This window comes from Terriglobia bacterium, assembly GCA_032252755.1.
In the GTDB taxonomy this organism is placed as follows: Bacteria; Acidobacteriota; Terriglobia; order Terriglobales; family Acidobacteriaceae; genus JAVUPY01.
Map to the genome: position 1 here is coordinate 115,343 of JAVUPY010000024.1, position 115,343 is coordinate 230,685.

Consider the following 115,343-nt stretch of genomic DNA (forward strand, 5'->3'; position numbering starts at 1 on the left):
TTTCGGTGGACCACCGGCCGGGGGCGTCTGTTTTTGTGCCAGCCCGGAGATGGTGCAGCCAAGGACGAAGAGCAGCAGAGCGAGATAAATTTTGAATGTCTTCATCATCATCCTCCGGGATCAATTGCCGGCCGCGGCAGGCGCGGCGGGTTTCACTTCGACGCTCAATATGGTGCGGTTCGTAGGCCGCAGGTACTCCTGCGCAGTCTTCATCAGCAGCGCCGGGGTGACCTTCTGGAATTGCTCCTCGAGCGTGTTGATCCGCGCGGGATTGTCGTCGAACAGGGCGAAGCTGCAGAGGAGATCGGCCTTGCCGAAACCGCTGAACTGGTCGATCTGGTCATAGAGATCCGAGCGCATCTTTACCAATGCGCGATCCAGCGTCTTCTGGTCAACCGGTTTTGTGCGTAATTGCTCCATGACGCCATCCACGGCCGCCATGATCTCTTCGGGCTTGGTGTTGTTGTCGTGGAAGAGGTCGACGGTAAACAGCATCGGTCCGTTGTAGTTGAACATGTTGCCCAGCATGTTGATGCCGCCGCCTACATTACCGGTGTAGCCGTGCTTCTTGACGAGTTCCTGGTAGAGCAGGCTGTCTTCGCCTTCAATCAGTATCTGGTCCAGCAATCCCATGGCGTAATACTCAGGGGTATTGCGTGGCGGCATGTGGTATGCGAAAGCCAAGGCAGGGCGTTTCGCGAGAGGATCCACCTTCGACACCTTCTTCTCTTTTTCCTGGCGCGGCTCGGTGAGGTCCACCGGTGCCGGCTGCTTTTCAGGCTTGATCGGGCCGAAATACTTCGCGATCCATGCTTTCGCTTCCGCGGCGTCAAAATCGCCGACGACGGCGAGCGCCGCATTATTCGGCGCGTAGTACGTCTTGAAGAAATCCTGAACATCTTGCAGGGTGGCAGCGTTAATGTCCTTCAGATCGCCGTAGAAGTTGTGCGCGTTATACCAGTTGGTATTTGCGTACTGCGGCATGTCAAGCCACGGGAACCCGCCGTACGGCTGGTTGATCACGTTGACCTTGACTTCGTTGCTGACGACGCCCTGCTGATTCTTCAGATTGTCATCGTTGATCGCGAGGCCGCTCATGCGGTCGGACTCGGCCCAGAGCGCAGTCTGGAGCTTGTTCGAGGGCAGGACTTCAAAATAGTTCGTGAAATCGAAACGTGTCGAGCCGTTCAGGATTCCGCCGTTCTGCTGCACGAGCTTGATGAATTTCATCTTGCCGAGATTGCGCGAACCCTGGAACATCATGTGTTCGAACAGGTGGGCAAACCCGGTACGGCTCTTCGGCTCAATACGAAAGCCGATGCGGTAGTAAACGGCGACCGTAACCGTCGGGGCTGTATGGTCCTGCGAGAGAATGACGCGAAGCCCGTTGGGGAGTTTGTAATACTCCACCGGAACATGGAACTGGGCGACGCTGGTTTTGGGGGACTTGTTCGCGGCGGTTGCGGGCATGGTCGTCGCGAGCGCGACAACGCTGAGCAGCACGGATACGAACACAATCCGAGCGCTAATTCTCATAATTCCTCCTGGGTCGTAAAAGAGAAAACGGTGAGCATGGTAGGGACGACAACCATTGTTACGGGTAGCGGGAGATGAAAGTTCCCGCTGCAACATTGGACGAGCCTGAGTAGCGGAAGTCAACGGTTTGTTCCCGGTTGTCAGTTCCCGGTTCCCGGTGCCGAACTCAGACCCATTACGCATCTTGGCGCGAGCCCCAGGTCTCGAAGAGGGGCAGGTTGGGACTCAGCAATGTGGAGCATGGCCACGCCCTGGTCGATTCAAGCATCTTTCTCCGTATGGCAACGGACAGCCAGCACTTATTTCAGCGATCCACTCCTTCTGTGCAGAAGGGCGCACAATGCCCCAGTTGCTTCACCTTCAATCTGCTGCATCACCTTCCCGAGAACCGCAAGCGCCTGAGTTCACTCGGGGTCGAGGTTACCTGCGCATTGTGTGGGACTCGCTACCCGGTCGAGAGACTCGCGCCCGACGACTCGGATTCACCTCTGCCTATTCAGGAAAAGGGCCGCCTAACCACCGGCTAAGCGGCCCCAAGTCATTGCCAGGAGTTGCGAAGGTTAGAAGATGAACTTCATCGCAAACTGGATCTGACGCGACGATCCGGAGTCACCGGTCGGACCACGGGTCGACTGAATCACACCGAAAGAGGAACTGGGGACTTGCGCCGTGGTTCCAGGGTTGCCGAAGTTCGGATGGTTAAACAGATCGAAGGCCTCGACGCGAAACTCGTTACTTAGCCGCTCGGTGATCTTCGTCGTCTTGGTCACTGAGAAGTCGAGGTTTGCAAAGCCGGGCCCAAGAAGGGCATTGCGTCCCAAACTCCCGAAGTGGAAGACGTTGTTGCCATTGACGACCTCCACCGGGATGGTGAAGGCAGCGCCTGCTCCGCATCCGGTTCCGGTGGTCGGGTCGCAGACAATGCCGGACGGGAACCACTGAACGAGCCCGTTAACGATATGCTTGCCGACGGAAGGCAGCGACCCTGTCAAGTCAGGACGGATTCCGGTGAATCCGGTGAAGCCACCAATGCCGGTGCCCAAGCCGGGGTTGCCGGAAATGACGTTCAGCGGGTTGCCACTCTGAAGAGTGAGAATGCTTCCCAACTGCCAGCCACCTGTTGCGCGGTTGCCTTTAAAGGGCAGTTGATACACGGCACTGAAACTGAGATGGTGACGCGCATCGTAGTCAGAGGGACCGTAGTCGAGCCCCGGGTTCAGCGCGTCGGTGACAAGCAAGCCGTTGCGCGATGTGTTGTCAAACGCATGTGACCAGGTGTAATTGCCGCCGAACTGCAAGCCCTGGCTCAATCGCTTCGTAACCGTGATCCACATGGCGTTGTAATTCGACGAGCCATTGCTGACCTGCTCCGTGATGTTGCCCAGATTAGGCAGGCCGGCGGGCGGCTGTATGGGGCTATCCGCGGCAAGGGTCGGGAACGGACGAACATAAGTACCGGGACTCGTCGGATCCGGTACCAACTGGTTCACGTTGATCAGCGTGTTGAGATTGCGGCCCTGATTGCCGATGTAGCCCAACATCATGCCGAGCGTCGGAGTGAACTGATGCTCGATGTTGAGGTTGTAGGAATAAACGTGGTCGTCCTTGTAGTTGGGGTCGACGGTGCCGATACCGAAGCCGCTGCCTTTCGCATCATTGAAGAGATTTGCATAGGTCGTATTCTGCTGGGTCGGGGTCGAAAGGAAAGACAGGGAGAGGTTATAGGGCCAGTTGCCCGCAAAGGTGATCGGGTTGGGCTGGTCATACATGATGCCGAACCCGCCGCGCAGGACGGTCTTTCCGTCGTGGAAAAGATCCCACGCAAAACCAACACGCGGCTGGAACAGGGCGGCATTCTGGTTATAGATGTTGTTCCTGCCATTGGTGCCAACCTGTACCAACCAGTCCTTCTCGGGCAAGAACAGCGACGTGCGATCCATGGCCTCGGTTGGAGACATGTTCCAATCCCAGCGCAATCCAAGTTCAAGGGTCAGGTAAGACGTAACCTTGAAGCTGTCCTGGCCGAAGAAGCCGATTGCATTCTCAAAAACGCGGGCCGGGCGGGAACTGGAATTGATTGAAAACCCCTTAGCCAGGCCCTCCTGGAATGCCGCGATATTGCTGAAATTGAGGGTACCGGCATCATTGGCAAAGCTGTTGCCGTTGTAACGCCGAATTTCGGTTCCGAACCTGACGTTATGGCGTCCGTGAAGCCAACTCACGGTGTCAGCTATAACGCCGGTGTAATCGCCGCGCCCCTGCGGGAAATTGCCTATTCCGCCAAATCTCAGGTTCGTACCACCGATCGAGATCTGAGGTATACCGACCGGTCCTGATTTCCCGTCCATGATACCGAGGCTCGAGGGATCAGCATTGTTGTCGGCGACGAACGTGATGTGGATGCGGTTGATTCCCGCGCGGAAGTTATTGACGAGCGTTGGTGAAACCACATGGGTTTCTTCGAGGGTTAGGATCTGACGGTGCGCGGCGCGGGTGTCACCTGCGCCCGGAACGGTGCCACCCTGCAGCGTCGGCTCCTGACGAAGGTCCTTCTGGAAGACGTAGAAGCCGTGCAGGCTATCGTTCTGATTGAAGTTGTGGCGTACATCGCCCGTCCACTGGTCGAGATTCACGGGCGCGGAGAGACCCTGAATGTACCTCGTTCCAGTTGAATCGTTAGCTTTCGGAATGAAGTCGAGCAGCTTTTGGCTGACTGGATCCGTGACTGCCAAGCGGTCTGTGTCGCTCAGCACGGTCGTGTTGACGGTCACTCCCTGGCGTTGACGCAGACCTTCGTAACTCAGAAAGAAGAAGGTGTGGTCCTTCCAGATTGGACCGCCTACCGCAAATCCAAAATCGTTTCTCTTGAACTTGGCTTTCGGGCTTGGAGCCTGGTTAAAGAAGTTGCGGGCGTCCAAAGCTTCGTTGCGGAAGAAGTCGAAAACTTCTCCGTGCCACTGGTTGGTGCCGGAGCGGGTGGCGACGTTGATCACGCCACCGGCGTTGCGACCGTACTCGGCGCTGGGCGTCGAGTTGTCCATCTTGAACTCGGAGACGGTGTTGATGGACGGCTGGAAGGTGATCTGGCCGTTGCCCATGTCGATGAGGTTAATGCCGTTGACCATGAAATTCGTGGTGCCCTCGCGAGTGCCGGCGGTGTTCACGCCGAGCGAACCCTGGCCACGAATCGCGCCCGTCAGGAATCCGGTCGCAGGCGGAACTACAGTGCCAGCAACCGTGCCGGATAACTCAAGAAGGTGACGGCCATTCAGCGGGAGTTGCTGCACCTTGTCGGTGTTTACAACTTCGCCGACGGTCATCGTGGTGCTTTCGATGACCGGGGCTTCGCCGGTAATCTCCACGGTTTCCGCAACCGAGGCAGGCTTTAGCTTGAAGTTCTGCGCTACGGTACGGCCGGCATCGACCTGCAGGCCCACCACCGTCTGCTTGCCCATACCATTAACCTGGACGACGATGTTGTATTTTCCGTAAGGCAACGAAGCGAGCAGGTAGTTTCCTGTGCTGTCCGTCTTCGTAACGCGGGTTATATTGGTTGCGGTGTTAATCGCGGTCACCTGTGCGCCCGGAATGACGGCGCCAGTTTGGTCTGTGACCGTACCCTGAATCGTCACGCTAGTCGACTGTGCCAGCAGCAGACTTGTCGTCAGCAGCGTGGCCACCAGAGCGCAGGTCACGATCCCAAATCGCAATACTGAACCTATACCTCTCCTCATCTCTTCCCTCCTCGTAGATAGAAAAAGAGCATAAAAACACCGCGACCTGTGCTCGCCTGAACAGTTCGATCAATCGAATGGGGTCTCTGCTACGGGTGTGGGGGGGAGCAGCAGAGGAGGAAGAGTTTGCCTCAAGTGCATAACACTTGTAAACAGGTTCTTTGCAATTTTTTTGTCTCCGACAGGCGTCCTCCTGTCGACCTTGCGTCCTGCCTGCCAGAAAAGGAGCGAAGCCCCCGCGCTGACCGGGCTCGCAACAATTCCATCCCATGTCCTTGATTCCTCCCCGGCGAAAGGCTCAAGATTTCCCCGTTTCGGGCCAGCCTTATTCTGAGCGTTCCTCCACCGGGGGATCGCAGATTCCATCAATTTCATCAAGAGGAGCACAGAATGAAACGAGCCATTGTGGTTGTTGTTATCGTGATGTGCTTAGTCAGTCTGGTCGCGTTCGCCGAGGATGCCACCAAAGTGCCGAAGTACATCTGGGTTCAGAACGTGACGGTTGCGGGCGACAAGGCGGAATCGTACCGGGGGTTGGTAGGCCAATATCGACGCGCTGTTGACACGGTAAAATCCGATTCGTATTGGATCACCGCGAGTTCCCTCACCGGAGACCTTCGCCAGCTCACATTCGTCAGTTTCTACAACAGCATGGCGGCAGCAGAAAAGGATTTCGCGGACCCTGCGATCTCCGCCGAAGTGAAGCGTGTGAATCCCAACTTCTGGACAGAAACCGGAGCTGCGGAGTTAGAACCCCGGGGAAGCGTCGCCGTCTATCGCGAAGATCTCTCGTTCCAGCCTGGCAAGGTCCCGCCACCGGAAGTTAAGTGGTGGCGTATCAAAACCATTCACGTTAAGCCGGGATATAGGACTGCATTTGCCGACCTGATGAAGGAAGAAATTGAACTCCTCAACAATGCAAAAGTCGATGAGCATTTCGCGGTCTACGAGGTCATTGCGGGGGTGCCGACAACCGGGCAGGTCTATTACATCGTGACCCAAATGAAATCACTGGGCGAGATGGATGCTGATTATTCGGAGCAAATGAAGCCGTTCGTCACGCCCGTCATTCGGGAACACCTGGAAGCCGTGGTGCAGAAGATCGTAACGAGGGTCGAAGACAACCTGTTGATGGTGCGCCCAGACCTGAGCCGGGCACCCCAAGCCTTCCTGGCTGCGAACCCGGTTTTCTGGACGATCAAAGAACCGGAGACAGTAGCCGCGAAGGGCAAGGCGAAGGCCAAAAAGCCGGCGAAGGAGGCGGAGAGCATTCCACCCAAACTGGACAAGAATTAGTCTCTTGCCGAGCAGGCAAAGCCCGATCCTCGCGACCGGGCTTTGTTATGTCTTATTGCTATTTCAACTTCAGCAGCGTGGCCACTGCGGGAATCTTCGGTTTCCGCTCGGTGGTAATGGCGTAGACCTTCTGCTTCACATCGGCGCGGCCCAGGGCTACCGTCCCGTAACGCCTGTTGAGTTCGTCAGCGAGCGGTGTCGGCGCTGCGAAGGCTGCGTCGATTCCCGCTGCCAGAGCGGCCATGAGGCTTGCGTCATCACATTCGGTGGTTCGCTGCGGACGCGCGTTCTTGTCGTCGAGCCATGCTTCGAGGTCGCGGCGCATTGCGGCATTGGCTGCGGGAAGAAACAGGTGAGATTTCGAAAGGGACTTTGGGAAGCCCTGTTTCAAGGTTCGGGCCGCTTTCGCTGTCGTAAACATCGTGGTGCCGCTCTCAAACAGGAGATGCGACCAAAGATTGAGCTTGGGGTTAGCCGCGGGAGCGTCGGTGAGAACGACGTCCAGAGAACGAACCGCGAGTTGGCCGAGCAACTCGGCAAGCGTCGCCGTGTGGACGACGATCTTCAGTTGCTGGGGAATCGAGGTAATGGGGTGCAGAATTCGCTCAGCGACGAGATCTGCGACAGGGGGCGCGATGCCGACGTGCAGGCGGCGCGCGATCACCTGCTGGCGCCCTTTCACTTCGGCCTGCAAGGCTTCGCCGAGCGTGAAAATCTCTTCGGCATAGCGATAGACGAGTTTGCCGGCATCGGTCATCACCAGGCTTCGGCCGGCGCGCTTGAACAATTTCTGGCCGAGGGACTCTTCGAGCAGATTGATCTGGCCGCTGACTGTTGGCGCCGAGAGCTGCAGTATCTCCGCGGCTGCTGTCACGGAACCCTCACGAGCCGCAAGCCAGAAATAGAGCAGGTGGTGGTAGTTCATCCATTCCATGGCGGACCCTCACGTTGGAATTTCCGAAATGTACGGCGGCTAAGTATCTATTTTGCGCGAACCCAAGTCCAGAGAAGTTTGAGGCATAAGCAGGCAATTCTGATTCAGGAGCTCTGCATTTAGATCACGCCCCGGTTCTCACCTGTTTGCCCCATGCACAAATTACGATTTCCCTCCTGGCACCGTTGTGCTCCTTCTTCGCATCTTCTTCATAGTCACTGTTTTCCGGTCCTGCGATGGAGCATCACACCCTTTTTGTCGTCCTCGCGAGTATCGCGATTTGTAGCGAAGGCTTTCTCCTCTTTCTTGCGCTGTTCGCTCCGGGTTTGCGCTACAAAATCTCGTCTCCCGGAACACAATCGCTGGACTCGGACAACTTCTGCCGTGCCCTCGAAGCAAGCACAGACGCGAAAATGCGGCCCCAGACGCAGTTCGAGGTGCTCACAAATGGCGAGAATTTTTACGAAGCCATGCTGCTTGGTATTCGCCAGGCGCAGCGCAGCGTGAACCTGGAGTGCTACATATTTCAACGGGGCAAAATAGCACAGCGCTTCATCGAAGCACTGGCCGAACGTGCGAGAGCAGGGGTCAAGGTTAACCTCCTTCTTGATGGGCTCGGAAGCCTTGGCACAACAGATTCGTACCTCAGACCGGTTACCGACGCGGGCGGCAAAGTCGCCTGGTATCACCCGCTACGCTGGAACACCTGGCCGGGCTACAACAACCGGACCCATCGCGAGTTGCTGGTGGTCGACGGCAAGCAAGGGTTCATCGGAGGCGCCGGCATTGCCGACCACTGGTACACAGGCAACGAGAGGCATCCACGCTGGCGCGATACCGTCCTGCGCCTCGAAGGCGAATGCGTACTCGGGTTACAAGGAACCTTTGCGGAGAACTGGCTCGAATCCCGCGGCGAGATTTTGATGGGCGAAGACTATTTCCCCGATCACCGAGTGCCCGGGAATGAGCCGGCGCTGGTGATCAACAGCGCGCCGTCACCCGGCGGATCCAGCCGCGCACGCGTGCTGTTCCAGACGCTGGTTGCTTCAGCACAGAAAAGCATTCACATCACCACACCCTACTTCCTTCCCGACGAAAGCCTCAGCCGTGAATTGGTGCGAGCCGTGCAACGGGGGGCTGAGGTCATCATTCTCACCCCGGGGCGCAAGAGCGATCACGCTCTGACGAGGAATTCCAGCCGCAGATTGTATGGGGAACTTCTGCGGGCGGGCGCTCGCGTGTTCGAGTACCAGCCGGCGATGATTCACGCGAAGGTGCTCATCCTCGATTCGATGTGGATCGTGGCGGGTTCCACGAATTGCGACAACCGCTCATTCGGCATCAACGACGAAGTAAACCTTGCCGTCGCGTCGCGCGACCTCGCTCTGCGGCTGGAAGAAGACTTCCGGACCGACCTTTCCAACAGTCGCGAAATTTCGTTACATCAATGGTCGCATCGTCCCGTGTACGAGCGCGTTGGCGAAACTCTCGGCTGGATTTTCCAGCGTCAGCAATGACTGCGCTCCGAATCGCGACCTACAACATTCATAAGTGCCGGGGAATGGATCGTAGAGTTCTGCCCGAACGCATCGCCGGCGTAATCCGCGAATTGAAGGTGGACGTGGTTGCACTGCAGGAGGTTCTGCGCGAAGAAGGGCGCGACCAGTTCAGAATTCTTGCCGAATCAACCGGCTTCAAGTTCGCCTGCTTCGGAGAGAACCGAAAGCATCGCGGCGCAGCGTATGGTAATGCGCTGCTCAGTCGATTTCCGATAGAGCATTGGAAGAACTACGACATCACTGCGGGCCACCGGGAGCCTCGCGGACTGCTACGCGCCGACCTTCACCTGCCGGGGAGAATGCGCTTGCATGTGCTGAATATCCACATGGGAACCGGGCTGCTGGAAAGGTGCCGCCAGGCGCGCCGACTACTGAACCAAGAAGTGCTGCTTTCGACCGACTTCTCTGCCCCGCGAATTCTCCTCGGCGACTTCAACGAGTGGACTCGCGGACTGCCAACCCGAATGCTGAGCGAACACTTTCGCAGTGCCGAATGGACGGAGAAGCCATCCAGGCGTGGCGCCCGAAGGCGAACCTATCCCGGCGTGCTGCCCCTGCTGCACCTTGACCATATCTATTACGACGATGCGCTGAAGCTGAAGACCTTCCGCCTGCACCGAACGCGAACCACACTGGTCGCGTCGGATCATCTGCCCTTGGTTGCGTGTTTCGAAGTTAATTCCAGTGAGTGAATCCGCGTCTGCTAACTGTGGCAGACGTGGGGCACGGAGGTATCACCGAACTCGTGCGCGGCTTCCTCGCCGCGCAGCACTCGCAATGCGCCTTCGGCAAGTGCCTGCAATTCGTCTTCTCCGGGATAGACGTGTAGCGGAGCAATCCAGTAGATATGCGATCGCAGGTTCGCGACAAGTTTCTTCGAATGAGCCATGCCGCCGGTGAGCAGAATGGCATCGACTCGGCCGCGAAGGGCCGCTGCCATTGCGCCGACTTCTTTCGCGATCTGATAGATCATCGCGTCGTACACCAGCGCCGCGTGCTTGTCGCCGCCAGCAATCCGCGACTCGATCTCTTCCAAATCCTTGGTGCCGAGATAAGAGAAGAGTCCACCCTCGCGGAACAGCAGGGCCTCGACCTGCTGCCGTGTGTACTTTCCGCTGAAGCAGAGGTCCACGAGTTTCATACACGGCACGGTTCCGGCGCGCTCAGTGGAAAAGGCGCCTTCTTCGCGCGAGTTGGTGACGTCGATCATGCGTCCGCGCTCGTGGGCCGAAACCGAGATGCCGCTGCCGACGTGCGCGACGATGAGGTGCAGGTGATCGTACGGACGCCCGTTCTCGCGTGCGAATCGTTTGGCGACGGCCTTGGAGTTCAGCGCGTGCGACAGACATGAACGATCCAGCAACGCGCTGCCCGAGAGACGCGCCTTCTCCGGCCACTCGTCGACGCTGACCGGATCGACGATGAACGCTGGAACGCCAGCCTCATCGGCGATCGCCTTCGCCAGGAAAGCCCCGAGATTCGAAGCATGCTCACCGCGTTCAGCGCGGCGCAACTCATCGAGCATTTCATCGTTCACGCGATAGGTACCGCTCGCGACGGGACGCAGCAGCCCGCCGCGTCCGACGACAGCGCTCAATTCTGAGATCTTGTGCCCGTGGCTGCTCAATTCCTCTTCGATCTTCAGCCGCCGAAACTCTTGCTGGTCAAGAATCGGTCTGCCCCGAAAAGGCTCGAGTTCCTCCGCCGAGTGGCGCAAATTGGTAACGAAAAGCGGCTGCCTGTCGCGATACAGACCGAACTTGGTTGAGGTTGAACCGGGATTGATGACGAGGATTTCGAATTTACCGGCCATGTGCGAGCACCCCCAGGGCGACGGAATTGATCTTGTCGTCGACGCTTTCCACGCGGGACGGAATGAGAATGGGAACCTTCGCTCCGAGGACTACATGCGCGCATTGCGACCCGCCGAGATACTTCACTGCTTTGCCGAGAAGGTTGCCGGCTTCGATGTTCGGCACGACCATGCAGTCGGCGTGCCCGGCGACAGGCGAGGTAATTCCCTTTTCCTTTGCGGCCGACTCCAGCAGTGCGTTATCAAGCGCCAGCGGGCCGCAGACTTCGCAGTCTCCAAACGTGCCAACCTTCGCCATCTCGGTGAGCGTCTGCGCGTCCACGGTAGAAGGCAGAGAGGTCGTAACCGCCTCCGTCGCGCTCATGATGGCCATCTTCGGCCGCCCGATCCCAATGGCGCGCATCACATCGAGCGCGTTCAGCAGGATTTGCTTCTTCTGCTCCAGGTCAGGAGCAACATTGAGTCCCCCATCCGTGACCCCCACCAGACGTCGATATCCCGCGAGCGTGTCTTCATACAGCATCACATCGCTGAGCAGGCGCCCGGTACGAAGACCGGCCTGTTTGTCGAGCACTGCACGCAAGAGTTCGTCCGTTCGCAAATGTCCTTTGAGGAGAATGTCTACCTTGCCATCGCGCGCAAGGCCGGTGGCGATGGAGGCGGCAGAAGTTGCATCAGCCGCCTGGTGGAAATCGGCTCGCGCAACAAGGCTCTCGATTCCCAGCGCCTGAATCTTCTCGCGAATTTTCGTCTCGCTACCGATCAGCACTGGTCTCGCGAGTCCTAGTTCAGCGGCCGATGCGGCTGCGAGCAATGCGACTTCGTCATCGGCGACAACCACTCCGACTCGTTTTGGCCCGAGCGCACGGGCGGCTTCGCGTAATTCTTTGAATGTATGAATGACGGCGGGGGCGGAAGTGATAGCTGGCATGTTCGTGTCCTGACAAAATCAAGCTTCGAGCCACTTGATCCGAATGTCTGTGCGCCACATCACTTCCACATGCTTCCAAGGAGCGTTGGAGCACCCGAATTCCGGACATGTCACTCCAGAAATGTGCGCCTAAATCACCACTAAGGTGACATACCGCACAGACAAATCTGGACTGCTGAGTTCTGATAGTTGTTGTACGAAACACTTTCGGGAGCAGTTAGCGCATTCATCTCTACTTAGCGCTCCTGATTTTTGAGGTTCACTATGTCCGCTATTACAAATGTAGTTCCCGCGCACCAGAATGGGACGCGCATTAAAATTGGCGCGGTTGCGAAGCATTTCAAAATCTCCGTCGATCTCCTTCGCCTGTATGAGCGCGAAGGTATTCTCATCCCGTTGAAATCCGCGAAGGGTACGCGCTATTTCACCGAGCAGGATTATGTCTGGATCGAAACGATTCTGCGCCTGGTGCGCGAAGCGCGCCTCAACTTCGCCGGCATCCGCCATCTCCTTGCACTGCTCCCCTGCTGGGAGATCCGCAACTGCGGCTTTGAGAAAAGGTCCACATGCCCCATCACCAAGGACTCGACCAGTCCGTGCTGGAACAATAAGGCATGCTGCCAGGAGTCACAGGATTGCTACACCTGTCCGGTGTATCGCTCTGCCCCGGCCTGCGAAAATTTAAACGCGCTGCTCGCCAAGAGTCCAGCTGCAGACTGAAAAGGCGGCGGGTTCACTGACGGGAGGGCTCCTGCCCTCCCTTTCTCCGTTCAAGGACGTGTCGCGGATGGACGCGCATTTACGTCAAAAAAATGCAGCGTTGAAGGCGAATTTAGAGGTACCCGCTCTGAGCAGTGCGCATCTCTATTATCTGAATTATCTGAGCATTGGCGACCGCGGAAGGTACTGTGAAAGGTCAGGAACTCAAGGCTCTCAGCGAACAGGAGGAACAGTTGGAGCGACTCCGGTTGCTTGTGGAACCAGAGTACTGGCCTCGTATCTATGCCATGCTCAGGCGCGTGCGTGACGAGATCAGAAAAGGCGAGGATTCCGGCAAGGATCAGGCGGCTTAGGCTCACGGGCCCAAGGCCATGTCCGGCCGTTCGTTCGCTCCGGGCCGTCCATTGCTAAAATGCGCCATGGGAGGGTACCCATGGCGCGTTCGCTATTCAGGCCCCTGACGGCATTGCTTGTTGTTTCACTTCTTGGCATAGCGGCCCAGGCACAGGGCAGAGGCAAAGGTCACAGCAAGGGCTCCGAATACAGGGATGACAACGCCGTGAGTGTGCACGGCGCGATTATCTTCAGCACACATGATCGCGAGATTATTCGCGACTATTACCGCGGCGGCTCCAACCTTCCGCCGGGACTCGCGAAACGGGGCGGCAATTTACCACCCGGATTACAAAAGCAGTTGGCACGGAACGGGACTTTACCGCCAGGCTTGCAGAAACGCCTGACTCCATTTCCTGCCGACCTGGAGCGGCGTCTTCCGCGCCTGCCGGATATCTATCAGCGCGGATACATCGGCGCCTCGGTGGTGATCATCGATCGGCGCACTCAGCGAATCATGGACGTGATTCACGATATTTTACGGCCGTAAAAAGCATCAGAGGTCGCATATCACAGGTCACAAGGAACATTGAATATTTGTGACCTGAGATCTGCGACCTGCGACGTATTCGATGTTTATCAGACTTCTCTTTCCGTAATCGGGTGTGTGCCCATGCCGAGTTGCGCACCATGACGCACATCGGCTCCGCGCACCCAGAAAATGACGTCTTCGGCGATGTTGGTTGCGTGATCGGCGACGCGCTCGAGATTGCGTGAGATGAGCAAAACGTCGAGGTAGTGTTGCGTCTCCGTGGGATCGTCCTTCATCTTCTGGACCAGGGTGACAAAGGCCTCATCTTTCATCCGGTCGACGATGTTGTCCATTTCAAGGACCGCCTCGGCAACGTCAGCGTGAGCTGAAAGGAAGGACTCCAGCGCCCGGCGAACCATGGTTGAAACGGTTCCCGCCATCCGTCCAATATCGACCGGAACGTCGACTGGGCTGGCCTTCAGGAGATCCAGTACACGCTGCGCGATATTGACGGCCTGGTCGCCGACGCGCTCGAGATCGGCGTTGATCTTGAGGACAGCGACGACGAAGCGGAGGTCGATAGCCATGGGCTGCTGCATGGCCAACATGTCAATCGCCAGTTCGTCGATACGGCGCTCGAAGGCGTTGATCTCCTTCTCCCGGGAGAAAACTTTCTCGCACAGTGATGCGTCGCGGCGCAGATAAGCGCCCGTGGCCATTTCGACGGCACTCTCCGCCATGCCGCCCATTTCCAGCAGTTTTTGCTTCAATTCGTCGAGGCCCTGTTGGAATTTTGTTCTCATCCGAACCTGCCTGTTACGTAATCTTCCGTACGCTTGTCGGAAGGATTCGTGAAGATCTTCTCGGTTTTGTCGAACTCGATGAGCTTGCCCATCAGGAAGAAGCCGGTAGAATCGGCGACGCGCGCAGCCTGCTGCATATTATGCGTCACGATGACGACCGTGTACTGCTCTTTCAGTTGAAAAATCAGTTCTTCAATTTTGCCCGTCGAGATTGGATCGAGGGCCGATGCGGGTTCGTCCATGAGCAAGACTTCGGGCTGAACCGCCAGCGCGCGCGCAATGCAAAGCCGCTGCTGCTGGCCGCCTGACAGGCTGGCGCCCGATTTCTTTCTCAGGAAATCCTTCACTTCGTCCCACAGCGCTGCCAGGCGGAGGGAGTGCTCTACTACCTCCTCCAACTCGACACGATTGCGATATCCGTTGAGGCGAAGTCCGGCGGCAACGTTGTCGAAGATCGACATGGTCGGAAATGGGTTTGGTTTCTGGAAGACCATTCCGATGCGGCGGCGTACATCGACGGCTGCGGTCCCGTTGCCATAAACCTCGAGGTCGCCGACACGAACATCGCCTTCGACCTTGGCGTCCGGCACGGTCTCATGCATTCGATTGAGGCAGCGAACGTAGGTCGACTTGCCGCAGCCGGACGGCCCGATAATGGCGGTCGCCTTGCTGGGCTCGATATGCATGTTGATGTCCTGCAGCGCCTGGAACTTACCGAACCAAGCGTTCAGGTTACGCACTTCGATTGCGACACCCATTTTGGGATGGGCTCCCTCACCGGGGAGTGCTTCGGGAGCGGAGTTGACTGAAACGGCTGTATTAAGCACCGCTAAACCTTCCCTTGCGCGTGGCGAAGCGGACGACGCTGACAGCCACGACAATCAAAATAATTAGAATCAGGGCGCCGGCCCACGCCTGCCGGTGCCACTCGTCAAAGGGCGAAATCGCGTATACATAAACCTGCAGCGGCAGCGCCGCGGTAGGCTGGCCGGGATTCAAATTCCAGAACTGGTTGCCGAACGCGGTGAACAGCAGTGGCGCCGTTTCTCCGGCGACACGGGCAAATGCCAGCATCACTCCAGTGATGATTCCCGAACGCGCCGTGCGCAGAGCGATTGAAACGATCGACCGCCAGTGTGGTATTCCCAACCCGTAGGCCGCTTCACGAACCGCGTGGGGAACCATGTGCAGCATTTCTTCGGTCGTACGGGCGATGGTCGGAATCATCATGATTCCGAGCGCGACTCCGCCGGAGAAAGCCGAGAAGTGTTGCTGGGGCAGCACCACGAGCGAGTATGCGGCAATGCCGATCACAATGGATGGAACGCCGTTCAGGACGTCGGCCGTGAAGCGCACGTACGTGGAGTATCGATGCTTCCCGTACTCGCTCATGTAAACACCGGCGCCGGTCCCGAGCGGCACCCCAATAATGCTCGCGATTCCGAGAATGATCAGCGACCCGATAATGGCATTGGCCATACCGCCGCCGGCTTCGCCAACCGGTCTCGGCGTGTTCGTCAGAAATGCAAGATTGATCGAGCCGATTCCTTTGATGACCAGGTAGCCGAAAATCGCCATCAGCGGCGCGATTACCAGCACAGCAGACGCAACCGCGGCAAAAGATGCTGCGTGGTTCTTTGCACGGCGAAACATGCTGATGTGAGCAGTGGCCATCGGTTATGCCCTCTGCGGCGTACCGCGGGTAATCGACCAGACCAGCAGCCGGGCGGCAGTATTCACGATCAATGTGACGATGAGGAGCGCCAGGCCGATCTCGACAAGGGCGCTGAGGTAGAGATCGCTGGTGGCTTCGCTGAATTCGTTGGCAATGACGCTGGCCATCGTGTAACCGGGTGCGAACAGGGATTTCGCGATCTCGGGACGATTGCCGATGATCATCGTCACGGCCATGGTTTCGCCGAGCGCTCGCCCAAGTCCGAGGATGACTGAGCCCAGGATGCCTGCGCGAGCATTCCGGAGCACGCCCATGCGGATCATCTCCCATCGCGTTGCACCGAGCGCCAAGGTCGCCTCACGCTGATGCTGCGGAACCGCGACCAGCACTTCGCGAGTAATAGAGGAGATGATTGGCACAATCATGATGGCGAGAATAACCCCGGCAGCCAGCATGCCAAGCCCGTACTGCGGGCCGCTAAAGAGACCGGTCCAACCGAAAGCTTTGCCAAGGAAGGGCTCAACGTATTCGCGGAGGATCGGCGCAAGAACGAAGATGGCCCAGAGGCCGTATACCACGCTGGGGATGGCCGCCAACAATTCCGTCAGGAAGCTGATGATTCCGCGCAGTGCTCGCGGACACATCTCCGTCACATAGACGGCGACGCCGACAGCGAGCGGCACCGCCAGAATCACGGCGAGCAGCGACGAAACCAATGTTCCGTAAATAAACGGGAGGGCCCCAAACTTGCCCATCACGGGGTCCCAGTCGGTACCGACGAAGAAACCGAGCCCGAATTGTCGCAGGCTGAGCTGTGAACGAATCGTCAGCTCATAGAGCAGCAGGGCCACAATGACCAGGATCGATGCCGAGCAGGCCAGCATGGTATAGCGGAAGCCGGCATCGGTTAGTCTGCCGAGAAATGTTGTTTTAAGGGCAATGCGCTGAACGCGCTTGGGGAGGGCAATGATCTGTTTTCGCTCTGGTTTACCCGCGCCAACGGTGGTCATCCTTCGCGGCGCAGGCTCGTTCCCGGCGGTGTTGGGGACGGAGGAGTTCACTGACTAAACCCTACCAGAGAAATGTTACAAACCCGTTAAAGGCACGGCTTGCCGCTTCCCGGATAGGCGGAAAAGCGGCGGTCCCGCTCGAAAGAAGTAAGTGGCTGATAACAAGCAGCTTAGCGTCTCGCGGTGAAGCAGATCAGGTCACCCAACAGGCACCTCCACCACACATTCAACCACCTGACAAATCGCCTATGAAAACGAGCGCTGGAAAACTTGGCTCTGTTTTTGCGGGGGATGCCTCTCTCAACCACGACGGGCGCGGCCAAGCTCACAACTCACCTCCACTGGTTTCTATTATTTTTGTTGCATTTCCATGTGAAGAGATAGTGACGGCGCGATTAATGGCCGGTAAATCGTTATTGGAGCTTACGCTTCCTCGGGCAAGCAGTTTTCTCCAGGGTGAGTTCGAATACGGTCCAGTTGCAGTTGAACCACCGGCTTATCGTACGTGCGAAGGACATGGCGCACCGTGCGGCCGCTGACGAGGTGGCAGACCTCCTCGGCCATGTTCTTGGCGTGATCGCCTGCGCGTTCGAGTTCCTGTGCCATGGCGATGACGTGGAAACTTTCCTGGCGCGACTCATCATGCCCCGGCTCAAGATGCCGCATAAGGATCAGGTTACGGAGGCGATCCAGTTCGCCATCGGAACGCAGAACCGTCACGGCGCGTTCCAGATTGCGCTGGCAGAAAGCGATGTCGACATCCGACAGCATCCTTTCCAGTCCCGACGCCATCATCGTCAATTCCTTCACGTCCTGCGGCTGGATCCTAACCGCCACGGACCCGGCGCGGTTGCCGAAACTGAGCAGCAGGTCGCCGATGCGCTCCAGCGCGATGACGAATTTCATGCAGGCAAGCAGTTCGCGCGCATGCGCCTCAGAGGCACCTGAGATCGTTGCCGTCACGAGGTCATCGACGTCCCGATCCAGTGAATCCAATTCTTTCTCGCGATCACGCAAGGTGCGCAAAATCTGCGCCGATCCGGTCGCGATGCCTTCGGCGGCGGCCCTGGCGGCGCTCTTCGCGACGCGCAATGCCTCTTGTGCGAGTTCCAGGATGTGGGTTCCCGGATTGACGATGTTCTCCGCTGTGGGTGCGGTACTCATTTCCCTCTCCAGTGCAGGAGATGGGAGGCTTGGCCCATTAGGCGAGGAACCGACCGCCACAAACCTCCCACCGGCCTTATTTCTGACAGCGTAAGAGGCAGAGGTTACGCGGTGATGTAGGGATTGTGAATAAGAGGTGAATTTGCCATTGCGCGGGATCGCAGGTCTAAAGCTGAAAGTCGAAAGTCTAAAGCTGAAACACTGTAATGGAACTTAGTTGTCTAGCTTTCAACCTTTGACTTCGGACTTTCGACTGCTTCTGCATTCCCATCCTGCACCGCCGGTAGCGTGAACGCGAAAGTGCTACCGCGATGCAGCTCGCTTTCGGCCCGGATGGTGCCGCCGTGGGCCAGTACGATGTGTTTGGCGATAGCGAGGCCCAGCCCAGTACCGCCGCTCTCCCGCGAGCGGGCCTTATCCACGCGGTAGAAGCGCTCAAACAGTCGCGGCAGGTGTTCTGAACTGATACCGGGTCCGAAGTCGCGCACGAAAAACTCCACCCCCTTGTCGACATCGCGCGCGCCGATGACCAGTTTGTCGCTGCTGCCTGCGTATTTGAGTGCGTTGTCGATGAGGTTCCTGAAGACTTGAAAGATGGCATCGCGATCGGCCTGCACCATTCGGAGCGCGTCGTTGTGCACCTCGAGTGGCATTCGCTTGTCTTCGGTCTCATGGAAATTCTGCTCGGCCTCTTTTAGCAGTTCGGCCGGAACCGTCGGTGACAGCCGCATTTCCTCTTCGCCGGACTCAACCCGCGCCAGAATCAGCAGGTCTTCCGTGAGCCGCGCCATGCGCGACGCATTTTTCCGGATGACCTCGAGAAATTCCTTCTGCTCGTCAGTGGTTGCGGTCTCCTGCAGAGTCTCCGCGTAGCCCTGTATCGACGTCAGCGGGGTGCGCAGTTCATGGGAGACGTTCGCAATAAAATCCCGCCGCGTGCGCTCCACCCGCTCCACTTCAGTCAGGTCTGTCAGCACGCCCACGGCTCCGCCGCTCGGCATAGGTGCTGCGGTCACATTGAACACTCTTCCCGGAAAAACGGCATGCGCGCGCGCTGTTGCAACCTCGCGCTTGTCCATCGCCTCCTGGAATGCCGCGAGAAGTTCCGGATCTCGAAGGTTCTCAACCAGCGCGACGTTTCGATGCAAACCGCCGGGGAGGATTCGCTCCATGCGCTGGTTCGCCCAGATTACGCGGCCGTCGGGCCCGACGGCGATTACCGGTTCCTGCATGCTGTTCAGCAACGTGACTAGTTCACGGCGCCCGCGCTCCACTTCGGCGAAACTCTCTTCCAGTCGGCGTGCGGTGCGATCCAGCGAACGCGCCACCTGACCGATCTCATCATTCGACGGCTCGGCAATGCGCGCCGTGAGATCACCCTGCGCGATTCGTCCCGAGAACTCGACGATGCGCTTCAATCGCGCGGTGATACTTCGGGCAGCCAGGGCGGCGATGATCAAGGCGAATATGAACGCCAGGGTCGAAGCCCCCAGCAACGTCATACGAACCTTGTGGTTGACCTGCGCGATTTCGATCAACGGATAGGCGAGGCGAACCGCACCATCTGGAACCGGCGCGGCAACGTATAGAAAGTCGATACCGAGCGTGTGGCTCGTCCGGGAGTTGCTGCCGACTCGGCCCTGCAACGCTTCGCGAAACTCGGGCCGGGTCGAGTGGTTCTCCATCTCTTCCGGGTTGGCGTTGGAGTCGGCGAGCACAAGCCCGTCTTTCCGGATGATGGTGACGCGGGCGCCCGATTCGCGGGACACATCCGTGGCGATCTTCTCCATATCCGCACCGGGAGGAGCGTTGCGGATACGGTCGGCAAACATGAGCGCCTTTTCCTGGAGGGAGCGCTGAATTTCGTCGCGCAGGGAGGCTTCCCAAGACCGCCGCACGGCAATGTCAATCGTCGACGTCGCAGCAGCAATCACTATGACAAAAGCAGCAACCAGTTTGAAGAATACCTGGCTTCTCACTTCATCGCCTCGAACCGGTACCCGGCTCCACGTACGGTACGAAGATACCGCGGCTCGTCGGGATTCGGTTCGATTTTCTCGCGAATGCGCCGCACGTAGACATCTACGGAGCGCGGGGTGACAAAGGCGGTGTCGCGCCAAACCGCATCCAGCAGCTGGTCCCGGGTGAAAACGCGGCCGGGATGGCGGGCAAGGTACTCCAATAGCCGGAACTCGGTGGCGGTGGTTGGAACCGTCTTGCCGGTGACGCTCAGCGTCATGGCACCGCTGTCGATTTCTATCTCGCCGGTGCGCAAAACGGAAGGGGCCAATGGCCGTTCGAATCGCCGCAAAACGGCCTTAATCCGCGCCACCAGTTCGCGCGGGCTGAACGGCTTGGTGATGTAATCGTCCGCGCCTAATTCGAATCCCAGCACACGGTCCGACTCGGCGGCCTTCGCCGTTAAAAAGATGACCGGCGTCATGGCAACTGTGGCGGACTGGCGAATGCGGCGGCAAAGCTCAAGGCCGTCGCTTCCGGGAATCATGATGTCGAGGAGAAACAGTACGGGCTTGTCTTTTTCAGCGTCCGCAATCACGCCCGCAGCACCGACGAAGTGACGTACGAAGAAACCCGCCGCCTCCAGGTGATGCCGGACGAGACGGGCGATGTCAGCTTCATCTTCCACTACGAAGATGGTTGGCTTCACAGGCATATTCTAGGACAAAGACACCATTCCAAGACACACACCCCGCAGAATTAACCGGGCATTAATAAATTTCTCCGCATGCACCGGTAGTACAACCACTCGGGAAACGCGCCAACGGACAACCTTCGGACTACAATCCCGCTCCAATCGTTGCGCTCGTGGGGAGCGCAAAAGGGCGACGCCCGTCGTGGGGACGATGGAGCGCCCACGGAAAATGCGGTCCGAAAAGACTCTGTTTTCCAGCCGAGCAGTAACCAAAGTAATTCAAGGTTGGTTCCGCATGTACCGATAGGACGTGCATGAAGCCGCGTAGTTTAGTGATCTCCGCCTGTATCGTTCTGTGCGCGGGACTAGTTCTGCCCGCGGACGCTCAAGTCTCGCCGGCGAGCGCCGCCCCGATCTTCGTCCTTGCTCGTGGAGGCTCTGCCAAGGTGCCACTAAAGGAAGGCTTTACGGTTCGTCGGGACGTTGAAGAAGCACAGATTCGTTTTTTCGCGACGGACCGCAGCGGGAAGCCTATCGTCGGTCTGCGTCCCGAGGACATCCAGGTATTTGACGACCGGGTGCGTGTTCCAGAACTGAAGAGCTTCACCATGTCGCAGTACCGTCCGCTTGAGATCGGCGTACTGGTGGACCTCAGCGAATCCATCGGACCACAGCAGCAGGGGGAAGCACTGATGGCCGCGGACCTGCTGGGAGAAATCTTCGATAGTCATCGCGATGAGGCCTTCGTAGTCGGATTCTCGAATAATGTCAGGCTGCTCCAATCGCAAACAAAAGATGTCAGCCTGGTCCGTGACGCCCTGCTTCACAATCCAGGACACCAAGGCCTGACGTCACTATTTGACGCGCTGGTCCAAACCTGCAGAACCGAGTTTCGCGACTCGGCTTCGGAAGGACGCCAGCGCATCCTGCTGCTCTTCAGCGACGGCGATGACACTCTCAGCTTCCACGATCTCGACGATGCGCTTCAGGAGGCATTGCGCTCTGAAGTCACAATCTACGCAGTGACTTCGAGTGAGAGGGGCTCGGACGGATTCCGGATTTTGCGACAGTTGACGCAGCAGACGGGCGGCAAGGTGTACGTCATCCAGAAGAAACAGGACATGGGGACGCTGAAAGTCGCACTGAACGACTCGGTTCGCGGCGAATACACGGTGTCATTCCATCCTGCGACTGAAGCATCGGGGTTCCACCCCGTCAGGATCGAGTTGCGCGAGCGTCCGGACGCCATTCTTCGCGGCGGCAGCGGCTATTACATGGCGTCGCGGTAAGCCGAGATTAGTTCTCCTGCAGGACCATCACTTGCGTATTTCCACCCTGCGGCTCGGCGTGGATTTTGATTCGCACCCCTCCGGGCAGCATCGCGGAAAGGGTCCCCTTCCCTCCGCTATCCGTCATCGTGGAAACAGGAAATCGAATTTTGTAATACTGCATGACCTGCTGCGGCGTGTCGCGAGTGAGGAAACCGGCAACGACGGTTTCACCGCTCAGGGTAGCTATGGCAACCGGAGTCGCGCCCGGATAATTGCCCAAGTTCATCGCGCGAACCGATTCCGCGACGGGGGGCGTTGAAACCGGTTGGGGAGCGGGGGCCGCAGCAACAGGCCCTGGCGTCTGCTGGCCAGGTTCTGATGACGCCGGCGTCTGTGCAGACGAAGCAGCCTCATCAGCCGGGGCGCCGCTCGATGAATTGTCGGAGGCGGAGCTTGGCGCACTGCCCGCTGCAGATCCGGGCGACTGCGATTGCGCCTGCGGGGCCGCGCCCTTGGTTTTTCCCTGTCTCTGCAGGTAGATCGTTCCAGCAATTCCGCTAATAATCAACACCAGCAGAACCACGCAAGCAATAACGAAGACGGGAGAACTCGAACTCTCGGACACTTCGCCGTACGACGGGAGCACAGGAGATTCCGTATCTGGAACCGCGATTTCCGAAACGGTTGCTGGTTGTGGCGCAACCGATTGCTCACTCTGACCGAAGTGTTCCGGAGCGGGTGCGTGGGCTGGTGCCGCGGCAACCGGCGCCACGGCCGACGTCGAAACCGGGGGAACCGGCGCTGGACTGGCCTGCGCAGGCGTCCCGCAATTCGTGCAAAAATGTGCTCCTTCGCTTAGCGCCTTACCGCAATTCGTGCAGAACGCCATTCCGATACCCCGGCTCAATGTGGCTTTTGCTGGAGTATAGCGCAAGCGAAACTGCCGGGGCGATTGTCGCTCCGGCAGTCAGGTCATCTGAATCACAAGCTTTGAATACGAGGCTACGGCGTTTGCGCGGGCTGCACCCCTCTAGCACCGGAGTCTGGCCCGGTCCACGGACGGCTGATGTAATCGGTCATGCTCAGAGTCAGCAGGATGATCAGGAAGCAGAACCCGGCAAAGATTGTAACCTTGGTCATCTTGGGCGAGTACTTCACGTGCATGAAAAACAGGATCACGAGCATCGACTTGATCATTGCGATGGTAATCGCGACCAGCGCGTTGAACGGCCCGAGATCGATCTGCGCAACACCGTACGTTGTCAGCGTAAAACAGAGCAACGCCAGGAAGACGAAAACGTAGACCTTGGGGGAGACAATGTGCCCCATCGTGTGCTTCTCTTCACTCATGCGAATCCCCCTAGTGATGCCTGTCTATCAGGTATAGAAGTGGATATAACCAAATCCACACAATGTCGACGAAGTGCCAGTACAACCCGGAAAGTTCAATCGGCGTGTAATACATTGAGCCAAATTCGCCGCGAGTACTGCGAATGAGCAGCCATGCGAGCAGGCCGAGTCCAACGATCATGTGGATCGCGTGCAGGCCCGTCATGATGAAGTACAGAGAGAAGAAAATCTCCGTCTTTTGCGGATCGATGGCGTGAAATCTCTGCGCCATCTCCGGTTCGACCACGAAATGATAGCTTGGACCCGGGACGTGATGCTCCTGAAACTTGTCGTAGTACTCTTTCCCCTTGATGCAAAGGAATGCCGTTCCCAGGAGCATGGTGACAGCGAGGAACCCGATCAGGGCTTTCTTCCTTCCGAGCTGTGCGGAATAAACCGCCATCGCCATTGTGAGCGAACTGCAGATCAGCACTGCAGTGTTCGTCGTGCCCCAAATTACGTTGATACTGGTGCTGGCGGCCGCGAAAGAGTCGAAGTAAAGAACGCGATAGATCAGGTAAGCCGCGAACAGGCCACCGAAGAACATGATTTCGGTGACGAGAAACACCCACATGCCGAAGGCGGAAGTCTCCGACTGCTGCCCCATGTCGCGGAAATGATGTTTAAGCAGGTGAACTGCGCTGGTGCTATCCGACAACTTCGGCCTCCTCGGGTTGCGCTGCGTCGATCTCGTCGTAGTTGTAGGCTTCCCAGGTTACGACAGGCGTCTCATCGAAGTTAAAAGTGCTCGGCGGCGAAGGAACTGTCCACTCCAGGCCTGCCGCGTTCCATGGGTTCGCCGGGGCCTTCTCGCCATACCGCAGCGACCACACAAAGTAGATCATCGGGAAGATGTACCCGATCGCCAGCACCGAAGCGCCCGCTGTGGAGAAGATGTTCAGCGCCTGGAATTCCGGCGGATAAGCCTGGTAACGCCGCGGCATTCCCAGGTAGCCCAGGATGAACTGGGGGAAGAACGTCAGGTTAAATCCGGCGAATACGAGCACGGCGGAGAGTTTCGCCCAAGCCTCGGGATACATGCGGCCTGTCATCTTAGGCCACCAGAAATGGAGTCCGCCCAGGTAGGCCATCAGCGTGCCGCCGACCATGATGTAGTGGAAGTGAGCCACCACGAAGTACGTATCGGTCACGTGTACGTCGATTCCGAGCGCGGCCAGGAACAGGCCGGTCATACCGCCAATCGTAAACAGGCCGATAAATCCGAAGACGTACAGCATCGGCGTCGTAAACCGTATCGAGCCCTTGTAGAGCGTGGCCGTCCAGTTGAACACCTTGATGGCCGATGGAATCGCAACCAGGTAGCTCAGGAACGAGAACACCATCGCGGCGTAGAGCGAGATCCCCGCGACGAACATGTGGTGTGCCCAGACCAGGAACCCGATGACGGCAATACCGATTGAGGCCAGCGCCACGAAGTTGTAACCGAACATCCTCTTGCGCGAGAAACACGTTACAAGTTCGCTGATCACGCCCATGCCCGGCAAGACCATGATGTAAACGGCTGGATGTGAATAAAACCAGAAGAGGTGTTGAAACAGCAGCGGGTCGCCACCCAGTCTTGCGTCGAAAATACCGAGATTCAGCAACCGCTCTGCCGCGACCAGCAACAGCGTGATGGCGATAACCGGCGTGCCGAGCACCATGATCACCGAGGTCGCATAGTGCGACCACAGGAACAGCGGCAGCCTCGACCAGGTAAGGCCGGGCGCGCGCATCCGGTGAATCGTGACAATGAAATTGAGCCCGGTGAAGATCGACGAGAAGCCGTTGATGAACACGCCGATCGCTACCAGCGAAACGTTCGTGTTCGAATAATGCGTACTGAACGGAGTGTAGAAGGTCCAGCCGGTGTCGATACCCCCATTGATCATGGCGTAAAGCGTGAGGGCGCCGCCGATCATGTACAGGTACCAGCTCAGCAAATTGATCTTCGGAAATGCGAGATCCTTAGCCCCGACCATGAGTGGCACCAGGAAGTTGCCGAGCACGGCCGGAATCGACGGGATCAGGAAGAAGAACACCATAATTATCCCGTGCATGGAGAACACCTTGTTGTAGGTGTCCGCCTGCATCAGGTCTCCCGCGGGGGTCAGCAACTCCAGACGAATCAACGTTGCAAAAAATCCGCCGACAAAGAAGAAGAACGTCACCGAAAACAGGTATAGAATCGCGATCCGCTTGTGGTCCGTCGTCAGCAGCCACGATTTGATCCCGTAATCCGCGTTCAGATAATTCGTACGCTCAACTGGCTGTACCGCTGTTGCCATTGCTTTGCTCCCCTACTTCCTGTTCGTCGCCGGTTGGGTCGGCACATCAGGCTTCGCCACGGAAGGCTCGGTCTTCGGCGTAACCGGATACGGCGCCCGCTCCGGGTTTGAGACCGGTACCGGGGGATTTGCCGCTCCGTTACCCAGCGCCTTCACATACGCCACCAGCGCGACCATCTCGTCTTCGGTAATCTGGCCTTCAAACGTCGGCATGATGTTCTTGAACCCGGAGGCGATCTGGGCGCCCGGATTCATAATGGATTCGCGAATATAAGTCTCGTCGGCCGTTACCGTGCGTCCGTCGTCGAGCAGCACCGGATGCCCATAAAGTCCCACGAGATTCGGTCCGCGGCCTTGCGTATCGCTGCGATGGCACATCGCGCAACCGTACTGCTGGAAATTCTTTTCGCCCCTGGACGCCAGCGAACCATCCGTCGCCGATTGCGCCCACGCCTGGTAATCCTTCGGATCCATGACGACAACTTCACCAACCATGCCCGAGTGCTGCGTGCCGCAATATTCGGCGCAAAAGAGGTGATAGGTTCCAACCTTTGTCGCCCGGAACCACACGCTGGTGTAGCGACCGGGCAGAACGTCCGCCTTCACGCGGAAGGCCGGCACGTAGAAGCTGTGGATTACATCCTGTGAAGTCATGATTGTCCGCACATCGCGTCCGACGGGTACGTGCAGGACGTTGATTTCGCGTTGTCCCCCGGTGTGCTCGAACTTCCACATCCACTGCTTGGCCACAACGTAGACTTCCATCGAGTCTTTTGGTGGACGCGTTTCGTAGAAGTAGATCGCCGCGGCCCAGATGAAGATAATCATCGTGATGCCCAGCGGGATGATGGTCCACGTCAACTCCAGCGCCAGCGATCCTTCAACCTGCACCGCCTTGGGATGATTCTGTTTGCGATAACGCCAGGCAAGGAAGACGATCGCGAGAGCGATTCCGACGCCAAACACGAACGTCAGGCAGACCAGAAAGAAGTACAGGCTGTCGACGTAACCTGATAGCGAGGAAGCTCCCGTTGGAAATAGCGGAAAATTCGGCATGTATCTAAGCCCGTCCTGTTCCAAATCCTTTTGCGCGCGGCTCATGCAGGTACATCACGATCAAGAAGCCGCCCAATATGACAAGAGTCAAGGCACCACCCAGCCTGACCATGTTCGTAACCACCGCGCCGTATTTTCCGATGCGCGGATCGTAGTGGTAGCAGTACAACAACAGTTGATCGGTAAGCGTCCCGATCCGGTTCTTCGATGCCTCAACAATCCCCAGGCGCATGTCACGCGCTGAGTACTCCACCCCGTAGTAGTACTGCGCAATCTTTCCTTCCGGTGTCGCCAGGATTACTCCCGCCGCGTGGGCGAATTGATCCGTCTTCGCGTCGTACTGGTACTCCCAGCCGAGCGCATTCGCCAACGCATCGATTTCAGGCTGCTTTCCAACGAGGAAGTGCCAGCCGTTCTCCGCGCCCGGACGTCCCAACCGTTCCATAAACGTCTTCTTCTTCGCCGCCGCAAGTTGCGGGGTCTCGCGCGGATCGATGCTCACCGTGAGGATCTCGAACTGCTTGCCCGGCATGAACCCGATGATCTTGGTCATCGCGGTCAGTCCCTGGAGCACTTCACCGCACAGCATTGGGCATTGGTAGTAAACCAGGTTCAGAATTACCGGGCGCCCGGACTGGAAGTAACCTCCCAGTTTTACCGTCTTGCCGGTCTCGTCCTGGAACTGCAAATTCAACGGCACCTGCTCTCCCAAGCGTTGCTCAATGCCAACGTGCTTCAACTCGGGCGGCGGCGTGTGACTGTAATCAGGGTCGCCAATCATCTGCCCGAAGCCCGTGCCTGCAATCGCAACCGTCAGCGCGATTAGCAGAACTGTCTTTCCGAATTTTGACTGCGAATGAATCGATGCCGCTTTCATACCTTCTCCGCTTACTGAGCAGCTTCCGGCGCGCTCTCAACCTTTTCGCCCTGGACCGTGCTGCCGGTGTAAGAGGTGACTGCCGGTGGCGGCCCAGGACGTGTCGGCAAACCCTTCTTCAACAGGTCGTCCATCGCGACGCTGATTGGCAAATGCACCACTCCCTGCTGGTCCACCCAGGGCTTTCCGTTCAGGACCTGGTTTTCCATTTGGGTGAAAGTACGCATGTCCGCCGGTTCGTCGTTCTGCAATCGCGGTTCGGCAAACTTGTCCAGGTTCACCATCGGCGTGTTCTGCAGAATCAATGCCGGCGGCGTCTTTGCATACGGCTTCAAGGGATTCGTCTGCGGCTGCGCTTCCAGGATCATCTTGTCGAAGAAGCCATAGATGCCCCACACCAGGAAGTGAATCAGGACGCCTGCGACGAACAGCACCGCGAAAAACAGGAAGATGTTCCGCGCACCGAGGTCGCGATGTTCGTACGAAACCTCGGGATTAGTCTGCATGCTGTGATCAGTGTCCATGGCTCGGCTCCCACAAACGCGGCAACATCGGTTCGTTGCGCACCAGCAACGGCTTCTTTCCCAAGAACGTGCAGAATGCCGCCACCCAGATTCCACCCAGGCCAACGATCGCCGCGATGTAGCTCCAGTGGAAATGCAGGCTCGGCGGTGTCCCACCCGGCAGGCTGTTCGGCACGAAATACCAGTACATATCGATCCAGCGTCCCAACATGACAATGATGGCAACCGGGATCAGCTTTTGCGGCTTGCGCTTCAAGTCGCGCGACAGCAACAACGCAAACGGAAGTGCGAATTGCACGAAGATCAATAAAAGAGCGATATAGCCCCAGCCGCTCTTGATACGGTGCAGGTACCAGGAAATTTCGTCAGGAAGGTTGCCCATCCAGATGATGAGCCATTGCGAGAACGAGAAGTAGGCCCACACCATCGTGAACGCCAGCAGGAGTTTACCCACATCGTGTAGACGATCGGGGAGAACTACCTCGTCCATCGGCGAATACTTCGACAGAACCGAAAGGAAGATGATCGTCAGCGCCATCATGGACAGCGCCTCGCCGATCATGAAAATCATCCCGTAGATCGTCGAATACCAATGCGGGTCAAGCGACATTCCCCAATCGACCACGGCGCCGGTGAGCGACCACGCCCAGACGAGAATCCCGATTCCTGAAATCACCTTGAGAGTTCGCCAGATACTCGGAGAAGCGCTTTCATCCTGCCGCCACGACAGCCTGGTCAGGAAAATCGACAGCAATATCCACAAGGCGAAGTAGATGATTGCCCGACCAATCCACCAGGGATAGTTCAACCACCAGGCTTTTTCCGCCAGCATTTTGTCGGTTGCGAGATTGACGGTCATCCACGGGTACAACTGCTTGGCTCCGAGCAGGATTGGAAGGAACAAGATCGCCAGCATAGGGACGCATCGTGCCGCGGCCTCGAAGATCCGCCGGCCAAGCATCCACCAGTTTCCGCCGGTAAGATGTCCTGTCATCAGCAGCGCCATCCCGCCGAGAGAGAGTCCGAGGACAAACATGTAGGCGATCAGGTAGCCGCGCAGGAACTCCGGGAAGTTCAGAAAGCCGGCGATCACCAGCGCCACACCACCAGCCAGCGCGGCAAACAGCGCCATCGTGCGCACTTCTGTCAGTATGGCCGGGGGCGTGAAGTTCTTCGTATTGATATTCGTAGTGCTCATTTCTTTTGCCCCCGCGGTTGCGCCGGAAGGTTCGGTTTCTCGTTGGGCGGAAGCTGAATCTCGCTGGTCCCGGGCAGTTCGCTCATATTCGGCGCCTTACCGAGTTCCATGCCCGGCGGAATATCTGCGCGCGTTGCGTCCTGGCTGAGTTGCAAGGCCCGGATGTATGCCGCGATTGCCCACCGATCGGATACCGATACCTGCGACTTGTATTCCGACATGCCGCCGAATCCATTCGTCATCACGTCGAAGAAGTGCCCGATCGGCATCTGCCGCAACCGGTCTGTGTGATAGGAAGGCGGACGCTTGAAGCCGCGCTGCACGATCATCCCGTTTCCGTTCCCGGTCTCCGAGTGGCATGGCGAGCAATAAATGTTGTACCGCTCGCGGCCGCGCTCCAGTAATGCCTTGGTGAGTGGGACGGGTAGTTCGGTACCGGGCTGCCCATTGATCTTCCCGGTGTAGTAATACTGGTCGGCCCTTTCATCGGTACGGGCGACAGTGCCCTCAACCAGAGGCCGTGCCGATCGATCATCAGGGTAAAAGGTGTTCATCGCGAGCGGCTTGAACCTCGGCTGGTCGTGCATGTCCTGCCGGCAGCCGGCCAGGAACACCAGCGTCACTGTCAGCCCTGCGATTACGAGGCGCTTCATGGTTGCGATCCTGCGGAGTGCGTTCATGGTGCTAATGCGAGACCTCCGTCACATCGATCGCCTTCAGTGCCATCAGGAAGCTCCCGGTCGAAACGACATCGAATTTTGGATCAGCGGCCTCAATGCACAGGAAAAAGCGGTCGCGCGTCACGGAAGTAAATCGTGGGTTGTTGAACACCGGGTGATAAGGCATCGGTAAGCCGTTCAGCGCCAGCATTCCGACTACGGCGGAAATGCCGCCGAACAGAATCGTCATCTCGAATGTCACGATGATGAATGCGGGCCATGAGTTGAACGGGCGGCCGCCGATGTTCTCCGGAAAGCTGACCGCTGAAATCCAGTACTGCAACAGGTAGCCCGACAACCCGCCCAGGATTCCACCGACCAGGACCACCAGCGGTACGCGGTTCTTGCGGAATCCCAGCGCATCCGACACTTCCTCGACGGGGTACGGCGTATAGGCGTCCATCTTGCGATAGCCCGCTTCGTACGCACGCTCAGTGGCCTTCACCAGGTCGGTCGGGTTATCGAACTCGGCCATCATGCCGTAGAGCGGGTTCATGGGAGTCTCAGTCATGCGCGGCCACCTCCTCCTTCACCTGCGACTCAGGTAGCAAGGTGCGCATTTCGAAGATCGAGATCATTGGCATCACGCGTATGAACAACAGGAACGCGAAGAAGAAGAACAGGACCGTGCCGCCGTAAGTCGCCAGGTCCCATCGTGTCGGGACGTAGTGTCCCCACGAAGAGGGCAGGAAATCGCGGCTCAGACTGACGACGACGATCACGAATCGCTCAAACCACATTCCCACCAAGACATCCACCGAGAGCAGGAATAATAGGAATGGAGTCTGCCGTACCTTGCGGATCCACAGCAGTTGAGGCAGCGCGATATTAGTAGTGATCAACAGCCAGTAGGCCCAGCCGTATGGTCCGAAGGCACGGTTCAGGAACATGAACTTTTCATACCCGCTGCCGCTGTAGAACGCGAAGAAAGCTTCCATCGAGTAGCCGTAGGCGACGATCAATCCCGTCGCCAGCATCACCTTCGCGGCGTTGTCGAGGTGACGCTCGGTGATCATGTCCTGCAGCCCGTAGAAGCGCCGGATCGGAATCGCCAGAACCAGCACCATCGCGAAGCCGGAGTAAATCGCGCCGGCGACGAAGTACGGCGGGAAGATTGTCGTGTGCCATCCCGGAAGGATTGAGGCGGCGAAATCAAAGCTCACCACCGTGTGCACTGAAAGCACCAGGGGCGTCGCCAAGCCGGCCAGGAGAAGGTAGGCCGTTTCATAGCGGCTCCAGTGCCGCGCCGACCCGCGCCATCCCATCGAAAGCAGACCGTACACCTTCCGCGCCCACGGACTCTTCGCCGTATCGCGCATTGTGCCGAAGTCGGGAATCAAGCCAACGAACCAGAACAAGAGCGAGATCGTGCCATACGTCGAGACCGCGAACACGTCCCAGATGAGGGGACTGCGGAACTGCGGCCAGACGTTCATCGAGTTGGGATACGGGAACAGCCAGTAAGCGGCGAGCCACGGACGCCCAGTGTGAATCAGGGGGAACATGGCGGCACAAGCTACCGCAAATAGCGTCATCGCTTCCGCGAAACGGTTAATGGAGTTGCGCCATGATTGCTTGAACAGCAGGAGAATCGCGGAAATCAGCGTCCCGGCATGGCCAATACCGATCCACCAGACGAAGTTAATGATCGCGAAGCCCCATCCCACTGGAATGTTGAGGCCCCAGATGCCGACGCCCTTGAAGAACAGGTACGACACCGCCAGCCCGAGAATGTTTACGCCGGCAAAACAGATAAACAGGCCGAGAGCCCAACCCAGGGTCACCGGACGCCGCAAAACAATCGATGCAATCTTGTCGGTGACTGAGCCGAATGTGTGTCCTGACTCCAGCACCGGAGATTGGCCCGGCAGCAGCCGATCGTGTTGAATCTTGTGTTCCTCTGGTAGGTGTATTTCCGCCATCTCTTACGCCTCGAGTTCCGGGTTCGGGTTCGTGACGGCCGCCAGGTACGTCGTGCGCGGACGCGTGTTCAGATCTTCCAGCAGTCCGTAATTCCGCTGGTGAACCTTCAATTGCATGACTTTGCTGGTCGGATCGTTCATGTCGCCAAAGACAATCGCTCCCGCCGGACACGCCTGCTGGCAAGCCGTCAGGACCTCGCCGTCTTTCGGACGTGGACCGCGGCCCGTCTCTTCCGCATGAATGCGGGCGCGCGTGATGCGCTGCACGCAGTACGTGCACTTTTCCATCACGCCGCGACTGCGTACCGTGACCTCGGGATTGCGCACGAACTTCAACTGCACCGTGTCCCAATCCTGGTACAGCATGAAGTTGAAGCGCCGAACTTTATAAGGACAGTTGTTGGAGCAGTAGCGCGTCCCGACGCAGCGGTTATAGACCATGTCGTTCAGTCCCTCGCTGCTGTGAACCGTCGCTCCTACCGGGCAAACCACTTCGCACGGGGCCGTCTCGCACTGCATGCACGGAACCGGCTGGAAGTAAGTCTTCGGGTTCTCCGGCGTGCCTTCGTGATAGTTGTCGATACGCAACCAGTGCATGTACCGGCCGCGCTTGACCTCGAGTTTGCCTACGACCGGAATGTTGTTCTCGGACTGGCACGCGACCACGCATGCCTTGCATCCAATGCACGCGTTCAGGTCAATCGTCATCCCCCACTTCACTTCGCTGTAGTTGTATGGCTTGTAAAGCGTCAGGCCCTGCTCGGGAGCCTCGACCATCTCGTGCGGGAAGCCCGGGTTCTTGATGAAGTCTTCCAGAGTGGCGGCGCGTACAATGGCGCGGCCATCCATGTTCTGGAATCCCTGCGTGTAAGCAAGCCCGAAGGTTTCACCGGTCTTGGTCAGTTTCGCGCCACGCCCGATCCATGGCGAGTCCTGGCTCTGCAACATGTAGGCATTAAAACCGAGTCCCGAACCGGTGTGCCCTGCCAGCGTGCGCCCATAGCCGATGAAGACAGTGGCAGCGTTGTCGGGGTGCCCGGGCTGAATCCAGATCGCGCCTTTCTGCTTGCGCCCCTGGTACTCGATCTCAACCACGTCTTCGCTCTTCAGGTTGAGTTGCTTCGCGGTCGCCGCGCTCACTAGTACCGGGTTACCCCAGGTGATCTGGAACATCGGCTTCGGGCATTCCTGCAACCAGCCATTATTGGCAAAGCGGCCGTCGTAAACGGTCGGATCGGGGTGGAACAAAAGCTCGATGCCTTGCGAAGCCGGCTGTGCCGGTGGGAGCGCCGCGCCTCGTGCAGCCACATTGCGCGGGGCGAATGCCGTGTTCGCAACGAATCCGTCGTGCAGAACCTTGCGCCACCACGCCTCGAAATCGGTGCCCGTGTGCTGCCCCTGCCAATAGCTCCGCACCACGTCATACGAAACCGTGTCGGGATTGCCGAGCAGGAAACCGAACAGTTCATGTTGGCTTTTGCCACCGTATAACGGCGCAATCAGCGGCTGAACGATGCTGATGGTTCCGTCCGATGAACGGGCATCACCCCACTGCTCGAGATAGTGCGTCCCATCAAGATGCCAATGCGACAGATTCGCCGTCTCGTCGTAGAACATGCCATGCTGGATTCGCAGAGGCACCTTCATGTACGCGGCCGTGAAACCCAGTTCTGCTGGAGTGTCGTACACCGGGTTCACATTACTGACGATGAGCATTTCCACCTTGCCCGCGTTCATCTCACCGATCAATTCGCGAATCTGGTCCATCTTCGAAACTGGATTGGTCTCGACCGGCTCGGTGTAAACGATCGTCTGGCCGACGTTGCCTAGCGTCTGGTTGATTGCGTTCGCGAGCATGTGAACCGCCGGCGGCTGACGATCGCCGACAACTACCAGCGAAGCGCCGCGATGCGCTTGCAGATCCTTCGCAACCGCTTGCACGAATTGCTGCGCCTCGCCACTCACTTGACCGCCCGCTCCGGCAACTCCCAACTGTGCTGCCAACGCCCGCGCAAAGGTTTCGACCTCGCTCGTTTTCACTGGAAGCCGGTGGTCCGCTTTGCCGCCCGTGTTCGTCGGCGTGCCCTCGACCGCGTAGAACCGCAACATCTCCTGTTTAAGGTCAGGATTCCGCCGCGAAGCAAACATGCGCGCATAGTGAAGAAATGAGGGATAACCGTTCGAGAGGAAATCGCAGTCGAGTGAAAGCAGAACGCGCGCTTTCTCGATCAGGTATTGCGGCTCCAGAGGCTGTCCGAAGTTCGCTGCCGACGCGGCAAATACGTTGTCGCGGTTGATGGCTTCCCACTGGTACCACTTCATCTGGGGGAACATCTTCTGCAGGTCACGAATTTGCGCGATCAGGGATGGCGAATTAATGGATCCGGTTAGAATTCGCAGACCAGCGCCGCCATTTGCCTTCAGTCCCTGCATCTTCGTGCGCATGCTGGTGACGAAATTTCCCCACGTGGTTGCGTCGCCCAGGTAGGTCGGGTTCTGCGATCGATCCGGGTCGTACATCGTCAGCGGGCTCGCCTGCGAGTAAATATCTGTGCCGCCCAGCGTCCACGGATGTTGTGGATTGCCCTCGACCTTCGTCGGCCGCCCCTCGTGGCTCTCCACCAGTAACGGCATTGCTCCCGTCGGGAACGGCATCGCCGTAGCAAAGAACAGCGGAATGCCAAGCGTGACCTGCTCGGGCTGGCGGTCGTATGGAACAATCGGCTCGAGTGGTTGCTTGGTACAGGCGCTCATGCCTGCGAGCGCCAGCGAGGCGCCCATAATCTTCATGAAGCCTCGGCGTGAAGTGCCGTCGCCGATCCACTCGGAAGCCTGCCGCGGAAATTCCCGGTGCAGCATCTCCTCGAATTCAGGCGTCTGTGCCAGTTCGTCCAGCGTGCGCCAATAGCGCGGGCCGGTCGCTTTGCTCAACTCTTCGCGCACTTCGGTGAGTTCCAGCTTCGATCGCTTCCCGGGGCACACGTCTTCTTTTCTTGTCTTCTCGTTATCCATTCTCTGCGATTCGCTCTCGTTCATCGATGACACGTGTTGCAGCTCGTAATGTCCCGTACGCTGCGCAATTGGTTTTCTTTAACGAGATAACTTCCAAGCGCCACCTGGTCCGTGAACTTAATGCCGTTCGGAAGCACCACCGGATGCGCCACGCTCGGCTGCCGGTACTCCATGTTGAATATCTGGTCCTGGGCCGGCTTACCGGCGACGAAGTGCGGACGCAGGAACTTCGCAGGGTCACGATGGCAGTTCAGGCACCACTCCATCGTCAGAGGCTTGGCGGCATAGGTAAGGGGCATCTGGTCCACCTGCCCATGACAATCGTTGCAGCCAATCCCTTTGTGGATGTGAATGCTGTGGTCGAAATAGACGAAATCCGGCAAATCGTTCAGCCTCGTCCAAATCAACGGCTTGCCCGTGCGGTAGCTCTCCCGAACCGGCTCCAGCATCGGAGCGTTGGTCCATATTTGAGAATGGCAATTCATGCAGGTCTTGACGGGAGGGATACCGGCGAAGCTGGAATTCTCAACCGAGGTGTGACAGTAGCGGCAATCAATGCCCAGTCCGGCCACGTGATGCTTGTGACTGAATGGGACCGGTTGAGCCTTCGCAACGCCCGCATAGGTCGTATAGGGAGAACGAATCATCTCCAACGACGTCCAGATCACTCCCGCGACCACCATCAAGGTCGCCAGGATGCTGGCACGTGCCAGGGTGTTCGCACTGCGGTGAAAAACTTGAGCCATCAGGAATTTTTCCTAGCGTTCCAGGCATCGCGCGCCCCACAGCACGCGGCCCCTCGGTTCACGCCGCGGACACACCGCTGCCGGATCGACAACGGGTCGCAAGCGCTGAGTGACAATTCATTTTTCTTCAGTGATCGAACTGACGTACAAGTGAATGTGATCTACATCACAAGAACTCGTGATTATAACAGGAGTGCGAAATTCGCCAACTGGTTCCGTGGTCTGAATCAAATTTTTTTCCGCTACTTTCGTGCTCTCACCGTTAATACGTTCCAGTTACATTGCACGCGGGGGTGCGCCCCACACAAACAAAGCACCGCGTTGTGTTGGATTCCACTTTGAAGATCTAGTTCCGGAAATATTTTCCCCGCGGTAGAAATCTGGAGTGAGTGCTCAGGGTTCAAAGAGGAGATCAGAGAGGCGCGCGTAACTCCGCGCCTCTCTAATCCTATTTTGCCTCATTCACGCGATCGAATAGTCCCTGTATATCCTTCGGCACATCCACCGCCCCGTCGAACGCGGATCCCGCAGGGATCAGTACCAGGTCGCATCGCGTCGTCGCCTTCGAACAGCTGACGATTCCCCGCCTGTAAATTCTGTCTTCGGGCGCAATCGCCGGATACTTAACAGTCTTCAACTTGTCAGCGAAATCCTTCATCGCCGCGCTTCCTTTCGCGAACGTTACATTCTCAGCCGTCGGCCCGCGCAGCACGATGTTGAACTCGGCGAAACCATCCTGCGTTCCTTTCCCCAGCGGAACGCTGCGCTCCTCGCCCAGTTTGCTCCGCTTCGAATTCACCAGGGCATCGACCTTTTTATCGCCCACCAGCGCCGCCAGCCTGCCGCGTGTCTCCGGCACCGTTCCAGGAGCCGCCATCGCCTCGGCGTACATCTCGATTGCCTTATCCTTCATCCCGCGCTTTTCGTAAATCTGAGCCAGGTGGTCGCCGACTTCTCCCGCCTGCGAAATATCCCACGAAGCGCGAACATATTTTTCCGCGGCGTCGAGCTTTCCCTGCTGGAAGTACACCCACCCCAGCGTGTCCCAGTACGACGCGAGCGAGTTCGTCAATCCCGGCCCCTGTTCGATCACCTGATCCATCGGCAGGTTATTCAGAGTCGCCACCGTCATCGCAACCGCCGACTGGGCGTACTTCAACGCCAGATCAAGTGACTGTTTCTCCTCCGCCAGTGCGTAAGCAACGTTGTTCCACATGATGGGCGTCGGAGAAGCCTTGACCACCTTGTCGAACATCGCCAGCGCCTTGTCGGTCTTCCCCGTCTTCAGGTATGCATCGCCAAGCTGCTGCTGAGTGAAAGGGTCGTCTCCGGCAATGTTCAGTGCCTGTTCTAGTTCGGGGATCGCCTCTGCGTACTTATGCCGCCGCGCCAGCATCAACCCCAGGTTGCGGTGGGCGTACTGATCCAACGGATTGACCTCGATCTGCTTGCGGTATTGCGCCGCCGCGTCGTCGTACCGCTCCATCCGCTCGTAAATCAAGCCCAGGTTGTTGTACGAGTACTCGTCGTAAGGATTGAGCGCGATTTGTTTTTTGACCGCAGCTTCAGCCTTGTCGTAGTCGTGCAATTGCATGTAGGCGCGCCCAAGATTGTTCCACGCGGTTTTGTGTTTCGGGTCCTGCGCGACAACCTTCTCCCACAGTTCGGCCGCCAGTTTGTACTTTTGCGAATCGAATGCCGTGACCGCGGCCTGATCCAGTTCATCTTCATCGACACCCTTGGTCGCATCGCTCGCCGAAACCTGGTCGACTTCAACTCCAACTTCCTGCGCCGCGTCCCGTGTTACGACGTTCCTGAAGGCATCCAAGCTCGCCGCGTCCGACGGCTTGACCTCCGCAGCGAGGAACCTCATCTGCCGCGTTGCGGTAAACACATCCTTGTCGAGTTGATACGAAGATTCATACTCAGCGTATGGCCGCTTCATCGTCACCGGCACCGGCATCGTCAACTTGTAATGGTCCGGCACCGTAATCTTCATCGTGAGATCGATCAGGCCTCTTCCGCCGAGTTCTGCGGGGTCGGTATCGTCAGAATCGAGATCCGGCAGGCGAATCGCCGGGAGCGGCACCCTGAACTTCGATTTCTTTGCCGTGAAGTCCACGAAACTTGGAGTTGTGAGCGTGAACGACAATTCGAAGGGCTTGCTCGTATCGGAAATGTCACTGGTTTTTATGTCTTTGACATCGCCGATCATGCCATCAAGAAAGGCGATCCGCTGGATCAGTTCCGGCCAGTTCGGTTGGGGAACCTTGCGCAGCAGGGTACGAAATGCCAGTTCAAGGTCACCGCGCGTTGTGTACTTAACCGTACGCTCCAGGCGTCCGAGGTCGGTGATCTTGCCGGTTATTTCAATTTTCTGCAACGTCGGCATCGGCCACTCCGCGGGCGTCTGTATGATTTCCGCCTTTCCTGCAGGCGTAATCAGCACCGCGTCCTTGTGGCGGATTGGCGCCCACAATGCTCCAAACGGCGCAACCTCCGACGTGGTATCCACGATCACCCGCTCGTTCCCCAGATGCACCGCCGTAATCACGTGATCGAATTGCGAAGGTGACGGTACATCGCGATCCAGCCTTCGCCGCGAGTGAATCAGCACCGTATCGGAGTCGATATGCACCGCCGCGAGCATCGCCGCGAGCAACGTGTGCTTGTCTTTGCAATCGCCGTACTGGTTGGCAAACACCTGCGAGGCCGCATGCGGCTGGAATCGTCCCACCCCGAAGGACAGGCTCACATACCGGAAGTTCTTCGCAACGTAGTCATAGATCGCCTGCGCCTTCTCGCGATCCGTCTTCGCGTCCTTTGTGAGTTCCAGCGCCTTGGCGGTTATCTCGGGGGTCGGGATACGCCGATCCCGCTCCAGTCCGGCGTACCACGCCGCCAACTGGTCCCAGTTCTCGAACGTGGTCGCCGCAACGTCAGCCGTCGCCGAGGGCTTCTTCGGCTTTTCGTCTTTTTTCTTCTTCGGGTCTTCGCGCTCCAGGTATTGGCTGGTCCACGTGTAAATGCGCCGCCCATTCGCATCCGTGATCTTCGGTGGATACGCCGGACCCATCTTGAGTTTCACGTTGCGTCCGGCTGGGATATCCAGTACCAGAGTTTCGTTCAGCGTGATGACGTCTTTCTGGAAGGTATAGTCCATCCAGAACTGGCCGGGAGCAAGCGGTTCCAGGTAATCGGTTTCGATTGCGTATTCCATGACCTCGCCTGGTTGCAGCGACGGAACCGTGATGTGCTTCTCGTGCAGATCGCTGTAGACCGGCGCCTCGCGAGCGACCGGACTCGTCATGTCCTGAACCGCGCTCTCGCCGACATTCACCACCTTGCCGTCTTTCTTGAACACGCGGACGTAATTGATCTTCATCGCTTCGGTAGCCGAGTTGTAGGCGAACACCAGCTGGCCGAGAGCGGAAACCGCCGCCTCGCTCTGAATCCGAATCCGCCCCGTCTGACGTCGATATCCCCGGCCATCGTTCTCGAAGTGGTACACCGTCTCCAATTTCTCGAAGACGTAGGCCTCTTTCGAATAATCGGCAATCCTCTCCGGCTTCGACTCTGCCTGGGGTGGCGCCTGCTTCTGCGGCGCATTCGGCAGGGACTTTTCCTGGGCGTAGAAAGAAATCGGGAGGAATAGGGCTAGCGTGCAGACGGCAAGTTTCCGGAACATAGCTCCGAGTTGTACCTCAAAATTCGACGAAAGGCCATGAGTAGATCACCTATTCACCGGCAGAACGAAAAAGCCCAGCCGAACAGGCCGGGCTCGAGATGCGTCCGTTCGAAACGAAGTACTACATCGTCTTTTCGCCCTTCACCATGTTCTCTTCCATTTCCTCGCTGATCGCGAAGCCGAGCTTCTCGCAGACGCGCCGCATCTCGCGGTTCTCACCCAGCATGGTGCTGACGACCTTTTCGATGCGCTCATCCTTTGCGACGTCCAGCAACCGCCGGTAGAGTTCCGTTCCCAGGCCCTTGCCCTGGAACTCGTCCATCACCAGCGCCGCCAGTTCTGCCTCGTTGCAGCCGTGCTGCTTGCTCAAACGGCCAACCGCAACGATTTCAGGATTGCCTTCCGCATCTTTCCGCTCCACTACCAGGGCCATCTCGCGGTCGTAGTCGATGAAGCAAATCCGTGTCAGCCGTTCGTGCGCCGTGCGCTGGCTCAGCTTCAGCGGCTGGAAGTACCGCAAGTAGACCGTGCGCTCCGAGAGCTTCTTGTGGAAATCGATCATCCGCGGCTCATCTTCTGGGCGAATCGGCCGAATCACCACCCGCTCGCCATTCTTCATCGTCCACTCGGCAACGTATTTCTCCGGATACGGCCGCACTGCACTTCTCGGCAGATCCTCCTCTTTCGTCGCCGGGTCATGCAGCACTACGCGCGCATCGAGGGCCAGCAAGCGCTCCGGCGAGGCCAGCAGCGGATTGATGTCCAGTTCCTTGATCCAGGGGTTCTCGACGACCAGTTCGCTGAAGCGCATCAGCAGTTCTTCGAGCCCCGGCAGATCGACTGGCTTACGTCCGCGAACACCTTTCAGCGCCCGATAGATCTTCGTCTGCTCCATCATGCGGCGCGCCAGGGTTGTGTTCAGCGGTGGCAGCGCCAGCGCTTTGTCCTTGAACACTTCCACCAGCTGCCCACCTGTACCAAACAGCAGTACCGGTCCAAATTGCGGATCGATGCTCGCCCCCAGTATCAGCTCATATCCATCCAGCTTCGCCATCGGCTGCACGGTCACGCCCTGGAAGTGTTCCGCTCCGGCCTTCTCCGCCACCGAAACCTTTATCTGGTTGAACCCCTTGCGCACGGCGTCGGCATCTCTGAGGTTCAGAATCACCCCGCCGACGTCCGTCTTGTGCGAAATTGTCAGCGAGTAAAGCTTCAGCACTACCGGGAAGCCAATTTTTTCCGCCGCCTTCACCGCTTCGGCTTCCGTCCCCGCGATTTCCGTCGTCGTCGTCGGAATGCCATAAGTCTCCAGCAGCTTCTTCGACTCGTACTCCGTCAGGATCGTGCGCCCGGAGGCTTTTACCTTGTCGATGATCGCCCTGGCTTCCTCGCGCTTGGGCTGCGTGATCGCGCCCAGTACCGGGGTTTCATAGATTCCCTTGAGGTTGTAGGCGTACTTCCACATGTAGTTGAACGCCCGCACCGCCGTGTCGGGGAACGCAAAGCTCGGAATTCCGCACTGGTTCAGGATGTCCTCGCCAGCCGCGACGGTGTTCCCGCCCATCCAACTAGCCAGCACCGGCTTGCCCAACCCTTTGGCATAGGGCTTCAGGTGCTCGGCAATCTGTGTCGGATTCGTCATTCCCTGGGGAGTCATTACCACCAGCAGGCCATCGATGTTCGGGTCTTTCGCGCAAATCTCCAGCGACTTGGAATAACGTTCCGGCTCCGCATCGCCGAGAATGTCGAGGGGGTTGTTGTGGCTCCATGCGGCCGGCAGAATCTGGTTCAGTGCGTCCATTGTCTCTTTTGAGGGATCCGCCAGTTCGCCGCCACCCTGGATGAGAGCATCCGTCGCGAGCACTCCCGGGCCGCCCGCGTTGGTCACGATTCCCAACCGGTTCCCTTTTGGTCGCGGCTGTTTCGCCAGCACTTCACTCATATAGAAGATGTCGGCGATCGAATTCACGCGCAGCACTCCGACTCTCCGAAAAGCCGCGTCCAGCACGTCATCCGAACCGGTCAACGAGCCCGTGTGAGAAGCAGCTGCTTTCGCCGCCGCCGCCGTGCGCCCCGCCTTGATCACGATGATCGGCTTCGACAGCGACACCTCGCGCGCCGCTGAGAGGAACGCCCGCGCATCCCCGATCGACTCCATGTAGATGACGATCGACTGCGTCCGTGGATCGTTGCCGAAGTAATCGATCAGGTCGCCCCAGTTGATGTCGAGCATCGAGCCAATCGACACGAAAGAGCTGAAACCGACGTTCTCCTTCAAACTCCAGTCGAGAATCGCCGTGCAGAGCGCACCGCTCTGGCTGATGAAAGCGACATTCCCGGGCCGCGCGATCGTCGCTGCAAACGTGGCATTCAGTCCCTTCAGCGGGTTCATTACTCCCAGACAGTTCGGGCCGATAATGCGCATCTTGCCCCGAATTGTCTGCATGATCTCGTCTTCCAATTGCTTGCCGCGCGGGCCGATCTCCTTGAATCCGGCGGAAATCACGATCCCGCCCGGAATGCCGAGTTCAACCGCCTCTTGCATCAGCGCCGGAACTGTTTCCGCGGGCGTTGTCACCACCACCAGGTCCGGAATCTCCGGCAAATCCTTCAGGCTCGGGTATGACCTTATCCCCAGCACATTCGGGCGCTTCGGATTCACCGGGTACAGGGTTCCTCCGAACGGACTACTCACGAGATTCCAGAGGACGTTACGGCCAACGCTCCCGGCACGCTCGGAAGCTCCAACCAGTGCCACGCTCTTCGGTACAAATATGGGGTCCAGTGGATGCCCTTCGGTCCGCAAGATGTCGTGCGAACGGGCCTTCCCGCTTGTTTTTCCAACTTTGTTTACCGCCGGTTTTTCAGCAGTCGTCATGAGAGCTCACCTTCTATCTATCTTTATGAAAGCAATAATAGGACTTCCCCGGTCAATCCTTCGGATGCCGGGCAATATAATTGTTCCAAGCGGGTTGGGGAAAAAACAGTAGCCGCGACACATCGAGATGTGATTGTCGGTTTCCACCTGCTCCCCACAATCCGCAACACTTGCTGTCAACTATTGTGCCATCTCTGGAGCCTTATCTTGGTCCCACAGCTTGCATCTCACCATCTATACTTCAGCACTCCTGAGAGGTTGTCTTGAAACGAGTTCCCCAGTTCCTTCTGCTCTGCGCAGTGCTCATGGCCTGTTCCCTGACATCTTTGGCGCAGACTCCTGCCGTCGCGCTGAAGATCGACGTCCACGCCCCATTTAAGTTTATTGCCTACGGCGACATCCGCTTTATGAATCCTGCCTACACGAAGGACAGCGATCCGGTTCGTCGCAAGCTGCTGGTCGACAAAATCGCTTCCGAGAAGCCCGCGTTCCTCCTGGTTACCGGCGACCTAGTTGCCAACGGCTCCGATGGACGGCAGTGGCAGGTCTTCGACAAGGAAACTGCTCCGCTGCGCAATGCGGGCGTCCCCATCTATCCCGTGCTCGGTAATCACGACCTCGTCGGAAACCAGTCCGTCGGGCTGCGCAACTACTTCCAGCGCTTTCCCGATCTCCAGAACAGCCGCTACTACTCTCTTCGTGCCGGCAACGTTCTCATTCTCGCTCTCGACAGCTCGCTCGACCACCCGGGGGGCGAAGAAATGCAGTGGTTCGATCGCCAGATCAATGCCCTGCCGGACGGCGTTCAGTTCGTGATCGTCCAGTTACATCACCCGCCCCTGACCCGCTCGCACGATATGGCCTTCGGCGGCGGACACTCACCGCGAAAGCCGGAGCAGGAGATGGCGGACTTCATAGAATCGCGTGCTGCACAGTCGAAGGCGAAATTCGTCGTCATCGCAGGACACGTTCACAATTACGAACGCTACGAACGCAATGGCGTCATGTACGTGGTGACGGGCGGGGGCGGCGCAACTCCGTACATGATTCATCGCCAGCCGAACGACTACTACAAAGATCCCGGCCCGAGTTACCATTACTGCCGCTTCGAAGTAAGCCGCGGCAAGCTGACCATGCATATGATCAAGCTGGAGTGGGATGGCAAGAACGCCAACTGGCAGGAACGCGACTCCTTCGAAATAGATGCCAAGTAAATCCTTATCGGTGCCCCACATCTGCCGCAGTCAGCAGATGTGGGGCGCTGGGCAAAGCTGCCTTGCCCCCTCATCACTGCACACCTGAATAGAAGCTCAAATCCTCTCGGCTCCGCGCCAAACCCCCGCGCTCCCGCCGCATCCACATAAAGCGTTCCCAAATTCAAAGGCGGTCAATCCAGATGAAACATGGAAAAGGCTATGACCTGCATTCCCGTTTTGACGAGGGTGTTTTTGCAGTACCATCCCGGACAGAAACCATTCGTCCCTGGGCCAGCATAGGTGGCGGAGCCGCCATGGCGGCCTTCGGCGTCTCCCGCAAATCCTGGCTTGGAACAGCCCTCGCCGCGGCCGGGGGATTCCTCGTATACCAGGGTTTCCGCGATTCGCACAAAGCAGCACACCCGATTCACGTCGAGCGGAGTTTCACTATCAACCGGCCCACTAACGAAGTTTTCAGCTACTGGCGAAATTTCGAGAACCTGCCGAAATTCATGCGCCATCTCCGCTCGGTCGAAACCACGGGCGATCGCACCTCCCGTTGGCAAGTCCGCGCGCCTCTTGGCTGGCCTATCGGCTGGGACGCGGAGATCACGGACGAGCGCGAGAACGATTACATTCTCTGGCGTTCGCTGCCCGGCGGCACCGTCGAGCATCGCGGCTCCATCGAATTCCGCAATGCTCCTTTCGAGGGCGCAACCGAGATCGCCGTCTCGCTCGACTATCGTCCGCCCGCCGGCAAACTTGGCTCCGTCTTCTCCCGTCTCTTCGGCGAGAACCCGGAGCAGCAGGTGCGCGAAGACCTGCGCGGCTTCAAGCAATTGATGGAGGCCGGCGAGATTCCCACAACCGAAGGTCAGCCCTCGGGGCGCCGCTCGGCGTTCGTCCGCATGATGCAGGCCGCCACCGCCGACCGAAGCACCGTCGAAGAACGTACTGCCGTCTAGGCAAATTTCGCGCTGGAGATTGCACTCATGAAAGCAGTTTGCTGGTTTGGTAAAAAAGACATCCGGGTCGAGTCCGTTCCCGATCCGCAAATCCTCAACCCGCGTGATGCCATCCTGCGCATTACACGCACCGCTATCTGCGGCTCCGACCTGCACCTTTACGACGGCTACATTCCGACCATGGAGCAGGGCGACATTCTCGGCCACGAATTCATGGGCGAGGTCGTCGAGGTTGGCAGCGCAGTCAACAAATTAAAGGTCGGGGACAAGGTGGTCGTTCCGTTCACCATCTGCTGCGGCCAATGCTACTTCTGCAAAAATAACCTCTGGTCCGCCTGTGACAACACAAATCCCAACGCCTGGATGCTCGAGAAGATGTACGGCCATAACGGCGCCGCGCTCTTCGGCTACTCGCATCTTTACGGCGGATACGCGGGCGGCCAGGCACAGTACGTCCGGGTACCCATGGCCGATGTCGGGCCCATCAAGGTCCCGAACGATATCCCCGATGACAAAGTTCTCTTTCTCTCTGACATCTTTCCCACCGGGTATCAGGGCGCGGAGAATTGCGACATCAAGCCGGGCCAGGTCATTGCAATCTGGGGTTGCGGACCCGTCGGCCAGTTCGCCATCCGCTCGGCCTACATGCTCGGCGCCGGGCACGTCATCGCCATCGATCGTTTCCCCGAGCGCCTGCAACTTGCCGCAAAAGCCAACGCCGAGGTGCTGAATTACGAGGAAGTTCCCGACCTGATCGACGCCCTCAAAACCCTGACAGGCGGTCGCGGCCCCGACGCCTGCATCGACGCGGTCGGCATGGAAGCTCACGGTCACTCCATGGATGCCTATATGGATGAAGCCAAACAGAAAGTGAAGCTCACCTTCGATCGCCCCGTCGCGTTGCGCCAGATGATGCAGGTCTGCCGCAAGGGCGGCATCATCTCAATACCCGGCGTCTACGGTGGTTTCCTCGACAAGGTTCCCATGGGCGCGGCGTTCGCCAAGGGTCTCACGTTCCGCATGGGCCAGACCCACATGATCAAGTACCTGCAACCCCTGCTCGATCGCATTCAAAACGGCGACATCGATCCTTCTGAGATCATCAGTCACCGTGTCGCAATCGACCGGGCGGCGGACATGTACGAGATCTTCTGCAACAAGGAAGACCACTGCACCAAGGTCGTGCTCGACCCCTGGGCCACCGCCGCTGCGGCGTAGTTGATTTTCTGCCCTGCCTTCTCGCGCGCATTCCAGCGCGAGAGGGTGGGGATTCTTGACTTACGGTTTTCGCCTTTGCGGTTCTTTCGGTTGCTCGGCTTCTTTGACCTCCAGATTTCACGCGCCATTTCGTGCCATTACCAGTGATACAATGCTGTATTCCCGCGGCTTCAGCCGCCTATTTTCACCGCTTCCGCGAAAGTCGAGACTCCCTTGGCTCTGGACATGGAAAACACAATCACCTATGCCGATGCTGGTGTAGACATCGAGAAGGCCAATCGCACCAAGCAGCGCATCAAATACCTCGCTCATAAGACATTTAACAAGAGCGTTCTCAGCGAAATCGGCGGTTTCGGCGGCCTCTTCGAAGTAGACAAGAAGAAATTCAAGGACCCGGTCCTGGTCTCCAGTGTTGACGGCGTCGGCACGAAGCTCAAAGTCGCCTTCGAGATGAACCTGCACCACACCATCGGCGGCGACCTCGTCAATCACTGTGTCAACGACATCGCCGTGCAGGGTGCCACTCCGCTGTTCTTCATGGATTACCTCGCCGTCGGTAAACTCGAGATGGAAACGGCCGAGAAGATCGTCGCCGGTGTCGCCGAAGCCTGCAAACACAATGGCTGCGCCCTGATCGGCGGTGAAACCGCCGAAATGCCCGGCTTCTATCCGCCCGGCGAATATGATCTCGCAGGGTTCATCGTCGGCGTCGTCGAAAAAGACCGCGTCATTACCGGCAAGGCGGTCCAGGTCGGCGATATCCTTATGGGCCTTCCTTCAACAGGCCTTCACACGAACGGCTACTCGCTAGCCCGGAAGCTGCTGTTCAGCGTCGCCCGTTACTCGCCGGAGACTTACGTCAACGAAATTAAGGACAAGGTCGGCGCCGCGCTCATGAAACAGCACAAGTCTTATTGGCCGATCGTTCGCCGCATGCTGGACGCCGAGGCCGTCAGCGGGATGGCCCATATCACCGGGGGCGGCATCACAGAAAACCTGCCCCGCGTGCTCCCGAAGGGCTTCGGCGCGGTCGTAGAAATGGGGACATGGCCCGTTCCCCCGATCTTCGAACACATGCAGAAGCTCGGCAATATCGAGCACGCCGAAATGATGCGAACCTTCAACATGGGGATCGGCATGATCCTCATCGTCAACCCGAAGAAGTTCAAGAAAGCTCAATCCATCCTTGAACGGATCGGCGAAAAAGGTTACGTCATCGGCCGCATCGTGAAGGGCGACCGCAAGGTGCAATACAGCTAAAAAGATACGAGGTACGAGGTTCCAGGTATGGAAAAAAGCCCCGGGATTCCGGGGCTTAGCTTTGTGCTTTTCCTTGCACCTCGCGCCTAATACCTCGAACCTCTCTCAGAACGGCTCAAAATCATCGAACTTCACACCGCCGTTCTCCTTCACCTCTTCCACCACGTTGAATAACTCCGCCGTCGGCTCGGCGCCCTCAATTTTGTTTTCCAGCAGATCCAAATCATCGACGGCCTCGGCCAGCATTCCCATGGACTTCAACTCTTGCGCAACATGTTTCTTAAACTCATCCTCGGACTCAACGTATGCCATCGCGTTCACGTGCGCACCTTTCGCTCCGGCGAACGGATCATATCCGGGCATTGCCCGCACCCGCACCACGCCAATCCAGACCTCACGCCCCATGCGTGAATTCTATATCTCTTTGTGCCCTCGTGACTTCGCGGTAAACCCCACTTTGGGGAAATGCTCCAATAGTTGCGACTTCCCACTCATTCATGCATCATTATTGGTGAAGAACGACCGCGGGCTTCAACAACCCCGCAGGCGGGGCGCTACGTGAAGTAGCGCAGTGCGTCTGCTGGAGCCGAGCGGCAAGCTTTCAACAACCCCGTCCCGGTAAGGGACTGAGAGCGAGATTACAGTGGCTACAGCAATCAGTTCTGCATGTTCTCTTGACAATTATCTTGTCCTGCCCGACTACTCGATGGACGAGCGCATTCGCATTGCGCGCGAGCGACTCGGCGACCAGTGCGTCATTCTCGGGCACCACTACCAGCGCGACGAAGTCATTCGCTTTTCCGACTTCCAGGGCGACTCCTACCGCCTCTCGCAGCAGGCCGCCAGCACCCGCGGCAAGTACATCGTGTTTTGCGGCGTGCACTTCATGGCCGAAAGCGCCGATATCCTCGCGCGTCCCGGCCAGGTCGTCGTTCTCCCCGATCTGAACGCGGGATGCTCGATGGCCGATATGGCTGAAATCGGCCAGGTGGAAGACTGCTGGGAGCAACTCGTTCGTCTCGGCATCACCGACGAGGCAGGCAACGGCATCACCCCGATGACCTACATCAACTCCACTGCAGCCATCAAAGCCTTCTGCGGAGAGCGTGGCGGCATGGTCTGCACCTCGTCGAACGCGCGTGGCGCCATGCAGTGGGGTTTTGCGAAAAACGAAAAGATACTCTTCCTCCCCGACCAGCATCTCGGTCGCAATACTGGCTACAGCATGGGAATCCCTCTCGATCAAATGGTCGTCTGGGATCCGTACGCGCTTCAAGGCGGCCAATCCGCCGACAAACTGCGTACCGCTAAGGTCATTCTTTGGAAAGGCCACTGCTCGGTGCATCAGCGATTTCTCCCCGAGCATGTCGATAGACTTCGCGCGAAGTATCCAGGGATCCGAGTCATCGTTCATCCTGAGTGCCGCTGGGAAGTCTGCCAGAAGGCTGACGAACTGGGCTCTACCGAGAAGATTCGCAAATTCGTAAAAGATCAACCCGCGGGTACAGCCATCGCCATCGGTACGGAACTCCACCTCGTCAACCGCCTGGCCAAGCAGTATCCAGACAAAACGATCATTACCCTCGACGATTCGGGCTGCCTCTGCACCACGATGTACCGCATCTCCCCACAGCACCTCGCCTGGGCCCTCGAAAACCTCGTCGAAGGCACCGTCGTGAACCAGATCAAAGTCGCCCCTGACGTAAAACACTGGGCGCGGGTTGCGCTAGACCGCATGCTCGAAATCCAATAGACCGAAGAAGTGGGCGCCCCATCCCAGCCCGCAGCTGGCCAGGATGGGGTAGTTCCGTTCTTGAACTCTACCATCCCACCTGTCACACACCGTTTTAGCTTCACCGCTTTTCGATGGCTCGATAACCCGTCCGCTCGATGGCCCGATTCCTTCTCTGTTATCCTTTTCCGTTCCGAGGAGCCCACCATGCGAACACGTCTTCGACTTACCGCAATCGTTCTTGCTCTTGTCGCAACCTCATTTGCTCAAGCCCAACTCTCACCTGACGTCCGCGCCAAGATTGACGATGTCGCAAAGGAGGTCCTCGCCACCACCGGCGTTCCCAGCGCCTCCATCGCCATCGTCCAAAACGGTCAAATGGTCTACGCCCAGGCCTATGGCGATGCCCGCGTGGAACCCAAGATGGCTGCCAACACCAACATGCGTTACGGCGTCGGCTCCATCAGCAAGCAGTTCACCGCTTCCGCCATCCTTCTCCTGCAGCAGGAAGGCAAACTCAAGCTCGACGATCCGGTCGGCAAGTTCGTTCCAAACCTGACGCGCGCCAACGAGGTCACCATCCGCGAAATTCTCTCGCACACCTCCGGTTACCAGGATTACTGGCCACAGGACTACGTGATGCCCTTCATCGCGAAACCGACTACGGTTGAAAACATCCTCGACCGCTGGGCGCGCATTCCACTCGACTTCGAACCCGGCACCAAGTGGCAGTACAGCAACACCAATTACACGATTGCCGGAGTCATAGTCGAAAAAGCCAGCGGTGAGCCCATCCTGAAATTCCTCACCGAGCACATCTTCAAACCGCTCGGGATGCACAGTGTCATGGATATCGATGAGAGCCATCCCGTGGAGACCGATGCAGTTGGTTATCTCCGCTACGCCCTTGGTCCGCCGCGCGTAGCCCCGCTCGAAGGCAAGGGCTGGATGTTTGCCGCCGGTGAGCTATACATGACACCTTCGGACCTCGCGAAGTGGAACATCTCAATGATGAACCAGACCATCCTCAAGCCCGAGTCCTACAAGGAGATGGAAACCGATACCCTCCTGAAAGATGGCGTCGCGACCGGCTACGGATTGGGCGTTGAGGTGGGCAGTTTCCACGGTCACCGCATGATCGAACACAGCGGCGAGGTCTCTGGCTTCGTCGCCGAAAACATGGTCTTCCCCGACGACAAGGTTGCCGTCACCGTCCTTACGAACCAGGACGCCTCCAGCGCCGCCGGACAGATCGGGCAGCGCATTGCTCCGCTGCTCTTCCCCGCGCAATCGGCAAACGCGAAGGCCACCACCGACCGTGCTCGCAAAACCTTCGAGGACTTCCAGAAGGGGACGATCGACCGCTCGCAATTCACCGAGGATGCGAACTATTACTTCACCGACCAGGCCGTGAAAGACTACGCCGCAAGCCTCGGCGCGCTGGGAGAGATCCAGGACTTCAGACCCGGCTCAACCTCCTTGCGAGGCGGCATGACTCATCGCTCTTATTTCGTTCGCGCCGGCGGCAAGAGCCTGGTCGTCTCCATCTTCGAAATGCCGAACGGCAAGTACGAACAGTACCTGGTCCGGCCACAACAGTAATGTTTGAGAATCTCTGTGCCCATATCTGCCACAGTTAGCCGGGGGCCTCCCTGTGCACCTCTATATCGCGCCGAGGCGGCTTCAAAGACTGGCCAGCCCAGCCCTTCAGAGGCGAAATCGTGGTTGGAGATAATCTGAATTTCCGGGTCTTGATTACAGTCGCCACTCAGCCGATTTGACCTCTGCCTCTCTTCCGCATTAACCTTCCACTTCCGTGGGGGGTGGCACCATGAAAGTCCGCTTGGCCCTTGCTGTCCTTATCACCGTTCCGCTCTTCGCCCAGGAGACCCACAACCATCCCGCGCCCGAGAAACTCGGCACCGTTTCGTTCGCAAACAGTTGTTCGTCCACGGTGCAGCCGCAGTTCAACCGCGCCGTTGCGCTCCTGCACTCCTTCACCTTCCCCGATGCCGGGAAGGGTTTCAAGCAGGTCTTCGCCGCCGACCCGAACTGCGCCATGGCGCGCTGGGGAATCGCCATGAGCCTCTACCACGAACTCTGGGAGGCTCCGGGGCCCGCCGACCTTGCCCGCGGCTCTGCTGAACTCGCCCAGGCGGAGAAGATGCCGACCAGTCCGCGCGAGCACGAATACATCGCCGCTCTCGCCACCTACTACCGCGATTCCGACAAGCTCTCTCCGCAGATTCGCGCCAAGGCTTACTCAGACGCCATGGCCAAACTAGCGCGAGACAATCCGAAGGACAGTGAGGCCCAGATCTTCTACGCCCTGTCGCTGATCGCCACCGCGTCCCCCATGGACAAAACCCAATCCAATCAAAAGAGGGCCGTCTCCATCCTCGAGCCTCTCTACAAGAAGTACCCGGACCATCCCGGCCTGGCGCATTACATCATTCACGCCTGCGACAGCACCGAGATGGCCGCCCAAGGATTGCCCGCCGCTCGCGCCTACGCCAAAATCGCGCCCTCGGCCCCGCACGCTTTACACATGCCGTCGCACATCTTCACTCGCCTCGGCTACTGGGATGATTCGATCCAGTCGAACCTGGCCTCACGTGCAGCCGCCCATCAGCACGGCGATATCGGCGAAGAACTTCACGCCATGGACTACCTCACCTATGCCTATCTCCAGCGCGGACGTGAAGCAGATGCGGCGAAGGTCGTCGCCGGCCTGCGCGCCATGGAGGGGGTGAATCCCGCCGACTTCAAGATGGGCTACGCCGGGGTTGCGATGCCGGTTCGTTACGCCATCGAACGCCGACAGTGGGCTGAAGCTGCAAAGATTGCGCCCGTGGATAACACGCCGGCATATATTGCCTCGATCGCTCATTGGGCGCGTGCTCTCGGTTTCGCGCGGAGCGGACGCCCCAATGCTGCCGACGCCGAAATCGCAACCCTTCAGCATCTGAACGACGAAGCAAAAAACGGAAGCCCCTTCTGGGCGACGCAAGTCCACGTCCAGTTGCTCGAAGCGCAAGCCTGGACCGCCAACGCTCGCGGCAAGAAGGACGAAGCCGTGCGACTCTTGCGCACCGCCGCCAACGAAGAAGACGCCGTCGAGAAACTCCCGGTCACTCCGGGTCCTATTGTTCCCGCTCGCGAACAACTCGGCGACTTGCTCCTCTCGCTCAAGCACCCGAAGGAAGCTTTGAAGGAGTTCGAAAGCTCATTACGCCAGGCACCCGGCCGACGCGGAGCACTCACAGGCGCCGCCGAAGCGTCGGAAATGGCGGGAGAGAAGGCGAAAGCGGATCAGTTCCGGGCCGCACTGGAATAGGTATTTGCGGCTAGTGCAGAAGCTTTCTTCGAGAGGCTTCGCTAAAAAGAGGCACGCGAACGCTCACCCTTGGACCGCTCTCTTCCACCCTTCGGAACTTGGTTAGTTCCTTGTGTCCACGTACCAGTCCTTCCATGACCTTCGTAACCTTTCCGTTACTACTACGGTGTGCGACAGTAGCTTTGGGTGAGGAATTCCTCACCAGCACCACATCTCTGTTCTCGGGAATTCAACATCATGGCAACGGTCCAACTGCCAGCAAGTCCGGCAGAACCGGCAAACGGTAAACCGGTCACCCCAGTCAATCCAGCCCAGACTCCTGCACCCAGTTCAACCGCATCCGCAATGCCAACGCCGGCCTTGATTGCCGGCATGCTGAAGAGCGCAAAAAATGTCAGCGACCTGATCTTTTCGCCCGGCCGTCCACCGCAGGTCGAAGTCTCCGGCCGCCTGATGGCCGTGAAAGTTCCGGGGCTCGAGTCGCTGACTCCCGCCGACACCGCGCGTATCGCCGCCGACCTGATTGGTCAGAACAAGATCGCTGCCCAAACGCTGAAAGATGAAGGGGCCACCGACCTCTCCTACAGCATCCCCGGTGTCGGCCGCTTTCGCACCAACATCTTTCGCCAGCGCGGAACCCACGCCATCGTCATGCGCGTCATCGCGAGCAAGATCCCGACCTTCGAGGAACTGAATCTTCCAGAAGAGTTGAAAAGAATCGCCGAATTGAAGAACGGTATCGTCCTCGTGACCGGTCCTACCGGTTCCGGCAAATCTTCGACCTTGGCCGCCGTTCTCGACCTCATTAACTCAACCAAAGCCGATCACATCATCACGATCGAAGACCCGATCGAGTTTATGCACCCGCACAAGATGGCCACCATTCATCAGCGCGAGTTGCACCTCGATACCTTCAGCTTTGCCGGAGCCCTCCGCGCCGCTCTGCGCCAGGCGCCCAAGGTTATCCTCGTCGGCGAGATGCGCGATCGCGAAACTATCGAGATCGCTCTGACCGCCGCCGAAACCGGTCACCTTGTTCTTTCCACGCTCCACACCATCGACGCCGCCAAAACCGTTGAGCGCATCGTCGGCACCTTCCCGCTCTCCGAGCAGGAAGCCATCCGCATGCGTCTTGCCGCCAGTTTCCGTTACTTCGTCGCTCAGCGTCTTCTACCGCGCAAGGACGGCGCCGGGCGCATCGCCGCCTTCGAAATTCTGAAAGCTACTTTGCGAACCAAGCAGTACATCGAGCAGGGCGAACAGGAAGGTAAGACGCTACTCGACTGCATGCGCGACGGTGATCAGGAAGGAATGCAGTATTTCGACGGTCAACTGGAAAAACTGGTACGCGGCGGGATGATCAGTTTCGAAACGGCAATGCAATACGCGACCAATTCCGGCAACCTGCGCCTCACCCTCGCCGACCTCGACGAAGCCCAGCAGTTCTAGAGATACATAAATTCATCATCCAGAACGGAAGCCACGATTGTCGCGCTCATTTCTTTCCTCTATCCGGTGAATCCCCCTCCGGCTCTCCTTCAGGGTTCCCATTCTCCTCCACCACACCCTCGCCCCCGCGCATCTTCTCGCGAATCCGCTGCAGCATCGATTGCACTCGCGACGTCGACTCCGGCCGCTCCGGCGGGTCGACATCAATTTCCCGGTTCACCGCCTCAATATCGTCCAAGGTTATGTTCCGGAACCAGAAGTGGATCTCCTCCGCAGTCAGCGGCGCCAGTCCGGGGGAATTCAATTCTCCCCTCAGGCACCGAACGACACTCTTGAGGACAGCCCGGAACTCGCTTCTGGAGATGAGCTTCGACACAGCAGGGCTACTCATAGAACCACAGCGTCCGCCATCCAGCTTTCAACGGAATGCTCAGTTTGGTTGGATTGGCAGCTCAACGGGCGTGGTTGCTTACATATCGGTTTCCCCTCGTCCTTGCCCGCAAAAGTCCTGCTCCCGGCAGGTATCTTGGACGGTAACAACGTGATGGGCGTCACCGCGCCGCTTTTTTGCCCGGCAGTACCATTTGCACAGTGATAGTGGCTGTGTCCCACGATGGAGGCTGCCATGCGCATTCGTCTTCTCTTTCTCGGGCTGCTTTTGATCTTCGCTTTCACCCTCTTCTCGCAACAGACCGAGACGCCCAGGGGCAGAACCAAACCCAATGCAACCGCCGAATCCGACAAGCAGAACAAGGCGGCCGACATGGAAAAGGCCAAGAAACTCTTTGGCTATGACTGCGCCATGTGCCACGGCGAAACCGGTGACGGCAAAGGTGACCTCGCCGGCGACTATGCCGGCAAAATTAAAGACCTCACCGATCCCGCCACCCTGAAGGACGTCACCGACGAACAGATCTACACGTTGATCAAGGACGGCCACGAAGATATGCCGCCCGAAGGCAAGCGAGCCAAAGAAGACGACCTCCGAGCCTTGGTCGTCTACGTTCGCTCTCTGGCGAAGAAGTGAGAAAGCGTGCGAAACGAGCCAACGGGCCATCGAGCCATTTGAACCGCTTCCAATGGCGAGATGGTCCGATCGCACGATGGCCCGATTCCGATTTCCTTACCCGATTGTCTTGATTTTTCGCCCGTCGATCTCGTACTTCCCCTCGACGAGAATCCGAATCGCTTCCGAATAAGCGATATGCTCCTGGTCCAATATGCGATCCGCCAGCGTGTGCTCGTCATCGTCCGGCAGAAGCGGCACTGTCCTCTGCACGATGATCGCCCCGTGATCCAGTTGTTCGTCCACAAAGTGCACTGTGCAACCTGAAACCTTCACGCCATACTCAAACGCCTGTCTCTGCGCATCCAGTCCCGGAAAGGCCGGCAGCAGCGACGGATGAATATTGATAATCCTGTTCGGAAACTGCTGCACAAACCAGGGTGAAAGCAGGCGCATGTACCCGGCCAGCACAATCAACTCCGCGCCTGCACCCTTCAGCGCTACCACCACCTCATGATCATGCTGCTCGCGGGGCTTCCCTTTGCTCGGGATCACCAGCGCATTCAAGCCTCGCTGCCGCGCCGCCTCAATCCCCGGGGCCTCCGTCCGATTTGAAATGACGACCGCAATCTCCGCCCCAGGCAATTTCCCTGAAGCAATATTGTCCGCAATCGCCAGGAAGTTAGACCCGCGCCCCGACAGCAGAATGCCAAGTTTCATAGGAGTAAGTGGGATACGAGGTAAAGGTACAAGGTGCAAGGTGCAAGGTGCAAGGGCCCACAAATACAAAAGCCTGCAGCACAATCGGCTTCAGGCTACTGATTACGGGGTCTTCTTGTGTCTTGCGCCTTGAGCCTTATGCCTTCGGTTACCCTCCTATATGCACCATCGTCCGCGACGCCGGCATAAAGTCCGGCTCTCCAATGTGATGCCGCTCTTCCTTCTGGTTTACAACGGAGGTGATGAACTCACGCAAAGCATCGTCCGAAGCCCCTCCGCGTATCAATCCACAGAGATCGTGCTCAACCACAGAGAACAAGCAGGTTCTGACCTTGCCGTCGGAAGTGATTCGCACCCGCGAGCAGTGCCCGCAGAATGGCTCCGAAACCGGTGCAATGATCCCAATCTCCCCCACGCCATCTTCAAACACGAATCGCCGCGCGGTCTCACTCGGCTCGCGCTCGATCTCCCGCAGCGGCATGTACTCGTTCAACTTCGCCAGTATCTCTTTCATCGTGACCACAATCGCCGGCGACCATACCCGGTCTTCCTCCAGCGGCATGAACTCGATGAACCGGACCACCACGCCTTCTTCGCGCGCGAACTTGCCAAACGCGACAACCTGGTCGTCGTTGAAACCGCGCAGCAAAACGCAATTCACTTTAATCGGGCTTAGCCCGGCCGCCTTCGCTGCACGTACTCCGGCCATCACCGCCTGGTAGCTTCCCGGAACGCGCGTAATTCGCGAGAACTTGTCCGGTTCCATCGCGTCCACGCTGATCGTCACTCGCCGCAGCCCGGCATCCGCCAGTGGTCGCGCCATGTCGGCCAGTAAATGCCCATTCGTCGTAATCGCGAGATCCAGCCTGTCCCCAGTGGTCGTCCGCAACTTTGCTAACTCCCTGACAAACTCGACCACTCCGCTCCGCAGCAGCGGCTCACCACCGGTGATGCGAATCTTCTCAATCCCGAGCGAAACGAATACCCGCGCCATTCGCAGATAATCCGCCATTGGCAGATCCGGAAACTGTGCCCCCAGATTCCCCGTCCGGCAATACACACACTTGTAGTTGCACCGGTCCGTCACCGAAATCCGGAGATCCGTAATCGCGCGGTCGTATTTGTCCGTGAGCATAGGTACGAGGTCCGAGGTACGGGATTTGGTACGAATTGCTTTGTCTCGTACCTAACTTCTTGGAAAGACGCGGAGAACTCCGCAAAGGCGGGACTATCTCGCGTTTCCTTTCCAAACGGGAGGCGTGAACGTTCCCATTCACACCCTCGGCGCTCGTTCGCGCCTCGCCGCTGCAGCCCGGGTGTCCCTTGGGCCACAGCAGTCGGAAATCGTACCAGTATAGATGACGGGGATTAAGGAGAAGAAACGAAAAAAGGTACAGGTTCAAGCCACAAGATAAAGGCCCAAGAAGAAACGGTCCCAAGGTCTCTCGCACCTTGTACCTTGTGCCTTGCACCTCAAAAATAAGCACCGGCAGGGCAAACCATGTTCGCCACTGCCGGCTTTCCGCGCTCGTGCCTGCTTGAACCCAAGGCTACCGCAGAAGTTTCGCCTTTATTTTTCGATTAGTACTTCTTTGCAAATTGAGTCCGAAAACCTATTTCTTACTTTGTACCTCGTGTCTTTCCGCCCAACTCCACGTCTTCGATTCCAGCATCAAGGTCGTCACTGTTCCCAAACTCGCAATGCCACACTGAATATCAGCAATCCTAATGCTGACACGATCATAAAACTCACCACATCGGTCGCAATGAACGCGACCTGGAACGGATCCGGCCCCACTGTCGTCCACGCTCTAACCAATCCCGTAACGAACGCAATTGCCAGGATAGAACAGATCACTGCCGCCCTCGCACGCGCACTCAATCGCGGTTCAACCTGGGACCTCGCCGGGGCCTTCCAGTACCAAGCCCGAAACCACAACACCAGTAGTATCAACCCCAACACCGTACTGCCGTATTGCGCAAACTTGTAGTTGGCCCATACTCGGTTTCCGAATAATGTATGCGTCAACTGTAACCATGCAATTCGCTCGACCATCCACCCCTCTGGGTGAGTAAACGAATCCCAAGCGAGGTGTGTCGCGATCCCTGTCAGGGCGGACCCGACGACAAGCAAAAAACGGCTCATCGGCCAGTATCGGAACGGCTCAATGATGATGCGCTGCTGTATGCGCTCGGGAAACAGGGCTACCACCGGTCGCTTCAGTACGCCGTGAAAAGCAGCCAGGAGTAATAGGGTCGCCGGAAGACAAAACTCAAACATTCCGGCAAACGAATGGGTCCACCTGCCAGTGATTCCGAAGGGAAGAAAGTATTCCAAATCGGGCGCCATCGCGCCAATGACCACGGCAGAGAGCACCAACCTGCTTTTCTCAAAGGGCCAAGCCGCCGCCGCGTGGGAAATCGTAAAGGGCATGTCTATTTGATTCTACTTCACGCCTGCCCGTGCCCCTACTCTTCCGTGCCCCACACGAGTGCCTTGAACTTCCGTGCCGCATTGCACGGCACTTCAACGGTGCTATGGCTTTTTGAGTTTCTACGTTCGTGTCTTCGTGGCACCTTGAATTTCTTCGTTTTTCCGTTGGCGCGATTGCCGACCACCGATGACACGATCTCTACATTCCATCGTAATTTGGCCCGCCCCCACCTTCCGGCGGAACCCAGGTGATGATCTGGTATGGATCCATGATGTCGCACGTCTTGCAATGCACGCAGTTCGAGGGATTTAGCTTGATCTGCTTCGCCCCCGGCGCGTCCGGTGCCTCTTCCATCTCGTACACGTTCGCCGGACAGAAGAACTGGCACGGATTCCCAAACTCCTTTGTGCATCGCGTGTTGCAAACATTCGTGTCGTGGATGACGAGGTGCGCCGGCTGATCCTCCTCGTGCTTCGTGCCCGAGTAATACAGATCCGTCAGTTTGTCGAACGTGAGTTTCCCGTCGCCCTTCGCCCATCCCAAAATGTGCTCGCGCGTCTTGGGATACCCCTGAATATCCCAGAGATGGAGCATGCGCTCGTGGCCCGGGTGTGCTTTCATGCGAGTGACGAGCCCACCGCCCGTGACCTGCTGCACTCCCGCATGCAACATCCCCATCACGAAACCATTCTCAAATCCCTGATGGAAGTTGCGCACTGGATACAGCTCATCCTTGATCCATGACTCGTCGACCTTCTTCTTGTACGCGCCGAGTTTCTTCTTCCCAAAGTCCCCCGCCACGAGCGACTCGAACGCCGTGTCCGCTGCCAGCATTCCGCTCTTGATTGCCAGGTGAATACCTTTTAACCGTTGCGAGTTCAACATCGCAGCCGAGTCGCCCACGATCATCCATCCGTCGCCCGCCAGGGGAGGCTGAGACCACCACCCGCCGTAAGGCAGAGACTTCGCGCCGTAGCGCACCATCTTTCCACCCTCAAGCAGCTTCGCGACAAACGGATGCTCCTTGAACGCCTGCAAGACGTGCTGCGGATCGGTCCGCGGGTCCGGGTAATCCAGCCCCGTCACGAACCCAAGCGACACCAGGTTGTCCTTGCCGCCGTAGATCCACGCCCCGCCATACTCTTTCATCGTCAGCGGATAGCCCATCGTGTAGATCACTTCGCCCGGCGCAATCCTCCCGCTCGGGACTTCCCACAATTCCTTCACGCCCACGCCGTAGGTCTGCAGGTTGCGGTCGCGATCCAGTTGGAAGCGCCCGACCAGTTGCTTCGTGCACGAGCCGCGCGTGCCCTCGGCGAAGATCGTGATCTTTGATTTCAAGTCGTACCCGGGCTCGAAGTTCTCCTTCGGTTCGCCCTCTTTGCTGACGCCTTTATCCTCTGTGCGAATCCCCACCAGTTTCTCGTCTTCAATCAGCAACTCGCTTCCGGCGAACCCGGTGAAGATCGTAATCCCTGTCTCCTCCACCTTCGACCCAAGCCACTTCACGAACTTGTTGATCGAAATGACGTAGTTGCCGTGGTCGCGCAGCGGCGGCGGCGTGATTGGGAATTTGAACTTGCCTTTCTCGGTGAGGTAATAAACCGCCTCTTTCGTGACCTCGGCGTCGAGTGGCGCTTCCTTCTCGAAACCCGGCAGCAACTCGCGCATCGACCGCGGATCCAGCAGCGCCCCGCTCAAGCAGTGCTGCCCAAGCTCTCGCGCCTTCTCGAGAACGTAAATGTTCTCCTTCGACATCGGCGCATCCGGATGCTTCGCGTTGTGCTCGTCAATGAGCTGCGACAACCGCAGCGCACACGCCATCCCCGCCGGCCCGCCGCCCACAATCGTGACGTCGGCCTCCATCACCGGGTGCTCCACTCCAGGTATCGGTTTTCTGAAAACAATCATAATGACAGTTCCCGCCCGCGGTTCTGAGCGACCAGAACAGGGCTTAGATGTGATTTCGAACAGATTGCGATTAGGAATTCTACTAGCTAGGGCAGAGTTTCGCTTGGAACAGGTTGCGGTATAGTCATTTATCGCTTTCGCGGAGATAGAGGCTCAGGCCGAAAGGCATTCGGCCCAGCCCCCTCCCCGCGCCATTGAATTTACGTTATTTCGCCACCTCTCGGACCTGCCTAGTGTGTCCCAATATCCGAGCGCGCAGCATCACGGACGGTCGCAGCAGCATCTGCGCCAACAATAAACCCCAGGCGCTGATTCTCGTGTGTCGCTGCGATGACTAATGCCAAGTACGTTTGATGATCCGGATAAAGAGCATCGCGTGTCGCAGTATCGAAAGGCACATACGAGCCGAATGTCCGACAGAAATTTGCCGGCGGCGTATCGGGAAAATTCAGGCCGGTGTTGGTCGCCGTTGGGACGGTATGCTGCGCCAAGCGAATACCGCCGAGTGCGTTGCCGAAGCCGTCCCGCGCCAGCACGGAAACCTGCTCGGCCAGCGTTTGCACCTGAAGGTCCGGAGCGACGGGTGGCTCCACATCATGCTTCACCCATGGGCTGGCTCGGCATGACACTGGCAAGAAGTGGGGATGTTACCGGAGCCCGCAAGCTGCTCGCGGACCTTCACGCAATGGACACCCATGCATACGTGCTGCCCACGAGCTTCGCCTGGATCTACCTCGGTCTCGGTGAAATTGACCACGCCTACACCTGGATGGAGCGCGCAATTGATGATCGCGACCCGATCATCGTTCCAATCAAAACTTACCCATTTCTGGATCCTCTCCGCAACGAGCCCGAGTTTCATCTGCTGCTGCGCAAGATGAACCTTGAACCTTAGGCACCCCCATTTGGCACTTGTCTTTTGTTGTGCCAGATTTCTTCCTGAAATGCATTCGTCCTTTCACATCATTTGCTTTCAACATATTTATGTCGATTTCCCACAAAATATTGATTCCAAAGACTCGCAAATCCAAGGGGTGGGTTGGAGGCGTGTTGCCAGCTGGTTAACCCGTTTCCACAGCTTTCAGATTTACTCCTCTCCCGCTTCTTGCTGGAGCAGCTGAAGTAGTTGAGCACCTTCTATGCAAACCTCATCCAGCTACTCACAATTCGGAAATTTCTTCACACTCTTTACTTTCGTAATTCCTCAGATTCACAATTCGCTTGAATTCTGTTCAGCAAACATCCTAAGTTGTTTGCCAGACGTTATGCGCGCCGCTGTGATCGCCTTCCTTTTCGTCTTTACGGGGTTCTTGCACGCTGGAGACCGCCATTCGCTGGTCGCGAACGTGTCTTCGCAGACCATCCAGAATGAGCATGCCGATGACGCAAATCTTTCGCGCATGAAGAATGCCGCGATGGTCCAGCACTTCGCGCGCCACGGATATCTGGTCCCGGTACCGTCGAGCGCAAGTTCTTACTACCTTCATGCCATTCGTCCCCCGGAGCGGTATTGCCGTCCATGGACCAAGCTGTTCCTCCAGCGACTGAGCAGTCAGTACCAGGCGCGTTTCCATCAGCGGCTCCGTGTGACCAGCCTCGTGAGGACTGTCGGGAGCCAGGAACGCCTTGCCAGATGGAACGGGAACGCCGCCGACGCCACTGGAGACGAGCGCTCGTCTCATCTCACTGGTGCCACCATCGATATTTCCAAGCGTTGGATGTCACCCGCGGGACAGGAATGGGTTCGCGAGGTCCTCTACTCTCTTCGCGAACAGGGATACCTTTACGCGATTGAAGAGTTCTACCAGCCGACCTTCCACATCATGGTCTACCCCAGGTACGCGCAATATGTGAAGACGCTGAAGCACCGCAAAGTGAGAACGCCGGATGTCGCCGACGCACACGTCGGTCCTTCCTCAGAAGCGGACTAGGGAAAATTTAAATCGAAGAAGGAATTTGGAGCGTGCGCGGCAATCGGCACGCTCCAAAGCTATAGGGCTACTGCACAACTGTAAGCGCCTTCCCGGTCGCCTCCAGCAGAGCTTCCGGACCGACCGCCTGCCCCGTCGCGTTCTTCATCCAGAGATCCGGAGCGATGTTCCCGGACTTCACCATGCGGATGAACTCCGGCCCAACCGTGCCCGACTTCTTAACCTGCCCCTCGATCTGGAACGCGATCATGTGCCCGATCGGATAATCCGGCAGGTAGAGGAACGAGTCGATCATGTGCGAGTACACCGCAAGCAGCACAACATCGCGCTTGTGGAACACTGGCGCGTAGTACTTGTTCCAAATGCCCTTCGCGATCTCGAGCGTTGCAGTCTTCAACTCCGCCGGGGTCGCGTTCGGATGGTCGTACATCCAGTGCCACACACCCATATCGACCAGTGCCACCCCGGCGATCTCGTACGTTCCCCAAAAATCGTTCAGCGTCCGCATCGCCTCGGCCTGTTCATCCGCCTGCTGCAACCCAAGCAGTTCGAGGTCGCGTGCCTGGAACACAAATGCCAGCGCCTCGGTGAAGGCCGTGTTGGGCACGCCATTGAGCAGCCAGTAGTCGATGTCTTTCATATCGAGCGTCTGCTCTACGTTGTGTCCCATCTCGTGCACTGCGATGTTGTACCCCTTGTAGTTCATCCCGGTTTTCTCAACGCGCGTGCGCAAGTGGACTTTCGCTGCACTCATCCCGGAGCCCATCGCGTGTCCCGAGCCGCGTGCCGGATCGACGACGATGTTCGCCGCGATGTAGTCCGCCCGGTCCTTCGGGAATCCCAGTTTCACCAGCATGTTCGGGATGTCTTCCCGGTATGCTTCGGCCGTCGGATACTTCTTCGCCACGATCTGGTCGAGTTCCGCTTCGCTGTATTTCGACTTTCCGCGGAATCCGTTGTACCAAATGTCGAACGGCTCCAGCGGCCGCCCCAGCCGCTTCTGAATTAGCGCCGCAACTTGCGCCACCTGGGGCGAACTGACCACCTGCTCGAGAATGGCTTTCACCCGCGCCTCGGGAATTTGGCGGCCCTCGTCGAAGCTGCGCGCAATGTAAGTCGGCGCCGTGGGTGAATACGGATCAGCGAGTTTCACTGCGCGATAAGTCTTCAGCAGCATCGCGTAGCGGGTATCCGGCTCCGGAGCGTTCGACAGCGGCTTCTTGGCTTCCGGAACGTGGTCGCTGTCCTTTTCCGCGGCGACTTTCACGTCATTCGTGAACGGGTTCCAATCCACCTGCGGGTTATCGACCACGTCCGCGGGAATCGTCTGCGCCACAATCCGCTCCATCACCTGTTGAATTTCGCGCTGCTTGGCGAGCCCATTCGCCGAGTCGTCGTAGTCCGACTTAATCTCGTCGCGCAGGTTCCAGTGCGACAGCAAACGCATCTTCGCCGGAAACAGCCGCTCACCTTTGTCGTTCACCAGGTGATACATCCAGATGTTGTATTCCGAGATGTACTTGCCGCTTTCCGCACCTGCGTTTGCAATTGCCAGGTTCACGTCGGCCGGTATGCGCTTGGAGAACATTTGCGCCAACCGCGTTTCGGCCCACTGCCGCCGAGACCAGTTTGCTCCGTCCGTCAGCCGTTCCTGGAGCGTCGTCAGCGGAAAATTCAGCAGGACGACAAACGCCATCTTGTTCTGGAAGGCATCGTCCAGGAAATGCGCCCCGGGATCATAACCCGCAAAAATGTCGTCGAACGGCAGCATCGGCCCGCGATCGAGATCCGCCTGCTGCCGGAACTCGCGGCCAATCTCCTGCATGTGGCCGAAATACTGCTCGAGCAGCGATTGATAACGCTCGAATATGATGTCGAGCGTCGCCTGGTCGCCGGCGAAGTTCGCCACGACGAACTCCTCGAACTCGACGGCGTTTCCGTCCTTCTCCGTCCAGAACTCCGCAACCTGGTGCAGGCCACGATGAGCGCGGGCGCGTTGTCCCTCGCCATACTTCTGCACGAGCGCATTCTCGGATTTCTCGAGTGACGCTTTCATCCACACGACCGCAGGTTTCTTTGTACTCATTGCCGGTTTCGAATCCACTTTGGAAGACTGTGAAAATGTTGGAAGTGTAAGAATCAAGAGGAATAAAAGGATTGCGATTTTACGCATCGTCGAATCTCCTGGATACAACGACTGCGACTGAGTAAAGCAATTAGCAGCTGGCCATTGGCAAAGACGCAGAATTCGCGGTGCTCCCGCAGTTGCTAATGGCTAATTGCTAATGGCTCAAATTCTGACTAGAGCGATCAGCGGCTACGCCTTCGCCTTCTTTACCTCTTCCGTCAACGGCGGCACGATGTCGAACAGGTTTCCGACAACTGCGATATCGGCTATCTCGAAGATTGGCGCCTCGGCGTCTTTGTTGATGGCGACAATTGTGCGCGAGCCCTTCATGCCCACGAGGTGCTGGATGGCGCCGCTGATTCCGAGCGCGAGGTAAAGCTTCGGTGCAACCGTCTGTCCCGACGAACCGACCTGGCGCTCCATCGGCAGCCACCCGTTGTCGCAGATCGGGCGCGACGCAGCGATTTCTCCGCCCAGAGCGTCAGCCAGGTTCTTAGCAAGATCGATATTCTTTTGTTCCTTGATACCGCGGCCCACGGCGACGATGATCTCCGCCTGCGTCAGATCGACCGCCTGCTTCGCCTCTTTGAACACCTCTTCTGGCTTGTTGCGAATCTCACCGGTTTCCGCACCCACGGTCTCCGTCGGAACGTCGCTCGCCGACTGCACCTGGTCGCCTCGAAACGAGCCGTTCTGGAATGTCGCAAACCACGGGCCGCCCCCGCTGAACGCAACATCCGCCGCGAACTTGCCCTGGAACATTTGCCGGGTGAAGAGCAGCTTATCCCCGTCCTTCTTATAACCGATGCAGTCCGCAATCAGGGTTGAGCCCATCGCAGTCGCAAGTTTCGGCGCGAAATCGCGCACCTGGTACGTGTGCGGCATCAGCACCAGTTTCATCGGATGATTGGCGAGGAAGTGCTTGAGGGCAGCGACGAACCCGTCAGGCGTATAAGGCTCGAGTTTGTTGCTCTCGATTGCGTAGACCTTGTTGACCTTCTTGGTCGCGACTTCGTTCACGATCGGACCGATGTTGTGCCCGATCACCGCAGCCTCGAGCGTCCACCCCATATCGGCGGCGATTGCCTGCGCTCCCGCGAGGGTCTCGAATGAAACTGGATTGAGTTTGCCTTGTCGCTGCTCGACTACCACCAGGATTGTGTCAGCCATTGCTTTCGCTTCCCTGCTGCATAAGTTTTTTGCCGCGAACGATGAACCAGCTTCCCAGGGCGAAGTCGACAACCCAGCAGGCGATGAGCACGTAGATAACAACGCGCTGAGTGCCGCCCCGCAAGATCAGCAGAAGCGCTGGCGCAAAAATCGCCGCTGAACTGGCGCATACAGTTACTCCGCGCCGCTTCAAGTCTCGGCCCTTCTCCACCACCGGGTTGTTCATGCTCCTGCTTTGCGACGCGTCCGGCAGCCCGCGATAAATATCACCGTTCCGATCAGCGCGAGCGTGCCCGCGAACTCGGCAATGACCAGGCTATGCGACGAGATCCAGGCCGCCGGATGGAAGAACATCGCGATGAACGCCACCATCCAGAAGATCGCGCCGATCACCATGCACGCGGCGCCAGTCTCTCGCTTCGACTCCCGCTTCGCCTCGTTGAGTTCCGCCATAACAACCTCCTGCGCAGGAACCCAATTGTCTGTCGTCTTAGCGGCGAAAATCTGTGTCGGACGTCACCGCCCGAAGCCCTACTGCACCGGGATTACGCGTTGTACGACCGCTTGTACATGCCTATCGCAATCAGCACTACTCCGATGAACAGCAATGTACCGGAGTAATAGAGCATCAGGTGCGTGCCCTGCCGCCAGTCCGAAAAATCGAAAATGCTCAGCAGCGTCCCCATGCCAAAAAAGATCGTTCCCGTAATCATCAGTTGCGATCCGGTACGCTGCTCAACCAGTAAGTGCTCTTCTTCCTGCGAATTCGCGCGCTCAATGTGCGCCATTCTTCACCCCACCCCACGTTTGATGCCGACTTTGCGGCTTACAATCCCCGCCGGGCAGTGCCCGGCGTTACAACTACAGAACCCGTATCTCGTTCTTCAGCTTATCGACCAGTTTCTTTGCCACTTCCGCCGGCGGACCCTCGATGAACTCCGTCTTCTTCGTCTTCTGCGGAATGTAGAGTTTCTCGATTTCCTGCCGGTTTTCGGCCAGTGACGATGAAACCTCATCCCAGGTCAGTTTGCGCAGCGGTTTGTTCTTCGCCTGTTTGATTCCAATCAGAGTCGCGTAACGGAGCTTGTTGATACCCGATTGAATCGTGAGCACTGCCGGAAGTGGCATATCGACGAACTGGAAGTACCCGGCCTCGAGTTCACGCTTTACGCGAATGCCGCCTTCCGTTTTCTCGATCTGCATGATGATCGTCGCATGCGGCCATCCCAGCAATTCCGCCAGAATGACGCCCGTCTGCGCTGCGCCAAAATCGTCCGACTGCAATCCCGTGAATACCAGGTCGAACTGCTCGTCCTTGATCGCCGCCGCGATTGCCCGCGCCACGTTGTACGAATCGAGATGCGCGAACCGGTCGTCCTCGAGATGGATCGCCCTGTCGGCGCCCTTCGCCAACGCCTCGCGCAGAACCTGCTGCGCCCTTGCCGGGCCCGCCGTCACCACCACAACCTCGCCCTTATGCTTTTCCCGCTGGCGCAACGCTTCTTCCAGCGCATAAGCATCCGGTTCATTCACTTCGTAGGAAACGTCTTCGCGAATCCATTTACCGGATTCGTTCAATTTCAATGGCGCATCCTTCTGAGGCACCTGCTTCATGCATACCAGAATCTTCACGAGACACCTCGCGCAAGTGGCAAACCAATAAAGATAAATGACCGGAAGTGGGAATCGCAAACAACGGGGGCAGGCCAAAAAACGCTGTCAACTCTTGCGGACAAAAACGTACGCTCTCCGGCTATCAAACTCGATGTTGGGATTAGGTTCCCTCGGCAAACTCGTTCATCAGTCGAGGAACGCGACCGACTGCACCCCAGCGATTTCGAAGCGCTTACGGCAACGCATATTCTTGCAGGCCAGCATGTCTTCCCGGCGAACCATGTAGGAGCGCGCCTTGGCAAACTTTGCGCGATCCCGTTCGTCGGCTCGGCCTGGCAGTTGCCGCTTCTTAGTGCGAACCACCCACCCGATATCGTATTCGTTCTCCTGGCGGCAGTGAGGGCAGGTCAGAGAGGCTTTCTTGGTTTCCTGTCGCTCGTCGTAAAATTCGCGCTCGTCCATCGACAACCTCCCGTGGACATCATTATTCCACAGGAACACCCTTTTACGACTTCCCTCCGCGATTTGCGGGCTCAAGCTGCAGTGTCTTCCCGGCTTTCTTTGTCGTCGGGTCTCAACTTGGGGTGCGCTGGGTCGACCAGGCCACGCTGCGGCAGGAACACTCCCGGAGCGACCTCCCCGCGCTTCTTCGCATCCTTGTCGCCACGTTCGGCCGCCGCGTGTTCGATCTCGGAATTGATCTCGGCCCCAAGCAGCAGCGCCATTCCTGTCACGTAGAACCACAGCAGGAGGATGATGACCACCCCAAGAGAGCCATAGGTGGCCGAATAGGTGTTGAAATGAGCGATGTACACCTTCAATCCCAGCGATACTCCCAGCCACAACACGAACCCGACTATCGAACCGGGCGTCACCCACTCCCAGTGCTGGTCGCGAATATTCGGCCCAAAGTAATAGAGCAGCGCGAATGCAAAGAGCATCGCAGCTACCACGATCACCCACTGGATGACTGTCCAGGCAATCATGAAGGTGCTGCCCAGGTTGAAATGGGCTCCGACCCAACCCGCGGCTGTCCCGCCAAAGACCGCAAGCGCCAATCCCAAAACGATGCAAACGGACATCGCCACCATCAATCCGGTCGCGATCACCCGAAACCGCCAATAGCTACGCGTATCGCGAATGTCGTAGACCACGTTGAGCGCACTCATCACCGCAGCAACACCGGTCGCCGCCGTCCAGATCGAGGCAACAATACCGAACGAAATCTTGCCTCCGCCGCTGGCATTCATGATTTCATTCAGCGTTTTGTTGACGAGGGTATCTGCCGCTCCCGGCAGCACCATCGCCGCATGCTGCAATATGGTCTGGCGGATCTGGCTTCCCGGGGTGGCCAGGAAGCCGAGGATCGAGAACAGGACAAAAATAAGTGGAAAAATGGATCCCAGGAAGTAATACGAGAGCGCCGCGGAGCGGTCCATGATCTCGTCTTCGTTGAACTCTCGCCAGACCCGCCGGCTCAATTCCTTCCAGGTCAGGCCGCCCAGTTTCCAAGCAGATTCCGCCGCCATGATGCCCCCAAAACCTATTAGGAACCTCGATTGACGGCGAAGCGTTGTACTACACCTAAGTGCGCTCGATCACAATTTGACCGTGACCGCTGTCATGGCCGCCGGTGAGATCGGCGTCTAGGCTGGAGGCGTCGGAGAAATCTGCCTGCCGGGGACAACCGATGCTTGAACAACTCCAGGTCGCTCAATCAACCAGCGCTGCCCGGCGCTTGCGTATGGTGATCCGTGGTGCTGTCCAGGGTGTCGGTTTTCGCCCATTCGTTTTTCGCCTCGCGAAAGAACTCGCTCTTCCCGGTTGGGTCAGCAACACTGCCGCCGGAGTTTTCGTGGAAGTAGAGGGTGATCCCGAGCGTCTCCGCGAATTCCAACTCCGCATCGAACGGGATAAACCGGCCATCGCCAGCATCCAGAGTCTCGAAAGCTCATTCCTGGACCCGGTCGGCTGCTCCGACTTCACTATCCACGAGAGTAGCGGCGGAGAAAAATCCGTCCTCGTGTTACCCGACATCGCGACCTGCCCTGCCTGCCTGGCGGATATCTCCGGCCCGCAGAACCGTCGCTATCGCTATCCGTTCACCAACTGCACCAACTGCGGCCCGCGATTCACGATTATCGAAGCCCTCCCGTATGACCGCCCATCAACGACGATGCGGCGCTTCACCATGTGCCAGGACTGTGAGCGCGAGTACCGCGATCCCGCGAATCGCCGTTTCCACGCGCAGCCAAACGCGTGCCCTCAGTGCGGTCCGCAACTCCAGCTCTGGGACAAGAATGGCGTGCGAATCGGCGATCGCGACGATGCCCTGCACATGACCGCCGGTGCCATCCGCGCCGGGAAGGTCGTCGCCGTGAAAGGCCTCGGCGGCTTTCACCTGCTGGCCGATGCCCGCAATAACGAGGCCGTGAAGACTCTCCGCGAAAGGAAGCACCGCGAAGAAAAACCGCTCGCCCTCATGTTTCCGCGACTGTTCTCCATTCGTGGCGATTGCGAGGTCAGCCCGGCCGAAGAGCGCCTACTCTGCTCGCCCGAGTCGCCCATCGTGCTGTTAAAGCGCAAGCCGTATCCGCGCAGCGGGATCAGCCCCCTCATCGCGCCACGGAATCCGTGCATCGGCGCCATGCTTCCGTACACACCGCTGCATCACCTGCTCCTCAGTGAGCTGAATTTTCCCGTCGTCGCCACCAGCGGCAACCTCAGCGACGAACCAATCTGCATCGACGAACGCGAGGCCCTGGAACGTCTCCACAATATCGCCGACTGCTTCCTTGTGCACAACCGCCCCATCGTGCGCCACGCCGACGACTCCATCGTCCGCGTCGTAGCTGATCGCGAACTCGTGCTTCGCCGCGCTCGCGGACTCGCACCGCTGCCCGTCTTCACCAAAGACGCCCTCCCCCCGATCCTCGCAGTTGGAGCGCACCAGAAAAACACGATCGCTGCATCCATCGGAAACCAGGTCTTCGTCAGCCAACACATTGGCGACTTGGAAACTCAGGAAGCCTACAGCGCCTTCGAGCACGTCATCGAGAGTTTCAAAAAGCTTTACGATTTTGCACCGCAAGCAATCGCCTGCGACCTTCACCCCAACTACATGTCCACCGAGTACGCGCGCCGCACCGGTCTCCCGCTCATTAGCGTGCAACACCATTACGCGCACGTGCTGGCTTGCATGGCCGAGAACGAACTCGATGCACCAGTGCTCGGAGTCTCATGGGACGGTAGCGGCTACGGCCTGGACGGCACGGTTTGGGGCGGAGAGTTTCTCTGGGTAGACGAAACCGGCTTCGAACGCGCAGCTCATCTTCGGACCTTTACCCTACCGGGCAGCGAGCGAGCCGTAAAGGAACCTCGGCGCAGCGCCCTTGGTATCCTCCACGAATTATTCGGGGCGAATCTCAAGGAGAAGCACGGCCTCGCACCGGTTCGGGCCTTCACGCCTGCCGAGTTAAAGACGATCGTCGCGATGGTGGAGCACGGCCTGAATTCCCCGCGAACTTCGAGCGCCGGCCGCCTCTTCGATGGCGTGGCATCGCTCCTAGATCTGCGCCAGACCGTTCGCTTCGAAGGTCAGGCCGCGATGGAATTGGAAGCACTCGCCACCGCGGCAGCAACGGACGACGAATACGCTCTGAAGAACACAAACGAATCAGGCCCTCTGGTACTCGATTGGGAACCGATGATCCTCGCCATCCTTGAAGATCTTCGGCGTGGGGTCGCCGGCGCGCTGATTGCGCGGAAGTTCCACAACACGCTCGTGAGCATGATGCTCACCGCAGCCGAACAGGTGTTTTCCAAGCGAACCTCGCCGGACAGCAAGATCGTTCTCACCGGTGGCTGCTTCCAGAACAAACTTCTGACCGAACTCGCAATCCGGCGCTTCAGCGATGCCGGCTATCGCGTCTACTGGCATCAGCGAATTCCGCCCAATGACGGCGGTATTTCGGTCGGACAAATCATGGCGGCGGCCCGTCAGTTGCGCGCGCCTGCAAAGGAATAGTTATGTGTCTCGCCGTTCCCGGAAAAATTGAAAGCATTAGAGGCGAGGACTTCGCTCGCGTCGCCCGTGTCGACTTCAGCGGGATCAAGAAAGAAATCAGCCTGGCCTATGTTCCCGAAGCGAACATCGGAGACTACGTCCTCGTACACGTCGGTTTCGCTATCAGCAAGATCGACGAAGGCGAGGCAAAGCAGGTATTTGAGTACCTGGCACAGATGGGGCAAACTGGCGGAACTCTCGTCGGATCCCCCGAAGAACTGAAGTTATGAAATATGTAACCGAATACCGGGATGCCGCCGTCGCACAGGAATACGCGCGCGCCATTGCCAAAGTAACGAAGTCTCCATGGACTCTCATGGAAATCTGTGGCGGCCAGACACACTCCATCGTGAAATACGGAATCGACGAGTTACTGCCGAAAGAAATCACGCTCGTGCACGGCCCCGGCTGCCCGGTCTGCGTCACACCGCTCGAAAAAATCGACAAGGCGCTTCGCATCGCCCGACGTCCCGACGTGATCTTCTGCTCCTTCGGCGACATGCTGCGCGTCCCCGGCACCGAAGGCGATCTCTTCTCGGTGAAAGCACAGGGCGGCGATGTCCGAATTCTCTACTCCCCGACGGACGCCGTTCAGATCGCGAAACAAAATCCCGAAAAAGAAGTCGTATTCTTCGCCGTCGGCTTCGAAACCACCGCTCCCGCGCATGCCATGGCCGTCTTCAAGGCCCACCAGGAGGGGATCAAGAACTTCTCCGTTCTCGTCTCCCATGTTCTCGTTCCGCCCGCCATGGAAGCGATCCTCGGTTCACCCGACTGCAAAGTCCAAGGCTTCCTCGCCGCCGGACACGTCTGCACCGTGATGGGCTACACCGAGTACGAACCGATCGCGAAGAAGTACCACGTCCCCATTGTCGTAACCGGCTTCGAACCACTCGACATTCTTCAGGGCGTCCTGATGTGCGTTACCCAACTCGAGCAAGGCCGCGCCGAGGTTGAGAACCAGTACAGGCGCTCGGTTCGCCGCGACGGCAACGTCGAGGCGCAGAAACTCATTCGCGAGGTATTCTCTGTCTCTCGCCGCAAGTGGCGCGGCATCGGCGAGATTCCCAACAGCGGCCTCAGCCTCAGCAAGAAATATTCCGAGTACGATGCTGAATTGAAATTCGGCCTCGCCGACTACGATGCCCCCGAGAGCCCCGACTGCTTGAGCGGATTGGTGATGCAGGGCCGCGTGAAGCCGGAAGACTGCCCGGCATTCGGCACCAAATGCACGCCAGAGAAGCCGCTCGGCGCGCCCATGGTTTCCAGCGAAGGCGCGTGCGCCGCATATTTCCGTTACAGGCACGTGAGCAAATGAAGAACACAAAGGATACAAAGGGACACGAAGTCGCCACGCCAAAGTTCAAGTTGGAGTGTCCCATTCCCATCAGCGACTACCCGACCATCACGCTCGCCCACGGCGGCGGCGGCAAGTTGATGCATCAGCTTCTCGAAAAGATGGTGCTCCCGGCCTTCCGCAACGATCTGCTGGAGTCGCGCCACGACGGCGCCGTCTTTCCTGTCGGCAACACCCGACTCGCCTTCACTACCGATTCCTACGTCGTTCACCCGCTATTTTTCCCCGGCGGCGACATCGGCTCGCTCGCCGTCAACGGTACCGTTAACGACCTCGCCATGTGCGGCGCCCGCCCGCTCTATCTCAGTTGCGGAATGATCCTCGAAGAAGGTCTTCCCATGGAGACCCTCTGGGCTGTCGTACAGAGCCTCCGCTCTTCGGCCGATACCGCCGGCGTCCAACTCGTGACCGGCGATACGAAAGTCGTGGACAAGGGACAGGGAGACGGCATCTTCCTGAACACCGCGGGCGTCGGGATCGTCGACCACAATCTGTCCATCTCGCCAGCCAGCGTCCGAGATGGCGATGCCGTGCTCCTGAGCGGCGACGTCGGACGCCACGCGATCGCCATCATGGCCGCGCGCGAGGGTCTCGAATTTGAAACCACCATCGAGAGCGACTGCGCCCCACTGAACGGCACCGTTCAGCGCCTGCTCGATGCCGGCCTGGAACTCCACTGCCTGCGTGACCTCACTCGCGGCGGTCTGGGAACCACGCTCATCGAGATCGCAGAAGCCTCCAAGCTGCAAATCGCCATTGAAGAAACCAGGATCGCCGTTCGTGATGACGTCCTCGGCGCCTGCGAGGTCCTTGGCTTTGACCCTATTTACCTCGCCAATGAAGGCCGGATGGCAGTGATCCTTCCTGAGAAGCAGGTCGACCGTGCCCTGGAGATTTTGCGCTCTGGCCACGGCGGCGAATTTGCATCCCGGATTGGAGCTGTGAAGAAGGAGTCGCCCGGTATAGTCACCCTGAAGAGCCGTATCGGCACGACGCGCATCGTCGACATGATCACCGGCGAGCAGTTGCCCCGTATCTGCTAGCTGTGCTCCTCGTAATAAGCCTCCCTGGCCTTCAGTCGCCACACGATCCGGTGATGCGCCTCACATCATGCCCCGCACCTCATTGCTAGCCTGAAACTAACGAGGAGGCGATTATGGCCAAGGTGCTCGTAATCGGTTTCGGAAACCCCCTGCGCAGCGACGATTCCTTCGGAATCCAGGCCGTCGAAAAACTGAAGCAATCCGTAAACGGCGGCGACATCGAGTTCATCGAATGCCAGCAGTTGACTCCCGAACTTGCCGAAAAGGTTTCCCGGGCCGACCTCGCCCTTTTCGTCGACGCCGACATGGACGGCGTTGCCGGAACCATCCACAGCCGCCGCGTATTGCCCGCGAATCGTCCGACCGGTGAGACCCTCGTGCACCATATCGATCCTTCGACCCTGCTCGGCCTCTCGCAGAGAATCTTCCATCGTGTGCCAGAAGCCATGCTCATGACCGTCACCGGCGAATGCTTCGGATACGGCTCGCAGCTAAGTTCCGAGGTCGCCAAGGCCCTTCCCGGGGTCGTCAAACACATGCGCGAGTTGATTGTCGAAAAGTGCGCGAGCGCCCGTCCTTCGACCGTGACAGTGCACTAGCTAGAACATCAGCATTCAGCATTCGGCCACGACAGGCAGTGCGAATGGGAAAAGGCTCCGATTCGTTCGGAGCCTCTTATCCTGTGTCCTGTAACAACCAGTATCACTGAATCAGTATCACGGAATGCTAGTTCATTTTTTTCAAATCCCGAATCACATCGTCTCGACGCCAGTCATTCCCGTTGTACACGGCCGCGATTTTCCCCGAGGGGTCGAGCAACGCTGTCCGCAGGCTGTGCACGATCTGGTCCCCTTCCTTGTCGTACGAAAGACCGAAGAAGTTCGCGAATGCCCGTGTATCTTTTGGATTCGCCGAACCAAATTGCCAGTGCTCGAATTTTGGATCGACATTCCCGGCAAAGCTCTTTCCATAATTCTTCAGAACCGGCGGTGTATCGAATTCCGGATCAATGCTCACGCTGAGCATCTGCAGCTTGCCGTAGATGGCAGGATCGTTCTGCTTGAGTTCGCGCGCGATCAGTCCAAAGTTGTCGCTCATCCGGATGCAGTAGTCCGGCAGCGGACACCGCGCATAGATGAACGTTAACAGCACCGGTTTTCCCCGGAACTCGCTCAACTTCACCTGTTTCCCGTCCTGGTTCGAGAAGGCGAAATCGGGCGGCGTATCCCCCGGAACGGGCTCGTGGAGCGAACTAGTGCTGGGATCGATCGGCGTGCCGGTATCGGTCAACACCACGTTCTCCAGATACGCTCCCTCGGGATCCATTACTAACGAGGCCGTGATGTGGTCGCCCGGTTTCGCCGCACGCATCACCCAGCCATCGTTCACACTGTAGTCCATCGTCATCGCGCCCATCAGTCCCGGAATTTCCTTGTGAGCGATCGTCAGCGTCTTCTTGTCCTTATTAACGGCAAGCACCTTGCCTTCCACGGGATAGTGGCGGAACTGGTCGCTCGACTTGCGGCACGCGGCAAGAGAAATAACAGCTAAAACGGCAAGCACCACACTGGTGAGATTTCTCATGAATGCAACCCTGTATTGAAAAGTGTAACCGTCCAGAGCGGCTGGGACAATAATAGCCCCAGAAATTCCACTCTATTCGGGCTCTTCCACAAATTCGATCAGGAACCCGAAGGGATTCTCCGCACGCGATTTCGGGTGCAGGAAAAAGACCGTAGTCCCGCGCGAGCCCGGACGCGGCGCCTTATCAATGATGCTGAAGCCGCGTTGTTTCAGGTAATCGAATGCGGCCCGCGCATTGCGCACCCGAAATGCCACGTGCGCCAGTCCGCCGCGCCCACCATTTTTCTCGATCATCTTCTGCACCGGCGACTCCGGCGACAAAGGCTCGAGTAACTGGATCAGGTTGGGCCCGTCCCCGATTCGCAGTAGTACTTCGCGCACCTGGTCTTTCCCGCCGACGTCTTCGCGATGCACTTCCTGGAAACCCAGCATCCTGTACGCCTCGACCTGCGCCTCCAGTGCCCCGCTCGGCACCGAAATCGCCACGTGATCGACAAAAAGAATACCGGGGACTGCCTGAAATTCGTTGTCGAAATCCGCGGATGCGCTCATTCCTGCTCCTGGCGCGCCTCACGCGCACAGGAGTCCATCATGAGCCTTCAGTTTCATCTGGGCAAGGAAACACTTACGCGGCCGCGAAGCTCTGCCCGGCGAGCCAGAAACCCTTCAAGCGCTGGCCAGCAGTCGCGCAGCATGCGCAAGCAAATCCCGGGGATGAACTGGCTTGGCGAGGATATTGAAATCGTGCCCCTGCTTTCGAGCGTCCAGCAGGATGTCGCCCGTGGCCGCCTGCCCCGAAAACAGCAATACGTGGCAATCCGGGCAAGTCTGCCGCATCGAGATCGCCAGCGATACCCCGCTCATCCCCGGCATCACCACGTCGGAGATCAGCAATTCCGGGGGAATTATCTGCGCCATTTCCAGCGCACTCTCGCCATTGTAGGCCGCATCTGCAACGTAACCTGACGCGGAAAGAATCGCTACCAAAGTGTCGGCGATGATCGGTTCATCGTCCACGACCAGAACAACCGGACGAAGGGGAAAATCTTCCGGTTGCAGTCTCTGCGCCTTCAATTCATCAAGGGAGACGGTTGGAAACTTGGTGTTTGTCACGAGGCCCTACCCCACTCCGCAAAGGCTACCAGCAATCGGTTTGTACGGGCTAAGTCTTTAATTTCTCGGACACATGGCGGTTATCTACCCGCCAAAGCAACGTCACTATACCAACACGCATCTATTACGCTACGTTAACGATAGTTTAAGGCATCTAATCGCCCGACACCAACCGGTATGCAGAAACAAGGAAAAAACTCGACAGAACGGCGAGCATTCGCTTCGATCTCGCAGGACGATCTTCCCCATGGCCGCCACGGAAAACACTTCTCCATCGTCGCCGAAATCCTGCGCGATCTTGAAACGTTATCCGACGGAAGAGCGCTTAAAATCCCCTTGGCGGAACTCCCCGACTCCAAGGCCAACATCCGCTCGGCGCTGAACCGCGCTTCCAAACTGCGCAAACTCGAAATCGCCACGTCCAGCGACGATGGTCACCTGTACATTTGGAAACCGAAGCTAAAGGCCTGAAACGGAACAATTGTTTCAGGGCGAAATACAGGTTTGTCCCTGGAGAGTAAAAACAAAGATCGGATGAACCCTTCTTCTTGTTCACCCGATCTTCGGTTTTTTGGTGGTTCTTCGGTTCACCTGATCTTCGGTCTTACGGTTTTATTTCAAACTCCACTGGCTGCGCCGTAATTGCCGAGTTCGGCGCGACCCAGACATTCACCTTCGCCGGTTCAACCACGTCCTTCATATCGATATTCCAGAACGCAAGCTGATCCCGCCCAATCGTGAACTCCACGGTCTTCGACTCTCCCGGCCCAAGCGTCAGTCTCTGGAATCCCTCAAGTTCGTGAACCGGACGCGCAACGCTCGTGCCGCGCTGCCCGACGTAGAGTTGCACGATTTCCGTTCCTGCACGCGAACTCGTGTTCTTGACTTCGGCGGTCACATGAACTTCGCTGCCCGGCTTGCGCGCGTTCAGCGCAGCCGCACTCGTTGTCGTAGCACTGAGCTTCGGCTGCGTAAAGCTGAACGTGCTGTAGGAGAGTCCGTACCCAAACGGATACAGCGGCGAGTTCTGCTCGTCGATATAGCGCGACAGGTATTTCTCCTCTCCGTTCCGCGGCAAATGCGTCAGGTCGGCATTGAGTGCCGGACGCCCGGTATTGAGGTAGTCGTAGTAAAGCGGCTCCTGTCCCACAGCCCGCGGGAAAGTGGCCGTCAGACGCCCGCTCGGGTTCGACATCCCGAACAGCGTATTCACCAGCGCCGGCCCCGCCTCTACCCCCGGATACCATGCCAGCAGTATCGTGCTCAGTTTCGGCTCCACATCCGTCAGCACCAGCGGACGCCCGCTGAACAGGATCATCACCGTCGGCTTTCCGAGTGCGGTGATTTCGTTGATCAGTTTGCGCTGATTCGCCGCCATCTTCAGGTGCGCCCGCGACGCCGCCTCGCCCGACATCAGCCCCGCGTCATCGCCCAATGCCAGCAGAACCACGTCGGCTCTCCGCGCAGCTTCCACCGCCGCTGGGATGTCGTCCGACCCCTGGTTCTCGGGCTCTACAAGAGAAACACCCTTCTGATACACCAGCTTCATGTTCGACTTCGCCACGAAATCCGTCAGCGCCTTGTAGAGCGTCACGACATCGTCTTTCTGCGCCAGTCCGCCCCAGGATCCCGCCATATTCACGGCATCGTCCGCCATCGGCCCAATCAGCGCGATCGTCCGTCCCGCCTTGGCTTGCAACGGCAGAACCGGCGTCCCATTGACAGAAGCATTCTTCAATAGCACGAACGACTCCTCGGCCGCCTTCCGCGCCGTCTCTCGCGAAGCCTCCGGAAGCGGTCCTTCCATCGCCGACTTCGATTCGTCCGCATAAGGATGATCGAACAAACCCAGCGCAAACTTCACGCGCAGCACTTCCCGGACCGCCTCATTGAGGGTAGCCATCGGCACCGCGCCCAAGCGCACCAGTTGCACCAGGCTGGTGTGGTACGCGTTGCTCTCCATGTCCATATTCACGCCAGCCAGCACGGCCTTCTCGGCTGCCTGTGACGGATCGAGCGCCAATCCCTGCGGAATCAGTTCTCCCACCGAATTCCAGTCGCTCACCACAAATCCCCGGAAGCCCCACTCCTTGCGCAACACCTGCCGTAACGTAAACGCGTTTGCCGAAGACGAAACTCCGTCCAGCGAATTGAACGCGCTCATGAATGTCGCCGCGCCGGCATTTTCCGCGGCGTGAAACGGCGGCAAGTAAATCTGTCGCAGAGTGCGTTCGGACATATCAGTCGTGTTGTAATCGCGTCCACCCTCAGCCGCCCCGTATCCGACGTAATGCTTCACGCACGCTGCGATCGACATCGGATCGTTGAGCTTCGTCCCCTGGTAACCGCGAACATACGCCGCCGCGACCAGCGAACCGAGATACGGATCTTCTCCCGCGCCCTCTGTGATCCGCCCCCATCGCGCGTCTCGCGCGATATCGACCATCGGAGAGAACGTCCAGCGGATACCCTCCGTTGCCGCTTCAAGCGCCGCGATTCGCGCTGACTGCTCGATCAGCGGGATGTCCCATGTCGACGACATCGCCAGCGGAACCGGGAACGTTGTTCGCAGTCCGTGGATCACGTCCTGCCCGAAGATTAGCGGAATATGCATCCGCGACTTCTCCACCGCGATCCGCTGCATTTCATTCGTCTTCTTCGCTCCCGAGAGATTGAAGAGCGAGCCGACCTGCCCCGCCGCGATCATGTCGGGGTAATCGTTGCGTCCCGTTCCCGGTCCCGTCGGACTGCCCGCCGAATACTGAACAAGCTGCCCGACCTTCTCTTCAACCGTCATCTTCTGCAGGAGAGCGTCGATCCGCTTCTCAACCGCAGGCGACACGGTGAACGGTTGTTGTGCAACGGCTGCAATGGAGAATAGGAGAAAAGAGATAAGGACAACACGACGCGCGGAAAGAGAATGGCGCATTACGTTAACCCTCCCACAAAATCGATTTACTAGTGTACTTGCGAAATTGCGAGATGCACAGAGGTAACCACAACACCCGAAGCAATCAGAACCGCGGTGCGGTCACTCCCGCTTCACTGAGACTCCCAAAGCTACCGCCGCGTGGCACAAAACGGCAACCCTCGCCGCTTTTCTAATTCTTCCTTCAGAAATTCTGAACGAATTCGCTCCGAATCCCAACTCCCTGCTTTCGCATCCATTGCAGGGAGCGAGCCGTGACGCATATCATTTCCGCTCACGTGAATAACGATCCTGCCGGATTCATTCCACAAGGAGTTTTCAATGGCAACGACGGACGTGATCACCAATACTGCGCAATTCGGAATCATAGGCCTCGGGGTTATGGGACAAAACCTCGCCCTCAACATTGAAGACCACGGCCGCAAAGTCGCCGTCTGGAACCTTGAGCCCGATTGGGTCGATCGCTTTGTTGCCCAGAATGCTGATCGGCAGATCGTCGGCACCAAGTCGCTTCAGGATTTTGCCGCCGCTCTCGCACCACCACGTCGCATCCTCATGATGATCAAAGCCGGCGATCCCGTCGACCAGATGATGCACAAACTCGCCCCCATTCTTTCGCCCGGCGACATAGTTATCGACGGCGGCAATTCCTTCTTCAAGGATACGCAGCGCCGCGAAGCCGAGTGGCGCGGCAAAGGCCTGAAGTTTTTCGGAATGGGAGTCTCCGGTGGCGAAGAAGGCGCGCGCTACGGCCCATCGCTCATGCCCGGCGGCGACAAAGATGCCTACGAGCACATGCGACCCATCCTCGAATCCATCGCCGCAAAAAGCGATTCCGGCCCGTGTGTAACGTACGTCGGACCCGATGGCGCCGGCCACTTCGTCAAGATGGTTCACAACGGCATTGAATACGGCGACATGCAACTCATCGCCGAAGCCTACGACCTTCTCCGGCGCGGACTCGGACTTGGGGCGAAAGAACTCTCGGAGATCTTCGCCAGTTGGAACGCTGGCCTGCTCGAATCTTATTTGATCGACATCACCGCGCAGGTGCTCAGTGTCACCGATCCAGAAACCGGCAAGCCCCTCGTCGACCTCGTTCTCGACAAGGCCGGGCAGAAGGGTACCGGCAAATGGACCGCCCAGATCGCGCTCGATCTCGCCATTCCCATCCCGACCATCGCCGCCGCCATCGACGCCCGCGTCCTCTCCAGCATGAAGGACGAGCGCGTTCGTGCCGCCAAGCAATACGGCCGCACCGGCGTCCGGCCTTATTCCAGCGATAAAAAAACATTCATCTCGGCGGTGAAGAATGCGCTCTACGCCGCCAAGGTCTGCTCTTACGCCCAAGGCATGAGCCTGATTCGCGCCGGTTCCGACGAATACAACTGGGGCATCAATCTTCGGGAGATGGCCCGCATCTGGAAAGCCGGTTGCATCATTCGAGCACGCCTGCTCGATTCCATCATGCAGGCTTACGAGCGCCGCACCGACCTTACGAATCTTCTGCTGGACTCCGAATTCCAGAGGGAGATCGTCGCCGCCGAACCCGACTGGCGCCACGTCATTGCCACGTCTGTCTCGATGGGAGTTCCCGTCCCGGCGATGTCGGCCTCGCTCGCTTACTTCGACAGCTACACCGCCGCGCATCTTCCGCAGAATCTCACGCAGGCCCAGCGCGACTACTTCGGCGCTCACACTTATCAGCGCGCCGATCGCCCCGAAGCCGGCTTCGTCCACACCGATTGGCTAAACCTGCTGCACGAGAAAACGTAACGTATTCCACGCACAAGTCCCCAGACAATCCGGGGGCTTCGCCATAGAAGGCAGGAAGTAATGAGCACGGTTATTCAGGCCAACACCGTCGAGAAACCTAAAGCGCCGCCGCTCCCCGTCGCCGAACCTTGCCTCATGGTCATCTTCGGTGCCTCCGGCGATCTTACACGGCGCAAACTCATCCCAGCGCTCTTCGATCTCGCTTGCGTCGGCTGCATGAACCCGTTCTTCCAGGTGATTGGCACCGGCCGCACCGAGATGACCGACGACGCCTTCCGCCAGCAGATGCACGACGCCGCCAAATCCTCCCGCGACGCCCGCGACTTCAACGATCTCCGCTGGGACTGGTTCGCCGAGCGCCTGCATTACGTCACGGGCGACATCAAGGATCCGAAACTCTTCTCCCGCATCTCCGCCCGGCTCGACACTCTAAGCCAGGCCAGCCGTCCGCACAACCGCTTGTTCTATGTCTCGACCCCGGCCTCGCTGGCACCACCCATCGTCGCTGGTCTCGGCGACGCCGGACTCAACCATCACGCGAAGGGTTGGGCGCGCGTAATTCTTGAGAAGCCCTTCGGCCGCGATCTCCAATCCGCCCGAGCGTTGAACCTGGAAGTCCTCAAGGTCTTCGGCGAAGAGGACATCTACCGCATCGATCACTACCTCGGCAAAGAAACCGTCCAGAACATCCTCGTCTTCCGCTTCGGCAACTCCATTTTTGAACCCGTATGGAACCGTAATTACGTCGATTACGTCGAAATCACCGCTGCCGAAACCGTTGGCGTCGAAAACCGCGCCGCATTCTACGAGGAAACCGGCGCGTTGCGTGACATGGTCGCCAACCACCTGCTTCAACTGACGGCGCTCACCGCCATGGAGCCCCCGATTGCCTTCGAAGCCAACGCCGTCCGCGAACAAAAAGTCCAACTCTTCCGCTCGATTCGCCCCATGACCGTCGAGGAAGTCGCGAAGCGCACCGTTCGCGGCCAGTACGGTCCCGGAACGATCAACGGCAAGCCCGTTCCAGGCTATCGCGAGGAAAAGCGCGTCAACCCTCAGTCGCACACTGAAACCTTCGCCGCCGTCGAGTTTTACATCGACAACTGGCGCTGGGCCGGCGTGCCCTTCTTTATTCGCACGGGCAAGCGTCTCGCCCGTCCTATGACCGAGATCCGCGTTCATTTCAAGCGTACGCCGCAGGCCCTGTTCGCGCGCACGCCCGACGAAGAAGTCGAACCAAATGTGATCACGCTGACCATTCAGCCCAACGAAGGCATCTCGATTTCGTTCGGCGCGAAATACCCCGGTTCACAGATGAAGACCGTCCCGGTCCGCGCCGAGTTCGACTATGGCCGTTCTTTCGGTACTGCAACCCCAGTCGCCTATGAGACGCTGTTGCTCGACGCCATGCGCGGAGATGCCACGCTCTTCACTCGCGGCGACGAAATCGAAGCTGAGTGGCGTATCATCACACCGATTGAAGAAGCCTGGGCGCAGTTGCCCCCGCCGTCGTTCCCGAACTACGCTGCCGGCAGCGACGGCCCCGAATCGGCGCAGTCCATGATCAGAGGCGACCATCGCCGCTGGCGCAGCCTCGACTCGGAGCGATAACGGACTTTACTCTCAACGGAGAACCGCTTGGCAAACTCAGACCGCGAAATCCTTGTCTGCAACGACGACGACGACGTCGCTCGTGAAGCCGCTCGCCGATTCACCGCTCACGCCGGTGCCGCCATTCAGCAGCGTGGCCGCTTCGCCGTCGCCCTCTCCGGTGGACGCACTCCCCAGCGTCTTTACGAACTGCTCGCCGACGATCCCTACCGTGACCGCATCGACTGGTCTCTCGTCCATTTCTTCTGGGGAGACGAGCGGTTCGTCCCCTCGACCAACAAGGCCAGCAACTATCACATGACCGAAGTCGCTCTGCTGGAGGCTCTCGAGTTGAACAACGGCAACGTGCATCGCGTCCATACGGAACTGGAAAACGCCGACACCGCTGCCGCCGCCTATGAACGCGAACTTATCACGTTCTTCCAAGCCGCCCCGGGAGAAATTCCAAAGTTCGACCTTATCCTCCTCGGCCTTGGAACCAACGGACACACCGCGTCGCTGTTCCCGCACTCCAAGCTCCTGCATGAGAACTCGCACCTCGTCGCTGCCGAATACATCGACGAAGTCAAGCAGTCGCGCATCAGCTTCACAGCTCCGTTACTGAACGCCGCGCGCGATGTCCTGTTTCTCGTGACCGGATTGGAAAAGGCCGGCGTCGTGAATGAAGTCCTGTTCGGACCGCGCGACCCGGAGCGTCTGCCCGCTCAACTCATTCACTCTGCATCCGGCTCTGAAACATGGCTGCTCGATCGCGAAGCCGCAGCCAGCCTCCCGAAAGATTCCTTCGAAATCCTCCCATGATCGTCATCCTCATGGGAGTCGCCGGAGTCGGCAAAACAACCGTGGGAAGGCTTCTGGCCACACAACTCGGCTGGGAGTTCGCCGACGCCGACGCTTATCACTCGCCGCAGAATATAGAGAAGATGGCTGCCGGTATCCCTCTTAGCGATGCCGACCGCCGCCCCTGGCTGGGGACCTTGCGCCAGGCAATCGAATCATGGGTTGCGAACAATAAGAATGTGGTGCTCGCCTGCTCCGCCCTCAAGCAAAGTTACCGCGACCTCCTCGCCGTCAGCGCGAGCGTGAAGTTTGTGTATCTGAGCGGCACGTTTGCGCTAATAGACAAGCGCCTCCGCCAGCGCGCCGGCCACTATATGCACAACGACATGCTCGAAAGCCAACTCGCAGCTCTCGAAGAACCCGCCAGCACTCCCACCGTCGACGTCTCCGCAACTCCAGATGCAATCGTCCGCGAAATCCGCCATCAGCTCAAGCTTTAGTGTCAGTGCCTCACATCTGTCCTCGGTACCCCACATCTGTTGCAGTTAGCAGAGGTGGATCTATCCCCACCTCTCATCAGTTCCAGCAGCTTCCGTGTCTCCGACCCGCATCCCATCCTCCTTCGCAGGACAACGTCTCCCGACAAATCACATCCAAGTAGAACGCGTCATTTTGTCTCTGAATTCTGGCGCGCTCCATTTCGAACTCGCCGAGGTTCCCGTAAGCGTGAAACTGTACACGGCGCTTTCACTATTAATTCGTAGCACCGCCCGCCCTCGTACTCCTATTGGTATCACTGTCGTATTCCTGCTCCTTCTGAGTTTCTGCTCCGGCGCATTCGCGCAAGCCACCGCACCCCAGACCAAGCAGGCCATGAAAGCCTATGAGGGCCAGCGCGTCGCCTCGCTCATCTTCGCCGGGCGTCCCGACCTGAACACGAACGACCTGATGAATGTCGTCAGCCAGAAAGTTGACCAGCCGTTCTCGAATGCCAAGATCGATCAGTCGATTGCCGCCCTGAAGAAGGTCGGTCACTTCACCGATGTCACCGTCGAGATCCGGCCACTTGCCAACGGCGTCAACGTTCGCCTCGTGCTTCAGCCAGCGCTTTATCTGGGCATCTACACTTTTTCCGGTTCCGGCTTTTTTTCATATAGCGGATTGCTCCAGGCCGCCGCGTACCCGGTGAAAACCGCCTACTCCACTGAAGACATTGCGACAGCGCAGAAAGGCCTCGAGGCACTTTTTCGCCGCACCGGATTTTTCACTGCCGTTGTCACTCCCGAGATCCAACCGGACTTCCAGGAGGGCCTCGTCAATGTCGTGTTCCACATCAAGCTCGGCAAGCGTGCCAAGTTCGGCAAAATCAATTTCCAGGGAGCGTCCCCGGAAATTGCGCGCAAACTTACTAAAGACATGCACTCCGTGTTCGCACGCCTTCACGCCGCTCATCTCGACACCGACGATACCTACTCCTACAAGCGGCTCACCAATGTTGCCCAATACTTACAGAACAAGCTCATAGCCGATCACTATCTGACTGCACAGGTGAACCTGGTTGCCGCGAACTACAATCCGCAAACTAATCACGCCGACGTCGACTTCAAGGTAACCACTGGTCCTATTGTTCGCACCAAGGTCATCGGCGGTGGCGTCTCCGGCAAGAACAAGCGCCAACTGATACCGATTGTGGCAGAGGACTCCGTGCAGCGGGGCGTCATCGAAGAAGGTCAGCAGAATCTGGTGTCGTACTTCCAATCGAAGGGATACTTCAGCGCCAAGGTCACCAACTCCGTCGTCCGCCAGCCCGGGAATGTCCTCATCACCTACGACGTCCGCAAAGGTCCCCGAAACAAGGTCGATGATATTTCCATGAAAGGGAACAGGCACATGGGCGACGACGAGTTGCTCGCGCACGTCGCAGTCGAGAAGGGCGGAATGATCACTAAAGGCAAGTACAGCCAGGAGCTGGTTCGCAAAAGCATTGACAACCTGCAGACCATCTACAAGAACGCCGGCTACAACAACACGAAGATCATTCCCCAGATCAAACGCGAATCCGACGGCGACATACACCTGACGTTCGTCATCGACGAAGGTCCGCTGGACACCGCTGCAACATTTCAGATGGTTGGCAATTCCGTTCCCGTCTCCAAGCTTGCTCCCGAAGGACTCGAGGTCGGAACTGGAAAAGCCTACTCGCAATATCTCGTCCAGCAGGACAAGAACCGGATTCTCGCAACTTACCTGAACCTTGGGTATCTCAACGCCAGCTTCAGTTCCGTCGCCAAGCCAAGTGCCTCCGATCCCCACGAGCTCAACGTCGTCTACAAGATCATCGAGGGACCACGCGTGCAGATCGCCCGCGTGATAACGGTTGGGCGCCACCATACCAGGCAGTCCCTCATCAAAACCGTCGCGAAGATTGAGCCTGAACAGCCTTTAAGCGAGACCGAGATGCTCGCCGCGGAAGGCCGACTCTATACCTTGAACATCTTCGATTGGGCGGAGATCGATCCTCGCGCCCCGGTAACAACGCAGTCTGAAGACGACGTTGTCATTAAGCTGCACGAGCAAAAACGTAACGAGATCACCTATGGATTCGGATTTGAAGTCATCAATCGCGGCGGCAGCGTGCCCAGCGGAACGGTCGCCGTGCCCGGCATTCCTCCTGTCGGCTTGCCTTCAAACTTCAAAACCAGCCAGAAGACCTTCTGGGGACCTCGAGGCTCGTTCGAGTACACGCGCCTCAACATGCGTGGCCGCGCGGAGACCCTCACCTTGGGAGGCCTTGCCAGCCGCCTCGATCAGCGCGGCTCACTCGCCTATCACATTCCCACATTCAGAAACTCCAGTTGGAACGTCACCGGAAATATCGGCGGCGAGAATAACAGCGAAAATCCCATTTACACCGCACGCATCGGCGAGGGCGGTTTGCAGTTCCAGCGCTTCATGGACGCGAAGAAGACCAAGAGTGTGATATTGCGGTACAACCTGCGCTACACCTCGCTCTCGCACCTTCTTATCCCCGACCTCGTGCCCGTTTCCGATCGCAACCTGCGAATCTCTACCCTGTCCGGCACCTTCGTCCGCGACACTCGTGACAATCCTCTGGACGCCCACAAGGGAATTTACGAGAGTGCCGAATTCGACCTGAACGCTGTCCCAATGGCATCAAGCGTGAACTTCGTCCGCTTCCTCGGCCAGGTCGCGTACTACAAGAACATCGGCATCGAGAACATCATCTGGGCCAACAGCATCCGTATTGGCCTCATGAACCCGTATGCAGGCAGCCGGGTCCCGCTCAGCGAAAAATTCTTCTCTGGTGGCGGCAGCACTCTCCGAGGGTTCCCGCTGAACGGAGCAGGGCCCCAGCGGACTATCGCCGCCTGCGGCAATCCCTCCGATCCGACTACCTGCGCTCGCATCCGTGTACCTGTTGGTGGCGATGCACTGTTCATCCTCAACTCGGAACTTCGAATTCCGGTGCCGCTCAAAAAAGGACTCGGCGTCGTCGGCTTCTACGACGGCGGCAACGTTTACTCGCACATCAGGTTCAGCGACTTCGCCTCGAACTATACGAACACCATCGGCTTCGGCGTCCGTTATGAGACTCCGGTCGGTCCAGTGCGCCTCGATATCGGTCACAACTTGAACGCGGTTCCCGGAATCAAAGCTACGCAGATATTCATCACGTTGGGGCAGGCGTTCTGATTCCGGTGCACTCCTCCCGGCGCTCTGCCCGTGGGGGCCAAGGTGGACTGGAAAAAAGCTCTCGGTTGGACCGCCGTAGGAATTCTGTCTCTGATCCTCCTCGTCGTAATTGCTGTCGCCATTGCGCTACACAGCTCTAAAGTCCACAACTACGTGCTCTCGTTACTCGAGCAGAAGGCCAGCACGGCTCTGAACGCGCGAGTCCAGGTACGTGACTTCACTCTGAACCTGCACAACCTCACGGTAGCCCTCAACGGCGCAACCATCCAGACCCGGCCTGGCGATCCCAAGCCGCTCCTTACTGCCGATCGCGTCTACGCCGACCTCAACGTGATTTCCCTGCTGCGTCGCGAATGGTATGTCAACAATATCGAGGTGCAGCATCCAGTCGTTCACCTCTATGTCGACAAGGCTGGCAACAACAACTTTCCGAAGCTGCAATCATCCGGCAGCAGTTCGAATACGAACCTGTTTCAACTCGGGATCCGTCACGCTCTGCTCGTCAACGGCGAGGTCTATTACAACGATCAGAAGCAACTCCTCAACGCAGACCTCCACGATCTTACGTTCAAGTCCAACTATGCCAACCAGGATGGCGGGCGCTATTACGGCGAACTAAGCTATCGGAATGGCCACATCCAATACGGACACTACGCTCCGCTCCCCCATGATCTCGACGCCAAGTTCGACGCCACACCAGCGCGCTTCCAACTCTCTCCCGCAGTGCTCTCCGTCGGCGGTTCCCGCGTCGATCTCTCGGCTACCGTCACCGACTACTCTGCTCCTAATCTCGACGCCAGCTACAACGCTCGCCTCGATCTCGGTGAACTTCGGGCCGCTCTGAATAGCCCCACGCTGCCCGTCGGCATGGTTCGCCTCGTCGGTACTGCAAAATACAAGAGCACTCCCGGCAGCACCACGCCACCACTGGACACAGCAGTCGTCAACGCAGCCCTCAGCAGCCCAGGCCTCGCGATACGCAACGGAACCACGCGCGCTGAGATTCGCGATCTTCACACTGAACTGAAGCTGGCGAACGGGAACGCTGTATTGGAAAACCTCCGCGCCAACGTTCTCGGCGGCTCCATTCTGGCCAACGCCACCATTCGTGACGTCTCGACCAGGAAAGACGCCCGCGTTCGCGCGACCTTGCAGAATTTATCCCTCGCGGACGCCGCCACGCTCATGGGGCCCGAGATGGCTCAGAACGTGAAGCTTACTGGTAGCGCAAACGCAACTCTCGAAGCGACCTGGCACGGAAGCCTTCAGGATCTCAGGGCTCATTCGGACGCAACCCTGCAGGCGGGTGTCACTCCCGTCCACTCCTCCAATCCCATGACGGTTCCTCTTCAGGGAGTAGTGCACGCCGACTATGACGGCCGGACCAAAGCCATCACGCTCACTCAAACCAGCCTGCACACGCCGCAGACGACGATTTACCTGAACGGAACCGCTGGCGAACGCTCCGCGATGCAGATCCGCGCGCAAGCGAATGATCTATCGGAACTCGAACGAGTCGCTGAAGCCTTCCAAACTCCTAAGGCCGGTCAGACTCCGCAACCGATGGACTTGGCCGGAACTGCGAGTTTCAACGGCACATTGCGCGGTTCAACCTCGAATCCCACTCTTGCGGGGCAACTGGTCGCTTCAAACCTGCGCTTTAAGGGCACCCAATGGCGCTCTCTCCGAACCAACCTCCAGTTAAGCCCCTCGCAGGCAGCCTTGCGGAATGGCACTCTCGTTCCCGTCGGCCAGGGACGCATCGGCTTCAATGTTTCCGTGGGTCTGCGCCAATGGAGCTATACCTCGAGTAACCCCATCGCGGTCACGCTCAATGCCTCGAATCTGCAGATAGCGCAAATGAAACAGCTCGCGGCCTCGCAAGCGCCTGTCTCCGGCGTCGTGAACATCAACGTGAATATCCATGGCACCCAGCTAAACCCTATCGGGCACGGACGCGTCACCCTCGCCAACGCGAAGGTCTACGGCGAGCAGATCCGTAACATGCAGATGCAATTCCAGGGCACCGGCCAGATCGTTCACGCCACCCTCGGCATCCAGATGCCCGCCGGAAACACAGGTGCCAATCTCACTTATTACCCTAAGACCGAGAGCTATGAAGCCACGCTCCGCGCCATCGGATTCCAACTCGGCAAGCTTCAATCCGAAAAATTGCGCAGCCTGAAACTCGGCGGGGTCCTGAACCTCAACGCCAGCGGGCGCGGCACCATCAAGAATCCGGGATTGCAGGCGACATTACAGATTCCAACGCTGAACATCTCTGGCCAGTCCATTCAGAACGTGAACCTGCAAACTGCCGTCCAGAACCACGTCGCGAATTTCGCCTTGACCTCCGACGTCGTCAACACCTATTTGCGCGCCAAGGGCACCGTCGGCCTCACCGATGACTACATCGCAGACGTTTCCCTTGATACCGGGGCCATTCCCTTGCAGCCGCTCGTCGCCGCCTACATGCCGGCGGAAGCCGACCTGGTCACCGGCGAGACTGAATTGCATGCCGGCGTCCGCGGATCACTCAAGAACAAGTCCCAGCTGCAGGCTCAGATCGTCATCCCCACTTTGCGCCTGACTTACGGCAAGGACATCCAGCTTGCTGCAGCCGCTCCCATTCGAGCCGACTACACCAATGGTGTGTTGAGACTTCAGCCCGGCCAGATCACCGGCACTGGTACCAATCTTCGGTTCCAGGGTGTCCTTCCTGTTTCCGGAAATGCCCCGGCGACTTTAAGCCTCCTCGGCAACCTCGACATGCGCCTTGTGGAGATCTTCGAACCCAACATGACCACGAGTGGCCAAGTGGTATTTAACATCCGCTCAACCGGCACGATCGGCAATCCCAATATTCAGGGCCAGGTGCGAATCGAGAACGCAGCCATGCAAAGCATCGGTACGCCCGTGGGCCTGCAGAATGCCAACGGCGTTCTCACCGTCAGCAACAATCGCATTGACGTCACCAGTTTCAAGGGCGAGATCGGTGGCGGAACCATTACCGCGTCAGGCGGCGTGGTGTATCGACCAACGCTGCAGTTCGATCTCGGCCTAAAGGCGAACGGAATCACTTACGTTTACCAGAACCAGGTGCGCGCCGGCGTTGATGCCGACCTCGCTTTTATGGGAAACAAGAACGCCTCCACCATCACTGGCCGAATCCAGGTTGACCGTGTCTCCTTCACGCCGGACTTTGACATGACCAGCCTGCTCACCAGTAGCACCGGCATCTCGTCTCCGCCGGCCGCGGGCACATTCGCCGATACCGTAAAACTCGACATCAACGCACAGACCTCCCCGACCCTGAACCTCGTCAGCCAGACTCTCAGCGTTCGGGGAGGCGCCAACCTGCACGTTCAGGGCACAGCATCGCAGCCTGTCATCGTCGGGCGCCTCACTCTCACCGGCGGCGACGTCATTGTCCGCGGCAACCGCTACGTCGTTCAGCAGGGAACCATCGACTTCGTCAACCCCAACCAGACCACGCCCGTTGTTAACGTCGCCATAAAAACTGTCATCGACCAGTACAACATCGCCATGCGCTTCCAGGGCCCCATCGACAAGCTCAACACCGTCTACACCTCCGACCCCGCTCTGCCGCCCGTCGACATCCTCCATCTGCTCGCATTCGGTACAACCACCGAGGCTTCGGCGGCCAACACAACTCCCGGCACTCTCGGCGCTGAGTCACTGCTCGCCTCCGGCATTACCGGCTACGGCTCCGGCCAGCTCGGGAAACTCGCGGGTCTGTCTTACCTTTCGGTCGATCCGGTGCTCGGACGCACCGGCCAGACTCCGGGCGCGCGCATTGAGATACAGAAGCGCGTCACCAGTAACATCTACGTCACTTTTGCGACCGACGTGACCTCTACACAGCGCGAAGAAATCCAGGTGCAATACCAGATCAACCCACGCTGGTCGATCAGCGGCACCCGCGACCAGAACGGCGGCTTCGGCTTCGACGCCCGGCTGCACAAAAAGTTCTAGTGATGTATTAGGGCACGCCCCAGGCGGTCCTCAAGAGCCTGCCTCTTGGTTTTTTTGAACTGGGGCTTTAGTCCTTGAGGTTCGTTGCTAAGATCAGCTCAGTGAAGAGTCACGATCGCCGGATGGTGTTCCCACGTCGTCTTTACATACTGAGTTCCGCGATTGTGCTCAAAATCGTGGAAGGCCATTCCGACAACATCCGCAGGCAGCGCCGGTGTCATTTCCTGCCCCGCGCCGCTGATCGTGCTCCCGTGTTGGGCCAGTGCGTTCTGCAGGTCCCGCCGCGCGCTGCAGTACGCGTTGTCGATTGGCACTTGCCCCGGAGTTTCCACGATCACACAATGAGAATGCGATGTGAACGCGATTCGAAAGATGCACGTCGGTGCTGATTTCGATTGCAGAGTTCGCCCGCGGCTCCGGCCCAATCACACCTGCAGCACGTCACCATCACGCGCCACCGTCTTGTAGAGCACCGGCGCAACAAAGAATCCGAGCAGCAATCGCGAGACCAGCCCCGCCACAATCACGATTGCGAATGGCCGCTGCGTATCTGAACCGATACCCGTCGAAAGCGCTGCCGGCAATAATCCAAGACACGCCACCAGCGCCGTCATCATGATCGGTCGCAACCGCAGCAGCGCCGCTTCATAGGTCGCGCTTGTGATGTCCATTCCCTGCAAGCGCAGTTTGTTGATGTACGAGAACAGGATGACGCTTGTTTCCACCGAAACGCCCATCAGCGCAATCAACCCGAGCACGGAAGAAACACTCAGCGGCGTGTGCGTCAGCTTCAGCGCGATCAATGCTCCGACGGGTTCCGTCAGGACCACGTCCATCGCGATCACCAGCGGGAACTTGAAATTCCCGTACAGCGCGAACAGGATCATGAAGATCAGCAGCACTGTCAGGGGTCCAATAACCGTCAGCTGTTTGCGCGCCTCCACGAACAGGCTGTACTCGCCGCCCCAGTGCATCGTGTATCCCGGCGGCAGTTTCACCGTCTTTTTTACTGCGTCCTGCCCCGCATGTACCGCGCTCTCCAGGTCTCGTCCTTCGATGCTGTACTGAACACCGATGTAGCGCGAGTTATTCTCGCGGTAAATGAACGATGCTCCGTTCCCCTGCCGAATATCCGCCAGCGCTCGCAAGGGAATCTGCTGGCCATCCGGCGTACCCACCAGCAGATCGCCGATCTGTGTCGCGCTGCTCCGGAACTGCGGCTGCATGCGTACCACGAGATCGAACAACCGCTCGCCCTGCACAACCTGCGTCGCCGCCTGTCCGCCGACCGCCGCCTGTACCACCGCTTCAACATCCGAGACATTCACGCCATAACGCGCGATCTTGTCGCGATCCACGTCGATCAGCAGACTCGGCTGCCCAAGCTCGCGCACCACCGTCAGTTCCGTGAATCCTGGAACTGTCTCCAGGGTGTTCTTCACCTGTAGCGCCTTGTCCTGCAGCACTTGCAGGTTGGGCCCGAAGATCTTTACCGCCAGCGCGCTCTTCAAACCGGTCAGCGCTTCGTCCACCGCATCCTCGGCCGGCTGCGTGAAGTTGAAGATCACTCCCGGATAGGCCGCCAGCTTCTTCTGAAGCGAGGCGATCAGTTCATCCTTGGTCTTGATGTCGCCCGACCAGACCTTGTCGTTGTAGGGCCGCAACCCGACATAAAACTCGCAGTTGAAAAATCCCGTCGGATCCGTTCCGTCATCTGGCCTGCCAAGTTCCGACCCGACCACCGTCACCTGCGGATACGACATGAGCAACTTGCGAACCTCTGGAGCGAATTTGCTCGCCTCGTCGAATGAAATCGTGTACGGCATCGTCGCGCGAACCCAGACCGCTCCCTCATCCAGGTGCGGCATGAACTCGCCGCCGATGAATGGAACCAGGGAAATACTTCCCAGGAAAATGGCAAGAGCCCCCACGATGGTGGTCTTCGGGTGGCCCAGGCACCACGCCAGCCGCTTCGAATACCAGTTCTTCAACCAGTCGAAGACCTTGTTCGTATGCTCTTTCACGCCTTCTTTGAACCAGAACGATGCCAGAACCGGAATCAACGTCAGCGTGAAAAGCAACGCTCCAATCAGCGCAATCGACATCGTGTCTGCCATCGGGTGAAACAATTTCCCAGACGGCCCGGTGAGCACATAAATCGGCAGGTATCCCGCAATGATCACCGCTACCGAATAGAAGATCGGCCGGTCCACGTCGCGCGCGGCCTCTACGATCACATCCTTCAGGTGGTATTCCTGCCCTGCGCGCTCCGCCAGCACGCGATAGATGTTCTCCATCATCACCACGGTACCGTCGATGATGATTCCAAAATCGATGGCGCCAATCGAAAGCAAGTTCGCCGGAATATTCCGCGCATGCAGGAAAATGAACGCGAAGAGCAGGGCCAGAGGTATGGTCGCAGAAACGATCAGCGCCGCCCGCCAACTCATCAGGAAGAAAACCAGCACCAGGAAAACCAGGATCATGCCCCGAACCAGGTTTCCTTCCACCGTGTCCGTCGTCAACCGAACCAGTTCGCTGCGGTCGTAAAACGGATGAATCTTCACATCCGGCGGCAGCACGCCGTGATTCAATTCCTCTGTCTTCTTCTCGACCCCTTTAAGAACGTTCTGCGCCTGCTCGCCACGGCGCATCATGATCACGCCTTCAACAGCATCGTCATTATTCTGGAACCCAAACTCGCCCAGCCTCGGCGCGTGCCCAATTGCGACGTTCCCGATGTCCCGCACCCGTATTGGGGTCCCCTTGTTGCTGCCTACAATGACGTTGCCGATATCCTCCTGGTTCCGCACCAGGCCGATGCCGCGCACGTAATAGAACTGCCCGCCCTGCGAGTAGAATCCGCCTCCCGTGTTCGCGTTGTTGGCAGAGAGCGCGTTGATAACCTGTGGGACCGTCAGGTGATATCCAAAGATCTTGTTCGGATCGAGCAACACCTGGTATTGCATCGTGGTGCCGCCGAATCCGGAATCGTCCGCCACGCCGGGAACCGATCGGTACGCGCGCTCCACCACCCAGTCTTCAATCGTCTTCAGTTCCTGCGCCGTTTTGTCGGGACTTTCCAGAACATACCGGTAAACCAGGCCGCTCGGGCTGAACAATGGCGCCATGCTCGGCGTCACACCAGATGGAAGTTCCGCATCTGCCAGTCGTTCAAAAACCACTTGCCGCGCGAAGTACGGATCTACTCCCTCTGCGAACGTCATCCGCACGTCTGAAAGCCCGTACAGCGAAATCGAGCGCATCACCTGCATGCGCGGCACACCGTTCATCTCCAGTTCCAGCGGCAGCGTTACCAGACGCTCGACTTCCTCCGCCGCGTGGCCGGGCCATTGCGTGATGATCTCCACCATCGGCGGCGAAAGATCCGGGTACGCGTCCACCGGCATTTTCTGGAACGACAACACGCCGGCGACGCAAATTGCCGCCGTAATCATCAGCACCAGGAAGCGCTGATTGAGTGCAAATTGAACGATGCGATGAATCATGGAAGGTCCAGGGGCCTTTGCTCTTTCTGATTACTGGAGCGAATTCTGGAACTGCAGGAACAGGCTCCCATCCGCCACCACGCGATCCCCCGGATTCAATCCGGAAACGATCTGCGTTTTCCCATTGCTGCTCTCGCCCACCTTTACCAGCCGCTCTCCAAACTTGTTCTCGCCCTGGTTGACGTAAACGAAAGGCTCATTGTCGTTGTTCCGCAGCACCGCCGAGTCCGGAACCGCCAGCGCATCCTTAATCGTGCCGGCGTGCAGCACCACGTTCACGTACATATCTTTCTTCAGCTTTTCCTGCGGATTCGGCGTCACAACACGTGCCTGCAGCGTACGCGTGTTCGGGTCCAGCGCCGCGCCGATGTACGAAATCTTCCCCGTGAAAATATCCGGATACGCGTCAGTCTTGATTTTCGCGACATCTCCCACGTGCACCGCCGCCAAGTCCTGCTGGTACACGTTCACCATCACCCAAACCGTGTGCATGTTCGAAATGGTGAAGCACTGCGTGTTTCCGCCCTGCAACAGTTGTCCCGGCGCGACCTGGCGGTCGACCACTTCGCCCGAAATCGGCGCCGACACCGGCACCTCCGGGCTCTGAGATTTCGTAAGAGCTGCCGGATCAGTGATACCGACAATTCGCAGCGACTGCTCCGCCGCTTCCAAATCCGCCTGCGCCTGGATCTCCGCCGACTGCGCCGCCTCATAATCGCGCTCGGATACGGCCTTGTGCTGATACAGATCCTGCGCGCGCACATAGTTCTTGTGCGCCAATGCGTGCGCGTCGTTCGCTTTGATATAGTTCGATCGCAATTGCGCGAAATCCGGGCTGCTCACGTAAAGCATCGGCTGTCCCGCGCGAACCACCTGCCCCGGAACCACCACGATCCGTCCCACCGGGCCGCTCACCTGCGAGATCACCGGCGTCGTCGTGAACCCGTTGTAAGCCACCGAACCCGGCAGTCGCAGCACTCTCTCCAGTGACGTCGGTTCTACGGTGTAAATGCCAAGGTGCGAAAGTTGGTCTTGCGGAACGCTGAATAGCCTCGCCTGGTCGCCCGCTTTTTTCGAAGCCGCATCCACCTTGTCGCTGTCATTCGAGCACGCCAGGGCAAGCGCGGCCACTAGCACCGCAAGCAACGCCGCCACGTGCTTTCGCTTCAGCCCGAATCTCGATAAATCCATCACGGCAAATTCCTCATTCCAACCGCCTCTCGGACCTGCTCCACCGACAGCATGTAGTTCGCCAGTGCCTGCCGGTAGGCCAGTTGCGTTTGGCGATAACTTCTCTCCGCATCCAGCAGGTCGAGCAAACTCGCCGCCCCGCCCCGGTATGCGTATTCACTTATGTCCCGCGATTCTTGCGCCTGCTTCAAGTATCCCGACGTGTAGAGTTGCACTACCTGGTCGCTGCTGCGGAACGTCTCGTAAGCGTTCGCGACATCCGCCAGCGCCGTCTCCTCGGCAGCGGTCTGCGTGTAATTCGACTGGTCGATCGCGTACTGCGTACGCTTGATCTCTCCCTGGTTACGGTCGAAGATCGGGATTTCCATGTTGAAGAAGAACGCGCCCGTATTCACCCCAGCCACGTGCGAATAATTAAAGCTCGCATTCAGATCCCGTTTCCCATTCGCGATTTCCAGCGTGTGCTGGCTCTGCGCCAGCGTCACTCCTTGCTGGGCCGCCACCACATCGGGACGCTTCAGCGCGGCCACCTTCAGATCATCCTCGTTCAGTTTCAACGGCTGATATGCGAGGTCGCCAACCACGTCGTAATCGGGCGCCAGCGCGTCATATCCAATCAATTGTCGTAACGCCACCAGAGCCTGCGTCCGCGCAATCTGCGCCGCCGAGACATCTGTCTGGAACTGCAGCGTCTGCAACTTGATCTTCAGCAGGTCGCCTTCGCTGATGTCCCCGGCCTTGTATCGCTCCTGGCTGATGTTGACCGTGTCCTGGTAGCTCTTCAGCGCCTCGTTCGCAAACTGCAGGTTCGACTCCGCCAGCAGAACGCCGATGAACTGCTGCGCCACATTGAATGTCAGCGTCCGTTCGGCGTCCGCAATCTGCGACCTCGAAACCGCTGTCTGGTTCTTCGCCGCCTCTAGCCTATGCTGGCGCTTGCCACCTCGCTCCAGAAGATAGCCGACTCCGAGATCAAACTGCGCTGTGGTGTTGAAGTAGTCCGCGCTGAACTGGCTCGGCTGAAACAGCGGAATGAACTGCGTGTCCCACGAAAGCACCGGGTTCGGCCGCAAATTCGCCGTAATCTCTTCTGCCTGGCTTTGCGGAATCTGCGTCCGTAACGCCTTCAGCGTCGGACTGTGCGCCAGCGCCAGCGAGATCGCCTCATCCAGCGAGACGCGCGACTTCGCTTGCGCCGCTACTTGCCCACAAAACAGCGCCATCGTCAGGCCCAAAACGACACCGAGCCTCATACTTTTTGCTTTTCTAGATTTTCCCACGCTGCTGTTCTGATTGTAACGGACAGGCGATAGAGGCATGTCACGCTTTTTATATAGAAATTAGTGCTGCCTTGGATTCCAAACACCAGCCGGCGAGAATAGTCGCGAAGTCCCCTAACTAAGCGCTCAAAACTACACCTTCGTGGCGTTCCGAGTCCCTCAATCGAACCACGCTGACCGATACGCGATCCACCAACTCAATATCCCAATCGGTATAGTCGCAATCAACGACCACATCAGTGGTAGCGTGAAATCGGCAATTAACCCCAGGATCAGAAATACCGCCCAGAAAATCTTCTTCTCCACTTCACCCTCAGTATTAGGCGTCCGTGGTGTTGAATATCCGTGCCCCACATCTGTCGTCGTTCACAGACGTGGGTCTTCTTATTCCTTCTTCAACACCAGCGCCGAATTCTTCGACCCGAACGCAATGCAATTACACAGCGCGTGCTCAATCTCCTGCTTCCGTCCGGCCTCCGGAACATAATCCAAATCGCATTCCGGGTCGGGACGCTCCAAATTAATCGTCGGCGGTAACTGCGAATTCTTCATGGCCAATACCGTAGCCACAACTCCTGCCGCCCCGCACGCCCCCTGCGGATGCCCAATCTGCGACTTCAGCGCCGACATTGGAATCTTGTAGGCGCGCCCATTCCCCATCGCCAGCTTTATCGCGCGCGTCTCGATCCGGTCGTTCAGTTCCGTGGAAGTCCCATGCAGATTTACATACTGCACCTGCTCCGGCCCGATCCCCGCGTCTTCCATCGCCAGTTGCATCGCCCGCGCCGGCTCCTCGCCGCACTCCTGTAATCGCACGCGATGGAACGCCTCACATGTGGACCCATACCCCGCAATCTCGGCGTACAGCTTTGCCCCACGAGCCTTCGCCGACTCGTACTCTTCCAGCATCATCATCCATGCGCCCTCGGCCAGCACAAACCCATCCCGATCCACCGAGAACGGCCGCGACGCTTTCTTCGGTTCCTTGTCGAACGCCGTCGAAAGAATTCGCATCAACAGGAATCCCTTCATGATCCCCATTGCAATCGGCGAATCCACCCCGCCCACCAGCACTCGCGAAATCCGGCCCGCGCGAATCTTCTCCAGCGCATAACCCATCGCGTCCGTCGACGAAGTACACCCGCACGTCACGACATGACTGAACCCGCGAAAGCCAAACCGCATCGAGATCTCGCTCGACATCGTCCCCATGGTCCCGCTCGGAATCACAAAGATACTCGCCTGCTTGATGTTCCCTGTCAGCCACAGCCGGTACTGTCCTTCCGAGAAATCCTGCGCGCCACCGCCCGTCCCAAGAATCACCGCCGTATCGCGCTTCTCCTCCAGGGACATCTTCTCCGGGTCCCATCCCGAGTCCTTCAGCGCCTCCGCACTCGCCGCAATCGCCATCGGCACCGCGCGCGAAACGTGTTTTCGCTCATGCTCGCTTATCCACGCAAGCTCGTCGAACCCGGAGACCTCCCCGGCAATTGTCACCGGCAGCCCCTTCGGATCGAACAAAGAAATCCGGCGTACACCGCTGCGCCCCTCGAGAATCGCCCGCTCAAACTCCGGCACTCCGATTCCGTTCGGGCTGACAACGCCCAGTCCTGTTATGACAGCCCGCTTTTGCATCGTTATATAGATACTCTTTTTGCGCCCGGGGCGCATCGAATCCAGCAGCCGGGTACTTTCGTCGCGTTTATTCACGCATAACCGGAGGACGAATGGATAGCGACCTGACCACAAGGGTCATTGCCGAGATTGCCTCGGTTAAAGGCATCTCCCCCGAAAAGATCACCGTCGACAGCACCTTCGACGAACTCGCCATCGACAGCCTCGACGCCACCAACCTCCTCTTCTCTCTGGAAGAAGAATTCGGCGTCTCAATCCCCGACGCCGAAGCGCGCCAGATCCGGAATGTCCATGGCGCCATCGAACAGGTCGACCGCTTGCTAGCCGCCAAAGCCCAGGCACAGGACTGATCTTGGGTTTTCGGGTGCCCCATCCTTACGCCCTCATTTGGCCAGGGTGGGGTAGTTCTCTGATATGAAGCGCGTCCCCCAACACGAACTCCTCGACGACGACCTCGGCACTTCCGCTGAAATCTGCGCCTCCCTCTCCGACCTCCGCCACATAAACATATGGTTCGGCGGCATCGCCACAACCCGCTCCCTGCTTCGAAACGCCATGCACAAAGCCGGACTGACCTCGGCGACTGTTCTCGAAGTTGCTTCCGCCGACGGCTTCTGCATCCGCCAAGCCGCAAAGAGCCTGGAACACGATGGCCTGCAATTCCGAATCACTCTCCTCGACCGCAAGGAATCTCATCTCGCATCCACCAACGGCTTCCGCACGGTGGTAGGCGATGCCCTCCATCTCCCCTTCGACGACCGCTCCTTCGACTTCATCAGTTGCGGCCTCTTCATCCATCACCTCTCGCCCGAAGACGTCGTTCGCTTCGGCTGCGAGTCTCTTCGCGTTTGCCGTCACGCCGTTCTCATTAACGATCTCCGCCGCTCCGCCGCCCATCTCGCGCTCGTCTATCTCGGGTTTCCGCTCTTCCGTAGCCGCATCACGCGGCACGACGGACCCGCATCGGTGCGCCAATCCTACGGGCCAGCCGAGATTTCAGATTTACTGAAGAAGACGCACGCCCGCAGCATCGAAATTACCAACCACTACCTGTACCGAATGGCGGTAACGGTATGGAAATGATCTTCGATCTCGCCGTGATCGGCGCTGGCCCGGCTGGATCGGCTTCCGCCATCACCGCCGCGAAACGCGGGCTTCGCGTGCTTCTTCTCGAAGCCACTCCCTACCCGCGCCACAAAGTTTGCGGAGAATTCGTCTCCGCTGAATCCGCCGAAGTTCTTCGCTACCTGCTCGGCAACGACACTCACACTCTCTTTGCAGCGCCACGGATCACCACAGCGAAACTGCACGCGGCCGGCGAAACCTGTGCGATCCCGCTCGCCTCGCCCGCCTACTCCATCCCGCGAATTACTCTCGACGAAACCCTCTGGCATTGCGCCCAGTCCAACAGCATCGACTGCCGTGTCGATCGCGTCGCCGAAATCACTCGCTCGCATGCCGAATTCCTCATCAAGGCGTCCTCAACCTTTCGCGCCCGCGCCGTTATCAACGCCACTGGCCGCTGGTCTCGCTTGACCACCCGAACTTCAAAGCAATCGTGGATCGGCCTCAAGGCTCACTTCGCTGGAGATAGCGGCGACACTGTCGATCTCTATTTTTGGAAGCACGGCTATTGCGGCGTCCAGGCCGTTGCACCCGGCGTTCTCAACGCCTGCGCCCTTGTGCGTCAGGGCACCGCGAAGGATCTAACCGAAGTCTTCGCCCGCGACCTGCATCTTGCCACTCGCTCCCGGACATGGCGCCAAACAACGCAACTCTTCGCCACCGCTCCCGTCTACCTCGGCCCCGGCTCGCCAGTAATCGACGGCATCCTCCAGGTCGGCGATGCGGCCGGATTCGTCGATCCCTTCGTCGGCGACGGCATCTCACTAGCCCTCCGTAGCGGTGTTCTCGCCGGACGCTGCGCCGGCGCCGTCAGCCCGGCGACCTACGCAACTCTCTATCGCGAAGCCTTTTCCGGAATCTTCCGCAGCACCAACCGCATTCGCAACCTGCAACCATTCCCCGCATTCCTGCACCCTTGGATCCTCCGCGCCCTCTCCGTCCCCACGATCGGCCGCCACCTCTTCCAGCAAACCCGCCAATCCCGCCTTGATGTACTTTCCGCCCCTCTCTCCCCTACCGCCGGCCTGTAATTACCAGCGACCAACCACCAGCAACCAGCGACCATCCCCTTTCCCCGCTGTAAACTAGCTTTTTACCAAGGAGCGCCCTCATGTCCCTCGCTTCCGCCACTCTCACCAGTCCGCTCGCCGCCCATTCTCCCTGGATCCGTGAGCAGTTCCCGTCTCTCGCCCTGCGCGTCAACGGCCACCCCGCCGTCTACTTCGACGGCCCCGGCGGAACCCAGGTCCCGCAGCGCGTCATCGACGCCATGACCGACTACTTCCTCCGCTCCAACTCGAACACAGGCGGCGCGTACGAAACCAGCCGACGCAGCAACGCAATCGTCTCCGCCGCCCGCTCGGCAATTTCCGACCTGCTCGGCTGCCGTCCCGGTGAAGTCGCCTTCGGCCCCAACATGACCACATTGACGTTCGCGCTAAGCCGCTCCATCGGCCGCGAAATCGCACCCGGCGACGAGATCATCACTACTGGACTTGATCACGACGCCGATGTCGCCCCTTGGCGAACCCTCACCGAACGTGGTGCCGTTATCTGCGAAGTCGACGTCAATCTCTCCGACTGCACCCTCGACCTCGACGACTTCAAGCGCAAGCTCTCTTCCAAGACAAAGCTCGTCGCCGTCGGCTATGCCTCGAACTCCGTCGGCACCATCAATCCCGTTGCCGAGATCGCCAAGCTCGCGCACTCCGTCGGCGCCATGTTCTTCGTCGATGCCGTTCACTACGCACCGCACGGTCCCATTGACGTTCACGCCATCGACTGCGACTTCCTCGCCTGCTCCGTGTACAAGTTCTTCGGCCCGCACATCGGCGTTCTTTACGGCAAGCACGAGCACCTCGCGCGACTGCAGCCCTACAAGGTTCGCCCCTCAGCCGATACCGTTCCCGACCGCTGGGAAACCGGGACGCACAACATCGAGGGCCTCGCCGGCGTCAGCGGCGCTATCACTTACCTCGCCGACCTCGGCGCACTCATGGACCCCAAAGCGCAGACCCGCCGCGAAGCCCTGCAAGCTGCCTTCCGCGCCATCAAGCAATACGAGCGCGAGCTCGCTGAGCGCCTCGTCCGCGGGCTCCAGAAAATCCCCGGCGTGCAGATTTACGGCATCCAGGATTTCTCTCGCTTCGATCAGCGCACGCCGACCGTCGCCATTCGCATTGGCACCATTCCGCCGGTCGAAATCGCAGAAAAGCTCGGCGATCACGGCATCTTCGTCTGGGACGGAAACTATTACGCGCTGAACCTCAGCGAACGCCTCGGCGTCGAAGACAAGGGCGGCATGGTCCGCATTGGCCTCGCCCACTACAACACCGCAGAAGAAGTTGACAGGCTGCTCGAAGAATTGAAAATAATCGCGGAATAATTCAGGGCACGGCTTCAGCCGTGCCGCAAGGGACTTCACCCTAACGTGGGGCTTTAGCCCCTGAGGTTCAACTCGGGAAACTTGACAGGAGCTTGATGGAAGCGCTGAAGCGTGCAATTCCCACGCGGTTGCGACGCTGGCTCAGCCGAAAGCGTTTCGAATTCGGCCGCAACATGCTCTGGGCCGATCGCCTCACCGACTTCTCCTCACTCCGCCGCACTACGCCCTATCGCCCGAATTTCGGCTGGAATCGCGGCCAGTGCATCGACCGCTATTACATCGACAAGTTTTTCTCCGCGCACACCGCCGACATTCACGGCCGCGCCCTCGAGATCGGCGACGCCGAGTACACCCGCAAATTCGGCGCCAATCATGTCACCCAAATTGACGTCATTGATCTCGACCCCAACAACACCCGCGCCACCATCCACGACGACCTCTGCTCCGCCGCATCCATTGCCGACAACACTTACGACTGCATCCTCTGCCCGCAAACTCTGCTCGTCATTTACGATTTCCACGCCGCCATCCGCACCATGCACCGCATCCTGAAACCCGGCGGCGTGCTCCTCGCAACCACCCCCGGCATAGCGCAGATATGCCCGCAGCCCATGATCGGCGGCGCCGGCCACGACTACTGGCGCTTCACCGATCTCTCCGCGCAAGCGGTCTTCGGCACCGTCTTCGGTGAATCCAATGTCCAGGTCCAAACCTTCGGCAACGTCCTTACCGCCGTTGCCCTTCTTCACGGCCTCGTGAGCCAGGAGTTCACCCCCGCCGAACTCGACCACCACGATCCCGACTACCAGGTCACCATCGCCATTCGCGCCCAAAAGGTCATGCCATGACCGCGCCCGCCGCCTCGATCATCGTTCCTTATTTCAATCCCGGCGACTTCTTGTGCGAAGCCATCGACAGCGTCCTCGCTCAAACCTTCACCGACTGGGAACTGCTCCTCGTCAATGACGGTTCAACCGACAATACCGATCGCCTGGCCGCCGACTTCGCTGCCCGCGACCCTCGCATCCAAGCTCTCTCGCATTCCGACGGCAAGAATCACGGCCTGCCCCCAACCCGCAATCTAGGCCTGCGCCATGCTCGTGGAGAATTCATCGCCCTGCTCGATGCCGACGATGTCTGGCTCCCCGAAAAATTGGCCCAGCAACTCGAACTCGCACGTGCCCATCCCGAAGCCGCAATGATTTTTGGCCGCAGCCGCTACTGGCACAGTTGGAATTCCGGCGATCACGAACCTGATTCCGTCCCCGAACTCGCCCCCGGCGATCGCCTCTACCACCCTCCCGAACTTTGGAAACTCTCCTATCCCTTCGGACCGTTCGGCGCGCCCTGCCCCTCCGATCTCCTCATTCGACGCACCGCCCTCGACTCCGTCGGCGGCTTCGAAGAATGCTTCGACGACCGCGCCCCCACGCACGAAGACATCGCGCTGCTCTCAAAAATCTTCCTGAATTTTCCGGTTTATGTTTCCAGCGAGTGCTGGGATCTCTACCGTCGCCATGACCAATCCATCTGGTCACGCGCCATGAAGGACGGCAGCGACGAACGCTCCCGCAGATTCTTCTTCGAATGGATGCGCACCTACTTGCAGCAACACAGAGTTACTGAGCCCGAGATTTGGCGGCTTCTGGATAAGCAAACCTGGCGCTACCGCCACCCAGCGGTATATCGCATCGCTCGCGCCATCCGCACCACCCTGCGCCCTCTCAAACGGCGCCTATAATCCACCGTCTCCGTTGTTCGCTTTGCCGTTTAGCGGTTTTGCCGTTTCCCGATGGTTCGGTTCACGATGCCTTTCCTCACGTTCTTCCCCGTCCCCACCTTAACCGCAAAATTCATCAGCGAATCTTCATCGCTGATCTCTAACCGATTGAGCGCCAGAGGATCCTGCCACCGATTGAATCCGGCATTCGTTGTCACCGCCGCTTTGTATCCCGCCTCGACGACTGCGGCCCGAACCCGCCGGTCCGCATCGCCGTACGGATACGCGAACCACTCCACCGCCGCTCCCAGCAAATCTTCCAATTTCGCCTTCGAATCGCTCACCTCGCGCCGAAGTTCCTCGTCATCGAGCGCCGTCAGCATCGGATGCGTCAAGCTGTGCGACCCGAACACGACGCCCGCCCTCTGCATCTGCCGCATCCGCTCCAGCGTCAGCAACAACCGCTGTCTCACGGCCGTTCCGGCATCCCACACGTTGGTCCGCCCTATCCGGTCTAGCACCACAAACACCAACGGACGCAACTTCCGCCGCTCCACCTCTGGCATCAACTCCGTATAAAGATCGTCGTAGGCATCATCGAATGTCAGCAGTACATTTTTCTCCGGCAACTCTCCCGCAAGCGCCTCCTGCGGACTGACATGCTGATAATTCATCATCTCCAGCCACGAAAGAAATCGCCGAAACCGATTCGGCGAAACGTAGTAACCCGCCTCAACCGCGTTCTCCGGGCGCGCAATACTGTGAAACAGCAGAATGCGCCCTCGCGCTCCCGCCATCTCGCAAATCTCGCGCTCCCCAATCCCCGTCCCCCGAACGGCCCGCCAATACTCGCCGACCCTCCGCAACCGCGCCCAAACCCCAAACGCCCATCGACTGCCCGAAGCGTTCGTCACCTTCTCCAGAGCATCGGCCACAGCGAGCACCGTCTCCGGTGTCGCCCAACTCGCCCGCGCCAACATTCGCTTTCTTAAACTGCCGCCACCCAAATCCGTTAGCTGCGCCACCTGCGTCGAGCGCTCGCCCTTCTCCCGCGCCCGAAACACATCCAGTGCTCCGCTCAATCTCCAGCAACGCGGCCAGTACGCACTCTGATCCTTTCCACCGCGATGGCGCACCACTGCCTTCGGCGCATATCTCGCCTGCACCCCCACGCGATACAGCCGCAGCCCCAACTCCATCTCCTCGTCCGAACGCATCCGCTCGTCAAACCCACCCATCTTTTCGAACAGTTCTCGCCGAATCGAACAGTTCAATCCGAACCACGTCGACTGCTCGGCCTCAGCTCCGATCAACCTTCCCACTGGCGAATCGCCTTCGGCCGGCATGACTTCCGCCAACTGCCTTTCCCAAGCCCGCTGCAGCAACTCGTCCGTCTTCGAGACGAATGGCGTCTGCCGCTCCTCGAGGATCCTCCCGAACACCACCGTCGGCCATCCCGGCGCCGCCGCATGGGCTTTATCGTGAGCCTTCAGCAATTCCCGATCCACGGCAACGTCGTCATCCAGAAAGAGCACGAACTCTCCCCGCGCCGTCGCCGCACCCGTGTTCCTCGCCGCCGACAGCCCGCGATTCTCCTTGTGAAAAACCCACCGCACCGGAAACCGAAGCGGTGCCCCACATCTGCGCGTCTTTCGCAGATGTGGGTGTTTTTCAGACTCCGCCAGCACGCGCGTTTCCGCATCCTCGCCGTCGCACACCACGACGACCTCGAAATCATCCTCTGTCTGCTCCGCGAGTCCGCCCAGCAGTGAATCCAGCATCGCCGCCCGCCGCCACGTCGGAATGACAATCGTCCACTTCATCGCAGAACTGGGTATCCTCCGGGCGCTGGGGTGCCCCATCCTGGCCCGAAGTTGGCCAGGGTGGGGTAGTTCCTAAAATGATCACGGATCTTTCAACTTCTTCTTGCTTTACAAACCATCGATTGTCCACCATGCTCACGTCAACGCAATTTTCCAAGGTTCCATGCTCATCACGGTCGTCGTCCCAACCCACAACCGCCGACGCCTGCTGGCTCAATGCCTGGAATCCCTCTTCCACCAAACCTGCGCCCCGGACAAGTTCGAAATCATCATCGTCATCGACGGCAGCACCGATTCCACCCGCGACTACCTGCACTCGCTCTCTTTCCCCTGCGCGCACCAGGTGCTCGAATCGCGGACAAGCCGCCGCCCGCAATGCTGGAATCCTCGCCGCTCGCGGCGAATATGTTCTTCTTCTCGATGATGATTTCGTCTGCGACCCGAATCTGATCTCCGCGCACCTCGCGGCTCGTTCCGATTCCGGATCGGTCGTAGTCGGCCCGATCCTCCGCGATCCGGCCAACAACTCCATCCCCGCCCTCGCCATCGACCGCGAAATTCGACCCTACTACGAGCGTCTTGAAGCCGCGGCTAACCAACCCGCGTGGTTTCCCCCTAACAGTTCGGTCCCGCGCCAGATCCTGCTCGCCTGCGGCGCCTACGACGAACGTTTTTCCAGTGCCCGCGAGGACACCGATCTCGGCATTCGCCTCGCCGGCGCAGGCGTGCGCTTCCGCTATGCGCCGAACGCCGTCGTGCGCCAGCACTATGACAAGTCTGCGAACCAACTCATCGCAAGTTCCGCCCTCTTCGGAAAACACGACGTCCTGCTCGCGCGCAAGTTCTCCGAGTACGGCGCGCAATCCAACCTCTCGCGCATCGACTCCGGCCCATGGTGGAAACGCGCCGCCCGCCGACTCGCCGCGACTCTGCCCTTCTCGCCCGAGCCCCTCTTGTATCCTTTTTATGTCGTGAGTGCCTTGCTGGCGAACATCTCTCTCCTGCACGAAGCTGCCATCCGCCTGCTCAATCTTCGCCGATACATCGTCTGGATCCGCGCCGCCGTTCGCGAAGCGGGAGGCTGGCAGGCTCTCCAGTCCATAACGGCGCCACCCGCGCCACTCGCAGCCAGGGCTTCGGACCATGCCGATCGATAGCCACGAGAAAACTCGGCTCATGCGCGATGGCACCATTCACGCCCTCGGCCTCGTGCTCTCCAGCGTCGCCGGCCTCATTCTCGTCCCGCTTATGGTTCACGGCCTCGGCATCGAGGGTTACGGCCTCTGGGCCGCCGCCATTTCCGCCATCGGCATCTTCGGCGCATTCGATCTCGGCCTCCGCCTCATCATCGTCCGCGATCTCGCCGGCGACCCGCACTCTGCCCGTACTGCCGCCGTCCGCATGATGCTCTGGATTCACTTCGGCCTCGGTACAATCGCCTTCGCAGCCGTCGCGCTCGGCGGTTCCGCAGCCTCGGCTCACCTCCACCTGTCGCCCGCCGCCCAGCGTATCGCCCCGCTGATCTTCGCTCTCGCGGGCGCAAGCTGTTTCTTCGATCAGCTTTTCGCCTGGGTGCTGTCCGTTCTCGCCGGCCTGCGCCGCTTCGACCTACTCAACCTGTTCTCAATTGCGAGTTCGCTCCTGCGCCTCGCCCTGTTCGCCGGAGCACTTGCCCTCGGCCGAGGCATCGTCGCCATCGTCGTACTTCAGCTATTCATCTCCGCCCTCAGCGTCCTCATCGGCCTCAGCTTCATCGCGATCTCCGCTCCCGGTCTTCGCCCACGTCTCGAAGTCCCACACTGGGCCGTCTTGCGCGAACCGCTCGGCTTCGGCGCTCTAAGTCAGGCCGCGACTTCCATCTCTTCGCTGCAGATGCCGATCTCGACTCTGCTCATTTCCGTTATCAATGGGGCCGCCGCCGTCACTCCCTTCACTGTGGGACAGAAATTTCCCGGCCTCGTCAGCGGCCTGAACTGGCGAACATCGGAAGTATTCTTTCCCGTCGCCAGCCGCCAGCGTCACGGCTCCGAAATCGACTCCGAAGCCTTTCTCGCCGCCATCACGCGCTGGCTGATGCTAGTCGTCACCCCATGCGCTCTGGGCCTATTCCTGATCGCACCGCTCCTGCTGCGAACCTGGATGGGCGAAGTCAATCCTGTCGCGCTCGCCGTGCTCCGCATCGCCTCCCTTTCCGTCGTCGTCGAAACCATCATTCCCGGCGCGGTCCAGCTATTCTTTGGAGCCTCGGAGACTCGCCCCGTACTCGCCATAAACATCGCTACCCTTCTATCCGATGTCGCTCTGGCACTCATGCTGCTGCCGCGCATCGGAGCGACCGGCGCCGCATGGGCAACACTCGGCTCGACCACCCTCGCCGCCGGCCTCTTCCTCGCACTCACTGCCGCGAAACGCCAGGTTCGCGCCGCGACTCTCCTCCCCAACGTCTACCGCCGGTTGATCCCTGCCTTCGCGATCGCACTTTTTCCTGCATACTTCCTTGCCCGCATCATCACCACACGGAGTTGGCTCGCCGTCGCCGGCATCGTCGCCCTCTCCGCCGCGCTCTACGTTTTCATGTTGTGGCGCTATGCCGCTTCCACCGAAGAAAAGGAATTCCTCGCAGCCATGTTCCGCTTGCGGAAGCCGTCCTGCGTTTCGAAGTACTCCACCGGGAAGAACTAAAACCAGCTGGTACAGGCTTTGAAGAAAGAATGGGGGCTTTTGCCCTTGAGGTTCCGCTGGGATTTTCGATTCTTCTACCCCTTTTGGGTTCGTGTCCAGCCGTCCTCTTTCCGCTACACTGAACCCGATAGATGCCTGATTACGCCATTCTGACCAACCGCAAGCGCGCCATCATCGCGCTCGTGCACTCCGTCTTCTTCCTGCTCGTCGCGTTAATCCAGGTACCGTCGTACATGCCGCCCGCCCGCATCCACATCCACACCGCCTTCGGCGCCACCGTCTCCCTTCTCACGATCTACCTGATCGTCACTGCTGTCCTTCTCATCCTCACCTGGTTTTCGAGCTGTTTTCTCGAGCGCCTCTACTTTGCCTTCTGCTCCACCAGCGCATCGGCCGGACTCTTCCGCATCCTCTTCGGCGACCCTCCCTTCCACCTGGCCGGTATCACCCGCGTCCTCATGCTGGGCCTTGCCGTCTTCACCGGCTTCGTCATCCTCCGCGAACACACGCCAGAACCATCGGCCGATCTGGAGATCGGGTAATCGGGTAATTTGAGACAAAAGCAAAGGCCCTGCCAAAAGCAGAGCCATTGTCGATTCTTGTTTGTTATTCTTCCGATCGTCCGATGTTCCGATCTTCCGATTACCAGATTTCCCGATCACCCGATCATTTCAGCAGGTAGTACGCAACCGTCGCCGACACATACGCCACCACCGTCATATAACCGAACTGTATCGCCGGCCACTTCCACGAATTCGTTTCTCTCCGCACAATCGCGATCGTCGACGCGCACTGCATCGCAAACGCAAAGAACAGCAGCAGAGCCACCGCACCAGCGAAAGATAACTCATGCGCCAGCGCCGCCTGCAAATCCATCGAGTGCGCTTCCGGATCTACCCCGTACAGCGTCCCCAGCGTCGCCACGATCCCTTCGCGCGCCGGGATCGACGAGATCAGTCCTACGCCGATTTTCCAGTCGAACCCCATCGGCCGGATTGCCGGCTCGATGAAGTGCCCAACCGAAGCAATCGCGCTGTCCTCAATCGCCGGCGGTTTCCCATTGTGCATCGGGAAATTCGTCAGAACCCAGAGCACCACAGCAACCGCGAGAATGATCGTTCCCGCGCGTACCAGGAAAACCTTCGAGCGATCCAGCAGCCGCAGTCCCAGCGACGCCGCCGTCGGCCAGCGGTAAGGCGGCATCTCCATCACGAAGTGCACCGCATCGCTCTTCAAGATCGACGACTTCAAAATCCGCGCCGTGATCACCGCCATCAGGAACCCAAGCACGTAAAGGCTCGTCATTGCCGCCGCCCTCATCCCGAAGATCGGTCCCAGCAGCGGCTTCGCCGGTATGAACGCCGCAATGAATAACGTGTACACCGGCAGCCGCGCCGAGCACGTCATGAACGGCGCAATCAGAATCGTCGCTATTCGGTCTCTCTTGTTCGGAATCGTCCGCGTCGCCATGATCGCCGGAACCGCGCACGCATACGCCGACAGCAGCGGGATAAACGACTTCCCATTCAGTCCCACGCGCGACATCGTCCGGTCGGCAATCACTGCTGCCCGCGCCAGGTACCCCGAATCCTCCAGCACTCCGATCACAAAAAACAGGATGAGGATCTGCGGCAGGAACACCAGCACCGATCCCACGCCTGTCCACACGCCCTTGATCAGGAATGACCGCACCCAGTTATCGGGCAGCAGGGCGCCCAAATAATGTCCGCCTGCGTTCAACCCTTCCTGGAATAGGTTAGAGAGCCCCTGCCCGATCACGAACGTCACCTGGAAAACCAGCAGCACCGTGACCGCAAAAATCACCACGCCCCAGATGCGATGGAGAAAGATTCTGTCCAGCCGCTCTGTCCACACTGGCGTCGCCGGCTTCCGATACGACGCCTTTTTGCCGACGCGCAACGCCCAGTCTCGATATCCCTTCGCGTCCTGCAGCACCGGCAAGTCGAGTGGCTTCGGCTCTTCCACCCGAACCGTCAAAAAATTCGTGATTGCCGGCAGTCCCTCGCCCGTCGTCGCACTCGCCAGCACGACTGGAGTCCCCAACTGCCGCGCCAGCGATAAAACATCCACCGAACCGCCCTGCTTCTTCAACTCGTCGGCCATGTTGAGGACGATGAGCGTGGGAAATCCCAGTTCGATGACGCGCGCCGCCAGTACCAGGTGCCGGCTCAGGTTCGTTGCGTCAGCCACAAGCACCACCGCGTCAGGACGCTTCATTCCCTGCATGCGCCCGTGCAGCACTTCCACGGTCACGCGCTCGTCTTCTGAAATTGCGTTGAGACTATAGATTCCGGGGAGATCGATGACCGCGACTTCTTTCCCATTCTCCGCGCGAACAATTCCGGTGTGGTGTTCGACGGTGACGCCCGGGAAGTTGCCGACCTTCTGCCGCAATCCGGTCAGCCGATTGAACAGTGTCGTCTTTCCCGAGTTCGGCGGTCCAACCAGCGCCACCGTGCGCGAGGTGTTTTCTAATTCTGCCTGTAGTGCTGAGCCATCGGCATGGCAGGAGGCGCTCACGGATACGCTCGCATCAATCTGCCGCAGCCGACAGTGGTTCGATCGTGATACACCGCGAGAGTTCTCCCCGCAGCGCCAACTCCGTGCCTTCCACGCGATAGATCCGCGGGTCCCCGCCCGGTCCGCTGTGCGCAACCAGGACTTCAACTCCGGGAATGAGACCAAGGTTCATCAGATGTTCTGCCGTCGCCGGTTCCATCTCCAGCTTCTCAAGCACTGCGCTTTCTCCGACGTGCAGATCCGCCAGCGTGGCCCGTGATTTACGATGAGGACGTTTTATGAAGTTGAAAATCATTTTCAATTCCGACTTCATTGTGCGCCACCCGGCTGGCTTGGGTCAACGGGCGTTGTCACACCACTTTGTGACATGTGAACAATCCCGGGTATCATCCCACAACTCGCCTGAATTCATAGAGTTACAGGCGCACCAGCAAGATGGCCGGCCGCCGCGAATCTCTCCTGCTGACACGAATATTACAAATCAGGTGCTTTTCTGCGCCCGCTCTGGACACAACCCCCGTGGAAATTGAAAATCGCCTTTCGGGAGAACTCATTGAACATCCTCGTCACCGGCGGAGCCGGATACATCGGAAGCGTCACCGTCGCCGAACTCGTTCGCGAAGGCCACACCGTCACCGTCGTCGACAACCTCAGCAATGGTCACCGGAAGGCCGTCGTTCAGGGCGCCAACCTCATCGTCGCAGATATCGCCGACTCCAACCGGCTGTCCGAAATTTTCGGCCGCGCCAGGTTTGACGCCGTGATGCACTTCGCCGCCTTCATCGAAGCCGGCGAGTCCATGAAAACTCCCGAGCGTTTCTTCCGCAACAACACGGTGAACACGCTCACCCTGCTCGAAGCCATGTTGCGAGCCGGCGTCCAGCGCTTCGTCTTTTCCTCAACCGCTGCGCTCTACGGTGACCCGGAGACCATTCCCATTCCCGAAGACGCGCCTCTCCGCCCAACCAACGCCTACGGCGAATCGAAACTCCTCGTCGAACGCATGCTCGCCTGGATGAACGGCATCCACGACCTTCATTACGCCAGCCTGCGCTACTTCAATGCCGCGGGCGCAACCGCCGAACTCGGCGAAGCGCACCATCCCGAGTCGCACCTTGTGCCTCTTGTGCTTGAAGCCGCTGCCGGCAAGCGTCCCAACATTTCCATTTTCGGCACCGACTATTCCACGCCTGACGGCACCTGCGTTCGCGACTACATTCACGTTCTTGATCTCGCAAAAGCTCATCTTTTGGCCTTGCATGCTATTGAAACCCGGGAGAAACTCGTCTACAACCTCGGCAACGGGAACGGATTCAGTGTTCGCCAGGTCATCGACGCCGCGCGTCGAGTTACCGGCCGCCCCATCCCCGTTGTCGAATGCCCGCGACGCGCCGGAGATCCGTCAGTACTCGTCGCCAGTTCCGAAAAGATTCGGGCCGAATTGGGTTGGCAGCCGCAAATTTCCAATCCCGAGGAGATCATCCGAAGCGCTTGGGAATGGCACCAGCAGCACCCGGATGGATACGGCACGTAGCACAACTCCGTACCGCAGCTCCAGGCTGCACAACTTCTTTGTGGGGAAGAAAATGAAGATCACCGTTGCTGTAGTGTGCCTCGCCGGGCTCACCGTCATTTCGGGCTGGGCACAAACTGGCTCGAAGCCTCGATCGAATTCAAAACCCAATCCCGCCGTCCAACGCGGCAAGTACCTCGTAACCCAAGTCGGCCTCTGCCAGGACTGCCACACACCGCGCGACCAGAAAGGCGCCTACATTCAGCAGAAATGGCTCCAGGGCGCTCCAATCATGTTCTCACCTTCTGTCGAAATGCCTTGGGCGGGAACCGCGCCGCCGATCGCCGGACTCGAGGGCTGGTCCGACCCGCAAATTCTCAAATTCCTTGCGACCGGCGTCGACCGCGACGGCAAGCACCCGCGCCCACCCATGCCCGAATACCGCTTCAACAACGCGGACGCCAAGGCCGTCGCCGCCTACCTCCGCTCTCTGAAACCCGAAACCGCCACCGAAAAATCTGCACCCGCGGAGTCCGGCCGCAAATAACGCCGCCCCCTGCTGATGAGTTGACTGAAGTGCCCCACCCTTGGCTTCATCTCCTCGGGTGGGGCTTTTGACTCTAGCTTTGTTCTTGGTTTTGCGTGGTTTTGTCTTTTTACTTTTGATCTCCGGCTCTTCCGATTTTCGGTTCTTCGGTTGCCTTCTTACGCCGCGTCCTCTCCCTCTTCCGAGTCCGGAATTGTCGATGGCGGATCGCTCGTCGGAAACGAGTCCGCTAATGTCTTATCCAGTGATCTTTCCCTGATCTCATCAGGTTTCTTGGCAGGCCGTTCTTCCGGATCTCGCCCGCTGCCCCGGTGTTCCGGTTCTCCCGGCTTCACCTGGGGCGCACCCCGCTTCTTCTCCTCACCCATACATTGACCTCCTCGTTCTTGCCCCTGCTAGGATGCGGGTTTCCACGCGGCGGTTTGGAGACCTCTCCCCTGAACGTACCTTCCCGGATGCTCGTTTGTTCCCGTTCTTCGGTTCACCCGATCTTCGGTTCTTCGGTTGCTTTTCCGTTCTTCCATTGCTCTGCGACCGACTATCATGTTCGCAGGATTTCCCCCAAATGGGTGACAAGGCTCTCTCATGAGATGGTCGGCTGAACGCGCTATTGCCGCAGGCTTCACCGTAGCCCTCGTGATTCTCATCATCGTCGGAGTGGCTTCCTACAGGAATGCCATGGACCTCCGCGACGCCAGTAACTTCGAGCAGCACACCCAGCAGATCCTCGACGACCTCCGTGACGTGATGTCCTCTTTGAAGGACGTTGAAACCGGAAGCCGCGGATACGCCCTCACCGGGGAAACTCCGTTTCTTGGTCCTTATTTCATAGCCGTGCCTCGCGCGCGCAACAGCATCAACCGCCTGCTCGCCGAGGTCCGCGATCCCGAAGTTCGCACCGCAATCCTGCAATTGGACTCCCTCGTGGAGGAGAAGATCCGCATCTCCGACGAGCAGGTCCAACTTCGGCGTTCCGGGCACAACCACCCCAATACCCAACGCCAACTCCTCATTCGAGGCCGCGTGATCATGGACCGCATCCGCGAAACCTCGGGCCGACTGCAGGTGCAGCAGTTCCGCGCTCTTCAGGATCGCATCCTTGCGACTCAAAACGCCCAGCGCAGCGTATCTCTTATTCTCCAGATCGGAAGCACTTGCGCCGTCCTCTTTCTCGCGTTCGCCATGTACGTCATCTTCAAGGACCTGCGCGAGCGAAGGCTGCTGGAGCGCTCTGCGGAACGTCTCCGCCGCCAGACACAACTCATCCTCGAATCCGCCGGTGAAGGCATCATCGGCATCGGCCCGCACTACCACATATCCTTCATCAACCCCGCCGCTGAACGTTTGCTCGGCTACGGTCCTGGTGAACTCGCCGGGCGTGACGTTTTCGTCGCGCTCCATCCCACACGTCCAGACGGAACCCCCGTTCCGCAGAACGAGACCCCAATCTTCCACGCCCTCACCGAAGGTAGTCAGCGCACCAGCGCCGAAGGAACCTTCTGGCGCAAGGACGGCACCAGTTTCCCGGCACAGTACACCGGCGCACCTATTCGTGGCACTGATAGCGATATCATCGGCGCGGTCATCACCTTCCAGGATGTAACCCGCCGTCGCGAAATCGACCGCATGAAAGACGAGTTCATTTCCGTCGTCAGCCACGAACTTCGCACGCCGCTCACTTCCATTCGTGGCGCGCTCGGTCTCCTCGCCGGCGGCAAAGTCGGTGTTTTCCCCGATAAAGCCCAGCGCATGCTCGATATCGCCGTCAACAACACCGACCGCCTCGTCCGCCTCATCAACGATATTCTCGACATCGAACGCATCGACTCCGGTCGCGTCACCATGCAGAAGCGCGAAGTCGAGATCGGCGACCTCATGACCCAAGCCCTCGAAGTCATGCGTCCCATGGCCGACAAGAACGGTGTCGCCCTCGAACTCCGACCCGTGAACGCCACCGTCCTCGCCGACTCCGATCGCATGATCCAGACATTCACCAACCTGCTCAGCAACGCCATCAAGTTCAGCCCGGCATCAGGCACCGTCACCTTCGTCGGCCGGATCGAATCCGACCACGTGCACATCACCGTCGCCGATCAAGGCCGCGGCATTCCACCCGACAAACTCCATTCCATCTTCGAGCGTTTCCAGCAGGTCGATGCCTCCGACTCCCGTGAAAAAGGCGGCACCGGCCTCGGCCTCGCTATCTGTCGCAGTATCGTCCAGCAGCATGGCGGCGAGATTTGGGCCGAAAGTAAACTCGGCGAAGGCAGCACCTTCCATGTATCCCTGCCTCTCGCCGAAACTGCCGCGCCGCACGAAACCGATCACGCCCGCGGCGCTACCGTCCTTCTCTGTGATGACGATGCTGCCGTCCGCGAAGTCGTCGGCCACCTTCTCGAGGATCGCGGCTTCCACGTGCGCGCCGTCGGTTCCGGCGCCGAAGCCATTCGATCCGCCCAGGCCGAACCACCTGAATTAATTGTTCTCGATCTGCTGATGCCCTCCATGAACGGATGGCAGGTCGTCGACAATCTCAAGGCAAATCCTGCAACCGCTCACATCCCGGTCGTCATCTTCAGTGTGGTCCGCCCCGACGGCAATCAGGGCGGCAACGGCTCCGTCGCGGGTTGGGTCACAAAACCATTAGAGGAGTCGCAATTCTTCCGAACCTTGAGTCAAGCCCTGGGTGGCCGCGCCGCCAAGACCCGAGTCCTCATCGTCGAGGACGACCCCGAACTCTCGCGCCTCATCGAATCCATGCTGCGGTCCGACGGCATCGATACGCGTATTGCGCGCTCCGGTCGCGAAGCCATACAGGTCCTCCCCGAATATCGCCCCGACCTTCTCGTTCTCGATGTCGTCCTTCCTCTCGGCGACGGCTTCTCCGTCGTGCACTGGATGCGTCATTCGGAGAAGTTTCGCGATCTCCCCGTCATGGTCTATTCCGGCCGCGAACTCTCTTCCGAAGAACGAGCACGCCTCACCCTCGGCCGAACCCAGTTCTTCACCAAGAACGCAACTCCGCCCAACGATTTCGAACAGCATGTCCTCGCCTTGTTAGCGCAGGTTCTGCCGGATCCTTCACCAGT

The 115,343-nt window shown here is 58.6% G+C and carries 99 protein-coding genes and 1 riboswitch (2 of these 100 running past the window's edge); of the genes, 42 read left to right on the forward strand and 57 right to left on the reverse strand.

Annotated features, from left to right (window positions below; all coding sequences use genetic code 11):
- The 3 genes from ROO76_04765 to ROO76_04775 form a co-directional block, all read right to left on the reverse strand.
- Positions 1-105, reverse strand: partial view of a pitrilysin family protein gene (locus ROO76_04765; GenBank protein ID MDT8067459.1) — the 5' portion only. It extends 1,284 nt beyond the left edge of the window; 105 of the gene's 1,389 nt are visible here — the first part of the coding sequence; the start codon lies at positions 103-105; its stop codon lies off the left edge, out of view.
- 15 nt (positions 106-120) lie between these two features.
- Positions 121-1,470, reverse strand: coding sequence for a pitrilysin family protein (locus ROO76_04770; protein MDT8067460.1), 1,350 nt, complete (start codon positions 1,468-1,470; stop codon positions 121-123).
- A 626-nt stretch (positions 1,471-2,096) separates the two neighbouring features.
- Positions 2,097-5,270, reverse strand: a complete 3,174-nt coding sequence (locus tag ROO76_04775) for a carboxypeptidase regulatory-like domain-containing protein (GenBank protein MDT8067461.1) — start codon at positions 5,268-5,270, stop codon at positions 2,097-2,099.
- Between the two features lie 390 nt (positions 5,271-5,660).
- On the opposite strand from ROO76_04775, the gene ROO76_04780 reads away from it, so the two are divergent.
- Positions 5,661-6,566: a hypothetical protein gene (locus ROO76_04780; protein ID MDT8067462.1), complete on the forward strand. Its 906-nt coding sequence runs from the start codon at positions 5,661-5,663 to the stop codon at positions 6,564-6,566.
- 58 nt (positions 6,567-6,624) lie between these two features.
- Here ROO76_04780 and ROO76_04785 read toward each other — a convergent pair whose 3' ends face one another.
- Complete coding sequence (locus ROO76_04785; GenBank protein MDT8067463.1) at positions 6,625-7,500, reverse strand: LysR family transcriptional regulator; 876 nt, start codon at positions 7,498-7,500, stop codon at positions 6,625-6,627.
- Positions 7,501-7,736: 236 nt separating this feature from the next.
- Here ROO76_04785 and ROO76_04790 point away from each other — a divergent pair, with 236 nt between their 5' ends.
- Together ROO76_04790 and ROO76_04795 are read left to right on the forward strand one after the other, a co-directional pair.
- Positions 7,737-9,017, forward strand: a complete 1,281-nt coding sequence (locus tag ROO76_04790; protein MDT8067464.1) for a phospholipase D-like domain-containing protein — start codon at positions 7,737-7,739, stop codon at positions 9,015-9,017.
- A complete protein-coding gene (locus ROO76_04795; protein ID MDT8067465.1) occupies positions 9,014-9,751 on the forward strand; it encodes an endonuclease/exonuclease/phosphatase family protein in 738 nt (245 codons plus the stop codon). The genes ROO76_04790 and ROO76_04795 overlap by 4 nt, the downstream gene beginning before the upstream one ends.
- Before the next feature lie 11 nt (positions 9,752-9,762).
- Here the strand turns inward: ROO76_04795 and buk are convergent, their stop codons facing one another.
- Entirely contained in the window at positions 9,763-10,872 is a 1,110-nt protein-coding gene (gene buk / locus ROO76_04800; protein MDT8067466.1) for a butyrate kinase, read from the reverse strand.
- Positions 10,862-11,803 carry a phosphate acyltransferase gene (locus ROO76_04805; GenBank protein ID MDT8067467.1) on the reverse strand — a complete coding sequence of 314 codons (942 nt, stop codon included), beginning with the start codon at positions 11,801-11,803 and terminating at the stop codon, positions 10,862-10,864. Before ROO76_04805 ends, buk begins: the two co-directional genes overlap by 11 nt.
- Before the next feature lie 264 nt (positions 11,804-12,067).
- Here ROO76_04805 and ROO76_04810 point away from each other — a divergent pair, with 264 nt between their 5' ends.
- The 3 genes from ROO76_04810 to ROO76_04820 all read left to right on the forward strand — a co-directional run bounded on the left by ROO76_04810 (position 12,068) and on the right by ROO76_04820 (position 13,406).
- The gene (locus tag ROO76_04810) at positions 12,068-12,523 is read left to right on the forward strand and encodes a MerR family transcriptional regulator (protein ID MDT8067468.1); all 456 of its coding nucleotides are present in this window, start codon (positions 12,068-12,070) and stop codon (positions 12,521-12,523) included.
- Positions 12,524-12,711: 188 nt separating this feature from the next.
- The gene (locus tag ROO76_04815) at positions 12,712-12,876 is read left to right on the forward strand and encodes a hypothetical protein (protein ID MDT8067469.1); all 165 of its coding nucleotides are present in this window, start codon (positions 12,712-12,714) and stop codon (positions 12,874-12,876) included.
- Positions 12,877-12,956: 80 nt separating this feature from the next.
- A complete protein-coding gene (locus tag ROO76_04820; protein MDT8067470.1) occupies positions 12,957-13,406 on the forward strand; it encodes a hypothetical protein in 450 nt (149 codons plus the stop codon).
- Positions 13,407-13,495: 89 nt separating this feature from the next.
- Here ROO76_04820 and phoU read toward each other — a convergent pair whose 3' ends face one another.
- The 7 genes from phoU to ROO76_04855 all read right to left on the reverse strand — a co-directional run bounded on the left by phoU (position 13,496) and on the right by ROO76_04855 (position 20,708).
- Positions 13,496-14,191, reverse strand: a complete 696-nt coding sequence (gene phoU, locus ROO76_04825) for a phosphate signaling complex protein PhoU (GenBank protein ID MDT8067471.1) — start codon at positions 14,189-14,191, stop codon at positions 13,496-13,498.
- The gene (gene pstB / locus ROO76_04830; protein MDT8067472.1) at positions 14,188-14,949 is read right to left on the reverse strand and encodes a phosphate ABC transporter ATP-binding protein PstB; all 762 of its coding nucleotides are present in this window, start codon (positions 14,947-14,949) and stop codon (positions 14,188-14,190) included. The genes phoU and pstB overlap by 4 nt, the downstream gene beginning before the upstream one ends.
- 61 nt (positions 14,950-15,010) lie before the next feature.
- Entirely contained in the window at positions 15,011-15,865 is an 855-nt protein-coding gene (gene pstA / locus ROO76_04835; GenBank protein MDT8067473.1) for a phosphate ABC transporter permease PstA, read from the reverse strand.
- Between the two features lie 3 nt (positions 15,866-15,868).
- Positions 15,869-16,750 carry a phosphate ABC transporter permease subunit PstC gene (pstC, locus tag ROO76_04840; protein ID MDT8067474.1) on the reverse strand — a complete coding sequence of 294 codons (882 nt, stop codon included), beginning with the start codon at positions 16,748-16,750 and terminating at the stop codon, positions 15,869-15,871.
- A gap of 549 nt (positions 16,751-17,299) precedes the next feature.
- A complete protein-coding gene (locus tag ROO76_04845) occupies positions 17,300-18,040 on the reverse strand; it encodes a phosphate uptake regulator PhoU (GenBank protein ID MDT8067475.1) in 741 nt (246 codons plus the stop codon).
- Positions 18,041-18,261: 221 nt separating this feature from the next.
- Complete coding sequence (locus ROO76_04850) at positions 18,262-20,019, reverse strand: ATP-binding protein (protein MDT8067476.1); 1,758 nt, start codon at positions 20,017-20,019, stop codon at positions 18,262-18,264.
- Positions 20,016-20,708: a response regulator transcription factor gene (locus ROO76_04855; GenBank protein ID MDT8067477.1), complete on the reverse strand. Its 693-nt coding sequence runs from the start codon at positions 20,706-20,708 to the stop codon at positions 20,016-20,018. The genes ROO76_04850 and ROO76_04855 overlap by 4 nt, the downstream gene beginning before the upstream one ends.
- 299 nt (positions 20,709-21,007) lie before the next feature.
- On the opposite strand from ROO76_04855, the gene ROO76_04860 reads away from it, so the two are divergent.
- On the forward strand, positions 21,008-21,982 hold the full coding sequence (locus ROO76_04860; GenBank protein MDT8067478.1) for a VWA domain-containing protein: 975 nt from the start codon (positions 21,008-21,010) through the stop codon (positions 21,980-21,982).
- A gap of 7 nt (positions 21,983-21,989) precedes the next feature.
- On the opposite strand, the gene ROO76_04865 is transcribed toward ROO76_04860, so the two are convergent.
- From ROO76_04865 to ROO76_04935, 15 genes are all read right to left on the reverse strand, one after another.
- Positions 21,990-22,853: a zinc ribbon domain-containing protein gene (locus ROO76_04865; GenBank protein MDT8067479.1), complete on the reverse strand. Its 864-nt coding sequence runs from the start codon at positions 22,851-22,853 to the stop codon at positions 21,990-21,992.
- Between the two features lie 113 nt (positions 22,854-22,966).
- Positions 22,967-23,314, reverse strand: coding sequence for a cytochrome C oxidase subunit IV family protein (locus ROO76_04870; protein ID MDT8067480.1), 348 nt, complete (start codon positions 23,312-23,314; stop codon positions 22,967-22,969).
- A 10-nt stretch (positions 23,315-23,324) separates the two neighbouring features.
- Positions 23,325-24,011 carry a cytochrome c oxidase subunit 3 family protein gene (locus ROO76_04875; protein MDT8067481.1) on the reverse strand — a complete coding sequence of 229 codons (687 nt, stop codon included), beginning with the start codon at positions 24,009-24,011 and terminating at the stop codon, positions 23,325-23,327.
- The gene (ctaD, locus tag ROO76_04880; protein ID MDT8067482.1) at positions 24,001-25,641 is read right to left on the reverse strand and encodes a cytochrome c oxidase subunit I; all 1,641 of its coding nucleotides are present in this window, start codon (positions 25,639-25,641) and stop codon (positions 24,001-24,003) included. The genes ROO76_04875 and ctaD overlap by 11 nt, the downstream gene beginning before the upstream one ends.
- 12 nt (positions 25,642-25,653) lie before the next feature.
- Positions 25,654-26,742, reverse strand: a complete 1,089-nt coding sequence (coxB, locus tag ROO76_04885; protein MDT8067483.1) for a cytochrome c oxidase subunit II — start codon at positions 26,740-26,742, stop codon at positions 25,654-25,656.
- Entirely contained in the window at positions 26,702-27,574 is an 873-nt protein-coding gene (locus ROO76_04890; GenBank protein MDT8067484.1) for an SCO family protein, read from the reverse strand. The genes coxB and ROO76_04890 overlap by 41 nt, the downstream gene beginning before the upstream one ends.
- 11 nt (positions 27,575-27,585) lie before the next feature.
- Complete coding sequence (locus tag ROO76_04895) at positions 27,586-28,098, reverse strand: hypothetical protein (GenBank protein ID MDT8067485.1); 513 nt, start codon at positions 28,096-28,098, stop codon at positions 27,586-27,588.
- Positions 28,088-29,296 (reverse strand): hypothetical protein, encoded by a 1,209-nt coding sequence (locus tag ROO76_04900; protein MDT8067486.1) that lies wholly within the window; start codon positions 29,294-29,296, stop codon positions 28,088-28,090. Before ROO76_04900 ends, ROO76_04895 begins: the two co-directional genes overlap by 11 nt.
- Entirely contained in the window at positions 29,293-29,949 is a 657-nt protein-coding gene (locus tag ROO76_04905; GenBank protein MDT8067487.1) for a cytochrome c, read from the reverse strand. The genes ROO76_04900 and ROO76_04905 overlap by 4 nt, the downstream gene beginning before the upstream one ends.
- A gap of 31 nt (positions 29,950-29,980) precedes the next feature.
- Positions 29,981-30,526 carry a DUF3341 domain-containing protein gene (locus ROO76_04910; protein MDT8067488.1) on the reverse strand — a complete coding sequence of 182 codons (546 nt, stop codon included), beginning with the start codon at positions 30,524-30,526 and terminating at the stop codon, positions 29,981-29,983.
- On the reverse strand, positions 30,519-31,937 hold the full coding sequence (gene nrfD, locus ROO76_04915) for an NrfD/PsrC family molybdoenzyme membrane anchor subunit (GenBank protein MDT8067489.1): 1,419 nt from the start codon (positions 31,935-31,937) through the stop codon (positions 30,519-30,521). The genes ROO76_04910 and nrfD overlap by 8 nt, the downstream gene beginning before the upstream one ends.
- 3 nt (positions 31,938-31,940) lie before the next feature.
- Positions 31,941-34,973 carry a TAT-variant-translocated molybdopterin oxidoreductase gene (locus ROO76_04920; protein MDT8067490.1) on the reverse strand — a complete coding sequence of 1,011 codons (3,033 nt, stop codon included), beginning with the start codon at positions 34,971-34,973 and terminating at the stop codon, positions 31,941-31,943.
- Positions 34,970-35,695, reverse strand: coding sequence for a cytochrome c3 family protein (locus ROO76_04925; protein MDT8067491.1), 726 nt, complete (start codon positions 35,693-35,695; stop codon positions 34,970-34,972). Before ROO76_04925 ends, ROO76_04920 begins: the two co-directional genes overlap by 4 nt.
- 448 nt (positions 35,696-36,143) lie before the next feature.
- A complete protein-coding gene (locus tag ROO76_04930) occupies positions 36,144-39,383 on the reverse strand; it encodes a DUF3857 domain-containing protein (GenBank protein MDT8067492.1) in 3,240 nt (1,079 codons plus the stop codon).
- 121 nt (positions 39,384-39,504) lie between these two features.
- Positions 39,505-42,261 (reverse strand): bifunctional acetate--CoA ligase family protein/GNAT family N-acetyltransferase, encoded by a 2,757-nt coding sequence (locus ROO76_04935; GenBank protein ID MDT8067493.1) that lies wholly within the window; start codon positions 42,259-42,261, stop codon positions 39,505-39,507.
- Between the two features lie 263 nt (positions 42,262-42,524).
- On the opposite strand from ROO76_04935, the gene ROO76_04940 reads away from it, so the two are divergent.
- From ROO76_04940 to purM, 4 genes are all read left to right on the forward strand, one after another.
- Positions 42,525-43,475, forward strand: coding sequence for a metallophosphoesterase (locus ROO76_04940; protein MDT8067494.1), 951 nt, complete (start codon positions 42,525-42,527; stop codon positions 43,473-43,475).
- A gap of 182 nt (positions 43,476-43,657) precedes the next feature.
- Positions 43,658-44,422: an SRPBCC family protein gene (locus ROO76_04945; protein ID MDT8067495.1), complete on the forward strand. Its 765-nt coding sequence runs from the start codon at positions 43,658-43,660 to the stop codon at positions 44,420-44,422.
- 27 nt (positions 44,423-44,449) lie between these two features.
- Positions 44,450-45,640 (forward strand): zinc-dependent alcohol dehydrogenase, encoded by a 1,191-nt coding sequence (locus tag ROO76_04950; GenBank protein MDT8067496.1) that lies wholly within the window; start codon positions 44,450-44,452, stop codon positions 45,638-45,640.
- Positions 45,641-45,865: 225 nt separating this feature from the next.
- Positions 45,866-46,900 (forward strand): phosphoribosylformylglycinamidine cyclo-ligase, encoded by a 1,035-nt coding sequence (gene purM / locus ROO76_04955; GenBank protein ID MDT8067497.1) that lies wholly within the window; start codon positions 45,866-45,868, stop codon positions 46,898-46,900.
- Between the two features lie 105 nt (positions 46,901-47,005).
- Here the strand turns inward: purM and ROO76_04960 are convergent, their stop codons facing one another.
- Positions 47,006-47,305 (reverse strand): hypothetical protein, encoded by a 300-nt coding sequence (locus ROO76_04960; GenBank protein ID MDT8067498.1) that lies wholly within the window; start codon positions 47,303-47,305, stop codon positions 47,006-47,008.
- Positions 47,306-47,543: 238 nt separating this feature from the next.
- Here ROO76_04960 and nadA point away from each other — a divergent pair, with 238 nt between their 5' ends.
- From nadA to ROO76_04980, 4 genes are all read left to right on the forward strand, one after another.
- Positions 47,544-48,653: a quinolinate synthase NadA gene (gene nadA / locus ROO76_04965; GenBank protein MDT8067499.1), complete on the forward strand. Its 1,110-nt coding sequence runs from the start codon at positions 47,544-47,546 to the stop codon at positions 48,651-48,653.
- Positions 48,654-48,839: 186 nt separating this feature from the next.
- A complete protein-coding gene (locus ROO76_04970) occupies positions 48,840-50,234 on the forward strand; it encodes a serine hydrolase domain-containing protein (protein MDT8067500.1) in 1,395 nt (464 codons plus the stop codon).
- Between the two features lie 229 nt (positions 50,235-50,463).
- On the forward strand, positions 50,464-51,969 hold the full coding sequence (locus ROO76_04975; GenBank protein MDT8067501.1) for a hypothetical protein: 1,506 nt from the start codon (positions 50,464-50,466) through the stop codon (positions 51,967-51,969).
- 237 nt (positions 51,970-52,206) lie between these two features.
- Entirely contained in the window at positions 52,207-53,418 is a 1,212-nt protein-coding gene (locus ROO76_04980) for a PilT/PilU family type 4a pilus ATPase (GenBank protein ID MDT8067502.1), read from the forward strand.
- Between the two features lie 46 nt (positions 53,419-53,464).
- Here the strand turns inward: ROO76_04980 and ROO76_04985 are convergent, their stop codons facing one another.
- A complete protein-coding gene (locus ROO76_04985) occupies positions 53,465-53,722 on the reverse strand; it encodes a hypothetical protein (GenBank protein MDT8067503.1) in 258 nt (85 codons plus the stop codon).
- A gap of 321 nt (positions 53,723-54,043) precedes the next feature.
- Here ROO76_04985 and ROO76_04990 point away from each other — a divergent pair, with 321 nt between their 5' ends.
- Positions 54,044-54,445, forward strand: a complete 402-nt coding sequence (locus ROO76_04990) for a c-type cytochrome (GenBank protein ID MDT8067504.1) — start codon at positions 54,044-54,046, stop codon at positions 54,443-54,445.
- Between the two features lie 96 nt (positions 54,446-54,541).
- On the opposite strand, the gene purN is transcribed toward ROO76_04990, so the two are convergent.
- The 5 genes from purN to ROO76_05015 form a co-directional block, all read right to left on the reverse strand.
- A complete protein-coding gene (gene purN, locus ROO76_04995) occupies positions 54,542-55,144 on the reverse strand; it encodes a phosphoribosylglycinamide formyltransferase (protein ID MDT8067505.1) in 603 nt (200 codons plus the stop codon).
- A gap of 148 nt (positions 55,145-55,292) precedes the next feature.
- On the reverse strand, positions 55,293-56,279 hold the full coding sequence (moaA, locus tag ROO76_05000) for a GTP 3',8-cyclase MoaA (GenBank protein ID MDT8067506.1): 987 nt from the start codon (positions 56,277-56,279) through the stop codon (positions 55,293-55,295).
- Positions 56,280-56,370: 91 nt separating this feature from the next.
- A riboswitch (molybdenum cofactor riboswitch) is annotated at positions 56,371-56,499 on the reverse strand.
- Between the two features lie 326 nt (positions 56,500-56,825).
- The gene (locus ROO76_05005) at positions 56,826-57,578 is read right to left on the reverse strand and encodes a DUF4184 family protein (GenBank protein MDT8067507.1); all 753 of its coding nucleotides are present in this window, start codon (positions 57,576-57,578) and stop codon (positions 56,826-56,828) included.
- Between the two features lie 199 nt (positions 57,579-57,777).
- Positions 57,778-59,490 (reverse strand): electron transfer flavoprotein-ubiquinone oxidoreductase, encoded by a 1,713-nt coding sequence (locus ROO76_05010; GenBank protein ID MDT8067508.1) that lies wholly within the window; start codon positions 59,488-59,490, stop codon positions 57,778-57,780.
- A 230-nt stretch (positions 59,491-59,720) separates the two neighbouring features.
- Positions 59,721-60,083, reverse strand: coding sequence for an alpha/beta hydrolase domain-containing protein (locus ROO76_05015; protein MDT8067509.1), 363 nt, complete (start codon positions 60,081-60,083; stop codon positions 59,721-59,723).
- On the opposite strand from ROO76_05015, the gene ROO76_05020 reads away from it, so the two are divergent.
- Both ROO76_05020 and ROO76_05025 read left to right on the forward strand, forming a co-directional pair.
- Complete coding sequence (locus ROO76_05020) at positions 60,074-60,385, forward strand: hypothetical protein (protein ID MDT8067510.1); 312 nt, start codon at positions 60,074-60,076, stop codon at positions 60,383-60,385. The two genes, ROO76_05015 and ROO76_05020, sit on opposite strands and share 10 nt — an antisense overlap.
- Before the next feature lie 370 nt (positions 60,386-60,755).
- The gene (locus ROO76_05025; protein ID MDT8067511.1) at positions 60,756-61,421 is read left to right on the forward strand and encodes a DUF5715 family protein; all 666 of its coding nucleotides are present in this window, start codon (positions 60,756-60,758) and stop codon (positions 61,419-61,421) included.
- Between the two features lie 67 nt (positions 61,422-61,488).
- Here ROO76_05025 and ROO76_05030 read toward each other — a convergent pair whose 3' ends face one another.
- The 8 genes from ROO76_05030 to ROO76_05065 all read right to left on the reverse strand — a co-directional run bounded on the left by ROO76_05030 (position 61,489) and on the right by ROO76_05065 (position 67,862).
- A complete protein-coding gene (locus ROO76_05030) occupies positions 61,489-63,507 on the reverse strand; it encodes a hypothetical protein (protein ID MDT8067512.1) in 2,019 nt (672 codons plus the stop codon).
- Between the two features lie 231 nt (positions 63,508-63,738).
- A complete protein-coding gene (locus tag ROO76_05035) occupies positions 63,739-64,719 on the reverse strand; it encodes an electron transfer flavoprotein subunit alpha/FixB family protein (GenBank protein ID MDT8067513.1) in 981 nt (326 codons plus the stop codon).
- Positions 64,712-64,945, reverse strand: coding sequence for a hypothetical protein (locus ROO76_05040; GenBank protein MDT8067514.1), 234 nt, complete (start codon positions 64,943-64,945; stop codon positions 64,712-64,714). Before ROO76_05040 ends, ROO76_05035 begins: the two co-directional genes overlap by 8 nt.
- Positions 64,942-65,172 carry a hypothetical protein gene (locus ROO76_05045; GenBank protein MDT8067515.1) on the reverse strand — a complete coding sequence of 77 codons (231 nt, stop codon included), beginning with the start codon at positions 65,170-65,172 and terminating at the stop codon, positions 64,942-64,944. Before ROO76_05045 ends, ROO76_05040 begins: the two co-directional genes overlap by 4 nt.
- 92 nt (positions 65,173-65,264) lie before the next feature.
- Positions 65,265-65,507 (reverse strand): hypothetical protein, encoded by a 243-nt coding sequence (locus ROO76_05050; GenBank protein MDT8067516.1) that lies wholly within the window; start codon positions 65,505-65,507, stop codon positions 65,265-65,267.
- 73 nt (positions 65,508-65,580) lie between these two features.
- Positions 65,581-66,351, reverse strand: coding sequence for an electron transfer flavoprotein subunit beta/FixA family protein (locus ROO76_05055; protein MDT8067517.1), 771 nt, complete (start codon positions 66,349-66,351; stop codon positions 65,581-65,583).
- 168 nt (positions 66,352-66,519) lie between these two features.
- Positions 66,520-66,795: a hypothetical protein gene (locus ROO76_05060; protein MDT8067518.1), complete on the reverse strand. Its 276-nt coding sequence runs from the start codon at positions 66,793-66,795 to the stop codon at positions 66,520-66,522.
- 71 nt (positions 66,796-66,866) lie between these two features.
- Positions 66,867-67,862: a YihY/virulence factor BrkB family protein gene (locus ROO76_05065; GenBank protein ID MDT8067519.1), complete on the reverse strand. Its 996-nt coding sequence runs from the start codon at positions 67,860-67,862 to the stop codon at positions 66,867-66,869.
- Between the two features lie 161 nt (positions 67,863-68,023).
- On the opposite strand from ROO76_05065, the gene hypF reads away from it, so the two are divergent.
- The 5 genes from hypF (at position 68,024) to ROO76_05090 (ending at position 73,398) form a co-directional block, all read left to right on the forward strand.
- The gene (gene hypF / locus ROO76_05070) at positions 68,024-70,360 is read left to right on the forward strand and encodes a carbamoyltransferase HypF (GenBank protein MDT8067520.1); all 2,337 of its coding nucleotides are present in this window, start codon (positions 68,024-68,026) and stop codon (positions 70,358-70,360) included.
- A gap of 2 nt (positions 70,361-70,362) precedes the next feature.
- Positions 70,363-70,629, forward strand: a complete 267-nt coding sequence (locus ROO76_05075; protein MDT8067521.1) for a HypC/HybG/HupF family hydrogenase formation chaperone — start codon at positions 70,363-70,365, stop codon at positions 70,627-70,629.
- Positions 70,626-71,717 (forward strand): hydrogenase formation protein HypD, encoded by a 1,092-nt coding sequence (gene hypD, locus ROO76_05080; GenBank protein MDT8067522.1) that lies wholly within the window; start codon positions 70,626-70,628, stop codon positions 71,715-71,717. Before ROO76_05075 ends, hypD begins: the two co-directional genes overlap by 4 nt.
- Positions 71,714-72,799, forward strand: coding sequence for a hydrogenase expression/formation protein HypE (gene hypE, locus ROO76_05085; protein MDT8067523.1), 1,086 nt, complete (start codon positions 71,714-71,716; stop codon positions 72,797-72,799). Before hypD ends, hypE begins: the two co-directional genes overlap by 4 nt.
- Before the next feature lie 113 nt (positions 72,800-72,912).
- A complete protein-coding gene (locus ROO76_05090) occupies positions 72,913-73,398 on the forward strand; it encodes a hydrogenase maturation protease (GenBank protein MDT8067524.1) in 486 nt (161 codons plus the stop codon).
- Positions 73,399-73,525: 127 nt separating this feature from the next.
- On the opposite strand, the gene ROO76_05095 is transcribed toward ROO76_05090, so the two are convergent.
- From ROO76_05095 to ROO76_05105, 3 genes are all read right to left on the reverse strand, one after another.
- Positions 73,526-74,383: an SCO family protein gene (locus ROO76_05095; GenBank protein MDT8067525.1), complete on the reverse strand. Its 858-nt coding sequence runs from the start codon at positions 74,381-74,383 to the stop codon at positions 73,526-73,528.
- Positions 74,384-74,455: 72 nt separating this feature from the next.
- Positions 74,456-74,935 carry a VOC family protein gene (locus tag ROO76_05100; GenBank protein ID MDT8067526.1) on the reverse strand — a complete coding sequence of 160 codons (480 nt, stop codon included), beginning with the start codon at positions 74,933-74,935 and terminating at the stop codon, positions 74,456-74,458.
- 114 nt (positions 74,936-75,049) lie between these two features.
- Entirely contained in the window at positions 75,050-75,496 is a 447-nt protein-coding gene (locus ROO76_05105; protein MDT8067527.1) for a response regulator, read from the reverse strand.
- 177 nt (positions 75,497-75,673) lie between these two features.
- Here ROO76_05105 and ROO76_05110 point away from each other — a divergent pair, with 177 nt between their 5' ends.
- Positions 75,674-75,967: a hypothetical protein gene (locus ROO76_05110; protein MDT8067528.1), complete on the forward strand. Its 294-nt coding sequence runs from the start codon at positions 75,674-75,676 to the stop codon at positions 75,965-75,967.
- A 133-nt stretch (positions 75,968-76,100) separates the two neighbouring features.
- Here ROO76_05110 and bglX read toward each other — a convergent pair whose 3' ends face one another.
- Complete coding sequence (gene bglX, locus ROO76_05115; GenBank protein MDT8067529.1) at positions 76,101-78,425, reverse strand: beta-glucosidase BglX; 2,325 nt, start codon at positions 78,423-78,425, stop codon at positions 76,101-76,103.
- A 321-nt stretch (positions 78,426-78,746) separates the two neighbouring features.
- Here bglX and gndA point away from each other — a divergent pair, with 321 nt between their 5' ends.
- From gndA to ROO76_05145, 6 genes are all read left to right on the forward strand, one after another.
- Entirely contained in the window at positions 78,747-80,201 is a 1,455-nt protein-coding gene (gene gndA, locus ROO76_05120; GenBank protein ID MDT8067530.1) for an NADP-dependent phosphogluconate dehydrogenase, read from the forward strand.
- 60 nt (positions 80,202-80,261) lie between these two features.
- On the forward strand, positions 80,262-81,812 hold the full coding sequence (gene zwf / locus ROO76_05125) for a glucose-6-phosphate dehydrogenase (protein ID MDT8067531.1): 1,551 nt from the start codon (positions 80,262-80,264) through the stop codon (positions 81,810-81,812).
- A 27-nt stretch (positions 81,813-81,839) separates the two neighbouring features.
- Positions 81,840-82,613: a 6-phosphogluconolactonase gene (gene pgl, locus ROO76_05130; protein ID MDT8067532.1), complete on the forward strand. Its 774-nt coding sequence runs from the start codon at positions 81,840-81,842 to the stop codon at positions 82,611-82,613.
- Positions 82,610-83,092 carry a gluconokinase gene (locus ROO76_05135; GenBank protein ID MDT8067533.1) on the forward strand — a complete coding sequence of 161 codons (483 nt, stop codon included), beginning with the start codon at positions 82,610-82,612 and terminating at the stop codon, positions 83,090-83,092. Before pgl ends, ROO76_05135 begins: the two co-directional genes overlap by 4 nt.
- Positions 83,093-83,264: 172 nt before the next feature.
- Entirely contained in the window at positions 83,265-86,306 is a 3,042-nt protein-coding gene (locus ROO76_05140) for a POTRA domain-containing protein (protein ID MDT8067534.1), read from the forward strand.
- A gap of 42 nt (positions 86,307-86,348) precedes the next feature.
- The gene (locus ROO76_05145; GenBank protein MDT8067535.1) at positions 86,349-90,302 is read left to right on the forward strand and encodes a translocation/assembly module TamB domain-containing protein; all 3,954 of its coding nucleotides are present in this window, start codon (positions 86,349-86,351) and stop codon (positions 90,300-90,302) included.
- Positions 90,303-90,400: 98 nt separating this feature from the next.
- Here the strand turns inward: ROO76_05145 and ROO76_05150 are convergent, their stop codons facing one another.
- From ROO76_05150 to ROO76_05175, 6 genes are all read right to left on the reverse strand, one after another.
- The gene (locus tag ROO76_05150; protein MDT8067536.1) at positions 90,401-90,616 is read right to left on the reverse strand and encodes a hypothetical protein; all 216 of its coding nucleotides are present in this window, start codon (positions 90,614-90,616) and stop codon (positions 90,401-90,403) included.
- 111 nt (positions 90,617-90,727) lie between these two features.
- Positions 90,728-93,811 carry a CusA/CzcA family heavy metal efflux RND transporter gene (locus ROO76_05155; protein ID MDT8067537.1) on the reverse strand — a complete coding sequence of 1,028 codons (3,084 nt, stop codon included), beginning with the start codon at positions 93,809-93,811 and terminating at the stop codon, positions 90,728-90,730.
- 30 nt (positions 93,812-93,841) lie between these two features.
- Positions 93,842-95,002: an efflux RND transporter periplasmic adaptor subunit gene (locus tag ROO76_05160; protein ID MDT8067538.1), complete on the reverse strand. Its 1,161-nt coding sequence runs from the start codon at positions 95,000-95,002 to the stop codon at positions 93,842-93,844.
- The gene (locus tag ROO76_05165; protein MDT8067539.1) at positions 95,002-96,255 is read right to left on the reverse strand and encodes a TolC family protein; all 1,254 of its coding nucleotides are present in this window, start codon (positions 96,253-96,255) and stop codon (positions 95,002-95,004) included. Before ROO76_05165 ends, ROO76_05160 begins: the two co-directional genes overlap by 1 nt.
- A 186-nt stretch (positions 96,256-96,441) precedes the next feature.
- Entirely contained in the window at positions 96,442-96,588 is a 147-nt protein-coding gene (locus ROO76_05170; protein ID MDT8067540.1) for a hypothetical protein, read from the reverse strand.
- A gap of 78 nt (positions 96,589-96,666) precedes the next feature.
- Positions 96,667-97,917 carry a beta-ketoacyl-[acyl-carrier-protein] synthase family protein gene (locus tag ROO76_05175; GenBank protein MDT8067541.1) on the reverse strand — a complete coding sequence of 417 codons (1,251 nt, stop codon included), beginning with the start codon at positions 97,915-97,917 and terminating at the stop codon, positions 96,667-96,669.
- A 92-nt stretch (positions 97,918-98,009) separates the two neighbouring features.
- Here ROO76_05175 and ROO76_05180 point away from each other — a divergent pair, with 92 nt between their 5' ends.
- From ROO76_05180 to ROO76_05205, 6 genes are all read left to right on the forward strand, one after another.
- Positions 98,010-98,267: an acyl carrier protein gene (locus tag ROO76_05180; GenBank protein MDT8067542.1), complete on the forward strand. Its 258-nt coding sequence runs from the start codon at positions 98,010-98,012 to the stop codon at positions 98,265-98,267.
- 64 nt (positions 98,268-98,331) lie between these two features.
- Complete coding sequence (locus tag ROO76_05185) at positions 98,332-99,000, forward strand: methyltransferase domain-containing protein (GenBank protein ID MDT8067543.1); 669 nt, start codon at positions 98,332-98,334, stop codon at positions 98,998-99,000.
- The gene (locus tag ROO76_05190) at positions 98,991-100,073 is read left to right on the forward strand and encodes an NAD(P)/FAD-dependent oxidoreductase (GenBank protein MDT8067544.1); all 1,083 of its coding nucleotides are present in this window, start codon (positions 98,991-98,993) and stop codon (positions 100,071-100,073) included. Before ROO76_05185 ends, ROO76_05190 begins: the two co-directional genes overlap by 10 nt.
- 80 nt (positions 100,074-100,153) lie before the next feature.
- Complete coding sequence (locus tag ROO76_05195; GenBank protein ID MDT8067545.1) at positions 100,154-101,428, forward strand: cysteine desulfurase-like protein; 1,275 nt, start codon at positions 100,154-100,156, stop codon at positions 101,426-101,428.
- Between the two features lie 95 nt (positions 101,429-101,523).
- A complete protein-coding gene (locus tag ROO76_05200) occupies positions 101,524-102,276 on the forward strand; it encodes a methyltransferase domain-containing protein (protein MDT8067546.1) in 753 nt (250 codons plus the stop codon).
- The gene (locus ROO76_05205; GenBank protein MDT8067547.1) at positions 102,273-103,169 is read left to right on the forward strand and encodes a glycosyltransferase family 2 protein; all 897 of its coding nucleotides are present in this window, start codon (positions 102,273-102,275) and stop codon (positions 103,167-103,169) included. The genes ROO76_05200 and ROO76_05205 overlap by 4 nt, the downstream gene beginning before the upstream one ends.
- 29 nt (positions 103,170-103,198) lie before the next feature.
- Here the strand turns inward: ROO76_05205 and ROO76_05210 are convergent, their stop codons facing one another.
- Positions 103,199-104,971, reverse strand: a complete 1,773-nt coding sequence (locus ROO76_05210; protein ID MDT8067548.1) for a polysaccharide deacetylase family protein — start codon at positions 104,969-104,971, stop codon at positions 103,199-103,201.
- A gap of 131 nt (positions 104,972-105,102) precedes the next feature.
- Here ROO76_05210 and ROO76_05215 point away from each other — a divergent pair, with 131 nt between their 5' ends.
- From ROO76_05215 to ROO76_05225, 3 genes are all read left to right on the forward strand, one after another.
- The gene (locus tag ROO76_05215) at positions 105,103-106,128 is read left to right on the forward strand and encodes a glycosyltransferase (protein MDT8067549.1); all 1,026 of its coding nucleotides are present in this window, start codon (positions 105,103-105,105) and stop codon (positions 106,126-106,128) included.
- Between the two features lie 19 nt (positions 106,129-106,147).
- Complete coding sequence (locus ROO76_05220) at positions 106,148-107,653, forward strand: oligosaccharide flippase family protein (protein MDT8067550.1); 1,506 nt, start codon at positions 106,148-106,150, stop codon at positions 107,651-107,653.
- Between the two features lie 131 nt (positions 107,654-107,784).
- Positions 107,785-108,195 carry a hypothetical protein gene (locus tag ROO76_05225; protein ID MDT8067551.1) on the forward strand — a complete coding sequence of 137 codons (411 nt, stop codon included), beginning with the start codon at positions 107,785-107,787 and terminating at the stop codon, positions 108,193-108,195.
- Between the two features lie 124 nt (positions 108,196-108,319).
- On the opposite strand, the gene ROO76_05230 is transcribed toward ROO76_05225, so the two are convergent.
- Entirely contained in the window at positions 108,320-110,194 is a 1,875-nt protein-coding gene (locus ROO76_05230) for a ferrous iron transporter B (protein MDT8067552.1), read from the reverse strand.
- Positions 110,195-110,207: 13 nt separating this feature from the next.
- On the reverse strand, positions 110,208-110,507 hold the full coding sequence (locus tag ROO76_05235; GenBank protein MDT8067553.1) for a FeoA family protein: 300 nt from the start codon (positions 110,505-110,507) through the stop codon (positions 110,208-110,210).
- 240 nt (positions 110,508-110,747) lie between these two features.
- On the opposite strand from ROO76_05235, the gene galE reads away from it, so the two are divergent.
- Complete coding sequence (gene galE, locus ROO76_05240; protein ID MDT8067554.1) at positions 110,748-111,728, forward strand: UDP-glucose 4-epimerase GalE; 981 nt, start codon at positions 110,748-110,750, stop codon at positions 111,726-111,728.
- Positions 111,729-111,780: 52 nt separating this feature from the next.
- The gene (locus ROO76_05245) at positions 111,781-112,254 is read left to right on the forward strand and encodes a c-type cytochrome (GenBank protein MDT8067555.1); all 474 of its coding nucleotides are present in this window, start codon (positions 111,781-111,783) and stop codon (positions 112,252-112,254) included.
- Positions 112,255-112,412: 158 nt separating this feature from the next.
- Here the strand turns inward: ROO76_05245 and ROO76_05250 are convergent, their stop codons facing one another.
- Entirely contained in the window at positions 112,413-112,622 is a 210-nt protein-coding gene (locus ROO76_05250) for a hypothetical protein (protein ID MDT8067556.1), read from the reverse strand.
- A gap of 217 nt (positions 112,623-112,839) precedes the next feature.
- Here ROO76_05250 and ROO76_05255 point away from each other — a divergent pair, with 217 nt between their 5' ends.
- Positions 112,840-115,343 carry the 5' portion of a response regulator gene (locus tag ROO76_05255; GenBank protein ID MDT8067557.1) on the forward strand. Its footprint extends 25 nt past the window's final position, so the window shows 2,504 of its 2,529 coding nt (coding positions 1-2,504); it begins with the start codon at positions 112,840-112,842; its stop codon lies beyond the right edge, outside the window.

Bases quoted from the DNA above. Each gene is read 5' to 3' on its own strand.
- ROO76_04870 (MDT8067480.1), bottom strand. From the start codon at position 23,314: ATGAGTGAAGAGAAGCACACGATGGGGCACATTGTCTCCCCCAAGGTC.
- ROO76_05025 (MDT8067511.1), top strand. From the start codon at position 60,756: ATGCGCGCCGCTGTGATCGCCTTCCTTTTCGTCTTTACGGGGTTCTTG.
- pstB (MDT8067472.1), bottom strand. From the start codon at position 14,949: ATGGGTGTCGCAATCGAAGTGCGTAACCTGAACGCTTGGTTCGGTAAG.
- gndA (MDT8067530.1), top strand. From the start codon at position 78,747: ATGGCAACGACGGACGTGATCACCAATACTGCGCAATTCGGAATCATA.
- ROO76_05165 (MDT8067539.1), bottom strand. From the start codon at position 96,255: ATGAGGCTCGGTGTCGTTTTGGGCCTGACGATGGCGCTGTTTTGTGGG.
- ROO76_04865 (MDT8067479.1), bottom strand. From the start codon at position 22,853: ATGGCGTTCTGCACGAATTGCGGTAAGGCGCTAAGCGAAGGAGCACAT.
- purM (MDT8067497.1), top strand. From the start codon at position 45,866: ATGGAAAACACAATCACCTATGCCGATGCTGGTGTAGACATCGAGAAG.
- ROO76_05160 (MDT8067538.1), bottom strand. From the start codon at position 95,002: ATGGATTTATCGAGATTCGGGCTGAAGCGAAAGCACGTGGCGGCGTTG.
- ROO76_04930 (MDT8067492.1), bottom strand. From the start codon at position 39,383: ATGTTCCGGAAACTTGCCGTCTGCACGCTAGCCCTATTCCTCCCGATT.
- ROO76_05045 (MDT8067515.1), bottom strand. From the start codon at position 65,172: ATGGCGGAACTCAACGAGGCGAAGCGGGAGTCGAAGCGAGAGACTGGC.
- ROO76_04960 (MDT8067498.1), bottom strand. From the start codon at position 47,305: ATGGGGCGTGAGGTCTGGATTGGCGTGGTGCGGGTGCGGGCAATGCCC.
- ROO76_04945 (MDT8067495.1), top strand. From the start codon at position 43,658: ATGAAACATGGAAAAGGCTATGACCTGCATTCCCGTTTTGACGAGGGT.
- ROO76_05005 (MDT8067507.1), bottom strand. From the start codon at position 57,578: ATGCCCTTTACGATTTCCCACGCGGCGGCGGCTTGGCCCTTTGAGAAA.
- ROO76_05050 (MDT8067516.1), bottom strand. From the start codon at position 65,507: ATGGCGCACATTGAGCGCGCGAATTCGCAGGAAGAAGAGCACTTACTG.
- bglX (MDT8067529.1), bottom strand. From the start codon at position 78,425: ATGCGCCATTCTCTTTCCGCGCGTCGTGTTGTCCTTATCTCTTTTCTC.
- pstC (MDT8067474.1), bottom strand. From the start codon at position 16,750: ATGCTGGCCTGCTCGGCATCGATCCTGGTCATTGTGGCCCTGCTGCTC.
- ROO76_04775 (MDT8067461.1), bottom strand. From the start codon at position 5,270: ATGAGGAGAGGTATAGGTTCAGTATTGCGATTTGGGATCGTGACCTGC.
- ROO76_05220 (MDT8067550.1), top strand. From the start codon at position 106,148: ATGCGCGATGGCACCATTCACGCCCTCGGCCTCGTGCTCTCCAGCGTC.
- ROO76_04975 (MDT8067501.1), top strand. From the start codon at position 50,464: ATGAAAGTCCGCTTGGCCCTTGCTGTCCTTATCACCGTTCCGCTCTTC.
- ROO76_05030 (MDT8067512.1), bottom strand. From the start codon at position 63,507: ATGAGTACAAAGAAACCTGCGGTCGTGTGGATGAAAGCGTCACTCGAG.
- ROO76_05210 (MDT8067548.1), bottom strand. From the start codon at position 104,971: ATGAAGTGGACGATTGTCATTCCGACGTGGCGGCGGGCGGCGATGCTG.
- ROO76_05060 (MDT8067518.1), bottom strand. From the start codon at position 66,795: ATGGACGAGCGCGAATTTTACGACGAGCGACAGGAAACCAAGAAAGCC.
- ROO76_04900 (MDT8067486.1), bottom strand. From the start codon at position 29,296: ATGAGCACTACGAATATCAATACGAAGAACTTCACGCCCCCGGCCATA.
- ROO76_05250 (MDT8067556.1), bottom strand. From the start codon at position 112,622: ATGGGTGAGGAGAAGAAGCGGGGTGCGCCCCAGGTGAAGCCGGGAGAA.
- ROO76_04790 (MDT8067464.1), top strand. From the start codon at position 7,737: ATGGAGCATCACACCCTTTTTGTCGTCCTCGCGAGTATCGCGATTTGT.
- ROO76_05155 (MDT8067537.1), bottom strand. From the start codon at position 93,811: ATGATTCATCGCATCGTTCAATTTGCACTCAATCAGCGCTTCCTGGTG.
- ROO76_04920 (MDT8067490.1), bottom strand. From the start codon at position 34,973: ATGAACGAGAGCGAATCGCAGAGAATGGATAACGAGAAGACAAGAAAA.
- ctaD (MDT8067482.1), bottom strand. From the start codon at position 25,641: ATGGCAACAGCGGTACAGCCAGTTGAGCGTACGAATTATCTGAACGCG.
- ROO76_05090 (MDT8067524.1), top strand. From the start codon at position 72,913: ATGGCCAAGGTGCTCGTAATCGGTTTCGGAAACCCCCTGCGCAGCGAC.
- hypE (MDT8067523.1), top strand. From the start codon at position 71,714: ATGAAGAACACAAAGGATACAAAGGGACACGAAGTCGCCACGCCAAAG.
- ROO76_04845 (MDT8067475.1), bottom strand. From the start codon at position 18,040: ATGAGTACCGCACCCACAGCGGAGAACATCGTCAATCCGGGAACCCAC.
- ROO76_04925 (MDT8067491.1), bottom strand. From the start codon at position 35,695: ATGGCTCAAGTTTTTCACCGCAGTGCGAACACCCTGGCACGTGCCAGC.
- moaA (MDT8067506.1), bottom strand. From the start codon at position 56,279: ATGCTCACGGACAAATACGACCGCGCGATTACGGATCTCCGGATTTCG.
- ROO76_05235 (MDT8067553.1), bottom strand. From the start codon at position 110,507: ATGAAGTCGGAATTGAAAATGATTTTCAACTTCATAAAACGTCCTCAT.
- ROO76_05225 (MDT8067551.1), top strand. From the start codon at position 107,785: ATGCCTGATTACGCCATTCTGACCAACCGCAAGCGCGCCATCATCGCG.
- ROO76_05035 (MDT8067513.1), bottom strand. From the start codon at position 64,719: ATGGCTGACACAATCCTGGTGGTAGTCGAGCAGCGACAAGGCAAACTC.
- ROO76_05245 (MDT8067555.1), top strand. From the start codon at position 111,781: ATGAAGATCACCGTTGCTGTAGTGTGCCTCGCCGGGCTCACCGTCATT.
- coxB (MDT8067483.1), bottom strand. From the start codon at position 26,742: ATGAGCCGCGCGCAAAAGGATTTGGAACAGGACGGGCTTAGATACATG.
- ROO76_05040 (MDT8067514.1), bottom strand. From the start codon at position 64,945: ATGAACAACCCGGTGGTGGAGAAGGGCCGAGACTTGAAGCGGCGCGGA.
- ROO76_05065 (MDT8067519.1), bottom strand. From the start codon at position 67,862: ATGGCGGCGGAATCTGCTTGGAAACTGGGCGGCCTGACCTGGAAGGAA.
- ROO76_05100 (MDT8067526.1), bottom strand. From the start codon at position 74,935: ATGAGCGCATCCGCGGATTTCGACAACGAATTTCAGGCAGTCCCCGGT.
- ROO76_04785 (MDT8067463.1), bottom strand. From the start codon at position 7,500: ATGGAATGGATGAACTACCACCACCTGCTCTATTTCTGGCTTGCGGCT.
- ROO76_05095 (MDT8067525.1), bottom strand. From the start codon at position 74,383: ATGAGAAATCTCACCAGTGTGGTGCTTGCCGTTTTAGCTGTTATTTCT.
- ROO76_04805 (MDT8067467.1), bottom strand. From the start codon at position 11,803: ATGCCAGCTATCACTTCCGCCCCCGCCGTCATTCATACATTCAAAGAA.
- ROO76_04890 (MDT8067484.1), bottom strand. From the start codon at position 27,574: ATGAAAGCGGCATCGATTCATTCGCAGTCAAAATTCGGAAAGACAGTT.
- ROO76_04905 (MDT8067487.1), bottom strand. From the start codon at position 29,949: ATGAAGCGCCTCGTAATCGCAGGGCTGACAGTGACGCTGGTGTTCCTG.
- nrfD (MDT8067489.1), bottom strand. From the start codon at position 31,937: ATGGCGGAAATACACCTACCAGAGGAACACAAGATTCAACACGATCGG.
- ROO76_04980 (MDT8067502.1), top strand. From the start codon at position 52,207: ATGGCAACGGTCCAACTGCCAGCAAGTCCGGCAGAACCGGCAAACGGT.
- purN (MDT8067505.1), bottom strand. From the start codon at position 55,144: ATGAAACTTGGCATTCTGCTGTCGGGGCGCGGGTCTAACTTCCTGGCG.
- ROO76_04770 (MDT8067460.1), bottom strand. From the start codon at position 1,470: ATGCCCGCAACCGCCGCGAACAAGTCCCCCAAAACCAGCGTCGCCCAG.
- ROO76_04810 (MDT8067468.1), top strand. From the start codon at position 12,068: ATGTCCGCTATTACAAATGTAGTTCCCGCGCACCAGAATGGGACGCGC.
- ROO76_05075 (MDT8067521.1), top strand. From the start codon at position 70,363: ATGTGTCTCGCCGTTCCCGGAAAAATTGAAAGCATTAGAGGCGAGGAC.
- ROO76_04820 (MDT8067470.1), top strand. From the start codon at position 12,957: ATGGCGCGTTCGCTATTCAGGCCCCTGACGGCATTGCTTGTTGTTTCA.
- ROO76_04780 (MDT8067462.1), top strand. From the start codon at position 5,661: ATGAAACGAGCCATTGTGGTTGTTGTTATCGTGATGTGCTTAGTCAGT.
- ROO76_04860 (MDT8067478.1), top strand. From the start codon at position 21,008: ATGAAGCCGCGTAGTTTAGTGATCTCCGCCTGTATCGTTCTGTGCGCG.
- ROO76_04895 (MDT8067485.1), bottom strand. From the start codon at position 28,098: ATGGACACTGATCACAGCATGCAGACTAATCCCGAGGTTTCGTACGAA.
- ROO76_05010 (MDT8067508.1), bottom strand. From the start codon at position 59,490: ATGATTGTTTTCAGAAAACCGATACCTGGAGTGGAGCACCCGGTGATG.
- ROO76_05200 (MDT8067546.1), top strand. From the start codon at position 101,524: ATGGAAGCGCTGAAGCGTGCAATTCCCACGCGGTTGCGACGCTGGCTC.
- ROO76_05205 (MDT8067547.1), top strand. From the start codon at position 102,273: ATGACCGCGCCCGCCGCCTCGATCATCGTTCCTTATTTCAATCCCGGC.
- ROO76_04950 (MDT8067496.1), top strand. From the start codon at position 44,450: ATGAAAGCAGTTTGCTGGTTTGGTAAAAAAGACATCCGGGTCGAGTCC.
- ROO76_05110 (MDT8067528.1), top strand. From the start codon at position 75,674: ATGCAGAAACAAGGAAAAAACTCGACAGAACGGCGAGCATTCGCTTCG.
- ROO76_04935 (MDT8067493.1), bottom strand. From the start codon at position 42,261: ATGACGACTGCTGAAAAACCGGCGGTAAACAAAGTTGGAAAAACAAGC.
- ROO76_05190 (MDT8067544.1), top strand. From the start codon at position 98,991: ATGGAAATGATCTTCGATCTCGCCGTGATCGGCGCTGGCCCGGCTGGA.
- ROO76_04970 (MDT8067500.1), top strand. From the start codon at position 48,840: ATGCGAACACGTCTTCGACTTACCGCAATCGTTCTTGCTCTTGTCGCA.
- buk (MDT8067466.1), bottom strand. From the start codon at position 10,872: ATGGCCGGTAAATTCGAAATCCTCGTCATCAATCCCGGTTCAACCTCA.
- ROO76_05180 (MDT8067542.1), top strand. From the start codon at position 98,010: ATGGATAGCGACCTGACCACAAGGGTCATTGCCGAGATTGCCTCGGTT.
- ROO76_05195 (MDT8067545.1), top strand. From the start codon at position 100,154: ATGTCCCTCGCTTCCGCCACTCTCACCAGTCCGCTCGCCGCCCATTCT.
- ROO76_05185 (MDT8067543.1), top strand. From the start codon at position 98,332: ATGAAGCGCGTCCCCCAACACGAACTCCTCGACGACGACCTCGGCACT.
- pstA (MDT8067473.1), bottom strand. From the start codon at position 15,865: ATGGCCACTGCTCACATCAGCATGTTTCGCCGTGCAAAGAACCACGCA.
- ROO76_05215 (MDT8067549.1), top strand. From the start codon at position 105,103: ATGCTCACGTCAACGCAATTTTCCAAGGTTCCATGCTCATCACGGTCG.
- ROO76_04795 (MDT8067465.1), top strand. From the start codon at position 9,014: ATGACTGCGCTCCGAATCGCGACCTACAACATTCATAAGTGCCGGGGA.
- zwf (MDT8067531.1), top strand. From the start codon at position 80,262: ATGAGCACGGTTATTCAGGCCAACACCGTCGAGAAACCTAAAGCGCCG.
- ROO76_05175 (MDT8067541.1), bottom strand. From the start codon at position 97,917: ATGCAAAAGCGGGCTGTCATAACAGGACTGGGCGTTGTCAGCCCGAAC.
- ROO76_05135 (MDT8067533.1), top strand. From the start codon at position 82,610: ATGATCGTCATCCTCATGGGAGTCGCCGGAGTCGGCAAAACAACCGTG.
- ROO76_04990 (MDT8067504.1), top strand. From the start codon at position 54,044: ATGCGCATTCGTCTTCTCTTTCTCGGGCTGCTTTTGATCTTCGCTTTC.
- hypF (MDT8067520.1), top strand. From the start codon at position 68,024: ATGCTTGAACAACTCCAGGTCGCTCAATCAACCAGCGCTGCCCGGCGC.
- hypD (MDT8067522.1), top strand. From the start codon at position 70,626: ATGAAATATGTAACCGAATACCGGGATGCCGCCGTCGCACAGGAATAC.
- phoU (MDT8067471.1), bottom strand. From the start codon at position 14,191: ATGAGAACAAAATTCCAACAGGGCCTCGACGAATTGAAGCAAAAACTG.
- ROO76_04910 (MDT8067488.1), bottom strand. From the start codon at position 30,526: ATGACTGAGACTCCCATGAACCCGCTCTACGGCATGATGGCCGAGTTC.